The sequence below is a fragment of the Thermosyntropha lipolytica DSM 11003 genome (assembly GCF_900129805.1).
Taxonomy (GTDB): Bacteria; Bacillota; Syntrophomonadia; order Syntrophomonadales; family Syntrophomonadaceae; genus Thermosyntropha; species Thermosyntropha lipolytica.
Window position 1 is genome coordinate 1 of the sequence record NZ_FQWY01000005.1, and the last position, 98,069, is coordinate 98,069.

A 98,069-nucleotide genomic window follows, 5' to 3' on the forward strand; every position below is an offset into this window, starting at 1 on the left:
GCTGCTAGCTCAGGGTTTTCTATTACTTCTTTGAAGTATTTGTCATCTATGTTGCGTATATCCATAAGGATACGGTTCCTTTCCTTAAGAATAGGCTTTATAAACTATTTTCTCTTTTATTGTACCATAAAAAGTAAATTTTTTAAGGGGATTTGTGGTGCAGAGTTTTCAAAGTCTACAATTTCAAAACTCTGTAAAAACCTTGACCCGATTGTAACCAGCTGGAATTCAAGGCTCCTTAGAGAAAAAAATAGAGTAATTACCTGACTTTATCAGCTAACCCCTTAAAAAATCCTGAAAACAGGCCTTCATAAAAATAAAAGTGGGCAAATTGTACCCACATCTGGTCTATCTGTCGAAATTTATTACTCTTCAGAATACCAGGTCTGTTTTTTTTGTTCTGCCTGGCATATGATTTTTTGCTCAGATACCCTTAACTCCTCCTTAAAAAAGGAAAAGGGCTATCTGCTTTTCCTCTATTTTCATAATCCAAAACGCCATTAAACCAACATAGTCTTTCATTCGGCCATAAATTTCCTTCGCCAAAGCCTCATTATAAGTATGAACTGTTAAGTTGCAATCATCCGTCATCTGCAAAGCTGTTATTGTCTGGGCTTCATCAAATGCTTCCACTTCTATATCTATCACTGCTCATTACTTACTTTATTCCTCCCATTGTTTTTTTGCCTACTTCCCTTTAAATCCGGAAATCCCTGAGCATTATCTCTTCATAACCTTCGGCTTGCATAAATTTTAATACATTAGGGCTTTGCGCATAATAATCTATATTCTTTTTAAAAAGCAGGTCAAAACTGGTAAGGCCGTTATTATGGATATTTTGCAGAAGACCATTTTGCCTGGCAAAAACCTGAGTGGCTGCTATACCGGTCCAGGTAATATTCCATATCAACTCCTCGGTATTTCCCTCTATTTCACTGCACAGATAAAATCGGCACAGGAGAGTGCGCAGGGGATAAACGCTGCAGATATTATCCTCAAGAAAAATGCAGGGCTCAGGCTTTAAGCGCAAAATACCCCGCTTAACTTTTTCTTCCTGGAAATATATGGATATAAATTGGCGGTAATCCAGTCTGTAAAAAGAAGCCAGTTTTTTAAAAGCGATAATATCCGGGATTACATAAGCAGTATGGCAGCAGTTTATTTTACATCCTTTGCAGATATTAGACTCATCAGCATAAAGTTTAGCAACTTCTTTATCATCACATAAAGGCTGCCAGGCATCAAGCAGATCTTTTAGGCTGGCAGCCCGGTCTATTCTGGCTATCTTTATCTTTCCCCTCTCCTTAGTTACCTCTACCTTTTTCATTCCCAGATAACATCCTCTTTTATAACCTTAGCTGGATTCCCGGCCACCATAGTGCGGGGAGGAACATCTTTAGTAACTACGGCATTATTAGCTATTATAGCCCCTTCTCCTACCCTGACCCCTTTTAATATTACCGCCCGGCAGCCTATCCACACATGATCCTCCACTACAATAGGAGCTATTTTCGTTTGGGGAACTTCTCCCCGGAAGCCCAAAGGATGGGAAGAAGTATCCATAAAAAGCACATGCCAGCTTATGGCGCAGTTTTTTCCTATCCTTATCTCTTTTACGGCCAGCAGATTGCAGAAATCACCTAGATAGGTATTATCCCCAATATAAATACGGGCATTATCTCCCAAAGATAAGCGCACCTTGCGTTCTAAAAGTACATTATTGCCGACATGGATTTCGGCCCCTTTACCTTTAAATATCTCCCCTACATTACGGGCCCTTAAGTTGGCGCCGCAGGTAGTAAGCTGTCTTTTTACCATAAAAGTAGAATAACGGTCATAAAGAGTTTGCCACATCGCCTTCACCCACCTTCATCACTTTTCCTGCTTTAATTTAAGGATAGCATTCCTGGCCAGCTGATCACAATACTCATTAAGCTCATCTCCGGCATGTCCTTTCACCTTCTCGATTTTTACCCGGTTTTTTTGCATCAGGTGCCAAAGCTCCTGCCACAAATCTTTATTGGCCACCTCTTTTTTTTGGCTGTTTTTCCAGCCGTTCTGCTGCCACCTTTCTATCCAGTTTTCCTTAAAGGCATTTACAATATAAGCACTATCAGTATATACTGTAACGTCCAATCCTTCTCTCTTTAAAGCCTTTAAGGCTTCTATTACTGCTGTAAGCTCCATGCGCTGATTGGTCGTTTCTTTTTCCGCCCCACTTATCTCTTTGCGATGCTCCCCATAAAGCAAAACGGCACCCCAGCCGCCAGGTCCCGGGTTACCTGAACATGCTCCATCTGTATATATAACTATCTTTTTCATCATCTACTCCTTATCATGCTTGGGATTTTTACCTACTACCTCCGCAGCTTCGGTCAAAGCAACCAGGACATCGGCTGCAAGCCCCACATCCATATACTGAGCCTTAACAAAAACTTCTCCTCTGCTACTCGCCACATAGCGCGGCTTCAGCTTATTTAAAGCATAAGCAGCTATATCGGCCCGGCACTTTTCACACTGGCATATGTCTTGTTTTTTTGCCAGCACAGCATCCATCTTATCCCACACCATTTTCTCCACTACATTTACGATCTGCATATTACCGTCTCCTTATACGCCCAAAATGGTTGTAAGCTCGCCCAGGCGCAAAATATGATAGTCCACATAGGAAAACTTCTCTTCCCCTTCCGGGGCCAGCCAAACTGTAGTCATGCCGGCATTTTTCGCCCCCCACATATCGGTTAGTATATCATCTCCTACATGGGCTGCCTGTTTATTTTCCACCCCTAAATTCTTTAACGTAAAGTTGAATATCCGGTCACTCGGCTTGGCAAAACCTACTTCATCGGAAAAGACCAGAAAATCAAAAAAATCTAAAATAGCATCCTTTTTCATAAGCTGGCGTAAATTTTTCCCCGGCGTTATGCCGGTATTGCAAATTACTGCCAGTTTATACCTGGCTTTAAGGAGAGGCAAGACTTCTTTTACATCATCATTTAAAACCGGGGGATAATCCAGCAAGGTTTCAGTATATATAGTATATGCTTTTTTTTCTTCTTCCGGTGTCAGCTTTATTTTAAGATGTTCTAATATAATATGAAGGTGTCCTTTAGGAGTTATATCCAGCCCCTCTTCCCTCTGCTTTTTATGAGCTACATCCCAGGCCTTGAGAAAGCCTTCCTTTACTTCCCGGCGTTCTACATTAATCCCCAGGCTTAAAAGGTAATTATGAAAAAGGTTTATCCTTTGCCTGCCTGCCTCCTTAACTGCCGGCGGTTTGTAAAGGGTATTCCAAAAATCAAAAGTAACTGCTTTAAACAAATGCTTCACCTCAAAAATAGCTTTTACCTGATTAATTACGGCAAAGAAGGGGGAAATCCTGCTCCCCAAGAGGGCAAAATTTTTCTCTGCTTAATAAAAAAAGCAGACAGCCAGTAGCTGCCTACCCTCCTCCTTTTTGCCTTAAGCCTCTTTGATATTAATATCAGTCTTTTCCGCCTGCTCCACATAGGATTTAATATCCCCATCCAGGAGAGCCTGGTTATCTTTTTGCCTTTCTTGATTAATCTGTCTTGCTCTATCTTTAGCCATCCTAGTATCAGTAGTATAAAACCCGGATCCCTTAAAAACTATGCCAATATTCTTGCCTATAAGCCTTTCTACCTTACCGCCACAGGTAGGACAGGAAGCAAGGGGATCTTCAGTAATCCGCTGCTTAATTTCAAATTTTCCACAGTTCTCACACCGGTAGTCATAAATAGGCATGGCATCACCCCTCCTCCTTCTTGGTAAATTCCTTATTTTAAACCCTGTTTTTAATTATATTACCACCGATAATTTTTAAGCAAGGGCTAAGATAGGAAATTAGTTTATTTTTATAATAGCATTTTGCAAAAATACTATTCGTAAATTCATATATGTGTAATAATATAAATATAAAATATATACATCACATATCGGGGGGCGATTTAGATGGCCATTGTAGAATGGCAAAAAGACGGAACGGTAGCGATTATGATAATGAACAACGGCGAAAACCGGCATAATCCGGTATGGGCCGAAGCGATGCTGGCTACCTATGAGGAAATCCTGGCTGATCAGGAAATCAAAGCTATAGTTTTAACTTCCAGTGACCCTAAATATTTTTCCCTGGGCGTAGATACCAACTGGCTGGGTGAACAGCTGAAAACCGGCGATTACCCCACCATAAGCAAATGGCTTTACCGCAACAGTGAAGTATTTAAAGCTTTTCTCCTATCTCCTGTTCCCACTATTGCAGCTATCAACGGCCACGCCTTTGGCAATGGCGCCATGCTGGCAGGTTCCTGCGACTTCAGGTTTATGCGCGCCGATCGGGGATATTTCTGTTTTCCGGAAATAGACCTTGGCATTCAGTTTGCTCCTTCCATGATTGAATGGATGAAAAGGATAATGCCCTACCACCTGTTTATACGCCTGAAATTTACCGGGGAAAGGGTAGATGCCAGAGAACTGGAGAAATATAATGTGATAATCAAAGCCTGCGAAAATGGCGAGAAAACCTTAGAAGAAGCCGTAGCTTTTGCCCGCACTTTTAATAAGTCACGCACTACGCTGGCCGAAATGAAGCGAAGAACCTACAAACATATCATAGACAAGATGATATACGAGGACCCTGAATATTACGATTATAAACCGGAAGCTGCCAAAGAAGGCAGAAGCCCGATATTTATGTTTACTCCTCTCACCTAAAATAGACTCCCAAGTGAAACAGAAAAAGACCTTCTGTTTCACTCTTTTTTTCATTCCTCTGGTTATTCCCGCTATTATCTCCGTTATCTCCTAGTTTTTCTCTCCAGGATAAAAAACCCCTGGCTTCCGTCTCCTTTTAAATTATTACGATTCGTAATAGATTTTAAAAAAAGAACCGTCCCCAAATTAAACCCAAATTAAAATCAGGGCCATGGTTCCGTTCCATATCCCGTGGGCAGCTATTGACGGCCACAAGCTGCCGGTTTTCTCGTATATATAGCAGAGGATAATACCTCCTATGCTTAAAGGAAGGGCTCGCCACAAATCCATATGAGCCAGGCCAAAAATAACCCCGCCTAAAAGTATTCCTCCTCTTACTCCTAGATATCTGCGTAAAACCGGATAAATCATGCCCCGGTAAAATAACTCCTCCGATAGAGGCGCCAGCAGCGCACCGGATAAAAATAGGAGCCCCAACTGGTATTTATTCTGCACACTTCTCAATATTTCTTCATACAGCTGGGGGGAAAGATCGGGGTTCAAATAGTTTATAGGTATAGATGATAAAAGTATAAATATAATTAAAAAAAGCCCTCCCCCCAATCCATACTGCACAAAAAGAGGCCAGGAAACAGGGTTTATCCCTAAATCTTTCCATTTGTTTCCTCTTATTAAGAGAACAAATAAAAATACTAACAAAACCGTAATTAAAAACTGCAGCAAATAACTCACCAAAAACAGATTAATTTCACTAGGCTCAATGCCTTTAAAATACATAAAAGTTATTATATCCGGGGAAAAGGTGCTGAATAAGACCCCAGCAACTACTATGCCTAAATAGATCAGGATCACATCGGTCAAACCCCAGTTAATCCTTTTATCAAAAAAGTTCAAAATCAAACCTCCTTTAAGCCTGACAATATTCGCCCAGTGAATAGACAAACTGCCGGGCACTGCGTCCAGAAAACCCATGTCCATTCCTGCTCCAGGCTAAGGCTCTTTTCTCCAGTTCTTCTTTTTCCATATGGATTCCCTTGGCTAAAGCCAGTTTCTGAACTATGGCCAGATAGGTCGTCCTGTCGGGAGCAGGCACGGTAATAACCAAGCCAAAACGGTCAGACAGGGATAATTTTTCTTCCATAGAATCAAAGAAGTGTATTTCCTCATCCGCTTTAAGCCGGTCGCTAAAATATTCTTTTACTAAATGGCGCCGGTTGGAGGTAGCATAAACTAGGACATTATCGCTCACCTCCTGAATATTTCCTTCCAGTACCGCTTTAAGCCCTTTATAACCTGTTTCATAATCTTCAAAAGACAGATCATCTATATAGATTATAAACCGCAGTTTATAATCCTTAAGCCTCTCTACCAGCTTATTTAATTCTTTTACTTCTTCCCGCCTTATTTCTACCAGCCGCAAACGGGTATCTTTATACCTGGTCAGCAGTGCTTTTATCATGGTAGATTTGCCGGTTCCCCGCGGGCCATAAAGCAGCACATTATTGGCAGGATACCCTTTAAGAAAACATTCGGTATTAAGACAAAGCTTTTTAATCTGCTCTTCAAGCCCTAACAAATCATCTAGATGGCAAACTTCGGGATTTTTTACCCCTACCAGCCCTTTTCCCTTCTCCCAGCGCAAAGCCCGATAACGGGAAACTACTCCCCGCGAATTTTCCGCATAATAAACCGCCAGGGAAGGTAAGGCATCCGGCCAGTTTTGGCCTTGGAAAATATTTTTTGCTCCTTCTTTCTCAGCATGGGTAAAACAGGGAAGGGGATAAGAAGAATAAACTTCTCGCCACGGGAAGTTATAAAGTTCCTGTAATACAGCCAGATCTCGGGCTGCCGCCTTTACCATATGCTCACTAATCTCCTCCAGGGGCTTGTGCTCTGCTTCCCGGGAAAAAGGATTATCATCGTGAAGAATAAAATCTAATAAAAACATATCCAGGGAAAGGCCTGTGAGATAAAGAGTAAAAATAAAATCATGATAGCTCTCTACCGCCTGCAGGGAATCCTGCCCGTATTGCCAGACATCATCCAGATGTCTTATAAGCTTAATTACCGGCTTTTCTTGCAGAAAATTACGATATACAGTTAAACTTGCCAAAGCCAGGCGCAGTTTTTTAAGCAAAAAAGACCTCTCCTTTCCTAAGCTTTACACCGTTTGCCAGAAAATAAGGCTTAGCAAAACCAGGAGCGAGTGGGTAAATAAAAAGAGAGCACTTATCCTTTCTACCGGCCATAAAAAAAGGTTTTTCAGCATTAGTCCCCCCTTTAAAAAAAGGCTAAACCTTCTCCTTAGCATCAATAAATGCAAAAATTCAAATCCCGCCAAAAAAGTAGTAAAAAAGAGCAAAAGGGGGTTTTTTATTACAGCAAAAGCCAGCAGGAAATAAGTAAGTTCCAGAAAAGCCGAAAATAAAAGCATCAGCCACAAATCCGTCCTTGCTCGCAAACGGCGCGCCAGAATCCATTCGCCCAGGCTTTTTAGCAGGCTAAGCTCAAATTCTCCCGGCCTTCCTATTATTATCTTGTAAAAATAAAAGCTATAACCTGAAAGTATCACTGCCGCCAAAATCCCTAAAGCTAAAGTCATCCCTTCCCAACCTTTCATCCTTCCTCTCTTTATCCCTAAACACAGAAAAACCAGTCATGAGCATGACTGATTTTAAGCTTAGCAAAAATCGGTTTTTTTAGCTACGGTTTTTTATCCTACTTTTTGCACTCCTTTCATATTTAAAGCCTGCCTTATGCGATTTAAAACATATTCTCTATCTTCCGGCCTATTTACATAATCAAGTTCATCTACCTGCAATATCAGGAGATTGGTGCTGTCAAAATTTTGATAATGAGCCTCATAAAACTTATTCAAAGTGTCCCAGTATTCATATTCGACCTCCAGCTCATCCGGCCTTCCTCTTTTTCTTATCCTGCGCACAGCTTCATCGGTATTCACCCTGAGATATACCATAAGCTGAGGCGGAGTTACATAATCTAAAAGGACATTAAGCAGATTATTATATACGGCATACTCCTCCGGATTTAGATATCCATATTCCAGATACATGCGGGCAAATATCCGGTCGGAATAAATAGAACGATCCATAACCGCCCGTCCCACTTTCATAGCCTGCCGGTACTGGCGAAAACGATTGGTAAGAAAATTAGTTTGCATGGGAAAAGCCCACTTGGCTCTATCATGGAAAAACTTGTGCAGAAGCATATTTTCATCTTCAAACATCTCGCTAAAAGGTTTAAGGTCAAACTCTTCGCTTAATATCTTTACCAGGCTCGACTTGCCTACTCCTGTCACCCCGTCAACTACTATAGTTACCCTGTTAGTCTCTTCCACTTCTTGGTCTCCTTTCTGCCAGGCTTGTTATCTTTATATTTCTAGATTCATCCCTTAAATCCTACCATAAAAAATGCCGAACATAAAAACTAAATTATCTGATTATTCTGTTTTTTCACTCTCTATTATCTGGATAGTATTGCGTATTCTGGTTCTAAGCCGTACCTTCCCTCCCCATAAGCTCGCAATATGCTTAACGGTATTATGAGCATATTCAAGATTAAGTTCTCTGCCCTCCCATTCATGCTCCAGCATCAGCATATTATGTCGTCCAATTTCTACCACCCTTATGTTCGGTATACTGTTCATTCCCACATTAGCAATCAAAGTCTCTTTTATCTTTGCGAAGCCTTCGTCATCAGCAATTTCGGATACAATATAATCTTTACCGCTCTTTTTGAACTGGAAAAGGTTTAGCTCCCTGCCCAAATCTATATCCAGATAACGCCTTAAAAAAGAAGCATCTCTTTCCTGTTCACGCACTTCGAAAATAAAACCGGGATCTTTATTTTTTTCCGCTAATTTCTCAAATATCTTAAAACCTAAATGGTAGGGGTTAATCCCCCCTTCTAAAGGAGCAACTACCTGATTGTGCCTTTTTAAAAACTCCAGATGTAAACCTGAAGGTAAATCAAGGCTGTTTAAAATCTGATAATGCCAGTAGCTTGCCCAGCCTTCGTTCATTATTTTAGTTTCTATCTGAGGTAAAAAGTAAAGGCTTTCTTCTCTTACTATCATAAGTATATCTTTTTCCCAATCTTTTAAAGGAGCATATTCATATAAAAAAAGCAGCAGGTCTTCTTCGGGAACCAGCGGAATCTTCTCTAAATCAGGCATAGGTTCTTTTTTATTGTCCTCTAACCAAGGATGTTCACTTGGTTTAGGAGAAAACTTGCTTATTATTCTTTCTTTCTGCTCTTCCCGGCTGAGCCTTTTTTCTCCTATAATTCTTGTTGTCTGATAACGTATGGAATGAGCAGCATCTATTATCCTCTCTACCCTGGTATATCCTATGCTGGGATCGGCAATATAACTGCGAATCCTATCAGCATGAGATTTAAACATTTCCAAAGTGTTTTCAGCTCGGGTTCCTAATTTAAAAAGGCGATTATTTTTAAAAAAGTCATTGTGTCCATAAACATGAGCCATGGTAAGTATCTGTAAAAGAAGAGTATTATCTTTCATAAGATAAGCCAAACAGGGATTGGAATTTATTACCATTTCATAAGGGAGCCCGGTTAGGTTATACCGGTAAAAGGTCTTTTTTCTTTCATAAGCTTTGCCGAAACTCCAGTGGGGATATCTAGAAGGCATACCCATATAAGATTCATATCCTATCATATCTTCATAGGAACAAAGTTCAAATTCCTGGGGATAAAAATCAAGCCCCTTCTCCCGGGCTACCTTTTCTATTTTTTCATTGTAGTAGATCAAATCACTTATTACATAATCACTCCCCACCTTATCCCTCCCTTTCCGCGACTTGCAAAAGCTTCTTAAAGGCCGGCCAAATATCTTCTTTGCTGGCTAAAGTAACCCAGACAAAATTAGGAGCATCTATAGCCGTTTTATATTCACTAAGCATAGTTTTACTCGGAGTCCAGGAAGAAATAATTTCTCCATAGCCAAACAGATTACATACCTTGGTAAGTTCTACCGCTTTTTCTACGGCTTTAGGTACATCTTCAGGCCAGTTATCTCCATCACTGCAATGAAAAGCATATATATTCCAGATAGCAGGATCATATCTTTCTTTTATAATTTCTAATGCTTTTTCATATCCACTGCTTATCATGGTACCTCCTGATTCTCCCCGGTGAAAAAAGGCATCCTCATCTACTTCTTTGGCGGTAGTAGTGTGATTTATAAATACCAGATCTACATTTACATAACGATAGCGAACAAACTGATAAAGCAAAAAGAAAAAACTACGGGCCATATATTTTTTATTAAGATACATAGATCCAGAATTATCCATAATGCATATAACTACCGCATTCGACTCTGTTCTTATATCTTCCTTGACCCGCTGATAGCGGAGATCTTCTTCACTAAAAGGAAATCTTTCTATTTCTCCTTCTATCCCCAGTTCTCTTAAAGTTCTTTCCGTAGCTTTTTTCCGTTTTATTCTTTCTACCATAGACCGCTTTTTATTGAGTCGGGGAGGAATTCCCTTGCGCTGTATTCCCCAGCGTTTGTTGCTTCTTTCCGATTGAATAAAAGAAAACTTCTTTCTCTCCATAAAAGGTAGCTCTAAATCTTCAAATAAATATTGCACTAGTTCCTCCAGGGTAATTTCTGTTTCATAAATATCTTCCCCCTCTATACTTCCAGCTCCATCTCCTGCTCCTGGTATCCCTCCCCGGCTACCTGAAATCCTCTGTCCCCGTTTCTCATTGCCCTGACCGGTAGCAACCCCGGGTTTATTTTCTCCATAAATAAAACGGTACTCCTTTATTCCTCTTATAGGTATCTTAAACACTTTATCCTTACTTTTGCCTATGATACTCTCCTCGGCTACTATACTACCAATATTGCGCTTTATGGCATCTTCAACCAGCTGCCGGTGCCGGCGGCGGTCTTCAGCGCTCCTATCTCTTCCACTCCCTTCAAAATCACGAAATACAGCCACCACTATCACCTCAGTCTTTCCACAGGTTATTGGCAGCATATTTTAAAACTACATTACAGCAGTGGTCACAATAGCCGCTTCGCTTCATTTCCTCTACCATCGCATCATATTTTTTCTTCTGTTCTTCATCCCTTACCCGCGCCCTGGTAATTATTCGCGAAAGTTCACTTACCGAAGAAGTAAGTTTTTTCTCAATAGCCTCTCTTAAAGGCTCATAACTTTCATAATTAATCTTCTTGTTATTGCGTAAAAGGGTAAACATATAAGCAGTAACATCATGCCTGAAACCACGGGCAGCATTGCCGGTAAGCCCTATCCCTGACTCTATAGACTCCATAAACTTTTCATCCGGCTCCAGTTCTTCTCCCGTATTTTTATCTTTAAGTTTAGTCTTATTCACAAAAGCTTCGGCATGGTCAAGATAATTATTGAATAAAGCTTCTGCCTGTTCCCGATAGCCATGAATAAAGGCCTTGGTTACCTCTTTTTCCAGTATCCGGTGATATTCTTTTTTTATCGTATCTTTCAGATAACCTAGAAGCTTCTGTTTTTCATCATCTGGCATATCCGTAGATTTAACCGATTTTATTAAAGATTCTAAAACAATAATAGGATTTATGCAGTTATAAGGTGACTCAGATAAGGCATTATCAATAGCCTTCATAATAAAGCGGGTTGATATTCCTTTAAAACCTTCCTTGCCCCCTTCTTCACGCAATTCCTGAATATCTATCTTCTGCTGCAGTTCTTTCTGCACAATTTCTTCTCCATTATAAATACGCATCTTGGTTATCATATCAACTTTGTTGGAAGGATTAAGACGGCTCAGGATGGCAAACATAGAAGCGACCTCCAGGGTATGGGGTGCAATATGAGCATCAAACTTGCTCTGGCGCAGAATTTTGCGGTAGATCTTAACTTCTTGATCTAATTCCAGGCAATAGGGAACCTCTATTTTTACAATACGGTCTAAAATAGCCTCATTAGTATTGTCTGATTTAAACTTATTCCACTCTGCCTCATTAGAATGGGCCAGTATTATACCATCAAAATATATCATAGGTCCTTTACCGGGAGAAGGTATTGATTTTTCCTGGGTAGCTGTGATTATAGTATGTAGATATTCCACATCATTTTTAAATATTTCTATAAATTCAACAATACCCCGGTTACCGGCATTAAAAGCCCCATTAAGAGATAAAACCCGGGGATCATCTTCCGGATAGAGGTCCATTTTCGATATATCCACAGAACCAATCAAAACCGAAGTATCTTGATTATTGGGATCAACCGGAGGTACTACGGCAATACCTTTACGGGAACGAATAGAAAAATCCACGGTTACTACCCGGAAATTTTCATATTCTCCCTTATATTCATTAAGCAAACGATAGCGGCACACCGGGCATAAATCCCCTTCAATCTTAACCCCCAGCATCTTTTCGAATTCAGGCCGCAGATGTTTAGGTATAAGATGCAGAGGCTCTTCCCGCATAGGACAGCCTTCCAGAGCAAAAATAGGCGGACTATTTTCTAATGCCCGCTTAAGGCTTTCCATAATAGAAGATTTTCCTGATCCTACCGGCCCTACCAGGTACAATACCTGCCTTGATTCTTCTCCCCGCATGGCCGCAGAATGAAAATACCTTACTATTTCCATAATCGTTTTATCAATGCCAAAAAAATCATCGGCAAAAAATTTATACCTTTTTATGACATCATTGCCGTAAATCCTGCGTAAACGCGGATCATCCTCCGTCTTTATAACTTCTACCCCCGGTTCAGTAATTAAACGATACATCCGCTCATGGGCCAGCATAGCTACATCTTTATTCTCCTTAACTATATTAAGGTAATCGAGAAAAGTGCCTTGAAAATTTTCATGCTTTCTCTTTTTTCTATCTTCCTTGATTAAATGTTCAAAATCATAAGACATATTAAACATCTCCCTCCTTAGGAACTGATGCCTTAAAACAAAAATTCGGAATAGAGCATCTAACAGTATATTTATATGTATGCCCTATTCCGAATATATTTTTTTACAAAGTTTTCCATAAACAAGATTAAAATCTGGTACCAGCTAAAAAAGCAGGGATATGCCCCTTAAAGCAAATATCCCTGCTCTTTAAGCTCTTAGCAAACTTTTCTACCCTAAAAGCTTATTCATCTCTTTTACCGCTTCATGCAGGTCAGCTGTGAGTATATAGTCAGCCATAGCATTTATATTAGCGTTTTCATCTGTATTTATGGCCACTATAACTTTAGCGTCTCTTATCCCTACCGTAAACTGCACCTGTCCTGATATACCAAGGAGTATAGCCAGCTCAGGTTTGCATATCTTACCCGAAAGCCCAATTACGCGCTCTTCGGGCAGCCATTTTTTATCCGTAGCCAGCGGTTTGGAACAGGCAACCTCGGCTCCAATCTTTTTAGCCAGCTCTTCTATCATCGGCAAATCTTCTTTGCTGTTAAGGCCCTGCCCTACAGCTACCAGTTTATCAGCAGCGGCTATATCAACCGTGTCGGTTTCTTTGGCCTTTACCTCCAGAACTTTAACCGCAGCAGCAGGCAGGTCCAAGGCAAGCTCTTCCACCTTACCGCCGCTTCCGGCATAAGGAGCAAAACTGCGCGGCGCTACGGCAATAACCTTTTTATCTGTATTTATGTACTGGGTAGCAACCGTTGCTCCCCCCAGAGCATTGCGCTTACACTCTATCCTGCCGCCATTAATCTCCATAGAAGAAACATCAGTAAGACAGCCAGCTCCCATCTTTTGAGCCAGTCTGCCTGCCAACTCCTTTCCCCGCCGGTTGGAAGAAAGAAGAACAATATCTGCTCCCAGCTTGCAAGCTGCCTCTTTGACAACAGCAGCTATCTGAGCTGTATCAGCCAAAACTACATCATTATTATTATTAATCTTATAAACCTCTGCTCCCGCATGGGCTAAAATCTCGGCCTGTTCATCATCATTTATAACTAGGATTTTAGCCTTTTCCCCTATAGCCTCAGCCGCAGTCAAAAGTTCAAGAGCCAGATTAGCTTTATCACTGAAAATCAAAACGGCCATAAAATCCACCTCCCCTAGATCATGTTTTCGCTTCTCAATTTATCAACCAGTTCCGCTACATTCTTGACTACTATCCGCTTGCGGTCGCTTTCCGGTGCCAGATTGCTTACCGTAGTTATAAGGGCTTCTTTATTTATACCATCAAGCTCATCTTCTTCTATCACTTCTTTCGGCTTTTTGCCTGCTTTAAGAATCTGGGTAACCGATGGAATACGCGGTTCATTTATACCTGAAACTACCGTGATTACTGCCGGCAGGGCAACTTCTACTACCTCTTCGGCATCTTCCAGCACCCTGGTTACTATCGCCTTATTCCCCTCCAGCTTTATAGCACCGGCATAACCCACCTGAGGCCATCCTAAAATCTCAGCAATTCTAGATCCTACCTGTCCGGAATAATTGTCGCCACTTCCTTCCCCTAGTAAAAGAAGGCCTACATCATCAATCTTCTTTACCCCGGCTGCCAGCACCTGTGCTATTATGCTGCTTTCGGCTCCATTTAAATCATCCCCTACAATCAAAAAAGCTTCATCCCCTCCTGCGGCCAGAGCTTCTTTTACCGTATCCTCCAGATCTTCACTGCCAGCGGCCAGAACAATAACTTTCTCCGCCAGATTGTTTTCCTTGAGCATAACCCCCGCTTCCAGAGCATTTTTGTCAATAGTGCCAAAGGTGAGAGGAACATCATCAAAAACCGGCTGCCGATTTTTAATCCTTATCTGCTGCAGATCAGGAATCTGCTTCATAGCTACTACCACATTCATCCTTTTACCCTCCTTACCAATCTATTTTTTAGCCAAACCTGAACTGAACCCCAGCTCCGCCATGCGGATATTTCCAATCCAAAACCTCAACTCCACAGGCAATGCGGCAAGTACCGCATTCCAGACATCCATCAATGGTAAATTCAACTTCCCCCTTATCATTAAGGCTGTAAAGCCCTGCTGGACATACCAGAACCGCCCTCTTTAAACGGGGGTCTTTTTCCATGCCTGGCTTTATATTTATATGCCTTTCCTTATCTTCCTTGAAAACATTGAGCCCCAGTTTAGCTTTCAGGTTAAGCGGTTCGCTCATATCTTCATCACCTTCCTCATATCACCGGCCATAGCCCAGAGCTGTTTAAAGCCCAGATACTTCTTGACCGTAGGATAAAGCCGTTCTTTAGGCCCGGCAGGAACGGCATACAGATCCCGCATAATACTGGTTACCAGTTCCGGATAGTAAGTAAAAAATCTTGGATTTTCCAGCACATGAGGAGCTTCCTTAAAATTGATGAAATCCTGCATTACAAAGCTGTTCTTAAGCATCTCTTCATAAACCGCCAGGGTTTTGGCGCTGAAATCTCCCTTTTCCTTCGCCTTAATAACCGCCTTCGCCGCATAATAGCCGGAAGCCAGCGCATATTCCATACCCCTTACCGTAACCCCTATATTCATGGAAAAACCTGCTGCATCTCCTGCTACCAGGATGCCGTCTCCATAAAGCTTAGTTAAAGCCTTATAGCCTCCTTCCGGAATTACATGCGCCGAATACTCCGCGGTCTGTCCTCCCTTGATAAGAGGAGCGATTTCCGGCCGATTCTTAAACTCTTCAAACATAACCGGAAGCTCGATTCTATCTTTGTTTTCCATAAGCTCTTTTATGCTCACTACCAGACCTAGGCTTATGCTGTCTTTATTGGTATAGAGAAAGCCACCGCCAAACATGCCTTTAGTGACTTCTCCCATAAACAGCCGGGCAACCCCTTCTCCTTCACTTAATCCAAACCTTTCTTCAATTACCGCCGCTTCCAGTTCAATAACTTCTTTTACCCCTACGGCATAGTCTTTAGGATTCCCTGGTTTGCGCAGGCCGGCCTTTTCTGCCAGGAGGGAAAGCACCCCATCACAGGCTATAACTACATCAGCATAAAGTTCATCTTCTCCCGCTTTAACCCCTGCTACCTTGCCGTTTTCAAATATCAGGTCATCGACCTTGCTCTTGGTTACGATCATAGCTCCTTTGCGCTCTACCTGTTTGGCAAACCAGCGGTCAAATTTGGCCCTTAATATACTGTAGCTCTGATAAGGTTCGGTTCTGAGCTCTTCCCCGCTGTAGCGAAGGGTCAGGGAACGCTCTTTAGCCATTATGGCCACTTCTTCATGAGCGATAAACCTTTCTAAAGGTGCTTTTTTCCACAAATCAGGATACATATCCCGCACCGGGTTCAGATAAATACGTCCCCCGGTAACATTTTTAGCTCCCGCATAATCTCCTCTCTCCAGGAGTAAAACTTCCAGCCCTTCTGAAGCCAGAGTATATGCTGCTCCCAAACCTGCAAGTCCGCCACCAACTATTATCGCATCAAATCTTTCCTCCATTCTTACCACCCGCCTTCAATGGAAAATAAGCAGAAAACGGGGGAGAAAAAACTCCCCTCTATCCCCTTTACTTCCTTCCCAGGAGTACGCCGGCTACTATTTCTTTCTGCATATCTGATACCCCTTCAATCTGCAGGCCCATTATAGCATCTCTCCACAGGCGTTCTACCTTGTAATCCTTCATAAGGCCATAGGAGCCATGAACATTGACCGCCAGCCTTGAAATATCTACGATCTGGGCACAGATGAAATCTTTAGTTAAAGCTGCATCTTTGGCAAACTGAGCCGGATCTTTGGCATGGTCAGCCAGATAACCTAAACGATAAGCCATCCAGCGGCAGGCTTCTACCCTTTCAGCAATCTCCGCCAAAGCTAGCCTTATGCCCTGGAACTTGGTAATCGGTTCACCGCGGTGCATCTTTTCTTTAGCATACTTAAAGGCTTCCCGTAAAGCAGCTTCTGCTCCTCCCAGAGCACAGGCACTTACCCCTACCTTACCAAAAGAGATAGCATACTGCAGGATAGCATAACCCATGCCAGGTCCGCCTAAAAGATTTTCCGCCGGTACTTTTACATCCTTAAGATATACATCCAGAAGAGGCCCGCCATGCATTCCTAATTTTTCCCAGGGCTCAGATATGGAATAGCCTTCACACCATTTTTCCACGATAAAAGCACTTACCTTGCCGGTTTCTTCTTCTTTGGCAAATACTACAATAGGTCCCGGATAACCGGCATTGGATATAAAGCGTTTGGTTCCATTGATAATATAATAATCTCCTTCCCGCCTGGCCGTAGTAGCTATCTGCTTCGGGTCAGATCCCGTAGCCGGTTCGGTAAAAGCAAAAGAAGCTACTTCTTCGCCCCGGCAGGGCTTAAACATATACTTTTTCTTCTGCTCTTCCGTACCAAACTTATCAATAGCCCCTAATCCCAGGGTATGAGCAGATAAAATCATGCCTACTCCGGAAGAAGCAGCAGCTATCTGCTCCATAGCCAGAACATAACAGGCATAACCTGCACCTGCTCCACCGTATTCTTCAGCAAACGGAATACCGAAAAGGTCTAATTCCCCTAATCCCTTTATTATTTCATCAGGCACTCTGTTTTCTTCATCGATCTGTTTAGCAATCGGTTCAATAAATTTTTCCGCATACTCGGCAGCTGCCTTCTGAATAAGCTGTTCCTCTTTACTCAATGAAAAATCCATAATCTAATTCCTCCCCACTTTTTATTCTTAACGTTTCATTTTAAAATATTTTGTTCTTGTAATAATTTTATATCCAAAATAAAATTTATGCAAATATTTTTTTAAAAAATAAAAGAGCAGTTTTTTCCTTTGGCAAAGGAATTAAAACTGCTCTCCTTTTTTTAATTTAGGGTTATAAATTAGCCACTGCCTGGCGGCTGCGCAGCTTTTTGATTGCCCGTTCCAACCCATCAACCGTAAGCTCTTCCATGGGGAAAATCTCCGCAATCTTCTTTATAGTAAAGGCTCCATCTGTCCACTCCCAGTAATCCCGGGGAATAGGATTCAGCCAAACCGAATATTCAAATTTTCTCCTTATCCTCCTCAGCCATTCTATACCTGGTTTATCATTGTAAAGTTCCCAGTCGATCACTCCTCCTACCCGGGTAAGCTCATAAGGCGCCATACTAGCATCGCCTACAATTATGACCCGGTACTCGGGATCGTAAGTTTTGAGAACATACTCGGTTTCGGTATAATCGCTCAGGCTGCAGTGAGGAGTATGGAAAAGCCAATCATATATGCAGTTATGGAAATAGAAAACCTTTAAATCTTTAAAATGATTGGATTTATTAACCGCCGTAAAAAGCTGGTTGCAAAGCCGGCTGTACACCGTCATAGAACCCCCGGCATCCATCAGGAGCAGCACCTTTATGCTGTTTTCGCGCGGCCTTTCCCATACCAGCTCCAGCCTGCCCGCATTCTGGCATGTCTTGTTAATAGTTCCGTCCAAATCAAGCTCGGTTTTTTGCCCATCTAAACGGGAAGTGAACTGCCGCAGTTTGCGCAAAGCCACCTGAAACTGCCTTACCCCCAGGGTCTCATCGGTACGGAACTCCTGGAACCGGCGCATTCCTGCCACTTTTACCGCCGACAGATTGCGGGACTGCCCTCCTATCCTTATCCCTCCCGGATGATAGCCGGAATGCCCGAAAGGCGAAGTACCTCCTGTTCCTATCCAGTAATTGCCCCCGTGGTGTTCTTCGGTTTGTTCTCTTAATCTTTCTTCCAGCATCCGCTTCAGCTCATCCAAATCCAGCTGGCGGTGATTTCTTCTCATCTCTTCCGTAATTTCCATTTCCGGAAGCTCCTTGTCCAGCCATTCCCATATCTTTTCCGGCAAGCCCTCCGGGGTTTCCACATCTTTAAAATAATGGGCAAAAGCCAGATCAAAGCGGTCATAATGGGCCTCGGTTTTAACCAGAACCGAACGGCAGAGATAATAAAAACCGGTAAGGCTGGATCCAGCCAGGCCTTTCTCCAGAGCTTCCATCAAGGTATACCATTCATTCATGGAAACCGGTACGCCATAAGCTTTCAAAACATAGTAAAAATCAGTAAACATCTTCTTAATCCCCTCTTTTACACCCGGAAACGGTTGATAGACCCGCTGATATAAGTAGTAGCATTCTTATTCTGGTTTTTGTTGTAAAGCTGATTTAACACCACATCTAAATCTTCATTCTTCTTAAGCAAAACGCCCAGGAAAGGAAGTTCCTGCTTGATGCGGCTCGGTTTTATGCCGCCAATAACCAGGGCCTGCAGCCAGTCGATAAGCTCGCTGGTGCTCGGTTTCTTTTGAATATTGGGAAGGCTTCTTAACATATAGAAAGCCTCCATAGCCTGCTCCAGCAGCTTGCGGTCAATATCCGGATGATGCACCCTTACTATTTTTTCCATTTCTTCCGGTGTCGGAAAAGCTATATAGTGGAATATGCAACGCCTTAAAAAAGCATCTGGCAGTTCTTTTTCGGCATTACTGGTTATTATTACTATAGGCCGATGTTTGGCCACAATAGTCTCTTTCGTTTCCGGAATATAAAAGCTCATCTGGTCTAATTCCCATAAAAGGTCATTGGGGAATTCCAGATCAGCTTTATCAATTTCATCGATGAGCAAAACCACCTGTTCATCGGAAACAAAAGCTTCCCCCAGCTTACCCAGCTTTATATACTGCTTGATGTTCGAAACATCCCCTTCGCCAAACTGGCTGTCATAAAGCCTCTGTACCGTATCATAAACATATAATCCTTCCTGCGCTTTAGTGGTAGATTTTATATTCCAGATAATAAGCCGCATATTAAGAGCCTCAGCAATACTCTGAGCCAGCATCGTCTTGCCGGTTCCCGGCTCTCCTTTTAAAAGAAGCGGCTTACCCAGAGCTATGGCAATGTTTACACTGTTCATAAGCTCTTCCGATACTATATAATTGGCCGACCCGCGGTATTTTTTCATTTCCTTTCCCATTTTCCATTCCTCCAATATTTATATGCTAATTATACGGTTTTAAATCAAATCTTAGCAAAAAACCTCCTCCCCGTCAATTTTAAATTGGGGACGGTTCTTTTTTTAAATCTATTACGAATCGTAATTTTTGCCTTATCTTGCTAAACGAGCCGCCGCGTATTTTCCCGCCACATAGCCGGTGGAAAAGGCAGCCTGCAGGTTAAATCCTCCCGTATAGCCGTCAACATCGATCACCTCGCCCGCAAAATAAAGCCCTTTCACCAGTTTAGATTCCATAGTCTTCGGATGGATCTCCTTTACACTTACTCCCCCTACTGTAACTATGGCTTCCGCTACCGGGCGGGTCGCAATAACTGTCAAAGGGAGCTTTTTAAGGAGTTTTACCAGGTTCCCTCTCTCCTCCCGGGTTATCTGATGACAGGGCTTTTCCCTCTCAATCCCGCTTAAAGCTACTACTACCGGTATAAGTTTGCGGGGCAGAAGGTCATCTAAAGCATTCTTAAACTGCTTTCTTATATATTTGCTAAAGTCCCTCTGCAGCCTTCTGTCCAGTTTTTCCTCATCCAGAGCCGGTTTAAGGTCAATAAACACCCGTACCTTTTTTCCCGTTCTCCAGATATAATCCCCTATATCCCGGCTCATACTGAGGATAATGGGTCCCGAAAGGCCAAAATGGGTAAAAAGAAGCTCGCCAAATTCTTCATTTATTTTTTTTCCTTCTTCACTGCAGGAAAAAGCCCTTACATTTTTAAGGCTTAATCCCTGTAAATCACGCACCCACTCTTCCTCCACTACCAGAGGCACCAGTCCCGGACGCGGTTCGATTATAGTATGCCCGGCTTTCCGGGCAAAAAGGTAGCCATCTCCGGTCGAACCAGTCCCGGGATAAGAAAGACCGCCGGTAGCAACTATTACCGCCTTAAAAGGATGCAGTTTGCCTTCACTTATTATCCCTTGCACTTCTCCTCCCTTTATTTCTATATCATCTACTTTTACTCCTAAATATACTTTAACTCCCAGCCTTTGCATCTCTTTCCTCAAAGCTTCGGCTACCTGATCAGCATCATCAGCAACCGGAAATACCCTTTTCCCTCTTTCTACTTTCGTCTTAACTCCCAGTTCAGCTAAAAAATTGAGCAAATCCCAATTGGAAAACTCGTTTAAAGCACGGTATAAAAACTTTCCATTTCCCGGATAAGAAGATATAAACTTTTCCCGGTCTTCTTCGGCAGAAGTTATATTACACCTTCCTTTACCGGTTATCCTGAGCTTAGTCCCCACCCGTTTTTTCTTTTCCCACAGGACCACATCAGCTCCGCTGCGGGCGGCAATGATAGCTGCCATCATACCTGCCGGTCCTCCTCCAATAACGCCTATATCTGCCAAAACTAATCCTCCTTCATCATTTATTCACTTATTTTTTAAAAAGGTCATGTTGTATAACCTCATTTTATCTGTTAAAATTCTATTTATATTATTCTATCCTTTTTTGGAGGTAGCAAAGTTGGAAACGAAAAATAATAACTCAGTCCCCAAGTACATTTATTTTGTCATCCCCGCTATTTTGGCTCTTATGTACTTTTACGCCGCCTTTATAGACACCTCTCCAGCAGAAAAGGTAGTAGAAGATTTTTATGATGCTTATTTTAGCCGGGATTATGCCCGGGTAGCTCAGAACCTGAGCGTCTTCTGGGCCGTACAGTTTCTGCCCCAGTACAGCACTTATTCTCCCGCCGAGCTCCTTGAGCGGAGAGAACAGGTTATAAAAGATATAGAACAGGTAATAACTGATATTGAAAGCCAAAATAAGTTTCCTTCTGATTTGACGGTAAACATAGAAAAAAAATATTCCCAAAAAGGGAAAAACAGCGCTATTGTGGCTTACAGTTTTATAGAAAATGGCCAAAAACAGCATATGGAAATGGCTATCCTGATTTATGAAAAAGGCGCTTTCCGCATTATCAGTTTTTACCCGGTAAGTCAGGAAGAACTGCAAAATATCACCAAAGAAGACATGAAAAACCTTGATGAACAATTTTCCTCTCTTCTAAATAACAAACCGGCCAGGCTATAAAGGCCGGTTTGGTTTTTATACCTTTTCATTACTTATTCTTTAATTCTTCTGCCATCTGCTGCAGTTCATCAGCTGCCTTTTGCAGTTCAGCAATCATGCCTGCTACCTTTTCTACCGCTGCCGTCTGCTGGCTTATGAGGGCATTTATTTCTTCATTGGCAGCTGCCGCCTCTTCGGTTGCCGCCGATATGCTTTCTACCTCATTTACCGCTTCATGGCTTAAGGATAGAACTTCTTGCATAACGGCTGATATTTCCTGAATAGCTGTGTCGATACGCTGGGCTCCCCTTTCAATCTTAGCAAATAGCTCCTGGCTGGCTGCAACTGATGCATTTTGTTTTTCCGCTACCTCACTGGATCTTTTTATCTCTTTCACCACCGCTTCCATATCAGATTGGATTTCATTTATCAAGGAAGCTATTTCTCCTGTCGCCCCTCGTGATTCTTCCGCCAGCTTTCTTACTTCATCTGCTACTACGGCAAACCCCCGGCCTGCTTCCCCAGCCCTGGCTGCTTCAATAGCAGCATTCAGGGCTAAAAGATTAGTCTGGTCGGCAATCCCGCTTATCAAATCAACTATATTTACAATCTCGGCTGATTTCTGGCTAAGAAGGGAAACTACCTGGTTAACCGAAGCCTGAACTGCATTGGCTTCATTTGCATAATACTGCTGCTCCTCTAAGGCCTTAAGCCCTTCCTCCACAATATGGCGGAACTCCTGCGACTGTTCAGTCACCATGCCCGTACTATTTCCCACCTTGCCTAAAGCATTCGCCATTCCCTTTACCAGTTCTGCGGTTTTAGCAGCATGGCTGGCTTCTTCAGAAGAAGCCTGGGCTATCTCTCCAGCACTGGCATCAATCTGCCTGGCCATTTCTCCAGTTTCCTGCGCAATCTCCAAAAGATTCCGGGAAGAGGTTTTAAGCAAATCGGCTTTGGCTGCCACTTCTCCTGCTGCTTTTTTAAGCTCTTCTGTAAGCTCCTGTGCCTTACTTTCATTGAGCACCGCAAACAGCAAAAGCTTGCGGGCCACATTGGCTATTATAACCGCAGCTATAGCAAACCAGAGAAAGCAGAAATACCTAACCCCCAGAGTAGCCCCTATATTACCTTCAGGTATCACCTGGGGAAAAAGTATTATCCATACTGTATGCAAAATAAAAACCATAAGGCTGGCAAAAATAGTAAGCGGCACATCAAAATAAAGGATACTAAGCCCTACAACCAGGTACAGGTTAGCAAACAATTCTTTCGAGCCATACATCAAACAATTAAAAAGAAACATTATAAGTCCTACCATTAAAACTGTCAGGTACTTGCTTATCCAGATAGTAGCATATTTTTTAACCAGTAAAAATGTTATACCAATAATAATGCCGGATAGAATAATCTCTTTTAGTATCTTCTGCAAAGTAAGCGATTCTGAACCTGTACCGCTAAAATAAATCCCCAAAGTAGCCATATTGGCCAGTACCACAATGATAAGAGTAGCCAGGAACATGCGCTGATGGCTCTTCAGCATATTCTGCTGCAGAAGATAATTTTCACCCATTAAGCCTTCTCCCCCCACTTGCCATTCTCCCGGTATTTAAATTGAAATTCGACTGCTAAACTTTTTTTCCTGCCTTTTCTACATATTTTTTAAAATGCCAAAATATTTCGTATTATTTGTCCAATTATCTGGCCTTAACACTCTTTCGCCGCCAGCTCCCCGCATCTTACCACACATCCCCGTCCCAGCACACAATCTCTAAATACGGTATCTCCCTCTACTCTATTTCCTTCCCATACTACGGCATTGTGCAAAACAGCCCCTGCTCCTACATGACATCCTCTTCCCAGCACATTATAACCGGTAACCTTGGCCTCCTCATCTATAAACACATCTTCCCCTATAAGCAAACAGGCATCATCTTTTTTTACCAGCCGGCCTTCAGTCCTTATTTTCACCCTGCCCTCCAGCACATCAATATTGGCTTGATGATAGGTATTAATATTACCTACATCACACCAGTAAGCATCAGTCAAAGCGGCATAAAAAGGAGCTCCTATCCTGACCAGATGAGGAAAAACCTGCTTGCCAAAATCATAAAATTCATTAGCCGGTATATAGTCGAATATTTCCGGTTCAAATACATATATGCCCGTATTGGCATAATGGCTTAAGGCCTCTTTCCGGCTCGGCTTTTCCTGAAAACTTTTTATCCTGCCTTCTTCATCAGTTATAACTATGCCAAACCTTTCTACCTCTTCCACCTCTTTAATAGCGATGGTAGCTAGAGCCCCTTTTTTCTTATGTTCATTCAGTAAACAGGTTAAATCTATGTCGGTAAGCGCATCTCCGCTCATGACGACAAAGGTATCATCCAGAAACCAGGCACACCTCTTAACTCCTCCTGCCGTACCCATAAGCTCTCTCTCCGGTGAATACTGCATAGATACCTTAAAGCCTGCACCATCACCAAAATAATCCTTAATTATATCGGCATGATAGTGCAGATTGGCAATAATGTCGGTAAAGCCATGTTCTCTTAGAAGCTCCACTATTCCCGCCATCAAAGGGCGATTGCCTACCGGTATCATAGGTTTGGGTATTTCCGCGGTAAGAGGCATAAGCCGTGATCCTACCCCTGCCGCCATGATCATTGCCTTCATTTTCCCTTAACCTCCCCCACAAGCTGCATTTTAATTTACTATACCATTAAGTTTATTTCCTGGTAAGCCTCTTCTCCTTATTTCAAAATTTTCAAAAAACAAAAAAAAGCAGGAAAACCTGCTCATCGCTAACTTCCACCATCCCTGCGCGGAATAGTTTTGCCTATCCTATGCCGTCCTGCCAGGCAGTTTCCCTGCTATTAAAGAAACAGGCAAAGATAAATTAGAAAGGGGGCCCTTTTTTAAGCATACTGTAACAGGACATAATCCAGATGGGTTTTAATCTCTTCTAAAATCAAATTCAGGTCTGAAGTCTTGTCCGTATTCTTTACTCCCAGTTCAGCAATCTCCTGGCTTAAATCTTTTATCTCCTTTATGCTTTTTACTATCCTTTCATAATCTTCCTGCATTATATAAAAAGCCAGTATGCTCAGCTCCTCATAAAGGTCTTTTACATCTTTTTTATCCGCATAGATGCTGTCCAGATAGTTAACCTGAGCCAGCAGTGCCCGGTAACAGTTAGTTATCCTGGCTTTTTTCTCCTCCTTCAGCATATCTATCCCTCCCCTCTTGCAGCAGACGGGTTAATAAGGTGCAATCTACATTTTATGTATATATCTGTAAATTTATGATAAAATATTCTGCCCTTTAAGTCTAACTTAATAATTTTATCCCCTTATATAAAAAATTATTATAATATCTTTTCCCTTCTTATAATCCCCTCTTTATAACTGTTTTCCTATCTGCTAATATCTATATCTGGGTGGCTGTACACTATACACCAGCATTCCCGGTTTAAAATCCAGCCTGAAGGAGGAAGCAATGTAGATTATAATCTTTTATTGACCTTTGTTTTTTCCTTTATCTTTATCGGCAATCTAAGCCACTTAGCTGCGGTAAGGGACATTTTCGCTTCTAGGCTCAGTTTTGATAAATCTACCTTCTGGTTTTTAATAAAATGAAAAATAAGGGATGGTTTTAGGCCATCCCTTATTTGGGCATACGCCTTTTCATCAGGAGATAATTTATACTGTCCACCAGAGCCTGCCAGGAGGCTTCGATTATGTTTTCCGAAACCCCTACAGTACTCCACTTGGAAGTCTGGTCTGAAGACTCAATGAGTACCCTTACCTTAGCTGCCGTTCCTTCATTACCGTTGAGGACGCGTACCTTGTAGTCGGTAAGATGCATTTCGCTTATTTCCGGATAAACCTCAGTCAAAGCCTTGCGCAGGCAATTGTCCAGAGCATTTACCGGCCCGTCTCCTTCAGCTGCCGTATGGAACACCTTATCCCCCACGGTAACTTTGATCATAGCTTCGGAAGTTATATTATCCTCTTCACTTTTTTCCAGTATAATCTTCAGGTTATTAAGTTTGAAAAAATCTTCATACTGGCCAAAGCCTTTGCGCAAAAGCAGCTCCAGGGAGGCATCGGCTCCTTCAAACTGAAACCCCTGGTTTTCCAGCTCTTTAATCATCTTTATTACTTCCCGGGTACGCGCATCATAATTATTTATATCCATATTAAATTCCCTGGCTTTATAAAGAAGATTGGAAAGCCCGGAAAGCTCGGATACCAGTACTCGCCTATGATTTCCTACATCTTCAGGATTAATGTGTTCATAAGTCAAAGCATCCTTAAGCAGAGCACTTACATGTACTCCTCCCTTGTGGGCAAAAGCCCCATAGCCGACAAAAGGCTGATTGTTATAATGCGGCATATTGGCTATTTCACTTATATAATGGGCTGCTTCGGTAAGGTTTTTTAGCTTTCCTTCCGGCAGGCATCTAAGGCCCATTTTTAATTCGAGATTAGGAATTACGGCACATAAATCGGCATTTCCGCATCTCTCCCCAAAACCGTTCATCGTCCCCTGTACCTGCGTGCAGCCGGCTCTTACCGCCATTAAAGAATTAGTAACAGCACAGGCCGAATCATTATGGGCATGTATGCCCAGGGGAGCTTTTATATGTTTTTTTACTTCCAGGATAATCTTTTCTACTTCCCAGGGCATAGTGCCACCATTGGTATCACATAAAACTACCCAATCAGCACCTGCTTCTTCAGCTGTTTTTAAAACCTGCAGGGCATAATCAGGATTATTTATATAACCATCAAAAAAGTGCTCCGCATCAAATATCACTTCTAAACCTTTATCCTTGAGATAAGATACCGTATCCCGCACCATGCGCAGGTTTTCTTCCAGGGTAGTTTCCAAGGCCCTTAAAACATGAAAATCCCATGATTTTCCAAAAATCGCTGCGGTTTGTGCTCCTGATTCCAAAAGGGTTTTTATATTATTATCCTGTTTTATCGGTATACCTGCTTTGCGCGTAGAGCTAAAAGCAGTAATGCGGGAATTTTTAAATTCCATATTTTTTACTTGCCTGAAGAATTCCAGATCTTTGGGGTTGCTGCCTGGCCATCCTCCTTCTATATACGCAACCCCCAGTTCATCGAGTTTTTTAGCAATTTTTAATTTATCATCCAGGGAAAAGGAAATCCCTTCTCCCTGTGAGCCATCGCGCAGAGTAGTATCATAAATGACCACATCTAGCTTCTTATTCCCAACCATTTTTCCTCCTTTATCCTTTAATTATTTAGCTTCCCTTATTTTTTCCGCCACCTTATCTCCCATTTCTACCGTATTGACTAAAATCTTGCCCGGTTCCATAAGGTCAGGTGTACGATAGCCTTCGATAAGCACCTGTCTTACCGCATTTTCGATCGTTCTGGCTTCTTCTTCCAGATGGAAAGAATAACGCAGCATCATAGCCGCTGATAAAATAGTAGCCAGAGGATTAGCCTTCTTCTGTCCGGCTATGTCAGGAGCACTGCCATGGGCCGGTTCATAAAGGCCTACCTCTCCTCCAATCGAAGCACTAGGCAGCATCCCTATAGAACCGGTAAGCATAGAAGCTTCATCTGTAAGTATATCGCCAAACATATTTTCCGTTACGATAACATCGAACTGTTTGGGATTGCGTATAAGCTGCATAGCACAGTTGTCAACATACATATGGACCGTTTCTACATCCGGATATTCCTTAGCCAGCTCGGTAACCGTTTCCCGCCACAAGCGGGAGCTTTCCAGAACATTAGCTTTATCTACCGAGCACAGCTTTTTCCTGCGCTTGCGGGCTGCCTCATAAGCAAAGCGAACTACTCTTTCTATTTCGTAAGTAGAATAGCTTAAAACATCGGTAGCCTTTTGACCCCCATCAGCAGTTTTTTCCCGGGTTTTTTCCCCAAAATAAAGGCCGCCGGTTAATTCCCTTACTACCAGTATATCTACACCTTCTATGACTTCTTCTTTCAGGGTAGAAGCATGAATAAGTCCGGGAAAAAGCATACAAGGCCTGAGATTGGCAAAAAGACCTAATTCCTTGCGCAAAGGAAGCAGGGCTCCTACTTCCGGTCTTAAATGTACCGGCAGGTCATCCCATTTAGGCCCTCCAATAGCTCCCAGCAGGACAGCATCGGAATTCTGGCACAGCTCAAGAGTCTCATCAGGCAGGGGATGCCCTACCGCATCATAAGCTGCTCCTCCCACCAGAGCCTCAGTAAAAACAAATTCATGTCCAAATTTTTCGGCAATAGCTTTTAAGGCCTTAACCGCCTCCGGTACAATTTCTACACCAATTCCATCTCCTGGTAAAACGGCAATCCTGTACATCTCTTGCACCCTTTCCTCTTTTTTTAAGCATTCTTTTCTATCTTAGCCTTTACATAATTTATTAAACCGCCCTTATCCATTATTTCCTGCATAAAAGGCGGAAAAGGGCTGGCCTTAAACTCTTCACCGGTGCGCAGATTTTTAATTTTACCGGTGGCAAAATCTACTTCTATTTCATCTCCTTCATTTATGGCATCAACCGCTTCCGGACACTCTAAAATAGGCAATCCGATATTTATACTATTACGGTAAAAAATACGGGCAAAAGACTTGGCAATAACGCAGGAAACCCCGGCTGCTTTTATGGCTATAGGCGCATGTTCCCTTGAACTTCCGCAGCCAAAGTTTTTATCAGCTACAATTATATCCCCCTTCTTTACCTTTTTAGGAAATTCGGGATCAGCATCCTCCATGCAGTGTTTGGCCAGTTCCGCCGGATCAAAAGTGTTAAGATAACGCGCAGGTATAATAGCATCAGTATCTATATCCGCACCAAATTTATAAACCTTACCGGTAAACTTCATATTGCCTCTTCCTCCTTAAAGCTCCTTTTCCCTCTAAACTTCCCAGGGAGGGGTAATTCTGCCTTTTAACGCACTGGCTGCTGCTACCGCCGGGCTAGCCAGATATACCTCACTTTCCGGATGTCCCATGCGGCCTACAAAATTGCGGTTGGTAGTAGCCAGAGCCTTTTCTCCCTTGGCCAGGATTCCCATATGTCCGCCCAAACAGGGTCCACAGGTGGGAGTGCTTACTGCCGCCCCGGCTTCAATGAAAATCTGTATATAGCCCCGCTTCATAGCTTCCAGATAAATTTCCTGCGTGCCGGGAATAATTATAACCCTTACCTCCGGATGTACTTTTTTACCTTGCATAATGCGGGCTGCTATCTCTAAATCTTCTATCCTGCCATTGGTGCAGGAACCGATAACCACCTGGTCTATTAAAACATGGGTAGCTTCACTAACCGGCCTTACATTCTCCGGCAGATGCGGAAAAGCTACCAGAGGTTCAAGCTTAGAAACATCATACTCCCTTATTTCAAAATAAGGAGCATCCTCATCAGATTTATAGAGGACAAAATCTCTTTTCGCCCTCCCCTTCACATAGGATAAGGTTATTTCATCAGGTTCAATAATCCCATTTTTGCCTCCTGCTTCAATAGCCATATTAGCCATGGTAAAGCGGTTATCCATGGAAAGGTTTCTTATTACCTCTCCCGTAAACTCCATCGCCATATAACGAGCTCCATCTACCCCGATATCGCCAATGGTGTGCAGGATAAGATCCTTGCCGCTTACCCACTCCGGAAGTTTTCCATAATAGACAAACTTTATAGTTTCCGGCACCTTAAACCAGGCTTCCCCGGTAGCCATAGCCGCTGCCATATCTGTGGACCCTACCCCGGTAGCAAAAGCGCCCAAGGCTCCATACGTACAGGTATGAGAATCAGCGCCTATAACCACATCTCCCGGCAGCACCAGGCCCTGTTCAGGCAAAAGGCAGTGTTCGATACCCATTTTCCCAATTTCAAAATAATTAGTTATGCCATGTTTACGCGCAAACTCGCGCACTATCTTGCACTGTTCGGCCGACTTTATATCTTTATTAGGGGTAAAATGATCCGGCACCAGCATAATTCTGTCTCGATCAAAAACCTTCTCTACCCCCAGCTTTTCAAATTCAGCAATAGCTACCGGGGAAGTAACATCATTCCCGAGCACTACATCTACCTTGCAGTTTATGAGTTCTCCCGGCTCTACATAATCTTTTCCGGCATGCTTGGCCAGTATTTTCTGGGTTATAGTCATCCCCATTTTATCCTACTCCTCCTTTTCTCTATTCGCGCAGCTGTTTTTCATAATAATACTTGTTTATCGCATTTATATAAGCCTTGACACTGGCTTCGATAATATCGGTACTCAATCCCCGGCCGGTATAAAGCTTGCCGTCGATCTCAATCTTGGCAATAACTTCACCTAAAGCATCCTTGCCGCCACTTATGGAATTAAGCTTATAATCAATCATCTTGCCGTAAATATCAGTTATCTTATCTACGGCATGGCAGGCAGCATCCACAGGCCCATCCCCGGTAGAAGCAGCTTCCAGCACATTGCCTTCTATATTCAGTTTTACCGTAGCCGTAGGCACTATGCTGGTTCCACTGGAAATATGCAGGTATTCCAGGCTAAACCTTTCAGGAATCGCCCTTACCTGTTCATTTACCAGCGCTTCCAGATCGTCATCATTTATCTCCTTCTTCTTGTCGGCTATATCTTTAAACTTAATAAAGGCCTTTTCCAGTTCTTCTTCCGTAAGATTATAGCCTAATTCTTTAAGGCGCTCTCTAAAAGCATGGCGTCCGGAATGTTTGCCCAAAACCAGGCTACTGCTCTTTATCCCGACCAGTTCAGGACTCATAATTTCATAGGTGGAACGCTCTTTTAACACCCCATCCTGGTGAATGCCTGATTCATGGCTAAAGGCATTCTGTCCCACAATAGCTTTATTGGGCTGTACCGGCATACCGGTTAACGTGCTTACCAAACGGCTGGTACGGTAAATTTCCCGGTAATTTATGCGTGTTTCCTTTTGATAAAAACTTTTGCGGGTATAGAGGTTCATGACAATCTCTTCTAAAGCAGCATTACCTGCCCTTTCCCCAATACCGTTTATCGTGCACTCCACCTGTCTGGCCCCATTCATTATCCCGGCCATAGAATTGGCTACCGCCAGGCCCAGGTCATTGTGACAGTGAACACTTATTATCGCCTTATCTATATTGGGAACTCTTTCACAAATAGACTTTATAAAAAGGCCAAACTCATCGGGCACCGCATATCCTACCGTATCCGGCAGGTTGACAACGGTAGCTCCAGCTTCAATAACCTTTTCCACTACCAGGGCCAGATAGTCAAGATCGCTGCGGGAAGCATCCTCGGCGGAAAACTCTACATCCGAGCAGTATTTCTTGGCATAGCGAACTGCCTCTACCGCCTGCTCCAGCACCTGTTCCCTGGTCTTATTAAGCTTATATTTAAGATGAATATCGGAAGTAGCAATAAATGTATGGATACGGGGAGACTCTGCCCCTTTGAGCGCTTCCCAGGCCCGGTCGATGTCTTTATAATTAGCCCGGCATAATCCGGCAATAACCGGTCCTTTTACATTATCCGCAATCTTCTTTACCGCAGCAAAATCTCCGGGCGAAGCAATCGGAAAGCCTGCTTCTATAACATCGACCCCTAAACGGGCCAGCTGACGCGCAATCTCCAGCTTTTCATCGCTATTAAGGCTCACTCCCGGGGATTGTTCTCCATCCCGCAGGGTAGTATCAAAAATGTAGATGCGGTTATTATCTGCCATCATACCCCTCCTTGTTCCAGGCTTTGTTTTTTAAAAAACGGGGGTGAAAAATCACCCCACCCCTTTTATAAAATCTTACTTGCTCTTTTTGAGCCAGGGCATCATGGCTCTAAGCTCCTTACCTACCGTTTCAATCAGATGCTCGGCATTCTGTCTCTTCAGGGCATTAAAACGCGGTCTTCCTACCTGATTTTCCAGTAGCCATTCGGTAGCAAATTTGCCTTCCTGTATATCTCTCAATGCCTTTTGCATAGCCTTTCTTGACTCTTCGCCTATTACCTGAGGTCCTATGATATAATCGCCCCACTCGGCGGTATCACTTATCGAATAACGCATATAGCTCATGCCGCCTTCATACATAAGGTCAACAATCAGTTTGAGCTCATGCAGACATTCAAAATAAGCTATTTCCGGCTGATAACCGGCATTAACCAGGGTTTCAAAACCAGCCTTGACCAGTTCCGTTACTCCCCCACAGAGCACACACTGTTCGCCAAAAAGGTCGGTTTCGGTTTCTTCTTTGAAAGTAGTCTCAATTACTCCTGCCCGGGTGCATCCTATACCACAGGCATAAGCCAGAGCAATTTCCTTGGCCTTTCCCGTGTAATCCTGCTCCACAGCTACTAATCCCGGAACCCCGGCTCCTTCTACATACATCCTCCTCACCAGGTGTCCAGGGCTCTTCGGAGCCACCATAAAAACATCTACATAGGGAGGGGGAACTATCTGCCCGTAGTGAATATTAAAGCCATGGGAAAATCCTAAAGCATTGCCTTCTTTAAGATAAGGTTGGATTTCGTTTTGGTAAACGGCAGCTTGAATCTGGTCAGGAACCAGAATCTGAATAATATCCCCTTTTTCTGCTGCTTCCGCTACGGTCATAGGAGTAATCCCGGCGGCAATAACTGCATCCCATTCCGCCTGGGTTATTTCATCATACGGTTTTCTTAAACCTACTACTACATCTAGCCCGCTATCTTTCAGGTTCTGGGCCTGCGCATGTCCCTGGGAACCAAATCCTATCACCGCAATAGTTTTTCCTTTAAGCAGGTCTAAATTAGCATCGGCATCATAGTACATTCTGGCCATCTTAAACTTCCTCCTCCAATCTATTTTTTTAAGAATTAACTTTTAGCTCCGCCTCTAACCATCGCTATTTTCCCGGTTCTAACCAGCTCGATTATGCCAAAAGGCCTTAGCGAGTCTTCGATAGCTTCTATCTTCTCAGAATCACCTGTAACCTCGATAATCAAGCTATCCCGGCCGATATCTACGATGCGGGCGCGAAAAATCTCGACAATTTGCAGGATCTCAGCTCTCACCGTAGCATCAGCCTTAACCTTTATGAGCATCAGTTCCCTTTCTACCGCTTTTTCTTCTGATATGTCAACAATCTTTATAACATCAATCAGCTTGTAGAGCTGTTTAGTTACCTGTTCAATAACCCGGTCATCACCGCTTACCACAATAGTCATGCGGGAAATATCCGGATTTTCTGTTTCCCCTACCGCCAGGCTTTCAATATTATAGCCTCTCCGCCTAAATAGTGTAGCTACTCTGGTCAATACCCCCGGCTTATTCTCCACCGTAACTGCCAGTATATGTTTTTTCATCTCCATCAGTCACCCCCTACCATCTCTAAGAGTGATTTGCCAGGAGGCACCATAGGATAAACATCGGCTTCCCTTTCCACCCAGAAATCTATGACTACCGGACGGTCATCAACCTTCAAGGCCTCTTTTATTGCTCTTTCCACTTCTGCGGAATCTTTAACCCTCATACCTACTGCTCCATAAGCTTCTGCCAGCTTAACAAAATCAGGTTGATGGCTTATATCCGTATAGGAATAGCGGCGGTTATAGAAAAGTCCCTGCCACTGCCTTACCATCCCTAAATACTGATTATTTAATATACATATGATAACCGGCAGTTTATACTGCACCGCGGTAGCCAGTTCCTGAATATTCATCTGAATACTTCCATCCCCGGCTATATCAAAAACCGGCCAGTCCGGTCTTGCAATCTTGGCTCCAATAGCAGCCGGAAAACCAAATCCCATCGTTCCCAGCCCGCCGGAACTTATAAAGGTACGGGGGTATTTGAACTTGTAATACTGGGCAGTCCACATCTGGTTTTGCCCTACCTCGGTAGTTATTATCGCCCGTCCTTCTGTAATCTCCGATATTTTTTCTATTATGTGCTGAGGCATAATCCTGCCCGGGGAAGGTGAGCCATAAGTCAAAGGATACTCATCTTTCCAGCGATCTATTGTCCGGTGCCATTCGGTATACTCTTCCACAGCATCCAACCTTTCATTTATAGCCCGCAGCACTTCTTTTACCTGTCCTACTATCGGCACATGAGCTTCTACATTTTTCCCGATTTCCGCGGCATCTATGTCAATATGAATCACTTTGGCTCCGGGAGCAAAAGCATCCAGCTTACCGGTAACCCGGTCATCAAACCTTACCCCGGCTGCTATAATAAGGTCGCTCTCGGAAATAGCATAATTAGCATAGCGTGTTCCATGCATACCCAGCATACCTAATGACAGGTAATGGTTAGAAGGAAAAGCCCCTAATCCCATCAAGGTAGTGGTAACCGGTATCTTCCTCTTTTCTGCCAGCTCCCGCAGCTCATCTGCCGCCTCCGAAGATATGACCCCTCCTCCGGCATAAATAACCGGCCTTTCCGCCTTCTTTATAAGTTCTACGGCCAGTTTCACCTGACCCATATTATAACCTTTCATGACCCGGTAGCCTCTTATATTTATTTCTTCTCCTGCCGGCTCATACTCAATTTCTCTATCCATTACATCCCGGGGCAAGTCTACTACTACCGGCCCCGGCCGATTGGTACGGGCAATGTAGAAGGCTTCCTTTACTACCCTGGCTACATCTTCCGTCCTTTCCACCAGATAATTATGTTTGGTTATCGGCAAGGTAATCCCGGTTATATCTGCTTCCTGAAAAGCATCCTTCCCTATAAGATGGGTGGCTACCTGCCCGGTAAAACAAACTAAAGGTATAGAATCCATATAAGCCGTAGCAATACCGGTAACCAGATTGGTGGCCCCAGGCCCGGAAGTTGCTATACATACCCCAACTTTGCCGGTAGCCCGGGCATAACCATCGGCAGCATGAGCCGCTCCCTGCTCATGACGTACCAGAATATGCCTTATCTTCGAATGATAAAGAGCATCATATATAGGAAGAACTGCTCCCCCTGGATAGCCAAAAATCGTATCTACTCCTTCTTCTTCCAGGCAGCGCAGCAAAATCTCTGCTCCTTTTAGCTTCATGAGCTCACCTCCATTTTTGATAAAATGGTACCCTCCATATGTTAAACAGCTATTAATTGAATATTAAAAATCGTTATGAAATTAATTTTTTACAAAAAAAGCAGGCTTCTATGCCCGCCGGTAAGAATAGACCAGGTTATTTTCTAAAAACCGCCCCTTTGCTTGCTGATTCTACCATTTGGGCATATCTCTTCATATATCCGGTTTTTATTTTGGGTTCAGGTTCCTGCCATCTAGCTCTTCTCTGCTCTAATGTCTTTTCATCAACCAGCAATTCCAGTTTACAGGCAGGTATATCTATACGAATAATATCCCCTTCTTCTACCAGAGCAATAGGTCCTCCCGCCGCAGCTTCTGGAGATACATGGCCTATAGAAGCTCCCCGGGTAGCTCCGGAAAAACGTCCATCGGTTATAAGAGCCACATCTTTATCTAGCCCCATACCGGCCACTGCCGAAGTAGGAGTGAGCATTTCTCTCATCCCCGGACCCCCTTTGGGTCCTTCATAGCGGATAACAATAACATCACCTTTTTGGATCCTGCCCCCGAGAATAGCTTCTACCGCTTCTTCTTCGGAATCAAAAACCCTGGCCTTCCCTTCATGCCTCATCATTTCTGGAGCTACCGCTCCTTTCTTGACCACTGCCCCTTCGGGAGCCAGATTGCCAAAAAGTATAGCTAAACCGCCGCTTTCACTATGCGGGTCATCTACCGGCCTTATTACTGAATAATCTAAAACCGGAGTATTTTTTATATTTTCCCCTACGGTAAATCCGGTAACCGTAAGACATTCCGTCTTGATAAGCCCTTTTTTGTTAAGCTCATTATAAAGAGCAGAAATCCCTCCTGCCCGGTACAAGTCCTCCATATGATGCTCTCCCGCCGGGCTTATTTTGCATAGATGGGGAGTAGTAGCACTTAGCCGGTTGAAAAGGTTTAAATCGAGCTTTACCCCGGCTTCATGAGCAATAGCCATAAGATGCAGAACCGAATTGGTAGAACAGCCAATAGCCATATCTAAACGTATAGCATTATAAAAGGCATCTTCGGTCATAATGTCAAGCGGTTTTATATCCTTCGCTAAAAGTTCCATTATCTGCATTCCGGCCCTTTTCGCCAATCTTATCCTTTCCGCATATACAGCAGGAATAGTTCCATTGCCAGGAAGAGCCATGCCTAGAGCTTCGGTGAGGCAGTTCATAGAATTAGCGGTAAACATCCCGGCACAGGAACCACAGGTAGGACACGCATTTTCCTCTAAGACATAAAGTTCATCTTCCGTCATCTTTCCTGCCGCTGTAGCTCCTACCCCTTCAAAAACCTGCGAAAGGCTTACTTTTCTTCCTTTGAAGCTTCCTGCTAACATCGGCCCTCCGCTTACAAAAATAGAAGGTATATTAAGGCGGGCAGCTGCCATAAGCATACCGGGAACTACCTTATCACAGTTGGGAATAAACACCAGAGCATCAAAAGCATGGGCCGTAGCCATCACCTCGACTGCATCAGCAATCAGCTCGCGGCTGGCCAGGGAATATTTCATCCCTATATGGTTCATGGCTATACCATCACACACCGCAATAGTGCTGAATTCTAAAGGGGTTCCTCCTTTAAGCCTTATGCCTGCTTTTACTGCTTCTGCTATTTTATCCAAATTTATATGTCCAGGAACGATGTCATTTTTGGAGTTTACCACCCCAATAAGCGGGCGGTTAATTTCTTCATCAGTCAAACCTAAAGCTTTAAATAGGGAACGGTGGGGAGCTTTCTCTAATCCCTTTTTGGCCCGGTCACTACGCATAAAAGATCTCCTCCCTTTGCATTTTGCCACCATATCGCTTTTTATCCCTCTAAAATACTGGCAACTAAAACCAGGTATAAAAAAACCCTCTCTACCCATGCAGGGACGAGAGGGATTTCCCGCGGTACCACCCTGTTTGCCGCTCAATGCGACCACTCTGGCACACCAAGGCATGATAACGGACCTTGCTATCCGGCATCACCTACTAAGCCTTTTAACCAAAGGCCGTTCAGATCGCGGCTCCGGGATGATCCCTTATGAAATATTAATACCAGGTTTTCAGCTACCCCCGGCTCTCTGTGATTAATTGATTTCATAAGTCTTTCCCTTCACAGCCTGTTATATCGATTCACTTATTATCTACATAGTATATTTAAACTTACCTGCCCTGTCAATGTCTTTTTTATTTTATTTTTTGATACCTGTTTTCCAGTTTGTTTATATAATCCTTGAATTTTACCTTACAGGCCTTCTTTTGTAAACTATTTTCGCTCCTCTTCATCTGTTTAAACATGTCCCACAACAGTATCTGTCCTTCCCGGCTTTGAAAAGCTTCCCCTGGCGTCATTCCCTTTAAAACCGGAAGACGGGACTTTAACCATTTATTCAAGTAAAGCTCTTTGAGCACCGCTTCCAGACCGGGATAGAAACGCCTGACCTCGGAAGTAAGAACAGCAAAAATCCCTTCCCGCCTTATTTCCATCCCCATAAATTCCAGATCATCGCAGAGTTTTATCGATAATTCATCACGCCGGCAGCGCAAATCATCTTCCCCAAAAGCCGATACGGTAAGATACTCTTTATCCAGTATATACTCGGCCCCAAACAGGTCTTCCTCTCCATCCTTTTCCAGCCGGTAAAAAATTGTATAATCAGGCAAAGGGTAAAAGCAGTCGCCGGTTAAGGCCAAAAAATCATAAACCCTGGCATAGTTTTTGACCAGATAACGGGCAGATAAAAAGCGCACACCGCCCAGAGAGGTTTCTTCCTCATCCTTAGATCTAGCAACATCTTCAAAAAAAGTATACTGCCCCTCTATATAGCTGTAAACCGCCAGCAAATCAACTTCATATCTTCCTTTAAGCTCCACGGCTTCGCCCAGCTCATTTGCTATTTCCTCATCTAAATCAGCTAAAAAGTCAGCATCCAGACATACCACCACCAGTTCGTCCCCATTTATGACCAGATCAACTTCCCCGGGACCTAAAAAAGATACCCCATTATACCATTCATCCTGGTCATATAGAGGGGATATCCTGAGATGGATCCCGCGCGGTATTTCTCCCACTACTTTCAGCAATCTTATCTCTTCCAGCCAGACAAAAAGCCCATCAATATCTGCAATATCATAGACCGAACAAAAAAAGCCCTTCTTATCCGGCTCCCAGTTATGATAGGCAGGCATACTACTTTTAGCAACCAGCTTAACATCAAACAGCTTCCATCTTAAATCTTCGCTCTGGTTTATCCGGAATACATAATTATATTTATAAACCCCTTCCCTCTCCAGCAAGCAAAGATGGCCATTAACCAAAGCCCCATCTTCTTTGCGGGATACGGTATCAGCTTTGGCTTCCAGCAACAAATGGCCAGGTTTTAGCACCCCGGCAAATAAATCCTTTATATCAGTAAGGGCTAGCCTGCTCCGGTCCAGAAGGGAAGCGATATATATATAATCCTTTTGTTTTAAAGCATAGAAAAAGCTGTTTATAAGCTGTCCCGGCAGGAGATCAGAACAAAGTTTTAAGGTAAGGTCATAAATTTTTTCTTCCTCTGCCTTTACTTCTGCTTCCAGATACTTTTTATATATAAACCTGCCCGTAGGGGGGGAAATCATATTTTTCCTGTTTACTTCATAAGCCTTTTGTATAAGCAGGCAGACCTCTTCCCAATCAAGCTTCACCATATCGGAAACCTGCCGGCGGTCAGCATCATATCTCCTTATGGGCATATCAGAAACCAGGGCAAAACTATGTATTCCTTCCAGCCCATAAGATAAATAAAAGTATTCAATATCAACATACCTTCCCCCTTTTTTCCAGGCCACCTCCAGACTTACACTCCCACTTTCCCGGCTCAAGCTGGCATAAGCCTTGTGAAAAACCCCTTCTTGAAAAGAAATAGCATCTATGTCATATCCCGCCATGCGGTACTTGTTTAGTGCCCGCATACATACCGGTTTAAATTCTTCTTCATATTCTTCTAAAAAAAGCCGAAAAAATACTGCCAGGTCTTCATCATAAAACAAAGCCAGTTCTTCCAGCAGCTGCTTTTTTAAATCAGGGGGTATTTCCTTCGCCACTTCTAAAATTATAAGCCTTCCTTCATTATCATCAATAAACTTCTTTATATCCTCAACTATACCTCTTAAAATCTGTTTCGGCAAATAAGTTTTTCTCCTCATCTTCAACTCCTTAAGCTCGAGTAGTGCTAACAAGTAATGTATCATTTTATCTTAAAAATAGCAAACCTTACCCCATCCTGGGGGTTAGTTCCATAAGTGTATTTTTTTATTTTTTGCTGACCCAAAGCTAATAACGTGACAAAAAAATAATTTTTCCGGCAGGAAACCAGGCCTGACATGAAGAAAATTAGATTTCGTGCATAAAATATCAAAAGCGCTTTTTGAGGGATTACCTATGATAAGAATACGAGTAGAAAACTTAAGCCCGGGTATGATAGTAGCCCGCAGTATATACAGCAGCGACGGCCGCATACTTTTGCATGCCGGCATCGAACTCAATGAAAACTACATCCAGCGTCTGCAAAATCTGGGTATAGGTTCGGTATATATAAAAGACGAATTTGATGATGAAATACCTTATCCGCTGCGCGAACCAGTATCGGAACAGACACGCATAGAAACAGTAAAAGAAGTAAAAAATGCTTTTGAAGCCATCGAACAAAGCCGTTCCATGAATACGCGGGCTATAAACAGCATAGTAAACAAAATATTAGACGAAATCCTGGCTAATAATGATGTGCTCATAAACCTTTGTGATATACGCACCTTCGATGATTATACCTTCAGCCATTCGGTCAATGTCTGTATTCTTTCGGTTATGACGGGTATTACCTTGGGCTATCATGATCTAAAGCTTAAAGAATTAGCCATAGGCTCGCTTCTCCATGACATAGGCAAAGTCTATATTGATAAGTCGATATTAAATAAGCCGGATGACCTTACCCGCGAAGAATATGCGGAAATAAAACGCCATACCGAATACGGCTTTGAGATACTGCGCAAATACCCGGATATACCTCTGCTTTCCGCACATGTAGCTTTTCAACATCATGAACGCTGGGATGGACAGGGTTATCCCCGGGGCCTTGGCGGGGAGGAAATACATGAATATGCCCGTATAGTAGCTGTAGCCGATGTGTATGATGCCCTCCTGTCTGATAGGCCTTATCGTCCTTCCTATACTATAAACCAGGCTATAACTATATTAACGCGTATGGCCGGCATCTATCTGGAACAGAGGTGTATAAATGCCCTGCTTTCTAATATAGCTGTATATCCTATAGGAACTATTGTGCAGTTAAATACGGGAGATATTGGTATAGTGGTGGATGTAAATAAAGAAGTTCCCACCAGACCGGTCCTGAAAATAATCTACAACCGAAGCACCAGTAGAATATGCCGGCCTTATGAAGTTGACCTTTCCAAATTAACTACTATAATAATAACCCGCTCGCTTACGCGCGAAGAGCTGGCGGAGATGCTCAAAAACTAGCAAGGAGGTAATCCTATGTTTTTCGATAAAGCAGGTGAACACAATACCGAAGCCACCTTAAAACTGGCCTTAAAAAAAGCCGAAGAAAAAGGAATAAAAAATATAGTCGTAGCCTCCTGTGAAGGAGATACTGCTTTTAAGCTTTTATCCCTGGCGGAAAACCGCTTTAATATAGTTTGTGTAACCCATCATACGGGATTTAGAGAACCAGGAGTAAATGAAATGAGCGAGGAAACCAGGCAAAAACTTATAGCCCAGGGGGTAAAGGTACTTACTACCACCCACCTTCTGGCCGGGGTAGATAGAGCTATCCGCAACCAGTTCGGCGGAGTATACCCGGCGGAAATAATAGCCCAGACCTTGCGCATATTCGGCCAAGGCATAAAAGTAGCCGTAGAAATTGCCGTCATGGCACTAGATGCCGGCCTTATTCCCTTTGGCCAAGAAATAATCTCCATTGGTGGGACATCCAGCGGAGCTGATGCCGCTATCGTAATTCAACCTGCCCATTCTAACCATTTTTTTGCTACAGAAGTAAAAGAAATAATATGTATGCCTCGTAATAAAAAACAGGTATAAAAAAAAATTTTTTACCCAAACTAAAATGGGTGATAAAATTGGCTGAAAAAATTATAAGTTTTATTCTGCTCCTTATTATGGGAGGCACTTTTATCTATCTTCTAGTATTTAAGGTAATTCCTACTATTTTCGACAAAAAATAAAACCATCCCCCGGGTATTATAATAGGTTTTTAAGCTAAAAATAAGACCAAAGGGGGGATAATATGACTAGATACCGCACAACAGACGGCAGGGAAGATTTAAGAGAAAGATTTCATTGGTTTGGAGCTTTAGCCATCCCTTTAGCCTTTATCAATGGATTATATTTTGGCGGGTATGCTCTACGCAAAATCCGGCAGTATGTGGAAGGCGGACCTATGGATTAACTTCCCTCCTTGGCAAAAGATGGTTCAAAAAGAACCGTCTTTTGTTTTATCCTGTACTACATAAAGTCCCGAACTCCTCTGCCATTCAGCCAGCAAAACCTCTTTCATATCCTTTATCCCCTGGCAAGCCAGTTCACGCCGGAGCCATTCTTCATCAAATCCAATCAGGCTAAGATTATCCTCTATAATTTCCCCATCCAGAACCACGGTTACCGGCAGTTCCGCCGGCTTACCCGGCAGCTTGAGATCAGCCAGAGTAGGAGTGCTGTACTCCGGCTTTTTCATAACACTGCACGAACCATCAGGTTCTAAAATAGCATAAGCCACTTCCTTCACGGAAAATACTCCTTTTTGCCGGAGCAGATTCTGCAGCTGGTTTATATCCATCTTGTTTTTGCCCAGCTCCTCTTTATCGATCTGTCCATTTCTTATAACAATGGAAGGGCTACCATCTATATAATAACGGGTAGCATTCCATTTAAGGGTGATATATTTGGTGGCAAAATGCAGTAAAGCCCAGAAAAAAAGAGCATATAGTATGTAAAAAACATTGACTTCAGGTTCGTAAATAGCTGCTCCTACCAGCTCCCCCAGTACAATAGCTGTTATAAAATCTAAAGGATGAAGTTCTCCTATCTGGGATTTGCCCAGAAATTTAATTATGATCAGCAAAGCTACAAAACCTGCTAATAACTCCAAAGTTATGTGTACAAAGTGGTGCAACAAATCTTATTACCCCTTATAACCCTTTTTGGCTATTATTTTATTTAAAAAAAAAGTTATTATACATAAAAATAAGGCGGCTTTTACAGATTTAAAAACCGCCTCTGGGTCTTAACTTATAATTTAAACTGAATAATAATATCCCGCAGTTTCTTGCTTAAGCCATCTAATTCCTGGCTTATGTCTTTTATGCGCTGCATAGCACTTAGCTGCCCCTGGGTAATAGCTGTTACCTCTTGGGCTGCAGCAGCTGATTCTTCCGTAACCGCGGAGATATTTTCTATGGATCTGGTTATCTCATCTACGGAAGCTATTACCTCCTCAAAAGCAGCGGTAATGTCATGAATTGACTTATCAATATGTTCCGCCCCGGTTTCTATATCTTGGAAAGCAGCAGCACTTTCCTGTAAAGAAACCCCCTGTTCATTTACCAGTTCTGCCACTTCTTTCACCTGTTTAACAGTTCTTTCTACTTCCTTTTGCACTTCCTTGATTATGGCAGCTATATTCAGGGTAGCTACAGAAGTCTCTTCTGCCAGCTTGCGCACTTCTTCTGCTACTACAGCAAACCCCCGGCCGGCATCTCCAGCCCGAGCTGCTTCAATAGCTGCATTGAGGGCTAAAAGGTTAGTCTGTTCAGAAATACCGGTTATCACCGTAACTATTTCCCCTATTTCCCCTGTTTTACGGCTTAATTCCTCAATAAATCCGGCTACATTATGTGCCGTAGCTACCGTTTTTTCCATCTTTTCCTGCTGATTTCTCATTATCCCGGTTACCTTATCTACTATGCCCTTAAAATTAGCTGACTGGCGGGCAATATCTTCCGTAGTCTCTCCCACATTCTGCATCGCTTTGCTCACCTGTCTGGCCAGTTCGCTCATCCGGGAGGCATCCTCAGCCTGGGCGGAAGCTGCCCGGGCTACCTGTTCTGAACTGGAAGCTACCTGCTCGGAAGCCGATTGGGTATCAACAGCTATGCCTACCAGCTGGCTGGAAGTCTGGCTCAATTCATCCGCGGCAGTCCGCATATCTTTGATTATATCCCTTAAATTTTGGCTCAGTTCCGCAAAGGAACTCTGCAAAATTCCATATTCCGAGTCGCTAGTAACCTTTATATCCCCGGTCAAATCTTTGCCGGCTATCCGGGAAGTAACTTTAACCATTTCCCACACCGGGCGGGCAAAAGCTCCCGAAATATACCATATAAAAATCCCTAAAAGCACCAGTACCCCTAAAACTGCCATCATATTTTGCCTCATCATGGCATTAAGGGGTGCGGACAATTCACTTACAGGAATATTAACCCCTAATGACCATCCGGCAACCTTAACTGGAGCATAAGCTAAATATTTTCTCTCCCCTTTAAAAGTATATTCGGCTATGCCCGCATTAAGGGCTACCATATCTTTTCCTATATTGGCCATTTCTTCTCCTAACTGGAACTGGTTAAGTTTTAAAATATAATCCCGGTTGGGATGAGCTACACAGTCCCCGGCCCCATTTATCATATAGGCATAGCCAGTCTGCCCTACTTTAATACCAGCTACCAGCTCTATCAGAGAGTCCATCTTAAGTGATGCCCCTAAAAGCCCTACCAGTCTGCCATCCGGGCTGTAAACCGGCACTACCATGGGAGCAACCATATTGCCCGTAGCTCTTGATATTACAGGGCTGGCTATATTAGCCTCTCCCTTAAGCCCTTTTTGCACATACTCCCGGTCAGACAAATCAACATAACTTCCGGCATCGGTAACTGCTTTCCCATCCGGCCAGATAAAATAAAGGTTGTCATAAGCATCCGACTTGGCTTTTTGCAGATAGCTGATAAGCTCCCCTTCACTCATATGTACATACTCTCCGTCCTGAGCCAGGGCTAAAATTTTAAGTTCATTCAGCCTTCCTTCCAAAACAGCATTAACCTGATTGCTGTAACCGATGGCTACATCTTTTAGATGGGCGGTTATTTCGCTCCTCAAGAGTTTTCTGCCGCTCCAGACCGAAACGGCCCCCTGCACAGCCGCAGCAATTATACAGGCTAAAACTACCGCAATGAGGATTTTAAACCTGATACTTTGCGTAAATTTTAGTTTCATCACTTTCCCCCTCCACCATAGCTAAATTTTTAAATCCTACGAACCGTTTATTTTAATCTTTGATTATATTCGCCCTTTTTCAACTTTTTCCTCCCCGGGTTTACAAAAAAATAGGCCTTTTTTATCATTTTTTAAAAATTAAAGGGTGTTAGCCCTCCTGGTTAACACCCCTTCTTTAAACCTTTCTACTTAAGGATTATACATCCCCTTGGCACTCATATAGTTAAAAATCCCTTCCCCATGCTGCTGTTCTTCTTTTTGGATATGATTTAATATATTCCTTATATTGCTGTCCCGGAATTCAAATATAGCAGTATTATAAGTATCAGATACATACTTCTCCGTCATGAGCATATCATTGCATAAAGCAGCATCAGAAGGATTTCCTGCACCTGGCTGTACTCCTCCCTGTAAAGGGGTTAGCCCTCTTCCCTGTCCTCCTCCCATCGCCGGCAGCTGGCCGTTTAAAATCTGGTTAATCGTATCATAATGGGTCTGCTCCTGTTGGGCATAAGCCGTAAAAAGCTGTTTCAATTGAGGATCGGTAGCCTTACTTGCATATTCATTGTATTTCTGCACACATACCTGTTCATGTTTCTTCTGATCCTCTAAAAGCATCCTTTCCTTCTGGGTAAGATTTATCATTTTAACCACCTCCTCTCCTTAGTCTGCACATCCGGAACTTTTTTATACCTTCTTAAAAATATAATTAAAAAATTGTCCCCGGGTAAAATTTTATGGTATCTTTTAGATACAGGTAAATTTTAATAAAAAACGGGAGAGGATGCTTGTATGTATCAGGTGGAATGTATATTCAAAGGATTTGCCCGCAAAAGTGAATTATTAACCAGAATACCGGTAAATTTCATTAAAAATCCCAATATATTTGTACAGGAATTCAAGGTAATAACCGAAGAGGCTTCCAAGGTAGGAGAAAACAACGGATTTGAATACTATGGCGAATTAGGAATCCTTCTCATAATAAAAGAAAACAATACCCTGATCTCGCTTTTAGATGAAATAAGCCAGACTATTAACAAGCTGGTAAGCAAAAATAAAGTTAAAATCATAAGCACCGATATCGGTTTTGAATATTATGAAGATGATGAACAAAAACCCATGCCCAAACATTTTTTGCCAAAAAGTAAATAAAAAGAGGGTTCACATCCACCCTCTTTTTAGCTTTTTTTCCTTTTCTGGAGCCGATGGCCGGATTCGAACCGGCGACCTGCTGATTACGAATCAGCTGCTCTGCCACTGAGCCACATCGGCTTATATTTTTTGACATCAAGATAATAACAGGTTAATTCCTCATCGTCAAGAGCTAACTGGTAGTTTTTTTGCTTTTTTCTTCGAGGTAATAGTAACTCGGGTTATTCAGAACAATAGCCTGACAGGCCGGGCAAATCTGATTAAGATATGCCTTGCGTCCGGAAATCTGCACCATTTTTTTCAAAGTAGTTTCCGGATAAGTTTTTCCACATATACTGCATTTATCCATACTTTTTCCTCCTCCTTCATCACCAACCTCAATCCTCATCTACCAGCATAAGCCTCCATATACCTTATCTCTATCTCTACCAGTTCCATAACTTTATCTACCGCAATCTTTTTTACTTCTTCACTCTCATTTTCCAGTTCTTCAACTACCAGCTGGGCAAAAGGTATCTTGCGCATTCTATCTAGAGCATCATCTATTTCTACCTGCGAAAAAAATGCATTTAAAAGGGTAAGCAGGTTATGAAAATAATTCTCGGCCCAGGTTTCAACCTCTTCCCTATCCGGGATGCCATTCACCGCGGTAAACCGGCTTAAATTATACACTCCTCTTCCCCTCCAGCCACATTTTTCCTTCCTCAATAGCCGCCTTAACCTGCTCCGGCGCAGGTCCCCCCTTCACCTTGCGGCGGGCGACACATTTTCTTACATCCAGATAATCGTACACATCCTCCTCTATCAAAGAACAAATACCCTTATACTCAGGTAATTCCATTTCTTCTAAACTTATGCCTCTTTCAATACAATATAAAACGGTTCTGCCTACTACCTCATGGGCATCCCGGAAAGGAAGCCCTTTGTTGACCAGGTAATCTGCCAGGTCGGTAGCATTGGTAAAGCCGCCTTTAGCCCCTTTTTCCATGTTCTCTTTTTTAAATTTAGCAGTTTTAAGCATAGGATTGAAAACCAGCAGACACTTCTTCACCGTATCTACCCCATCAAAAAGGGCTTCTTTATCCTCCTGCATATCTTTATTGTAAGCCAGGGGAAGCCCTTTCATAACCGTAAGCAAAGCGATAAGATCACCATAAACCCGTCCTGTCTTTCCCCTGATAAGTTCGGCCAGATCCGGGTTCTTTTTTTGCGGCATAATACTAGAGCCGGTAGCAAAAGCGTCATCCATCTCTACAAAGCCGAACTCTTCAGTTGACCAGAGGACAAGCTCTTCCGCCAAACGGGAGAGATGCATCATCAGGATAGAAGCAAAACTTAAAAATTCCAGAGCAAAATCCCGGTCACTTACAGCATCCAGGCTGTTGCGGGTTAGCCAGGCAAAACCCAGCTTTTCCCGCACAAAATCACGGTCCAGATCAAAGCTGGTACCGGCCAGGGCTCCTGACCCTAAAGGCATATAATCTGTCCGCTTATAACAATCCTCCAACCTTTCTACATCCCGGCGCAGCATCTCAAAATAAGCCAGCAGATGGTGAGCCAGACTTACCGGCTGAGCCTTTTGCAGATGGGTATATCCCGGCATGATAGTATCTATATGTTCACCAGCCAGGATAAGCAGGGTTTCCTGTAAATCAAGGATAAGCCCTTTTATCTCTTCCATCTCCTCTTTCAGGTACAGGCGCAAATCCAGAGCCACCTGGTCATTGCGGCTTCTTGCCGTATGCAGCTTTTTGCCTACCTCTCCTATCTTCTGAATAAGAAAGGTTTCAATATTCATATGCACATCTTCCGCTTCCACCGTAAACTCCAGCTTACCCTCTTCCAGCTCTTTTTCTATCTCCTTGAGCCCTTTTATTATGAGCTCTTTTTCTTCTTCTTTTATAATCCCCTGTTTGGCCAGCATAGAGGCATGAGCTATACTACCTTTTATGTCCTGCTTGTACATGCGACAGTCAAAAGCTATAGAAGCATTAAAATCTTCCGTCAGCTTATCGGTATTTTTGGTAAATCTTCCACTCCATAATTTCATTCCCGCACCTCAAAACCTTTCTTAAAAATTTTCAACTTATATTATATATCCCCGGCTCCGCAATGTACATAATTATAACTTAAACCTATTTTGTCATCTCCCTTTAAACTTTACCTGCAGACACGGCAAGAAATTTCTGGTAAAATTAAGCCAGACCACATGGAGAGGGGATGGTATTATGTATAATGATAATTACCACAAACATGCCGGCAATTACCACCTGAACCCGCGGATACCTGGGCACAGCAGTGCTGGTTACTGGGAAAAAATCGAAGTATACCGGGTAGAAAAATTAAAAGGGGTAGAAGAAAAATTTTGTGAAGTAAATACGCAGGTAGATCCTGATTTTATAAATCTGTTAGGCAGCGATCGTCCCCCTTCTGACACTTATCTTCTGCACTATGCCCCCGGCTGGGACAAAAACCGGCTTAATCCGCCTGTTCTCCTGATTCACGGAGCAGGACTAGACGCCTCTTCTTTTACCAATATCTATAATCTAGGCTATAAAGGTTTGCAGCAAAGGCTGGTGGAAAGAGGGCATAAGGTCTTTGCCCTGACTTTTCCTCATTCCCACGGGGATAACTTCATCCAGGGGGAAATAATCGCCGATGCCATCCAGCGCATAAAAAACTTATGCCATACCCCGCAGGTAGACCTGGTAACACACAGCAAAGGAGGAATAGCAGCTCGCATCTATCTTTCAGGCCTGGCTTTTACTCCTTATCGCGGTGATGTAAGGCGAATCATTATGCTAGGAGTGCCTAATTTAGGAACTGATTACGCTTTTCGCAATCCTACCATATCCTATCTCATTTTCATGATAGGAGGCAACGGGGTTATTGCCTGGGATAAAATAATCTACATGGGAGGAATGATCGATATAACACCCCGCTCCATCTACCACGACGGCTGTTTTCCCGGCCAAAGCCAGATCCTTTACCGCTTTGATGATATATATCCCCTGGATACTACCCAGCAGGACTGGTGGACTACCTATTATGGAGGAACAGGATTTATAAGCCATTCTCGCGGCATAAAAGCCGCCATAAAAGATGGCGGCTTCCTTATAGACAGATTAGAGAGGAAAGGACTTTCACCCGATATAGAAATTGCTGTTCTGGCTGGCAGCAATAACTTTATGGGTATTATTCCCATACAAACAGCCCCTCTTAGTGATGGCATAGTTTTCGTCGACAGCGCCCTCCATACCGACGGGATGACGAAAAATGGGGCGAAAATCCTTAATAAAACTATTATGCCTGTAAACCATATAGAGCTTCTGTACCTGAAAAATGTAGCTCTATGGGTGCATGAACAGTTAACCGCTTAAGACCTGGCAGCCAGCCAGTTAGCAATAGTGGGATAAACCTGATTCCTGGCTACACTGCCAAAAACCAGCCCTCCATGCCCTACCGGGAACAGGTGGAATTCCTTATCCTGGGAAGAAGAAAGTTCTAAAATAGCCTTGGTTTGATGAGGAAGGACTATATGGTCATTTTCTCCGGCTAAAACCAGCAGGGAAGACTTGATATTCTTGAGTTCCACCCTTTGCCCTTTTATCCGGAATTCATTTTTTACCAGTTTATTCTCCTGATAAAACTCTTTTATCCACTGCCGGTAAGCAGCCCCAGGAAAATGCACATTATCATTGACCCATTTATTTAAGGCTTTCCACGAGCGTATGGAAACCCCTTCTTCAATATTCTTCCACAGGCGGGTATAGGTTCCCCAGAAGTTATTTACCGGCTTTAGCATCTTTACCCCGGTATCGATAAATTCTTTGGGAACCAGTTTATAGGTATCGGCTACCTTGTCGGGGTCGAATCCCGGGGGTTTAAGCCATATGCTGGAAAGCCCGGCATTTTCAAAATCGATAGGAGCAGCTATATAAACAATGTTTTTAACCTCCGGACGGCTGTACAGGGCAGCATACATAGTAGTCATCGTTCCACCCATGCAGTAGCCGGCCATGCTAAGGCTTTCCGTACCTGAGATCTGGCATACCTTTCTCACCGCGCGGGCAATATAATCACATATAAAATCATCATAGCGCAGGTCCCGGTCTTCCCACTGGAATTCACCCCAGTCCAGAAGGTAAACATCAAACCCTTCCTTAACCAGATGTTCAATAAGGCTCATGCCCGGGGTAAGATCAAGTATATAAGCTTTGTTGATCAGGGCATAAATGAAAAGAACCGGGGTGCGGTATTTTATCTCTCCATTAACATAGCGGTAAAGTTTAGCTTTGTTTTTACGCCATACGATATTTTTAGGGGTAAGCCCCGTTTCCGGCTCCGGGTCAAAAGTCAGTATTTCCGCCCATCTGCGGGTACTTTCCAGCATGCGTTCCAGATTTTCCTGCAGCTGTTCCCCCACCTCTTCCGGAGAGCCGCGCAACACGCGTATCTTTTTTACACTACTCATTCCCTTCTCCCCCTTCTTCCAGGATCACATGCTTACGGGGAGGAATAACAACCGCCTCACCATCTACCAGAAGCTCTCCCTTCTGGTTGTAGCAGGTAGTTCTAAGTTTTACCCGGCCCCTTTCCATCAGTTCAATTACCTCGGTCTGGGCTTTTACCGTATCATTTATATAACAGGGCTTTAAGAAACGCAAATTCTGGCTCTCATAAATGGTGCCGGCTCCCGGCATCTGATTGCCAACTACATTGGAAATAAGTCCTGCCAGAAGCATACCATGGACGATCCGCGTCTTAAAATGGCCCTTTTTCGCCCTTTCCTCATTAACATGCAGCCAGCTAAAATCGCCGGTTATGCCGGCATAAAGATAGACATCAGTTTCAGTTATCGTCTTTTCTATATATCCTTTATCTCCAACCTTCAATTCACTGTATATCCTTTCGATCATAAATATCCCCTCTTTCCCGCTTTTTTAGCAAATAAAGCTTTTTCCCTTTTATAACTATTCATTTTCGTCTTTCTTTTCATTCTTGCGGGAAGCACGCGTCTTTCTCTCTCCTTTTTCCGGTTCTGCCTTTGCCTCCTCCTTCTTTTCCATGGTCTCCAAACGCTGCTTGATAAAGCCAATATCTTCCTTCAGTGAAGCTATTTCCGTTTGCATCTTTTCCTGCAGGTTAATCATCTTCAGCAGGCTTTCGGCCATAGTCTCCAGATTGCGCATAAATTCAAACTCCAGCACATCTATCTTTTCTTCCATCGAAATAACCAGCTCCGCCACCCGGGCCACATCTTTTTTGGAAGGCACCGGGGCATGTTCCATATATTTATCAATACTCTGGCGGACTAATTTTTCGGTATTCAAATTATATTCCAGGACCTTATCCAGGTAATCGACAAAAGTCTTGGTGCTGATAACTTCTTTTACCGCATTGGCCCATACTTCTTCCATGCGGAAATACATCTCTTTCCACACGTCACTGAAATCGGGCATGAAAATTTCTTCTTTGCCCTGACGGGCACCTTTATCATTTCTAGTTTCTTCCGGCATCCTTTTACCGTTCCACCTTTCATGCAAAATATCTACCTTTTTTTAAGCAGTAATATTTTAGTCAGAGCCTTAAACTCTAATAAAGAGCGCGGAAAATCAGGACATCAGCTGATCTGTCCGCGCCAGAGTATAAAATTAAGAGCCTGGTCTAGATTATTTTTCCTCCATCTTCTTGGAAATCTCATCTACCTTCTTTTTCAGCTCATCAACTGCACTCACATAGGTAGGGAAATTAGCATTTTCCAGGGCAGAAGCCACTGCTTCTTTAACCATATTCTGGAGCTGCATCTGATTTTTCTTAACCTGCTGCAGCATCTCTTCTATTATCCTGGTGCTCTCTTCCCGGGCCGTTTTGCGCTGATCCAGGTATTTCCTCACCATATTTTCTGCCTGTTCCTGACTCCAGGACATGCTGCCTAAAGCTACCATCCACATATCCCAGTATTTTTCCATCGCTGTCTCCAGCATCCCAAAAGACTTTTCCATATTTTCCTTGGCGTTAAACATAAATAACCCTCCTCCTTAATGCAATAATATAATTAAACTAATTACTTTTTTTTATAACTATCTGAAAACAATCCCCCCTTATTATAGCTTTAAATATGGGTATATTCAAAATTATGGGATCAAAAGATATGAAATCTATTAAGAATTATTTTGCTCTGTTTAGGGTATAAATAATGGCATGACATCAACAGTATATGCAGGCTCAGTTCATAAAATGACTGTTAATTTAAATCATGCGGGAAAAAAACGAAGACGTAAACAGGATAAATGCGGTGAGATTTCATCTTATGCTGTTATAAACCCTTTAAGAATATAGTAATATGTTCCTTTCTTTTTGGCAAGCATATTCTGGTAAAAAAATAGTAAATTTACGGTTATCTTACAATTAACCGCAAATTTACTCCTAGCTTAAATATTAGCTATTATGACCTCTTTTACATAAGGGCGGCATTTTAAAGCCATATCTTCCAGCACCTTAACCTCGTAAGGCCTTATACTCTGATAGCTCTCCCGCAAAGCATTTTCCGGATTAAACTGCTGCAGGAGGTATTTCTTATCCCCCTTAATATAACGGGCTATCTCTATAATATCCTTCTCAGTATGTAAACCAGGAACCACAGTAGTCCGGAAAATAACCTCTATATCAGAGGAGACAAGCATATGCACACTATTTCTTATTTTCATGAAAAGCTCAGCAGTCAGACTGCCACAGGCTCTAGCATAAGCCTCCCACTGCAGAGGAGCTTTTATATCCATAGCTATACAATCTGCCAGCCGGCTTTCCACAAGGGTTTCAAGCATATCCGGGTTAGTTCCGTTAGTATCCAGTTTAACCAGGAAACCATCCTCTTTTACTCTACTTATAAAACGGGGGAGATCAGGATTTAAAGTGGGCTCGCCTCCGGTTATGACCAGCGCATCCAGAAAACCTCGCCTTTCATGGAGAAAGGAAAGCACTTCTTCCTCGCTTATAAAAAGGGCTCTTTTATCCTGACGGCTGGGCTTTATTAAAAGATGCCCATTGTGACAGAAAGGGCATCTAAGATTGCAGCCGTAAGTAAAAACTACCGCTGCAATCTTATCCGGATAATCTATAAGGCTCTGTTTGACAAGTCCTGCAAATTCCATATATCATCAACCTGACAAAGCCCGGTCAAAAGATTTGCGGTTGTTAAACTCCGCCTGTTTGCCGGCATTCCACTGGTCTACCGGCCTTAAATATCCTACTACCCGGGAATATACTTCACAGTTAGTCTGCTTGCCTTCGGCGGCACATACCGGACATACCGGCTTCTTGCCGTTCAAGTAGCCATGGCTCGGGCATACGCTGAAAGTCGGAGTTAAGGTAAAATACGGCAAGCGGAACTGTTCACATATCTTCCTAACCAGCCTTTTGGCCGCTTCCGGGGAAGGAGCCGACTCGCCCAGGAAAACATGGAACACCGTACCTCCCGTATAACGGGTCTGCAGTTCATCCTGCAATTTTAAAGCCTTAAACAGGTCATCTGTATAATATACCGGAAGCTGAGTAGAGTTGGTGTAATAAGGTTCAGCTCCCCGCCTGTATTCTTCCTCATTGGCAACAATTATATCCTTAAACTGTTCCTTATCCTTGCGGGCAATGCTGTAGCTCACTCCTTCTGCTGGAGTTGCTTCCAGGTTGTAGATATCACCTGTCTCTTCCTGATACTCCTTAAGTCTTTCCCGCATAAAATCAAGAACTTCTTTGGCAAACTCCATGCCTTCAGGGGTTCCAATATCCTTGCCCAGGAAGTTGAGGCAGGCTTCATTCATGCCGATAAGCCCAATAGTCGAAAAATGGTTTTTCCAGTACTGGCCAAATCCTTCTTTTACATGGCGCAGGTAAAACTGGGAATAAGGATAAAGACCGGCTTCGGTAAGGTTTTCCAGGGTTTTGCGCTTAATCTGCAAACTGTTGCGGGCCAGATCCATCATATGAGCCAGCCGTTCGAAAAATTCCGCCTTGCTCTTGGAGAGATAGCCGATGCGGCTCATATTTATGGTTACCACTCCAATCGAACCTGTCAGAGGATTGGCTCCAAACAGCCCCCCGCCTCGCTTCCTGAGTTCGCGATTGTCAAGGCGCAGCCGGCAGCACATGCTGCGGGCATCTTCCGGCCGCATATCTGAGCCGATGAAATTGGAAAAATAGGGTATGCCGTATTTGGCTGTCATCTGCCATATCTTTTCATAGCGCGGATTATCCCAGTCGAAATCTTCGGTTATATTGTAAGTAGGTATAGGGAAGGTAAATACCCTCTCTTCCGCATCTCCTTCCATCATGACTTCAGCAAAAGCCTGGTTGAACATGTCCATTTCTTCCTGAAACTCGCCATAGGTGGCATCCATGTATTTTCCGCCTATAATCACCGGTTCATTCTTCATAAACTCCGGCACCTTAAGGTCTAGCGTAACATTGGTAAAAGGCGTCTGAAACCCTACCCGGGTAGGCACATTCATGTTGAATACAAATTCCTGCAGGCACTGTTTGACCTGTTTGTAATCCAGATTATCATAGCGGATAAAAGGAGCTAAAAGGGTATCGAAATTGGAAAAAGCCTGGGCACCGGCTGCTTCTCCCTGCAGGGTGAAAAAGAAGTTCACGATCTGTCCTAATATAGAACGGAAGTGTTTAGCCGGCCTGGAGGCTACCTTACCTCTTACCCCCTTAAAACCTTCCAGCAGAAGATCTCTTATATCCCAGCCTACACAGTAAACCCCCAGTATTCCTAAATCATGAATGTGAAAATCCCCGCTTATATGGGCTTCCCTTATCTCCGGAGGATAAATCTGGTTAAGCCAGTACTGGGATACCAGTATGGAAGAGATATGGAAATTCATCCCCTGCAGAGAATAGGTCATGTTGGAATTCTCTTTTATGCGCCAGTCATTTTTTTCCAGATAATCAGATATGATTTTATTATTAGCCAGAAGCTGTCCTGCTTCCCGCATATCCTGCCTCTGTTTGCGGTAAAGTATGTAGGCTTTGGCCGTTTTGTAGTGGCCGTTTTTTACCAGAACCCTTTCTACCAGGTCCTGAATGTCTTCCACGGTCGCAATCTCATCTCCATTTACATACTGGGCAATCTCTACTACCTTTTCCGTCAGCTCTACCGCCAGATTATAATCTTTCCCCCCTACCGCCTGGGCAGCTTTCCAGATGGCCTTGGTAATCTTTTCTTTTTCAAATGGTACTATGCGTCCATCTCTTTTTTTAATTTTCGTAATGTCCATTCCTCTTCCTCCTTCAGTCTTTAACCACTATATATTGTGTTCATTATCGGTTTATGTACTATATAGTGTATAGTATCTGCCGCCTGGTGGCAAATGCTTTCAGCTTAATTTTTAATCTATTACACCTGTTTTTCTTCTCCTTCCTCGCCATTTTATTTCCAGAGACAGGAATAACCAAAACTATTATCTTCAGAAGTTTTAAAGGCAGGGAATTAAATTATAAAACAAAACAAGGGAAGGGAAAAGAGGGTTCTTTAAGGAAAATAAAAAGGAACAGCTTCCCCTTTTTAAAAACAGGAAACTATTCCCCTATCTTCAAGCCCTTTTATTATTCTCCTTTTATTTTTCTCTCCAGCAAAGCCTGCACCGTTAAGGGAAGGCCAAACAGGTTGATAAAGCCCTGGGCATCTTTATGGCTGTACATTTCGCTGGCACCAAAGGTAGCCAGTTCTTCGTTATACAGTGAATAAGGCGACCAGGAGGCTACTGCCTGACAGCTTCCTTTATAAAGTTTAACCTTAACCGTACCGGTTACCGTTTTCTGCGTCTCTTCCACAAAAGCATCCAGGGCATATCTTAATTTGCAGAACCAGTTGCCGTCATAAACCAGTTCAGCATAGGTAATAGCCATTTCATGCTTGAATTTGAGGGTGCGCCTGTCCAGGGTCAGCCTTTCCAGTTCATCATGAGCTGTATAGAGTATGGTTCCCCCCGGGGTTTCATAGACTCCCCTTGATTTCATGCCTACCAGCCGGTTTTCCACCATGCTTACAATTCCTACGCCGTTGGCACCACCTATGCGGTTTAATTCCATAAGGAGCTCAACTGGCCCGTAAGCTTTACCATTGATAGCTACCGGCACCCCTTTTTCAAAGCTTATTTCCAGATAGGTTGGCTGATCAGGAGCCTTTTCCGGCGGAACAGTTAATACATAAAGGTCATCTTTAGGTTCATTGGCCGGGTCTTCCAGATCGCCTCCCTCATGGGATATATGCCACAGGTTGCGGTCCCGGCTGTATATCTTTTCCTTGGTAACCGGGACTTCTATCCCGTGCTTGGCGGCATAATCAATGGCATCTTCCCGGGATTTTATATCCCACTCCCGCCAGGGAGCAATAATCTTAAGGTGGGGATTTAAAGCTTTTACCCCCAGTTCAAACCTTACCTGGTCATTGCCCTTGCCGGTAGCCCCATGACAAACAGCAACCGCCCCTTCCTTCTCCGCAATTTCTACCATCTTTTTGGCTATAAGCGGGCGGGCAAAAGAAGTTCCCAGGAGATATTTTTTCTCATAAATAGCACCGGCTTTTAAAACCGGGAAAATATAATCCCGCACAAATTCTTCTTTTAAATCTTCGACATATATCCTGGAGGCTCCCGACTTAATCGCCTTTTCTTTTATATTGTCCAGTTCCTCCCCCTGTCCCAGATCAGCACAGAAGGCAATTACTTCATAGCCATAGTTTTCTTTAAGCCAGGGAATGATGATAGAGGTGTCCAGTCCTCCTGAATAAGCTAAAACTACTTTTTCCATAAAACCCTTCCTCCTGTTTACATAATAACTGCCATTATAGCCTTATGGGCATGCAGGCGGTTTTCTGCCTGGTCAAAAACTACCGACTGCGGGCCATCCATAACCTCATCAGTTATCTCTTTGCCTCTCTTGGCCGGCAGGCAGTGCAGGACAATCGCCCCTTTAGCTGCCAGGCTCATAAGTTCGGCATTAACCTGATAAGGCCAGAAGCTTTTTTCCTTTTCTTCGGCCTCATTTTCCTGCCCCATGCTGGCCCATACATCAGTATACACTATATCGGCATCTTTTACAGCCTCTTTAGGATCATTTACTACCCAGAGCCTGGCCCCGGTAGCCCTGGCATCCTCCTTAGCTTTGGCCAGTATCTCGCTGTTAGGTTCAAAACCGGGAGGAGTGGCGATCACTACATCCATCCCCACTTTGGCTCCGCCAAAAAGCAGAGAATGGGCTACATTATTGCCATCTCCGACAAAAGCACATTTCAGGCCTTTTAAAGCTCCTTTGTGTTCCTGAATAGTCATCAAATCCCCTATAATCTGGGTAGGATGCAGAAGATCGGTAAGCCCGTTTATTACCGGGACATCGGCATAGTAAGCCAGTTCCAGAACTTCCTCATGGGCAAAGGTGCGGATCATTATGCCATCTACCATGCGGGAAAGGACTTTGGCTGTATCTTTTATCGTCTCTCCTCTTCCCAGCTGAATATCCCGCGGGCTTAAAAACAGAGCATGCCCCCCCAGCTGGTACATGCCTACTTCAAACGCCACCCGGGTGCGGGTAGAAGACTTCTGAAATATCATGCCCAGGGTTTTGCCTTTCAGATAATGGTGCTCTACCCCTTCTTTCTGCATCTTTTTTAAACCATGTCCTACTTCCAGAATATAGGCTATCTCTTCTACGGTAAAATCATGGATGCTGATAAAATCCCGTCCTCTAAGCCGGTCATCGATTTTAAGCATTTTCTCCTCTCCTTTACTCCTGCCATATTTTTAAAGCCTCTTTAAATATATTTACCGCCTGGTTTATTTCTGTCCGGTTAACAGTCAAAGGCGGAACCAAACGGACTACATTAGGCCCGGCTCCTATAAGGAGCAAGCCTTTTTGCCGGCAAATATCAATCAACCCTTTAACTTCACGGTCCCATTCCACTCCTAAAATCAGCCCCTTGCCCCTTATTTCTTTTATCCGGCTATCACCTATTTGCATTAGCGCTTCCCTTAAGATTTCTCCCTTAGCTTCTACTTCGCGTAAAAATTCTTCTTTCGCCACTATATCTACTACCTTTCCTCCTACCGCACAGGCCAGAGGATTGCCGCCAAAAGTGGAAGCATGATCGCCAGGGGCAAAACCAGAAGCTGCCTTTTCCGTTGCCAGCATGGCTCCTATAGGGAATCCTCCCCCCAGACCTTTAGCTAGGGTTAATATATCAGGCTTCACCCCATAATGCTCAAAAGCAAAAAACTTGCCTGTTCTTCCTACCCCGGTCTGCACTTCATCCAGAATAAGGAGTATCCCTTCCCGATCGCAAATCTGGCGCAAAGAACGCAAGAAATTCAGGTCTGCCGGCCTTATACCTCCTTCTCCCTGTATCGGCTCCACCATTATGCCGGCTACGGTATCGTCAATAAGGCTTTCTACCGACATTATATTATTGTACTCGGCATATAAAAACCCTTCCAGAAGCGGGGCAAAACCCTCATGGTACTTTGCCTGGCCGGTAGCCGTCAATGCCCCCATGGTACGGCCGTGAAAAGAATTTTTAAAAACAATTATCCGGTTTCTTTCCGGTTTATTCTGCCGGTAAAAATATTTGCGGGCAAGCTTAATCGCCCCCTCATTGGCCTCCGCCCCGCTGTTGCAGAAAAAAACCTTATCAAGGCCAGAAAGCCTGGTTAGCTTTGAAGCCAGCTCCACCTGCGGCTCTATCCAGTACAGATTAGAAACATGCCACAGCTTCTGGCTCTGTTCCTGAACCGTCTTTACCAGCTCCTCATGGCAGTGGCCCAGAGAACAGGTAGCAATACCGGCCACAAAATCCAGATACTGTTTGCCATCCGCATCTACGACATAAGAACCTTTCCCCTTAACCAGAGCCACGGGCAAACGGGCATAAGTAGCCATAATATGTTCTTTTCCTTTATCAATAATCGCCTGGTTGGTCATCAAGGCTTCTCCTTTCTCCTATTCATTGATTACCATGGTTCCGATCCCTTGATTGGTAAATATCTCCAGAAGGATAGCGTGCGGAACCCTTCCGTCAATAATGTGGGTTCTCCCTACTCCACCGGTTACCGCTTCTACACAGCATTTTACCTTGGGCAGCATACCGCCGGCTATAACCCCTTCTCTGATGTAGGTTTCTACTTCACTTACCTTGAGCACCGATATGAGAGATTCCGGATCGGCAGGATCCCGCAGCAGCCCGGGCACATCAGTCAGCAAAACCAGCTTATCTGCCTTCACCGCTACTGCAATAGCTGCCGCTGCCAGGTCAGCATTAATATTATAACTCTGTTTCCGGGCATCCATGCCGATAGGGGCAATTACCGGTATATAGCCATTTTCTATAACCGTTTCGATTATCTGGGGGTTTACACTCCTCACTTCTCCCACAAATCCCAGTTTGCCGGAAGGATCAATAGGGCCGGCTTTGATAAGCCCCCCATCCTTACCGGAAATGCCGATGGCTTTTCCCCCGCTGGCTTCAATTCCAGCCACAATCTCCTTGTTCACCTTGCCTACCAGGACCATTTCCACTATCTCCATGGTCTCAGCATCGGTAACCCTTAAACCATCGATGAACTCCGTACCCAAACCTAATCTTTTAAGCATCCCGCTTATCTCCGGCCCCCCGCCGTGTACTACGATCGGATGCATCCCTACATATTTCATGAGGACAATATCCTGCATCACTTTATCTTTAAGCTCACAGTCGGTCATCGCCGCCCCGCCGTATTTTATCACTACCTTTTTCCCGTAAAATTCTTTAATATAAGGCAGGGCTTCTACTAATATTTCAGCCTTTTCCATCGGACTTGCTACCATCTATATTCCCCCCCATCAAGTCCGGTATTCCGCATTTATGCGCACATACTCATAAGAAAGGTCACATCCCCAGGCGGTAGCAGAAAAATCTCCTGCTTTAAGATCTACCTTTATTATTACCGGATCCTTTTCTAATTCCTGCCGCGCCTTATCTTCATCAAAAACAAGCCCCATGCCGTTTTCCGCCATCTTTTCCTCCCCCAGATAGACATCCACCTTATAAGGATCAAAGTCGGCTCCTGAATATCCGGCCGCAGCCAGGATCCTTCCCCAGTTGGCATCCTTGCCAAAAACTGCCGCCTTGGTGAGGTTGGAAGAAACGATAGAACGGGCAATAAGCCGGGCCGTCTTTTCATCCGGGGCATTAACCACCTTAACCTCAATAAGCCGGGTAGCCCCCTCCCCATCCCGGGCAATCATCTTGGCCAGGCTTATATTTACAAAATCTACCGCCTCTTTAAACCTTTTAAAAGCAGGAGATGCCGGGTCATCAATAATCCGGTTGCCGGCCAGCCCATTGGCCATGATAAGTGCCATATCATTAGTTGAAGTATCACGGTCCACACTTATCATATTGTAGGAAATGTCGGCTGAAGACCTGATAACTTCCCTTAAGCATTCGGCAGTAATAGCTGCATCAGTTGTTATAAAAGCCAGCATAGTGGCCATCTGGGGATGGATCATCCCTGAGCCTTTGGCTATCGCCCCGATTTTAACCGGTTGGCCGTCAATTTCTATCTCTACTGCGATTTCCTTGGTTACAAGGTCAGTAGTCAAAATAGCCAGGGCTGCTTCATGTCCTCCCTCCCGGCTCAGCTTTTCATAAGCCCTCTTTATGCCATCCCTTATTTTATCCATAGGCATAAATACCCCGATAACCCCGGTCGATGCAACCAGGACATCTTCCGGGCTTATCCCCAGTAGCTTAGCCGTAAGGCCTGCCATTTCCAGGGTATCCTTTACCCCTCTTTCTCCCGTGCAGGCATTGGCATTGCCGCTGTTTACCACTATCGCCTGAGCCTGTCCATCTTCCAGATGTTTGCGGGTTATATCCACACAGGCCGCCCTTACCTTATTGGTGGTAAAAACCCCGGCCGCCTGACACTTAACCTCAGAATATATAATAGCTATATCCCTTTTGCCCTTTTTCTTAACCCCTGAACATACTGCTCCCGCTTTGAAGCCTTCAGGGGCAGTTATAGAACCCTCGATAATCTTCATATTTCATCATCCTCCCGAAAATCATCTGCTAGATTTTTTACGGAAATAAAGGAACCAGATTTCTTAAGCCTTTGCCTTCATCTATCCCTAACACCAGATTCAAATTCTGCAGAGCCTGCCCGGAAGCTCCTTTGACTAGGTTGTCGATAGCCGAAACAATAATCCCTTTTCTCCTCTTTTCATCAGCATAAATGCCGATATCTATAAAATTGCTGCCGGCTACCCATTTGGTATGGGGCATAGTCCCTTCCGGCAAAATGCGGACAAAAAACTCATCTCTGTACTCCTCCCGGAGAACCTGCCTCATATCTTCCTCTTTTACCCCTTCTTTAAGCTCTACATAAATAGTGCTCAAAATCCCCCGGCTCATCGGAATAAGGTGGGGGGTAAAAACCATGTCCACCCGGGAGCCGGCTGCCTTTTCCAGCTCCTGTTTTATCTCCGGAAAATGCCGGTGACTTCCTACCCCATAAGCCTTAACCCCTTCATTTACCTCACAGAAAAGGCTTCCGGTTTTCAAACCTCTTCCCGCTCCGGAAACCCCGGTTTTAGCATCAATAATTATATTTTCCGTTTTGATAATCCCGGCTTTAAGAAGAGGAGATAAAGGTATTATGCTTCCCGTCGGGAAACAGCCGGGATTGGCAATAATCGAAGCCTTTTTTATCTCTTCCCGGTTAAGCTCAGGAATACCGTAAACCGCTTCCCCTAAAAGTTCTCTATTTTCATGCCTCTTTTCATAATATTCTTCATAAACTTCCGGATCTTTAAGACGAAAATCCGCTCCCAGGTCAACACATTTTACCCCGGCCTTATGAAGTTCGGTAACAAGCGGAACCGAAAGCCCGTGGGGGAGAGCTAAAAAAACTGCCTGACATTCTTTTTTTATCATCTCCAGATCAGTTGCCATACAGGTTATTGAACAAAAATGAGCCAGGTGAGGGTACACCTCATCTATCCTTTTTCCCACATTATCTACCGAAAATATAAAAGCTGCTTCCAGCTCGTCATGGCCGGCCATCAGCCGCAAAAGGTCAGCTGCTGTATAACCATCCCCGATAATGCCAACCTTGTATTTTCCCATCAGAAACTGCCTCCTCCTGACCTATCTATAAATGTATATAAAATATCCATATCCTGTAACAGGTTTTAGGTTTTAATAATTATACATCTACATGAATATTTTTGCAATAGGCAAAAAAGACGGTTCTTCCGTGCTCTAAAGAACACAAAAGAACCGCCCTTTTTAATACCTTTTTCTAGATACAGCAGGTGGTATGCCCAATTCCTGCCGGTATTTAGCCACCGTACGGCGGGAAATTTTTATGCCTTTTTCTTCTAATATCTTGGTTATCGCTTCATCACTTAAAGGATGGGAACTGTCTTCCCCGGCTATAATATCATGCAGCATATGTTTTATGCTGGTAGAAGATACCTTTTCTTCTCCTCCGGCCTGTAACCCACTGCTGAAAAAGAACTTCAGCTCAAAAAGGCCCTGCGGGGTCTGCATATATTTGTTGGCTACCGCCCTGCTCACCGTTGATTCATGAACATTTACCATCTCGGCTACCTGTTTTAAAGTCAAAGGTTTAAGATAAGCTATGCCTTTATCCAAAAACTCCTTTTGCCTATCTACAATACAGCGGGCTACTTTGTATAAAGTCATGCGGCGCTGTTCAATGCTTTTTATAAGCCACAGCGCTGACCCCATCTTTTCCTCCAGGTATTTTTTGGTTTCAGGCGAAAAATTCTCCGGGCTGCGCAAAATCTCTTCATATACATGGTTAATCATCAAGCGCGGGAAATTAATGTCATTTATGATTACCACATATTCGCCTTCAATTTTTTCCACCAGCACATCAGGCACTACATACTTAATCTCTTCATTATTGCTGTATTGCAATCCCGGCCTGGGGTCCAGGGTGCGGATAAGGTCGCATATATCCTGTACTTCTTTCTGGGATACCCCTAGTTTTTGCGCAATTTTATTTATCCGCCCTCTGGCCACATCATCCAGATGGTTTTGAATAATCGCCCGGGCCAGGCTGCTCTCTTTGCCATAATGCATAAGCTGTAAAAGAAGGCATTCGGCCAGATCGCGGGCTCCTACCCCATAAGGGCTAAAGGTTTGAATTACTTTGAGCACTTTTTCTACTTTTTCCCTCTCCTGGTTAAGGTGAGAAGCTATTTCTTCTACGGATACCGTCAGGTATCCATTATTATCAATATTGCCAATAATATAATCGCCTATTTCCAAATCTTCCGGATCCTTCAAGGCCAAACTAAGCTGAAAATGAAGGTGTTCATAAAGGCTGGGCTGACGGGTGATATAATTTTCAAAATTTTTATATTCCTCTTTTTCCCGTACATTTATCCCTATATCCCGGTCATGGTAATACTCCAGCCATTCTTCGATTTTATCTTCATCAGCGGCTAATTCTTCCCGGTCCTCTTTTTCCTCTTCCCCCTCTTCATCCCTTTCTTCTAAAAAAGGATTTTCGGCCAGTTCACGATTTATATGCTCCTGCAGCTCCAAAGCCGACATCTGCAGAACAGCTATAGCCTGACGCAGTTCAGGTGTTATGATCAGTTTTTGCTGTTGTTCCATAAAAATCTCATGGGTTATTTTCATAAACATCCCCCGCTTTCTTGCCTGAAAAAGCTAGCCTATCTCTAAAACCCATTTTATGCTCGGTATCCGGTTATAATTCATGCAACAAGTCTTCCGCGGTCTTTTCCAGCTTACGCATGCGATAAGCTACCCCTGACTTACTTAAAGGGGGGTCTAGCATCTCGCCCAATTCTTTCAGCGACAAATCGGGATATTCCAGTCTAAGCAGGGCCAGTTCCCTTAAAGGAGGAGAAAGTATATTGAACCCTTTCTCTTTTTTAAGCCTTTCTAAAAGCTCAATCTGCCGCATGGAAGCATCGATAGTTTTAGTAAGATTGGCTGTTTCACAGTTCACCTGGCGGTTAATATCATTACGCATGGATTTTATAATGCGCACATTCTCATAATGGAGCAAAGCCTTGCTGGCACCTATTATGCGTAGAAAATCCCCTATTTTTTCACTATCTTTTATATATAATACCGGCATATTTTTTCTCTCTACTTTTTTCGCTTCCAGGCCCAGCTTTTGCAGTATTTTTTGTACTTCACCAGCCATCCCTTCTTCCGGCAAAGTAATCTCCAGATGATACTGTTCTTCGGGCCTGCTTATAAAACCCCGGCTCAAAAAAATCCCGCGCATATAAGAACGCCGGCAGCAATTGCGGCTTACCATTTCTTTAATTACCTTTCTCCCCTTTATCTCCCCTCTGCTGTCTAAAGGCCAAAATGCATTTAAAAACGCATAATCTTCAGGCGTTTTTAAAGGTACATTTACTACATAAATCCGCTCCTTGTTAAACCTTTTTTTATTTTCCATCCGCACCGCCGGCTGCCAGGGGCTGGTCCTTTTTATGAGCAGAAAAACCTTGCGGGCACTTGATGCGCTTTCGGTTTCGATGCGCAGAAAAACTTCTTCCTTTTCTTTTCTTATCGTAGCTGCCGCCGCCAGGAAAGCAGCCAGTTCCGCTTTCTGACAGCACATTTTATCCGGCATCACCCGGGTAAGTTCATTCTTTACCTCCTGCGAAAAGCTCATAAGCCTACCTCTGCCTATCTAATTAATCTAGCCTGCTTACCTATTTCATTTTACGGTATGGTTGCCAGTACATCAATTATAACCCTGGCCAGTTTATAAGGATCATGCCAGGCCAGTTCATCATCAGACACTAGATCAGCCTGGATCACCTTAATCCCCAGCTTTTCAATTTTCTCCTTATCTATCTTAACCGGAACCGCATTTTCTTCCCGGTAGCGTTTAAGCCTCATCTCATCTATAACCCCGTCATTGGCCACTACATAATCTATAATCTGCCTGCCCAGATGTTCATTTATAACCTGCACATGATCAAAAGCTGTATAACCGTCAGTTTCTCCTTTTTCCGTCATAATATTGCTTACATAAAAAGTTATCCCTGGCGACTCCTCAATAGCTTCCTTTATGCCTTTTACCAGCAGATTAGGTAATACACTGGTATAAAGGCTGCCTGGTCCTAAAATTACCGCATCGGCTTTTCTTATGGCCTCCAGCGTATCCGGAACCGGCTCACAGGTGTCAGGTACCAGGAACAGCTTTCTTATCCTGCCTCCATAATTGCGGATAGCCGTTTCCCCCAGTACAGTATTTCCGTCTTCCATCCAGGCTCCCAGCACCACATGTTCCAGGGTAGAGGGAATAACCCTTCCTCTTACTGCCAGTACCTTGCTTATCTCTTTTATGGCCGTAATAAAATCCCCGGTTATTTCTGCCATGGCCACCAGAATAAGATTTCCCAGGTTATGGCCGTTAAGGCTGCTCATAGTTTTAAAACGGTGCTGAAACACCTTATCCATTAAGGTCTCGGTTTCCGCCAGGGCTACCAGGCAATTTCTTATATCACCTGGAGGAAGAACCCCCATTTCCGTACGCAGACGTCCCGAACTCCCTCCATCATCACTAACTGTAACCACCGCGGTAAGATCTGAAGTATACCTTTTCAGCCCTTTCAAAAGGACGGAAAGTCCGGTACCTCCTCCCAGGACTACCAGCTTCCAATCATCTTTCATCCCCAGTTTGCTCCTCCGTCCTTTAACCGGGGTATATCCCGGTGTCTTATATTAACATTATATCCCATATCTTTTAAAGCTTTTCCAATATGCTCGGCCAGCACTACTGACCGGTGCTGGCCTCCTGTGCATCCCAGGGCTATTTCCAGATTAGTTTTGCCTTCATCTATATAATGAGGTATGAGAAATTTCAGCATATTTAAAAACCGGCGGATAAACGACATAGTCACCGGTGAAGAAAGCACATAGTCTATTACCGGCTTATCTTTTCCCGTCATTTCCCGCATAACCGGGTCATAATAAGGATTGGGCAGGAACCTCACATCCATAACTATGTCAGAATCCATAGGTATACCTTTTTTATAGCCAAAAGAAGTTATATTAACCGTAAATTTAGACTTTTTGCTCTCCCCGGCTATTTCTATTATCTTTTCCCTCAGCTGTTTGGGAGTCAAATGCGAAGTATCAATTACCAGGTCAGCCAGCCCTCTAATATCTTCCAGCATTCTCCTCTCTTTCTGAATAGCCTCCAGAAGCCTTTCCCCGGATGCCAGCGGGTGTCTCCTTCTGGACTCTTTAAACCTTTGTACCAGCACTTCATCCGAGGCTTCCAGAAAAAGTATGTTAACTCTAATATCATCCCTTTTCAAATCCGCAATAGCCTCATAAATATTCTTAAAAAACTGCCTTCCTCTTACATCCAAAACCAGGGCAATCCTGTCTATCTTGCGCTCTGAGTCCATAATAAGTTCGATAAATTTTTGAAGCAGCAAGGGGGGTAGATTATCAACACAATAATAACCTAGATCCTCCATACAGTTTATAACCTGGGTTTTACCGGCTCCAGACAGGCCGGTAATTATAAATATATGCATCGCTTCTTCTTTATCCACGATATCCCTCCCCCCTCGTCCAGGTTAGCTACCGCATTGGGAGCAAGGCCTGCCTTTTCCACTACATAAGCTCCATATGCCAAATCTCCGACCGTATCTTTAAAATGAGCGTCACTGTTAATTATAAAACATGCTCCTACCTTATTCACTTTAATTATATCAGATAAAGGCGGGTGTTTATGCCCGCAATTTATTTCAAAAAGAGTGCCGGTTTTACTGCAGGCCCGGGCCACTTCTTCATAATCTACTTCAAAAAATAATCCCGGATGGGCTAGGATATCTAATCCGGGATGGTTATATAAAGCCTCCACACAGGCCTTGGTGTTATTATTTATCGCTCGCGCCCGAAACCCTTTTCCTAAATGGCGCAGCATATTTTTACCCTGCAGTTCCCAGCCATCTTTTAAAGAGGAAGGATAGGTATAAGGATGAAGCCCGGCTATAAGCACATCCAGTTCTTCTCTCAGGTGGGGCGAAAGGTCAAGCTCTCCGTTCATTCCACATATATTAGCCTCTGCCCCCAGGTAAACCTTCACTTCATCCCCGCTCTCGTTTATCCTGGCGATCTGGTCCTTAATCTGATAGTAAACCTCTTCCTCTTCTACCCCTATGACCATAACTGCCGGCCCATGTTCAGTAATAGCAACTTCTTTAAGCCCTTTTTCTTTGGCCCCTTTGACAGCCTCTTCTATATCCTGCTTTCCATCACTGTACGAGGTATGCACATGATAATCTCCGTAAAAACGCATAAATATCCCCTTTTAAGCGAACCTGGTTAGACCCTGGCCAGTTCAGCCTTCAAATAATCTATCACCGCTACCGGAGTAGGATTAATCCCATAGTCCATAGCCAGATATACACTGGCATAATCGCCTATATATATCAGGGAAAACAAGCGGGCCAGGAAAGAATCCCCCCGGCTTTTTACCCTGATTATATTTTTTACTTTATCCTCTACTATGCGGCTGGTTATCTCGATACGCTTCTTTATGCGCGGGTGGTCATACTCATCTTCCAGAATAACTACCACTACCCCGGAGAGAACAGAATCCGGGACTTCAAAGCCTACAATCTCATTATGGTTAAGCTCCGGGAATATATTATAATAGGCAGGGCTCTTGGCATTTTCATTTATCTGGGCTTTAAAGCGCATAGCAGCTACCTCAGAAACACCGGTTGTTCCCCATATGACAGGCAGGGCTCCTCTTAACTCCTCGGCTATATAACGTGCTTTATTGGCAGGCAAAGCAAGTTCAGGCCTTAATTCGTCTCTAAGCCTGCTTAAAATCTCTATCGTCTCTTCCAGCTCTTTTTCCGCCCGCGGCAAGATTTTAAGCTCCCCCAAAACTAAAAGCAAAGGGCAGAACAGATAACCTATCGCCGCCCGGGGAACTAATCCGGAAGGAACCTTTATTACCCCATAGCCGTCCTTGCCGGCTAACTCTTCCAGCTTTCCTCCACTCGTCACACATATGATATCAGCTTCCCGCCGGCGGGCCTCTTCATAGGCACTTATAGTCTCTTCGGTATTGCCCGAATAGCTTACCGCCAAAAACAGCGTATCCCGGTTCACAAAATTAGGCAGCTCATAACCGCGGTTGACAATAACCGGTATATCCATCTTATCTGCGGCATACGACCTTAAAATATCCCCGCCAATAGCCGATCCTCCCAAACCAGAAACCACGATCGCCTTATAGTTTCGGCGGTATCTCTCCAGAAACGACAAATCTATCTCCCGGCTCTTTACAAACTGCTCCGGCAGCCCGTATAGATAATCCAGCATCTTCTCTGCCGTCATAATACTCATCTTATCCCCCCAATATGATATTAACCTGGTCAAGCCCTGTCTTAATAAATAATATATCCCTATTTTCCCCTTTTATCCTCATCTAATCCACCTTTGCAGGGCATATGCTACCCCTTCTTCATCATGGGAAAGGGTAACCCAGTCGGCAGCCTCTTTAACTTCCTGAGGGGCATTGCCCATAGCTACCCCCAGGCCTGCCCACTTCAGCATTTCTATGTCATTATAACTGTCGCCTATGGCCAGAACTTCTTCCCGCTCGATGCCGTAGTAGGCAGCTACCACCTTTAAAGCTTCGGCTTTATTAGCCTTTTTATGCATCACTTCCAGAAAATAAGGCTTAGAACGGGTAATATTAAGGGTCTCCCCATATCTTGACTTAAGCTCCTTTTCCAGCTCTAAAATCTTCGGCTCGGCATAGGATATGCCCATAATTTTTAGCGATCCCTGCTTTTTTACCTGCCAAGCCAGATCAGGTACCACTTTAGCCTCGATGCCGGCCAGCTCCGCATAATCCCTTCCTTCTCGGGTAAGCCTCTCCATATACAGGTTGTCATCCAGATAGGCATTATAATGTACCCCGTTGGCCTTGAAGAAATCTACTATTTCCCCGGCCTTTTCCGGCTCTACCGGCTTATAATACAGAACCTCCCCGCTGCCGGAATTCTTGACCAGGGCGCCCTGGTAAGTTATCAGGGGAAGCTCTATCTTAAGCAGGCGGGCATAAAAAAGGGCGGAAGAGTACATCCTGCCGGTAGCCAGGGTAACCAGTACCCCCTGTTTCCTTACTTTCTTTATAAGCTCTGCGGTTTTAGGGCTTATCCTTCTTCTGCTGTCAAGGAGGGTATCATCCAGATCAATCGCTACCAGTTTTATCCTCATTTCTCCTCCCCTGCCGTTTTCCTCCTATAAATAAGCCGAGCACAAGTGCCCGGCCTCAGGCTATAAATTTTTCCGCATTTTATTAAAACCTGAATTCCCTGTCTTCGACAAAATAACTGATAACAAAACTAAACAAGCTTAAAACCATAGCCGTCAGAATAGCCCAGCCAAAACCGCTTATATCAAAGCCTTTTATGGTTACCGAAGTAAGCCACAGCATGAATCCGTTGATCACCAGGGTAAAAAGCCCCAGAGTCAAGATATTAAGCGGAAGGGTCAATATAATCAAAATCGGCCTTATAACCGCATTTACAATCCCCAGGAATACCGAACCTACAATAGCTCCCCAGACGCTCACCTGGAAGCCTTTTAAGAGCGCAGCTGTTAAAATAATAGCCAGGATATTTAAAATCCACCGTAAAACCCAGCCCCGCATAAAATCCCCTCCTTAATTTTAAGCCGTTTTTATTTATTCTAACCTCATCTCCGGTATTTTTCCATATTTTTTTCTTTTACCCCTTACTCGCTCATTCTCCCAGATATTCTTTCACTTTTTGCGCTACCTTCCGGTTCATGCCCGGCAGTCCGGCCAGTTCTTCCAGGGGAGCCTTCTTTATCCTTTCTACTGAACCGAAATGCTGAAGCAAAGCTTTCTTTCTCTTTTCCCCTATCCCCGGAATCTCATCTAGAGCCGAAACCTTTAGTTTTTTTATCCTTCGCTGCCGGTTATAGCCCAGAGCAAAGCGGTGAGCTTCATCCCGCATATGCTGCAAAAGCCGCAAGCCCTCATCCCGTCTGGGAAGTACCAGCGGCGAACTTATGCCCGGCCGGTATATCTCCTCATTTTTCTTGGCCAGGCTTATAACCGGAATATCTATTCCCATCTCTTCCAGAACCTCTTTTACCCGGTTTACCTGCCCCAGCCCCCCGTCAATAAGGATCAGGTCAGGCTCAGGCAGAAAAGAAGGGTTTCCCGCCCGGCTGGCGGCAAAACGGCGCTTTAAAACCTCAGCCAGAGAAGCAAAATCGTCATTTTTATCTTCTTCGATTTTAAAACGCCGGTAAGCTTTTTTATCCGGTTCTCCTCCGGTAAAAACCACCATTGAGCCTACGGTTTCTGTCCCTCCCAGATGGGATATGTCATAAGCCTCTATGCGCTGCGGCACAACTTCCAAATGGAGAATCCGGCTTAAATGGAGCAGAACCTTTTTTTTCTCCTCTTCACCGCCATACCTCTCTTTAAAAAGAAGCTCTGCATTATTTAAGGCCATCTCTAAAAGGCTTTTTTCCTCCGGGCTTTCCGCTTCCCGCAGGGCTACCTTCCTGCCGGCTTTTTCCTCCCAAATCCCGGCAAGCAACTCTACATCCCGGGGCTTAATATTAAAAAGGATTAGAGGGGGAATATCGTATCTTTCGCCATAGTAGCTGGACAGGAAAAACTCCATTTCCTCCCCGACATCCTCGGATATAGCCCTTTTCAGCCAGAAGGTATCCTTGCCTACCAGCTTTCCCCTCCGCAGGCGAAAAACCAGTACCAGATTTTCTCTTCCCCCTGGCCACATTACTACCAGGTCCAGATTATAATCTCCCTCCAGGCTCACCTTCTGTCTGTCCTGTATCTTTTTTATGCTGGCAATCTGATCCCGCAAGCGGGCAGCCTTTTCAAATTCCAGCCGGCCAGCCGCTTCGCGCATTTCCTCTTCTTTTTGCCTTAATATCCCGGCATAGTCGCCCTCCATAAAACGGATAAAATCCTCGACTACCTTTCTATACTCCTCCCGGCCGATTTCTCCCTGGCAGGGAGCCAGGCACCTCTCTATATCCCGGTTCAGGCAGGCTCTTTTTCTCTGTCGCCAGCTGCGGCAGCTGCGCAGGGGGAAAAGGCTCCTTATAACCTTTAAAGTTTCCCTTAAGGAGCCGACATCCGGGTAAGGGCCGAAATAGCGCGATACCCCATCCTTTTCCTCCCTGGTTATATACAGGCGGGGAAAATCCTCGCCCAGGGTAAGCTTAAGATAAGGATAAGTCTTGTCATCCCGCAAATTTATATTGTAGCGCGGCTGATATTCTTTAATCAGGTTATTCTCCAGAATAAGGGCTTCGGCTTCACTGCCCGTCACGATAAAATCAAAAGCGGCCACCTTCTTCATCATTGCCCTTACCTTGGGATGCAAATTATCCGGAGACTGAAAATACGAACGCATACGGTCGCGCAGGCGTTTAGCCTTGCCCACATATATAACCCGGCCGCTTTCATCCTTATAAATATAAACCCCGGGCTTTAAAGGCACTTCTTTTAAACGCTGCTTGAGAGTTTCCCTGCTATCCAGCCTTTAATCCTCCCTTCCTATCCCTAAAACCGGGCGCAGATACTTTCCCGTATAAGAATGAGGATTAAGAGCTACTTCTTCCGGCGTCCCTTCCGCTACCACCCTGCCTCCTTCATCTCCTCCTTCTGGCCCTAAATCGATGATATAATCAGCACATTTTACCACATCCAGGTTATGCTCGATAACCAGCACCGTATTGCCGCTATCTACCAGGCAGTTCAACACATAGAGGAGATGAGCCACATCATGCATATGCAGTCCTGTGGTTGGTTCATCCAGTATATATAAAGTCCTTCCCGTAGAACGGCGGGCAAGCTCGGTGGCCAGCTTTACCCGCTGCGCTTCTCCTCCGGAAAGGGTAGTAGCCGGCTGTCCCAAAGTTATATAGCCTAATCCCACATCCTGCAGCACCTTGAGTTTGCGGTAGATTTTAGGAATAGCTCCAAAAAACTCTACTGCTTCATCAACCGTCATAGCCAGGACATCGGCAATATTTTTATCTTTGTATCTAACCTCCAGGGTTTCCCGGTTGTACCTTTTGCCTTTACATACCTCACAGGGGATATAAACATCAGGCAAAAAATGCATCTCAATCTTTATTATCCCGTCTCCCTGGCAGGCTTCACACCTGCCTCCCCGCACATTAAAGCTGAACCTCCCCGGCTTATATCCCCGCATCCGGGCTTCCGGAGTCTGGGCAAAAAGCTCTCTTATACTGTCAAAAACGCCGGTATAAGTAGCCGGATTAGAGCGGGGAGTCCTGCCTATAGGGGACTGATCTATATTTATCACCTTATCAATAGCCTCTATCCCTTCTATCCCTTCATGTTTTCCCGGCCGGTAAAGCGAATATCCGGAAGAAGGCCCTTTATAAAGCTTCTGCATAAGGGCAGGGTAAAGTATCTCTTCAATAAGGGTGCTCTTTCCCGATCCGGAAACCCCGGTTATGGCAACCAGCTTGCCCAGAGGTATTTTAACATCTATATTTTTAAGATTATGCTCTCCTGCTCCTTTTATAACCAGATAATGCCCATTTCCCGGCCGCCGTGCGGTAGGAACTTTTATCTCCATTCTTCCTGCCAGGTAAGCTCCGGTAAGCGATTTTTCCTCACGCATAATATCTTCTAAAGTTCCGGCAGCTACTATTTCCCCTCCGTTCACTCCGGCTCCCGGCCCGATATCAACTATAAAATCGGCACTGCGAATCGTATCTTCATCATGTTCTACCACAATGACCGTATTGCCTAAATCCCGCAATCTTTTGAGGGTACGGAGCAAACGCTCATTATCCCGCTGATGCAGCCCGATACTGGGCTCATCCAGCACATATAAAACCCCTACCAGGCTGGACCCCACCTGGGTAGCCAGCCGGATGCGCTGGGCTTCCCCTCCGGAAAGGGTACCGGCTGAACGGTCCAGGGTAAGATAATCCAGGCCCACATCGATAAGGAAGCCCAGACGCGATTTTATCTCTTTTATAACCTGCCGGGCTATTATTCTATCCCTAGCGCTAAGCTCCAGATCTTCGAAAAACCGGGCCGCTTCCTTTATCGACATGGCAGTTACATCGGCAATAGATTTTCCTGCGATCAAAACCGACAGCATCTCCGGTTTCAGCCTTTTTCCTCCACATCTCCGGCAGGGCGAGGAAGTCATATATCTTTCAATCTCTTCCCGGGAAGCTTCTGATTTCGTCTCCCGGTAGCGGCGGCTCAGGTTATTTATAACCCCTTCATAGGCTGCCCGGAAAACCCCGGTCTCGCCATAAGAATTGGTATAGGTTACATTAAACCTCTCTTCCCCGCTTCCGTACAGGATAAGATCAAGCTGTTTGCGGGTAAGCTTTTTCAGGGGCTTATCAAGCGGTATGCCGTAAAAAAGAGCCATGCTGGTTAATACCTGCTGGTAATAGGAGTGAAAGCCGTTGGCCCAGGGGATTACCGCTCCTTCCTGCAGGCTTTTGTCCATATCTAGAACCAGGGCAGGATCAACTTCAATCTTTTCTCCCAGACCGTCACACTCCGGGCAGGCTCCATAAGGGCTGTTAAAAGAAAACATGCGGGGACTGAGTTCCGGCAGGGAAAACCCGCACCGGCTACAGGCAAAATCCCGGCTGAAAACCTTGATCTCTTCCTCGCCGTTATCCCTTATAACAACTACCTGGGCTATTCCTTCTCCCAGTTCAAAAGCCAGCTCCACCGCCTCGGCCAGACGGCTTCTTATCCCTTCTTTCAGGACTAAACGGTCCACCACCGCACTTATATCATGCTTTTTGTTTTTATCCAGGTTTATCTCTTCATCGGCTGTATATTCATAACCATCTACTATTACCCGAACAAATCCATCTTTAAAAAGGTTTTGCAAAACCTTGCGGTGTTCTCCTTTCTGTCCTCTTACAACCGGTGCCAGCACCTTCAGCCTGGTCCTATCCGGCAGGGAAAGCAGATTTTCCACCACCTGGTCTACCGTCTGCCTCTCAATAGGAATCTTGCAGTGCGGGCAGTAGGGTTTTCCTATGCGGGCAAACAGCAGGCGCAGGTAATCATAGATTTCCGTTACCGTCCCCACAGTAGAACGGGGATTGTTAGAAGTCGATTTCTGATCAATAGATATCGCCGGGGATAAACCTTCGATGTAATCTACATCCGGCTTGTCCATCTGCCCCAAAAACTGACGGGCATAAGTGGAAAGCGATTCTACATAACGCCTCTGCCCTTCACTGTATATAGTATCAAAAGCCAGGCTTGATTTGCCTGAACCCGAAACCCCGGTAAACACAACCAGCTTATCCCGGGGAATTTTAAGCTCAATATTTTTCAGATTATGTTCTCTAGCCCCTTTTATATAGATATATTCCCGCGACAACTCCATCTACTCCTTTATAAAGCCTAATGCCCAAAGCACAGAAAGACCATCCTTAAGTTCACTTCTTTTGCAGTTCTCTTATCATATCCCTTAACCTGGCTGCTTTTTCAAAGTTCAGCTCTTCGGCCGCTTTAAACATTTCTATTTCCATATCCCTTATCATGCGCATCCTCTCTTCTAAAGGCATCAGCTTATAATCAGGCCGGCGGTATTCGCCTTCCTCTTCGGCAATAACTGCCGCTACGGGGGCAAAAACCGCTTTCTTTATAGTCTGAGGGGTAATATGGTGTTTCCGGTTGTATTCCATCTGCAGCCGGCGGCGGCGGTTAGTTTCATCGATGGCGGCCTGCATGGCCGGGGTTATGCGGTCGGCATACATAAGGACTTTGCCTTCCGCATTGCGGGCTGCCCTTCCGATGGTCTGAATAAGGGAGCGGGTGGAACGCAGAAACCCTTCCTTATCCGCATCCAGGATAGCCACCAGGGCTACCTCCGGCAGATCCAGCCCTTCGCGCAGGAGATTAATCCCTACCAGGACATCAAAGACGCCCCGGCGCAAATCGCGCAGGATTTCCAGCCTTTCCAAAGCATCTATATCGGAATGCAGGTAGCGCACCTTTATCCCGGCATCATTAAGGTAATCACACAGGTCTTCAGCCATGCGCTTGGTAAGGGTAGTGATAAGGACGCGAAATCCCTTCTCTACCCTCTTTCTTATCTCCTCCAGCAAATCATCAATCTGGTTGGCGGTAGGCCTTACCTCTATTTCGGGATCTACCAGCCCGGTCGGCCTTATTATCTGCTCTACTACCTGCTCGCTTACCTTAAGCTCATAATCGCCGGGCGTAGCACTTACATATATAACCTGGTTTACTTTCCTTGTAAACTCCTCAAAGGTAAGCGGACGGTTATCCAGAGCCGAAGGCAAACGGAATCCGTATTCCACCAGGTTGAGCTTGCGGGACCTGTCCCCTTCGTACATAGCCCCGATCTGGGGTACAGCGATATGGGATTCATCGATAAAAAGCAGAAAATCATCCGGAAAAAAGTCGAGCAGGGTATACGGGGGCTCACCCGGCTTTCTTCCGGTAATATAGCGGGAATAATTTTCGATCCCTTTACAATAGCCTACTTCCCTTATCATCTCCATGTCGTAGCGGGTACGCTGCTCCAGCCTCTGCGCTTCCAGAAGCTTTCCTTCCCGGCGGAATTTCTCAAGCTGCATCTGGAGTTCGGCTTCGATTTCGCCGGCAGCAGCCAGCATCTTGTCCCTGGTAGTTACAAAGTGCGAAGCGGGAAAAATCATAACATGCATCCGGCGTCCCAAAACTTCCCCGGTAAACGGGTTAAACTCGACTATCCGGTCTATCTCGTCGCCAAAAAATTCGATCCTTACCGCATTTTCTCCCGCTGAAGCCGGAAAAACCTCCACCACATCGCCTCTAACCCTGAATTTCCCCCGCGTAAAACTTATCTCATTTCGCTCATAATGGTTGGCAACCAGCCGGGATAAAAGCTCATCCCTTTCCATCTCCATCCCCGGCCGTAAAGAAACCGACATCTTATAATAATCATCCGGCGAGCCTAATCCATATATACAGGAAACAGAAGCCACGATAATAACATCCCGGCGTTCCAGCAGGGAAGCAGTAGCGGAATGCCTGAGCTTATCTATTTCATCATTAATCGAAGAATCTTTTTCTATATAGGTATCAGTAGCCGGCACATACGCTTCCGGCTGGTAATAATCATAATAGCTTATAAAATACTCCACGGCATTATCAGGAAAAAACTGCTTAAACTCGGCATAGAGCTGCCCGGCCAGGGTTTTGTTAGGAGCTATTACCAGAGTGGGCTTTTGCACATTCTGGATAATATGGGCCATGGTAAAAGTCTTGCCCGAACCGGTAACTCCCAGCAGGGTCTGGTGTTTATAACCTTTTCTTATCCCTGCGGTAAGTTTGCTAATCGCCTGGGGCTGATCCCCGGTCGGTTTATAATCGGAATTTATTCTAAACTCAGGCATAAAGCCACCTCTCCTTCCGGCAGCCGTCTAAAAATGGTTATTATTAAATTATAAACTAATATACACGGCCGGCAAGTCTTCCCTGCTTCTTTCTCCCACCCCCTCTCCGGCTTATTTCAGCCCCAATTGATTAAGTTCTTCCCTTTTCCGGTCTAAAAGCTCAAAATCCAGCGCTTTAGCCCATATTTTACCTATCTCGGCCAGATAAGCGTCCCACTTTTCCAGATGTTCCCTGGCTTCTATAAGTTTTTCTTCATAATCTCTTCCCAGTTCAATATAGCGGTAAGCTTCTTCCTGACGGTAAAAATGCAGGACTTTTCCCATATCCAGCACTACATCTCCCGGCCTTAAGGTAAGCCCTTTCTCCCCCCCATCTATAACTGCCAGCTGGAGGTTTTCTACAATAATCATATCCAGTTTTTCCTCATCCAGTCCGTTATGGTAATAGGTAACACTTAATCCTTGCTCCTTGCAAAAAGCAGCTACATTGCTTATAACTGTAGACTTACCGCTTCCCGCTGGCCCTTTTAGTATATAGCGGCGGTAACACCTTCGGCTTATCTCGTCCAGATAGCTTATCATCCCCTCTTTGGTAAAAGAAGAAGCAAAATAGTGTTTCTCCTTTTTCCTTTCCTTCCCGATCTCCTCTATCAATCTTTCCGTAAGCCTTTTTATTTCCTCCATATCCAGCCGGGAACTGCTCAAGCTGTACATTTCTTCTTTAATCTTTCCGGCTTCTTTAACCTTTTGCTCCGCCTTTTCCTTTTCCTGCTGCAGAAGAGAAGCTATTTTTTCCATTTTTCTTTCCCCTTCTTCGGCTATTTCTTCCGCCAGATAGTCGCGCAGATTTATAAAATAGGTGCGCCATCCGGGATACCCGGTTTCTATCGGCTTCGGCAAGTTGCCGTTAATCATGGCCACCTGCAAAGCCGGTACATATGCTCCATCTACCCGGTCAGGATCTAGAGCAGATAAAAAGAATTCCACTGCACATCCTTTTTCATAAAAGAAATCCCCCCATCTCTTGATAAAAAGGGATATCAATTCATCGGCAGCTCCTTTGAGCACATAAACCTTTTTAAGACTGCTGACCAGGTCAGGAATAAAACTCACAAAACCATCCCGGGTATAGCTGCTTACCAGGGTATACCTTATTTCGGGACTATTCATCTTTTTCACCTCATTTAAGACTTCTTTGCTCTTAGTCTATTCATAAGGTATATAAAAAGTGAACATTCCCGGTAATTAAATATCTTCTCTCCTTCTCTCCTCATTCCCAGCCATATCACTATTTCATGTCCCAGAGGAGAAGCCAGGACCGCCAGAGGAATAAATATCTCCCAGCGGGAAGCCAGCCAGGATAAAAAGAGCAAAAAGAGGCTGAAAAGCAAAAGATAGCGGGAAGAAAAGCGCGCTTTTTCCCGGGGATCCTTTTGGTAAGTTATTTCTCCATATCCCAAAACAACCAGAACAGGGACGATTTGATATTTCCGGTATAAAGCATCCTGGCCCGGTCCCAGCAGGGGCCACCAGTCAGGAAAGTGCCAGTTTAAAGGATAAGCACTATATCCTGTGCTTATCAGGGCTAAAAGCGGCAGTGGCCAGAATTTCTGGAGATTAAACCCTTTTCTCTTTTCTCCCTTCTTTTCTATCGTCAGCGGTACCGGATTAAAATGGCCGTTAAGATAGATGAGAATGCTCTCCACCAGATGGAGAACAGCTACCAGAGCCATAAGATGGGGAATATTTATCGGCGGATAGCCAAAAAGAAGGCTTATAAGCCCTACTACTCCTCCCGCATAGGCAAAGCACAGATAGCGGGGATGTAGGAGCATCAATATAACCGCAGCTATCCAGAGGTAGCTTATGCCGATTAAGGCCAGATCAATCCCTATGCCCATAAGAAGCAGGCTGCCGATTACTCCCCCTAAAAGCCCATAGCCGGCAGAAAACAAGCTGCTTACCAGGGCTGACCTTTCCCCTTTTCCCAGACGGAGATACTGCCAGGTAATAAGGCTTACCAGCAAAATATAGATAATAACAAAAAGGGGCGAGGTAAAAGCATCTTTGGCTACCTGCCCCAACATATGCCAGAAGTAGATAAATGTACACAAATACATATCCTCCGCACCTGAAAACCTTCCCGTTTAAATTATCTGCTTTTTTATGATCTCCAGAGCTTTATCCAGTTCTTTATCCTTATCCTTCTCTCCTTTTTCCACTTCGTAATCAGGATGGATCCCGACTTCATTTATATCTGTCCCGCTGGGAGTGAAATACTTCTGGGTAGTAAGTTTTAAAGCTCCTCCATCCCTTAAAGGATATACGGTCTGCACCAGACCTTTGCCAAAGGTAGTTCTGCCCACCAGTACAGCTCTCTGGTTGTCTTTCAGGGCTCCAGCCAGAATCTCTGCTGCACTTGCTGTATCCTCATTTATCAGGACTACTACCGGTACATCTATATTGCCTCCGGAAGATTTATATACCTCTTCCCTGCCTTTTCCATCTTTTACCCTTACAATCTCCCGGCCTTTATCTAAAAACAGGCTGGCGATCTCCAAGGCAGCATTGAAATCACCGCCTCCATTATAGCGCAAATCCAGGATAATTCCCCGGCATTTCCTTTCTCCTGCCAGATCATTGATGGCTTCTGCCATCTCCTGAGCAGAACCAGCATGGAACTGATTCAAGGCAATATAGCCTATGCCGTGCACCGTATCCAAAACCTCATATTCCACCGAAGGAACATTTATTATTTCCCGGATAATCTTAAACTCATGCTCCTTACCGTCGCTTTCCCGGTAAACCGTAAGCAAAAGCTGGGTTCCAGGATCTCCCCGCATCAGGCTTACTACTTCATCCTGAGTCATGTTCTGCACACTTTCCCCGTTTATTTTAAGGATAATATCTCCATTTTTTATACCCGCCCGGTAAGCAGGGGTTCCCTTTATCGGCGATATTATTTTGAACCTTCCTTTGCCCTCTTCCAGAACATAAACTCCTATACCGCCAAATTTGGCTTCCAGCCTTATCTTAAGCTCCTGCCAGGTATCCTTATCTAAATATTTGGAATAAGGGTCATTAAGGCTATCGACTATGCCGGAGGCAGCTCCGGATATCATCTGCGCCGGAGTAGGCTCATAAAGCCCCTGGGTCTTTATAAGGGTTACTACACTTATCAAAGTACCGATATTGCCCGCATTGGTAACTAGAAAAAAGATAAGAGCCGAAGAGGTCAAAAATCCCAGCAGGGCAAAGAAAATCAAAATTCCTCTCAGCAACCTGTTCTCTTGCAAACTGCCATCACCACATCATTATTTTATTTTAAGAATGACAATATTATGTTACTCCAAACATAAAAATAAAACAATTATCTTTCTGTTCTTTTCTTCTTAAATATCAAAAAGGCAGGAATCCCTGCCTTTTATCTTATATATCCCATCGGGTCTACCGGGCTTCCATCTTTGCGCACCTCAAAGTGCAAATGGGGTCCGGTGCTGAAACCGGTGCTGCCTACTTTGCCTATAACCTCTCCTTTGGTTACCTTCTGCCCATTTACGGCCACAAATCTTGACATGTGGGCATAAAGGGTAGACATGCCGTTGCCGTGGTCAATTATGATCATATTCCCATATCCGCCGTTATATCCGGCATAAATGACAATACCGCTGTCGGCTGCCACTATATCTGCTCCCATAGGAGCTCCTATATCTACTCCCGTATGCAGCTTGCGCACCTGTAATATCGGGTGAAAGCGCATGCCAAAAGGCGAAGTTATCGTATAATAGCCCGGTGTTGGCCAGGTATATACCCCGGTTCCCAGAGCCGGACCGCTGTTTTTGGACTGCAGCTGGCGGATAACCGATTCCAGCTGCCGGGACAGCTCTTCCAGCTCATTAAGTGCTTTTTCGTACTCTTTAGCTTCCATCTGCAGCTGATTAAAAAGCTGGGCTTTCTCCTGTTTCTTAGCTTCCAGGGCTTCCTTCTGGGCAGCCTGTTCTTCTTTAATATTTACCAGCTCTTTCTTTTTTACCTCCAGGTCGCTTTTCTGCATCTTAAGCTTATCCCGCTCGGCCTCTATCTCTTCAATAAGCTGCCGGTCCTGTTCGACAATCATGCTCAGCATATCATAACGGGTTATAAAATCCTTAATATCCGTAGCGGAAAAAAGGACTTCCAGATAAGATACATCACCGGTTTCATAGATAAAAACCAGACGTTCCCGTAAAATATCTACCTTGGCATTAAGCTTCGCTTCCGTTTCTTCGATCTCCTTCTCCTTTATGGCAATATTTTCTTCCAGGAGGCCAATCCGGTCATCGAGCTGGTTAATTTTCTTTTCTGTATTCAGAATATCAGACTCTATGCCTTTTATCTGCCCCCAAACCGAATTAGCTTCCTTCTTCTTGTTTTTCAGCATCTGCTGATTAGCTTTTATCTGGCGGCTAACTTCATTGAGTTCCCGCTTCTTCTCCTCCAGCTCATCGGCATAAACCGGAAAAATAGCTCCCAGTAAAAGACAGCAGGCTAAAAACAAGGCTAAATATCCGGGTTTTCTCTTCTCTCCCCTTAATCCAAACAAAGGAAAATACCTCCCCTCTTGCCAGGCTAAACCTTAAGGAAGCGGTTTACGGAAATATAAGTCCCCACAATACCAAGCAAGCTTCCGACCCCTATAAGCCCCAGGTAAATGCGGTTTACCACTTCCGCTTTAGCTACCAGGGGCAGGAAAAAGACGGTCTGCATATTGCTTATGAGGGAATTATAGGCTAAAGCCAGAATGGCTACCGCTACCAGCGCGCCTAAAGTCCCCAAGATGAAGCCTTCAATAAAGAAAGGCCACCTTATAAACCAGTCGGTAGCACCGATAAGCTTCATCAGGTAAATCTCCTTGCGCCGGGAGTAAATAGCCAGCCTTATGGTAGTAGCAATCAGGAATACCGCTCCCAGGGCTAAGAGAATAATTACCGCCATACTTACTATCCTTATCCAGCGGGTAACCTGAAAAAGCTTTTCTACTACCCCCTGTCCGTATTTAACTTTATATATCCCCTCTATCTTTTCGATTTTCCTGGCCAGATGCGGCACCTCACGGGGATCGCTGGCCTTTATTTCATAAGTATCGGGAAGCGGATTTTCGCCAATCGTCTCTTCCAGTTTTTCCATTCCCATCTTCTGCTGCAGCTTTTTAAGCCCTTCTTCCCGGGATACGAATTTCACCTTATCTATACCGGGAATGGCTGTAAGCTCTTTGCCTATCGCTTTTACCTGGGAAGGAGTAAGGGACTTGTCGACAAAAGCAACTATTTCCACATCTGATTCCAGATGTTTCATAAAATTGCCCGCATTGACGGTTAACAAAAGAGCTACTCCTAAAATAAGCACACATATGCATACGGTGGAAACCGTAGCCAGGGTAAGCAGCCGGTTGCGGGAAAGTGAACGCCAGGCTTCGCGCCAAAAGTAGGCTATATTTCTCATGCCAGAAACTCTCCATTAGGATAATCTCCCACAACCTTCCCTTTTTCCAGAATAATAACCCTTTTGTGTGCATTCCTGACCAGTTCACGGGCATGAGTAGCCATAATAACCGTAGTCCCACGCCGGTTTATATCATATAAAAGTTCCATAATCTCACAGGAAGTATCAACATCCAGATTGCCGGTAGGTTCATCCGCAATAAGCACCATAGGCTGATTAGCCAGAGCTCTGGCTATCCCTACCCGCTGCTGTTCTCCCCCGGAAAGCTCCCCGGGGAAACATTTTTCCTTGCCTTTTAATCCTACCATCTTTAAAAGTTCAGGTACTCTATATTTTATGTCATTAGGCTTAGCCCCTACCACTTCCATGGCAAAAGCGACATTTTCATATACCGTCTTATTTTCCAGAAGCTTGAAATCCTGAAAAACTATCCCCATACTGCGCCGCAAAGCAGGTATTTCCTTCCTCTTCATGCGCACTATGCTGCGGGAAGCGATAAAAATCTGGCCCCGGGTCGGCTTTTCTTCCCGAAAGAGCATCTTGATCAAGGTAGATTTTCCCGCCCCGCTTGGCCCCATTAAGAAAACAAATTCACCGCGATCTATCTTTAAGGACACATCATCCAGGGCTTTTACGCCATTAGGGTAGATTTTGGAGACATTGTAGAACTGAATCAGCATCTTTTTTCCTCCTCGCCCAAAAAAAGACCACCCTTTTAAGGTGGTTCTACAAAAATATGCAAAAATCCTTTTTCTTTCAGGATTTAATTTGCAGTAAATTATGCACATTATTACATATTTCGGCAACCGTAAGCCCGTAATGTTCCAAAAGCTCATCTACCTTGCCTGACTGGCCAAAAACATCATTAATTCCCATTCTCTTTACCGGTACCGGACATTTTTCGCTCACCACTTCACATACCGCACTTCCCAAGCCCCCGATAATATTATGTTCTTCTACGGTAAGAATAGCCCGGGTTTCCTCAGCTTTGCGGATAAGGAGCTCTTCATCCAGAGGCTTTATCGTATGCATATCTACTACCGCAACATCTATCCCTTCTCCTGCCAGAACCTCGGCCGCTTCCAGAGCCTTGCCCACCATTATGCCGCAGGCAATTATGGTAACATCCTTACCCGGCCTTACTTCGATCCCTTTCCCTATTTTAAAATCCAGGCTTTCATCATATAAAACCGGCACGGCCGGCCGCCCCAAACGCATATATACCGGCCCTTCATGCTGATAAGCTGCCAGCACCGCTTTTTCCGTGCTTACCCCATCAGCCGGCACTATTACCGTCATATGGGGCAGAGAACGCATAAGGGCTATATCTTCGATAGCCTGATGGGACCCTCCATCTTCCCCTACGGTTATGCCGGCATGGCTGGCACAGATCTTTACATTAAGCCGGGCATAAGCGATAGAATTCCTCACCTGTTCAAAAGCCCTTCCCACCGCAAATATAGCAAAAGAACTGGCAAATACCTTTTTGCCCGTGGTGGCCAGCCCGGCTGCCATGCCTATCATATTCTGTTCGGCAATTCCGGCATTGAAAAAGCGCTCCGGAAACTCTTTGGCAAAATCGGAAGTCTTGGTGGATTTAGAAAGGTCAGCATCCAGAACTACTATATCATCATAAAGTCTGCCCAGAGCAGCCAGTGCTCTGCCGTAGGCATCCCTGGTAGCTATTCTCTGCAAAGCAATTACCTCCTTCTTGCCTGCCTTAAGCTAAGCCTAATTCAGAAAGCGCCCTTTTAAGCTCTTCTTCTTTCGGCGCTACCCCATGCCATTCCACACGGTTTTCCATAAAAGAAACCCCTTTGCCCTTAACCGTTTCCGCCACTATCGCCGTCGGCTTCCCCTTAACCTTCCTTGCCTCTTCCAGAGCTTTCAGTATCTCTTCTATATTATGGCCATCAATGCTTATCACTTCCCAGCCGAAAGCATTAAGCTTATCCCCTACCGGTTCAGGAGACATGACCTCACTTATCCTGCCATCTATCTGCAGCCCATTATGGTCAATAATAGCTACCAGATTGTCCAGCTTATAATGAGCTGCCGCCATAAAAGCTTCCCATACCATGCCTTCCTGCAGTTCGCCATCACCTAAAAGGGCATAAACCCGGTAATCCCTGTTATCCAGCTTGCCCCCTAAAGCCATGCCTACCGCCCAGGATATGCCCTGTCCCAGCGACCCGGTTGAAGCTTCTACCCCGGGGAGTTTTTTCATATCCGGATGTCCCTGCAGAGGACTTCCCAGCTTGCGCAGGGTAGAAAGCATCTCCTGGGGGAAAAAGCCTTTTTCTGCCAGAGCAGCATAGAGCACGGGAGCAGCATGCCCTTTGCTCAGCACAAAACGATCCCGGTTGGGATCCCGGGGATTCTGGGGATCGATGTTCATTTCCCAGAAATAAAGGCAGGCTACTATGTCCGCCGCCGAAAGAGAACCGCCAGTATGGCCGGATCCGGCCTGGGTCAGCATTCGTAAAATATGGCCCCGTAAAACCCGGGCCTTAGCCTCCAGGTTTCTTATCACCTCAGCATTTATTGCGCGCAACCGTAACTCCTCCTTTATTTAAAAGCCTTCTGCTTAAGGCAGGCATAGATAAACTCGTCTATCTCTCCATCCAGAACAGCACCGGCATTGCCTATTTCCACCCCGGTGCGGTGGTCTTTGATAAGGGTAAACGGATTTAAGGTATAGGTTCTTATCTGGCTTCCCCAGGCTATCTCTTTATATTCTCCCTTCAAACTCTGCAAATTATCCTCCCGCTCTTTCTGTTTCAGTTCATAAAGGCGGGCAGCCAGTATTTTCATCGCACTTATCCGGTTGGCGTGCTGTGACCTTTCATTCTGGCACTGCACTACGATCCCGGTAGGAATATGGGTTATCCTTACTGCCGAATCAGTCTTGTTAACATGCTGTCCTCCTGCTCCCCCGGCCCGGTAAGTGTCAATCTTCAAATCTTCCGGATTTATGTTTATCTCTATCTCCTCATCGATCTCAGGCAGCACGCTTACCAGGGCAAAAGAAGTATGCCGGCGGCCTGAAGCATCAAAAGGCGATATGCGGATCAAACGGTGGACCCCGGCTTCACATTTCAGCTTGCCGTAAGCATAAAGCCCTTTGACCATAAAAGTTACGCTCTTTATACCAGCTTCTTCGCCGGCCACATAATCCATCATCTCTACTTCATAGCCGGAGTTCTCCGCCCATCTGGTATACATGCGCAGAAGCATCTCCACCCAGTCCTGAGCTTCCGTTCCGCCGGCTCCGGCATGCAGGGAGACAATAGCATTTTTGGCATCATGTTCGCCGGAAAAAAGGGTTACCAGCTCAAAATTTTCCACCCGTTTAACCAGCCTTTTTAGCTCCTTTTCCATTTCCTTTAAGATCTCTTCATCCCCTTCTTCCTCGGCCACCTCCAGCATATCCCTTATATATAAGGCATCGCGGAGCAGGTTTTCATAATCCTCAATCTCATCTTTAAGGCTGCTCATAGCCTTCAAAACTTCCTGCGCCTTTTGGTTATCATCCCAGAAGCCTTCCTTAAGGCTCTCCTTTTCCAGTTCAGCCAGTTTAAACTTTTTCCCTTCCAGGTCAAAGAGAAACCCTCATCTCTTCCAGACGTTCAGCCAGCTCCCTGGCAATCTCCATGGGATTATCAAACATCAGAAATCCTCCTCCTTTGCCTTCGGCCTAAACAGCTTCCCGGCCGCAGCACTTCTTATATTTCTTCCCGCTGCCGCAGGGGCAGGGATCATTGCGTCCCACCTTTTCGCCTACTCTAACCGGGGTTTTAACCTCTTCTTCCCCATGGCTGGTAAAAGTCTTTCTTTCTTCCAGCTTCTGGGCCACCCTTACCCTCAGTATATAGCGTACTACATCTTCTTTGATACTGAAAACCATATCCTGGAAAGCCTCATAGGCTTCAAACTTGTATTCAATAAGGGGATCTTTATGCCCGTAGGCCCGCAGGCCTATGCCGCTGCGCAGCTGGTCCATAGCATCAATGTGGTCCATCCACTTTTCATCAATAATCCTGAGCATAATCCACTTTTCAATTTCCCGCATGTTTTCACTGCCGATTTCCTGTTCCCTCTGTTCATAAAAATCCTTCGTCTTTTCTGCCAGGAAGGATTTAACTTCCCTGCGGGTCATCCCTTTCAGGTCTTCTTCGGTAAAATCAGGCTTCGGCAGTATATTCTGTTCCACATAATTCATAAGTCCAGCAAGATCCCACTCGTCTGCATACCTGGCTTCCCCGGCAAAACTGTCTACCACCTTATCCACGACATCATCGATCATGCTGAAAATAGTCTCTTTCAGATTTTCGCCGAAAAGAACCTTCTTTCTTTCTCCATATATGACTTCCCGCTGTTTATTTATAACATCATCATATTCCAAAACCATCTTGCGGATACTGAAGTTGCGGGCTTCTACCCGCTTCTGGGCATTTTCAATCGCCCTGGTTACCAGATTGTTCTCAATAGGCATATCATCATCCATGCCCAGCCTATCCATAAGCCCTTCGATGTTGGCCGAGCCAAAAAGCCGCATGAGGTCATCTTCCAGGGAAACATAAAAGCGCGACTCGCCGGGGTCTCCCTGACGTCCTGATCTTCCCCGCAGCTGGTTATCTATGCGCCGGGCTTCATGCCTTTCCGTTCCCAGCACATAAAGGCCGCCCAGCTCTTTAACCCCTTCGCCCAGCACGATGTCGGTTCCGCGGCCGGCCATGTTGGTAGCTATAGTTACGGCATACTTCTGTCCGGCTCTGGCTATAATCTCCGCCTCTTTTTCATGGTGCTTGGCATTGAGCACCTGATGGGGGATACCCCGTTTAGTCAGCATCTTGCTTAAAAGCTCTGATTTTTCGATCGATATAGTCCCCACCAGAACCGGCTGGCCTTTTTTATACCTTTCAGCAATATCTTCAACCACCGCTTTAAATTTCCCCATTTCCGTACGGTAAACCACATCCGGCCTGTCTATGCGTATCATCGGCTTATGGGTGGGAATAACCACCACATCCATGCCATAAATCTTGCGGAATTCCTCTTCTTCCGTCTTGGCCGTACCGGTCATGCCGGCCAGCTTGCGATACATGCGGAAATAATTCTGAAAAGTTATGGTAGCTAAGGTCTGGGATTCTTTCTCAATCTTAACCCCTTCCTTGGCTTCAATCGCCTGATGCAGGCCATCACTGTAACGGCGTCCAAACATAAGCCGCCCGGTAAATTCATCGACAATAATCACCTTGCCGTCTTTAACTACATAATCCCGGTCCCGGTGCATGAGAAAATGGGCTTTTAGCCCCTGGTTTATATGATGGGCCAATTCCATATTTTCGGCCAGGTTCTCGACCCCGAAATATTTTTCCGCCTTCCTTACCCCTTCTTCGGTAAGGGTTACTATATGGGCCTTTTCATCTACCTTATAATCCACTTCTCTTTCCAGACGGGGCACAAACCTGGCAATCTGGTAATAGAGATGGGTGGGTTTATCCCCTTCCCCGGAAATTATAAGGGGGGTGCGCGCTTCATCTATCAGTATGGAATCCACCTCGTCAACGATGGCATAATGAAGATCGCGCTGCACCATATTCTCCGGCCTTATAACCATATTATCCCTTAGATAGTCAAAGCCGAATTCATTATTAGTACCATAGGTAATATCACAGCTGTAAGCATGTTTCCTTTCCTGGTAATCAAGGCCATGTACGATAACCCCTACCGTAAGGCCGCAGAACTGGTAAACCGGGCCCATCCACTCAGCATCGCGCCTGGCCAGATAATCATTTACCGTCACCACATGGACACCCTTGCCTTCCAGGGCATTGAGATAAGCAGGCAGAGTAGCCACCAGGGTTTTCCCTTCCCCGGTCTTCATCTCCGCTATACGGCCCTGGTGCAGGACAATTCCTCCCATAAGCTGGACATCAAAATGCCTCATGCCCAGCGTGCGGTAAGCAGCTTCCCTTACCAGAGCAAAAGCTTCGGGCAGTATATCATTCAGGCTTTCTCCCTTTTCTATCCTCTGCTTAAACTCCTGGGTTTTCCCCGGAAAATCTTCATCCCGTAATCTTTTAAATTCCGGCTCTAAAGCATTGATCTTATACACCGTTTTGCTGAGCTTTTTAATCTCTTTTTCATTGTCGTCAAGTATGCGGGCCAAAAAATCCTTAATCATAACCAACCAACCTCTTTTCAAAAAAACAAGGAACCATAAGGTTCCTTAATATTCTTATCTAATTTTATATAATAGCACTTTTGCCCCTTTAACTTCAACTAATCAAAATGCGGCTCAATCAGGCCATAATTGCCGTCATGCCTTCTATATACAACATTTACCTCTTCCGTTTCCGCATTGAAAAAGACAAAAAAGCTATGTCCTAAAAGATTCATCTGCATAATAGCTTCTTCTGCATCCATAGGCTTCAAGGCAAACCGCTTGGTGCGCACGATCTTGAATCCTTCTTCTTTCTCCGCTTCCTCTTTAACCTCTTCAGCTACTGCCTGCTTAAAGCCAGCTGCTTTGTGGTGTTTATAAAGCCTGGTCTTATACTTTTCTATCTGCCTTTCCAATTTTTCCTGTACGGCATCGATAGAAGCATACATATCCTCCGTAGCCTCTTCTCCCCGCAGTATTATGCCGTTTAAAGGTATCGTAACCTCGACTTTATGTTTTTCTCCTTCTATGGAAAAAGCAACCTGGGCAGTTCTCACATCCTCGATGTATTTTTCCAGTTTGGAAAGCCTTTTTTCCGCATAATCCTTGAGCGCCTGCGTAACTTCAATATTCTTTCCCCGAAATTCAAACTTCATATAACCACTCCTTCCCTTATCCTGCAGGTCATCTATATTTATATGACCTTGCGGTTTAGACTCCTAAAGCCCCAACCGCAAAAGCAATACCTGAAAGAGATGAACTAACCTTTTTTACCTTATCTTTATATATATTTTACCATAGGTTAAAAATTCTACTCTACTTAAACAAAATCCTGCATAAGGTGAATATTATTGTCAAAATTTTTCTAAAAAATACAAAACCGGGCTTAAAGCCCGGTAAATATTCCTTTTATTAATACGCTGCTCTTCTTTGCGCCTGGAAACAATCCATGCAGTAAACAGGTCTGCCATCTACAGGCTTAAAAGGAACTTTGGTATCTGCTCCGCAGCTTGCACATACGGCACTGTACATTTCTCTGGGAGCACGGCTGCTGCGGCTGCTGCTACTGCTACTGCGGCGAGCACCTCTGCACTCCTTGCAGCGTTTAGGTTCATTTTCAAAACCTTTCTCCGCATAAAACTCCTGTTCTCCGGCAGTAAACACAAATTCCCTGCCACAATCCTGACATACTAAAGTTCTGTCCTCAAACATCTGAAAGAATCCCTCACTTTGATCTTAGATTTCCTGTCGCAGATATTTCCTCTCCTGGAGGGATATCCAACTAACAGTATGTTCATTATATACCTTAGATAAAAAAATAGCAAGGAAAAGGACTCATTTTCTATAAAATTTTATCCTTTATCCCCTTGTGTCCTCTTTCCTATATCTTCTTATTCATTACCTGCTGGTAAACCTCTTTAGCCCTTTTATAGTTCCCCGGGCTGTTATTATAGCGCAGTCCGTACCTATCCTTGATAACCACACTATTATCATGGTCAGCTTCGCTTATGGCCAGCAAAACCTCATTCAGCTCTTTTATAACCTTCTGCAGTTCTTCCCATAAATCTTTATCTATGCGGCCCTGCAGCTCAGAAAGCGTAAAATGGTCGATCTTAAGGTCTGCCATAACCACCTGCTGCAACCTGACATTTTCCTGGCTGATAGGGGATATCTTTGCCATAAGCTGGTTTCGCTGCTGCAAAAGCCGCAAAAAGCGGTCCAGGTCAGGATCCTTCCCGTCCTTTAGGCACTCCTTCTGCTTTAAAGCCAGATCCCACATGGTAGAATAAAGCTTATGCTGTTCGCGAAAATTATCTATTATGCCGCGCACCAAACCTTCAGTCATACCTGCTACCCTTCCTCATATCCTATATACTGTATACTTCTTCCCAAGCCTCTTTCCTCTTCCTCTTTATTATCTGCGGCGGTCAAAAAACCAGCTCTCCCCTTCCCGGCCTTCTCCGTCATAAGCCCTGCGTGCTTTTTCATTCTGCTTTAATGCCTTGATCTTTTCACCTATGCGGTCCGCCTTTTCCCGCAAAAGCTGCCGGCTCCTCTCTTCCTGCCCTTTTATAAAAAGCATGAGCTCCCTTATTTCCGGATCCTGTTTAATACTGAAAGCGGCATCCCCCAGGCGGGAAAAAATCTCCTCAATAAAAGAGATCGCCTTATCTTTCTCCTCCAGCACCTCTAAGAGCATATCCTCCCAGTTTTCCTCATCTTCGCTGATGCTCTCTATCACCATAAGCTGGCGGCAGGAAACATCCATAAGGTACATAAAAGCCGCCTTCAGCTCCTCCCGGACTTCAAAAGCAAAACTATCCATCATCGCTCCTCTATCCTTTTACACTTATATTCTGGGGCCGGCTTTTTTCCAAAAGGCTCTGGGCCTGCTTTTTCACCACTTCCTGCCAGGTATCCCGCAGTTCTGTCAGAAAAACTTCTACTTCATCGAGAATAGCCGCATCTTTCCGCACATTGGCCTCCACCAGACGCCGGTAGAGGTAATCATATATGCTGTAAAGCTGTTTAGCTATATCATATTCCATTTTCAAAGTAACCATAAGTTCGGTAATAATATCCTGGGCTTTTATAAGGTGGTTGTGGGCCTTATTATAATCCTTCTCCTTTATCCCTTCCCGGGCCAGCTTCACATTCTTTATAGCTCCTTCATAAAGCATGAGGAGAAGTTTGCCAGGAGATAAAGTTTCAACACTCGTCTTTTTGTATTGATCATATGCCTGGGCATACATATTCATCATCCATCAAGCCTCCCTAGAAAAATAATTCGCACCGGAAAGCACAAGTCCTTTTTCTTTTTTCTTCCTTTTTCCTGCTATTTACAACACCATTTTTCCATTTCTAAACCAGGGCATCGACAAAAACCCCCAGGAATTTATCCAGCACTTCCCGGATACGGGCGGAAATCTCCAGCATATACTCCGGGGGGATTTCACGGATAACCGTGTTGGAATCAGTATCTACCACCTTTATCTGATAGCGTCCGCTATTCTCATGCAGCCTGAACTCAAGATGATAGTTGCTGAGGCGGAAAGCCTCATTGGCTGTAGCTACCGCCTGCTTCAGCACTTCCGGATTAAGCTCCTTTTCTTTTTCCCGACTTAAAATGTTTACATTTACCCCTTGCGCCGCCATCCGGGAAGAAGCCTCTTCTGCTCCCTCACTTCGCACCCGGAAGTCATGCTTTATATAATCAACTGCTGCTGCCTGCCCTTCAATCCGCATAAACTCGCCTCCCAGCACAATCTTCTGTATTAAATATCGTTACATTTATATAAAACTTTAATCTTTTTAAATTGGGGACGGTTCTTTTTTTAAAAACTGTTACGAATCGTAATATATTGCAAATAAAAATCCCCGAGCAGCCGGGTAAAAGCAAAAACCTCTTTTTATCTCTTTATATTCTTTTCCCAAAATGCTACATTGTTAATAAAAAAGAAAGAGGGAAAATATGATTCCTTTACGCGACAGCACCCCCAGCCGTTCATTTCCGCTGGTAACCGTGCTCATTATCCTGGCCAATATTTATGTTTTCTATCAGCAAATAACCAGCGGCCCTGTCGGTATGGAAGCTATGATCTACCAGAAAGGATTTATCCCTTCCCATCTGCTATACCATCCCACATCGGCCGTAACCTATATGTTCCTGCACGGCAGCCTTATGCACATAATATCCAATATGTGGATGCTGTGGCTGCTGGGCGATAATGTGGAAGACCGCATGGGCAAGATGCGCTTTATTATTTTCTATCTCCTCTGCGGCATCATAGCTGCTCTGGTTCATTATTACATAAATCCTCATTCATCTATTCCGGTAGTAGGGGCTTCCGGGGCTATCGCCGGGGTCATGGGGGCTTATTTCATTATGTTTCCCCGGGCCCGCATCCTTACCTGGGTTCCCCCTTTCTTCCTTTTTACCTTTCCCGCCTGGTTCTATCTGGGAATATGGATCCTGACCCAGCTGTGGGCCGGCTTAGGCAGCCTGGCGGCATTAGAACACCCTACCATAGCTTTCTGGGCCCATATCGGAGGCTTTGCAGCGGGGGTAATCCTGCATCCTTTTTTCGTATCCAGAGAAAACACCGACCATTACTATTAAAAAATCGTAAAAAAAAAGCGGTTTTTCTCTTATCCCCACCGCTTTTGGCACTTTGCATATACTTATATACGAATATCAATATGGGCTCCCAGATGGGGCATAACCGACTGCTCCATAGCCTTAACACTGGCAGCCATAACTTCAAGCACCCCATCCATCTGAACCTGAGCCTGTTCCATCGCCATTTTCAAGACAGAAACCCCTGCCTTCTGCATAAGCTCTGCCTGATGAAAACTTATCGACCAGGCCGCTATATCCATATTATCACCTCTTCTCTAGGAAACCACATACGGCCTCAATTCTTCCTCCAGGGTCTGCTTCCAGTACCTGAAAGCCGGCTCCAAACTGGTCCTTACTATCTCCAGGGCTTTATATCCCCTTTCCTCCTCATAGTTTTGCACTATAAGGCTGAAAGCATCTCTCAGCTTATCGGTGGCCTGTTTTATCCTGCCGGCGGCCAGATCAGGCGACATGAAAAGCAAGCTGTTCTCAATGGTGAGAAAAGCTTCCATCGTATCATGCAGCACCCCGGTAGTAGCCTCTATCTCCAGAGCTTCTAGTTTATCCCTGGTATAGGCAAAGGCTTCCTCCATCGTCCCCAAAAGCTCCAGAATATTCTGCACTACCGTTTTATCCAGCATACAACCCCTGCTTTCTCTCCAGTATTTCTTCCTCCCCCTTTGCTAATATTTCGCTCCTTAACTTAAAATTCCTGCTGCTGCCATCCCCTGCTATTTGCCAGCTGACAGGTGCATCATCAGCCAGTCTCCCTGGCTCTGCATTTTGGCCAGGGCTTTTTCCATAGCCGTAAACTGCCTCCAGTATTTTTCTTCTATCTTGGCCAGTTTTTCCTGCATCTGGGCCATTTTCTTCTCCTGCTGCAAAATCTCCTTGCCCAGCAGGCTGTTATCTACTTTATAGTCATCCCGCCCTGCTTTATCTACTATCTGTCTTATAGCACTGTTCACCTTTTCATAAACCTTCTGGGCCATGCCATTTCCGCTGCTGTTGGTAAAAAAGCTCATTACCCCTTCCAGATCTTCACTTAAGGCATTGCGCAGTTTTTCCTCATTTACATAAAGTTTGCCCTTGTCATTCCAGGAAAGGGTAGTTATGCCCAGGGAACTCAAAGTCTTGTACTTTCCTTCCAGCCCGGGAACAGCATCCATAACCGTCATGCGGATACCGCTGGCTATGCTAGAAAGCAAGGGATCAGCATTCAAAAGCCCGCTCCTGGCTTTTTCTTCCCACAGCTCGATTTCTTTTTCCTTCAGCTCTTTCTTCTGTTCTTCGGTCAAAGGAGGATAGTCCCGGTATCTCTTTTCGGTAAGCCTGGTATTTATCTTTTCCATCACCTCATTATAGGCTTCCACAAAGGCTTTTATCTTCTCTACGGCCCGGTCTATATCCTGGCTCACTGTCACCTGGGCTACCCCTTCCCCTTTCAAAACCAGGCTCATGCCCAGAACCTTTATCTGATTGGAAGAAAAGGTTAAAACCTCACCGTCATTTATCTTAACCTGGGCATCCTGCCCGCTGCTTAAGGTGACTTCCTCATCCACATTATAAGCTCCGCCCAGCAGGCCAGCCAGATTAGCTGCTCCTCCATCATCCAGAGCCTTTACCTTGATAACCGCACTACTCCCGGTATCTACCGACATAAGGAAAAAGCGGTTTAAGTTCTCATCATAGACAGCCCGGATACCGGTAGTATTAGTATAAGCATTTATTCTAGCTGCTGCCTGTTTGGCTCCTTCTCCCTCCTCAAGGCTTATCTCCGCACTCCCTTTGCTGCCGGTAATGACCAGAGTCCCGGCCTGGGCTGCAAAATTGCTTTCTACCGCTGCCTGATAACTCGCACCTGTTGCCAGCTTCTCTACCTCTATCTTATAATTGCCGGTTATCCCCCCGGCATCAACCCCGGAAGCCTGCACCACACTTTCACTGCTGCTTACTGCTTTACGGCCCAGGAAATTGCTCTGCAACCGCAGATCAAAAGCGGCATTGCGCAAAGCCAGGAGTTTGGTATTAATCTCCCGATAGCCGCTTCTTTTCCACTCCAGGATCTGCTTTTCCTGGGCAATGCGGTCCACCCTTCTCTGTTCCAGCCGCATAAGCTGTTTTACTATCTTTTCCGTATCCAAACCGCTTGCCATCCCGCCAAAGCGGATATTGTTTATATTACTCGTATAGGACATGGTATCCCTCCTTCTTAAGGACCTTCTCTATTTCTCTTCCCTTTTCCACAGCCGGCTTATAGCTCCAGCCTCCCTGACATTGCGGACAGCTTCCCGGTTAGCCTCCCTTACCTCTTCATAGATCTCCTTGCGCACTATGCTTACCTGGCGGGGAGCATTAATGCCTATTTTCACCACTTCATTCTGAATATCGATTATACTAATTTCAATATCATCACCGATGATTATACTTTCACCCTTACGGCGCCCTAAAACCAGCAAATCTTATCTCCCCTCCCCGGCCGCACACCTTATCTTTTCCGCCTCACCGGGAAAAATAAAGTGCTTAGTATTATAATCGGAATCTACGGCCACAAACTGAAGCCCTATTTTTTCTTCCGTATTTATAATAAGGGGAGCCAGCAGATTAGCGGTCGTAAGCCGGTAATCATCGGGAACTGTCAGGATAACAAAAACCGCAATATTCTCCCCTTTTTCCTTAAGCTTGAGCTTTCTTACCACCTCATCCCCCAGCTTTATCTCATAAGCCGGGAAAAACACAAAAGGGTCAGCCAGCATAAAGCATAATTCCTCATTCCCCACCGCCTGCATATAATAAAAAGGGCTCCCCTCCTCCAGCGGTATAATCACAAATTCCTTCTCTTCTTCAAAAGCAGGAAGCCCTTCCGGAAACTTTATTATACTGTTCTCCTCAATCTCCATTTTCCCCAGCACCCGGCTTGCAATCTGCATCAAAGCTCGCTCCTTTCCGCTCCTAAACCTTGATATCCAGGTTTTCTCCTACCCAGTCTATCTTAATGTAGTTTTTCTGTTCCAGATAAACCTCCACCTTTCCCGGGGTAAAAAGGTTTTCCACCCTTCCCCGTACAAGCTCCAGTTCCACCTCTCCCGGGATAAATTCCACCTCTACTGGCTTTACCTCCCAGGTTATATCCGGAGGCTGTTTGGGAATAGCCGTAACATTAAAATCGGCCATCTCTCCCCATCCCTTTTCCGCCACATCTTCCAGCCGGACTCCCTCTTCAATACGGGCCAGCATATCCCCTTCTTCTGCTATGTCGCCAATAGCCTTTAAGACCTGCTCTCTTCCCCGCTCGGCATAATAGCGTATAAAATCATCCAGGGTTCGCTTTTCCATATCGGCAAAACACCTGCGCTGGTCGATATACACCCGGGGAAGATGGTTATTAAGCCTGAGCTCCGGCTTTTTTATATTAAGCTCAATCTTAGGCAGTGTCGTTCGCAAAGGCAGAAAAGGTTTCTGTATATTAAGCCCTATGCGGGCAAATTCCTGTTCGATCCTGAGCCTGAGCAAAGCCTAGCCCTCCTCAATTAGCGGAGAAAATCAACCAGGCTGGGCTGAATAATGCGGGCACCTGCCGCCAGCGAAGCCCGGTAGACATTTTCCTGCATTTTAAGCTGCATGATAACTTCCGCCAGATCGGCATCTTCATTGGCCGCCAGAAGCCCGGTAAAAGAAATGCCGGTTGACTCCAGACGGCTCTTTTGCAGCTCCAGCCGGTTAGTCTTGGCACCAATAACCGAGCGGGCCGTAAGCATATCCCCCATTTTGTCATCGATCTTGCTCAAGGCCGCACTTATCTGGCTGAGCTTCCCATCCCTGATGTCGTTTACCAGGTTATCCAGCAGGGTAAATATACCTTCTTTGCCATTATGATCAGTGAAAAAATAATTCATATCCCGGTTGGTTATATTGATAGGTATGGTAATCCCTACCCCTATCTCCAGCTCCAGGTATTCGTCATTGCCCTGCCAGCTATTTCCCTGACAGGGGGGCTCTGTAACATTGCGCCCGCCAAAAACATGCTTGGTGCCGTAAGTAGTGTTGGCAATAAGCTTTATCTGTTCATTAAGCTCTTTTACCTCATCAGCAATAGCCTGATGGGCACCGGGATCGTTCGTCCCATTGGCCGCCTTGACGGTAAGCTCCCTTACCCGGTGCAGGATCTGGGTAATATTATCCAGAGCCGAATCCGTAGTTTCCATAAAATTTATCGCTTCATTTATGTTGGCCAGATACTGCTCATTTTCTACAATATTAGTTCTAAGCCGCAGCGATTTTACCAGCCCGGCCGGATTGTCAGAAGGCATGTTCAGCTTGCGCCCGGTAGCCAGCTGCCGCTGGTATTTGTCCATCATCCGGTAGTTGTTGTTCAGGTTGCGCATAAGGTCGTTTACCAGCATATTATTGGTAATCCTGATCACTGCTTTCTTCCCCCTTCTTATTATCTACCTACCAGGCCCAAACGGTTTACTATGACTTCCAGAGCTTCATCCATGGCGGTAATATAACGGGCAGCCGCATTATAAGCATGCTGGAACTTTATCATATTAGTCATCTCTTCATCCAGGGAAACGCCGGAAATCGACTGCCGCTTCGTTTCCAGCTGATTAAGGAGTATCTCCTGGCTTTCCACCATCCGCTTGGCTTCTGCCGTCTGTACCCCTTTGTTGGCGGTAATAGCCCGCCAGTAGTCATCACCGGTAACATGTTTTATAACCCCGGTTAAAGAATAGTCGGCATTTATATTAAAAGAGGTGACCGGATTGCCATCTTTAAGCAGATTAACACTGACAGCGGTAAAACTCTCCCCGGCCTTGAAAACCAGCTTATCCCCGCTGCATAAAACTTCGATTTTCACATTGTTAGCTTTTAATACCGGATCCTCCTGCAGCTTTTGCTGTATAAACCCGGCCAGCTCAGCCAGGTCCCGAAAAACTGGAGAAGGGGTAATACCGGCAGTATCCAGGGATATAACTTGAGAAACCAGGTTCCCTCCGCTGTCTTTATAGAAAACCTCCATATCCCCACCTAGCCCGGCATAAGGAAAAGGCAAAACCGCACCTAGCTTCGGGGTCTCAGCCCAGACATACACGGCATTAAAGTCATGTTTGAGCTGGGCAATCCGCAAAGCATTGGCCCCATCCCCAAAATTATACTTTTGCAAAATCCCGGTACTGTCATCCCAGGTGCGGTAAGCAGCTGCCGCTATATTTTTAGGGTCACTTGCTATATCCCGGTTTACGCTTATATATTCAGCCCAGTTCTTAATTGCATCTATATCTGCTAAGGTAGCAGGGGCGTTAAAAAAGTTGATGCCATCAGGAAATTTAGTCTGGTTATTAAGGCTAAAACCATTGCGGTGCAGCTCATTGGTGCGCAAAACAATCGTTTTCGCCAGCGCATTGAGCTGGTCAATCATTTCCGGCACAATCTCCCGGTAGGGAGAAGGATCAGGCTCTTCCGGCCGGTCAGTTTTGCCCCGCACATCCAGAAGCCCCTTCAGTTCGCCTCCTTCGATAACTGCCCTTACCCCGGTATCTTTCCATACCACCATATGCATGCCATATATATCCTGGACAGTAGAAAGCTCGTAATACTCTACCCCCTGCACCAGGGTGCGTCCTCCCATCTGCACCGCCACCATGCCGTTTGTCTCCTGCACAATATTCACCGAGATAAGCCGGCTCAATTGATCCAGAAGGAGATCCCGCCTATCCAGAAGATCATTAGGCTGCTTGCCGGCAATAGTGATGGCCAGAATCTGCTGGTTCAAATCAGCTACCTGCTGGATGATAGAATTTATCTCCACTACCTTGATAGCTATCGAGGCATTTACATCTTCCCGCAGCTCCTTAAGCTGCTTATAAGTATGGTTAAACGTATCGGCCATGGCCATCGCCCGCTGCACGACTGTTGCCCTTACCGCTTCACTCTCCGGATGGGCCACTAAGTCCTGCCATGCTTTCCAGTACAGGTCCATAACCGAACGCAATCCGTCTTCCGAGGGCTCATTGAGTATGACTTCGATCTTGGCCAGGGCATCATAAACCGCATTCCAGTAGCCTGACCGCTTATTCTCATTCCGTATCTGGTCATCCAGAAAACTATCCCTTATCCGCTGAATATCCTTGACCGTAACCCCGGTCCCCAGCTGCCCGGCTTTGCCGCTGCTCACCAGCACCGGAGTATGGTAAGGCCGGGTAGTCGTAAGATTAGCCTTCTGCCGGGTATAACCCTCGGTATTCGCATTGGCCACATTATGCCCGGTAACCTCCAGCGCCATCTGCTGGCTCATAATGCTCTTTTTGCCTATTTCTATGCCAAAAAGCGACATACAAGTACCGTTACAGAAAACCTACAAAACTTTATAAGGGATTTATAATATCCTTATAAAGTTTCTGTTTCCTTCCTTGTTCATCGCGTCCAGTTTCGGATAAACCTACTACTGCTTGGTATGACGCTCCGAAGGCTTAAATTCCCGACTAACGTATCGGTACTAGCTAATAGCTTGCGTCAAGTGCTAAGCTATTAGTTTTTCATAATTCTTCAAGTTTATACTTGCGTTCAAATCCCTGTCTATCTCAA

General features: G+C 44.6%; 95 protein-coding genes, 1 tRNA gene, 2 pseudogenes and 1 other annotated feature. Of the genes and pseudogenes, 9 read left to right on the forward strand and 89 right to left on the reverse strand.

Annotated features, from left to right (window positions below):
- Positions 1–48: 48 nt before the first annotated feature.
- Positions 49–246: pseudogene (locus tag BUB92_RS12005) on the forward strand (transposase); the annotation flags it as partial.
- Positions 247–444: 198 nt separating this feature from the next.
- Here the strand turns inward: BUB92_RS12005 and BUB92_RS01820 are convergent.
- The 7 genes and pseudogenes from BUB92_RS01820 to BUB92_RS01850 form a co-directional block, all read right to left on the reverse strand.
- Positions 445–648: a nucleotidyltransferase substrate binding protein gene (locus BUB92_RS01820; protein ID WP_073089328.1), complete on the reverse strand. Its 204-nt coding sequence runs from the start codon at positions 646–648 to the stop codon at positions 445–447.
- 49 nt (positions 649–697) lie between these two features.
- A complete protein-coding gene (locus BUB92_RS01825; protein WP_073089330.1) occupies positions 698–1,327 on the reverse strand; it encodes a YkgJ family cysteine cluster protein in 630 nt (209 codons plus the stop codon).
- Between the two features lie 80 nt (positions 1,328–1,407).
- Positions 1,408–1,854 (reverse strand): annotated as a pseudogene (locus BUB92_RS11965) (acyltransferase); the annotation flags it as partial.
- Positions 1,855–1,872: 18 nt separating this feature from the next.
- A complete protein-coding gene (gene rnhA, locus BUB92_RS01835; protein WP_073089331.1) occupies positions 1,873–2,322 on the reverse strand; it encodes a ribonuclease HI in 450 nt (149 codons plus the stop codon).
- A 3-nt stretch (positions 2,323–2,325) separates the two neighbouring features.
- Positions 2,326–2,598, reverse strand: coding sequence for a late competence development ComFB family protein (locus tag BUB92_RS01840; protein WP_073089333.1), 273 nt, complete (start codon positions 2,596–2,598; stop codon positions 2,326–2,328).
- Positions 2,599–2,610: 12 nt separating this feature from the next.
- The gene (locus tag BUB92_RS01845; RefSeq protein WP_073089335.1) at positions 2,611–3,321 is read right to left on the reverse strand and encodes an HAD family hydrolase; all 711 of its coding nucleotides are present in this window, start codon (positions 3,319–3,321) and stop codon (positions 2,611–2,613) included.
- Between the two features lie 141 nt (positions 3,322–3,462).
- Complete coding sequence (locus BUB92_RS01850) at positions 3,463–3,765, reverse strand: FmdB family zinc ribbon protein (RefSeq protein WP_073089337.1); 303 nt, start codon at positions 3,763–3,765, stop codon at positions 3,463–3,465.
- 207 nt (positions 3,766–3,972) lie between these two features.
- Between BUB92_RS01850 and BUB92_RS01855 the strand changes: the two genes are divergently transcribed.
- Positions 3,973–4,731 carry an enoyl-CoA hydratase/isomerase family protein gene (locus BUB92_RS01855; protein WP_073089339.1) on the forward strand — a complete coding sequence of 253 codons (759 nt, stop codon included), beginning with the start codon at positions 3,973–3,975 and terminating at the stop codon, positions 4,729–4,731.
- A 186-nt stretch (positions 4,732–4,917) separates the two neighbouring features.
- Here the strand turns inward: BUB92_RS01855 and BUB92_RS01860 are convergent, their stop codons facing one another.
- The 15 genes from BUB92_RS01860 to BUB92_RS01930 all read right to left on the reverse strand — a co-directional run bounded on the left by BUB92_RS01860 (position 4,918) and on the right by BUB92_RS01930 (position 21,033).
- Positions 4,918–5,625 carry a CPBP family intramembrane glutamic endopeptidase gene (locus BUB92_RS01860; RefSeq protein ID WP_073089341.1) on the reverse strand — a complete coding sequence of 236 codons (708 nt, stop codon included), beginning with the start codon at positions 5,623–5,625 and terminating at the stop codon, positions 4,918–4,920.
- Positions 5,626–5,638: 13 nt separating this feature from the next.
- The gene (locus BUB92_RS01865) at positions 5,639–6,868 is read right to left on the reverse strand and encodes an ATP-binding protein (RefSeq protein ID WP_073089343.1); all 1,230 of its coding nucleotides are present in this window, start codon (positions 6,866–6,868) and stop codon (positions 5,639–5,641) included.
- Positions 6,869–6,892: 24 nt separating this feature from the next.
- The gene (locus BUB92_RS01870) at positions 6,893–7,351 is read right to left on the reverse strand and encodes a hypothetical protein (RefSeq protein WP_073089345.1); all 459 of its coding nucleotides are present in this window, start codon (positions 7,349–7,351) and stop codon (positions 6,893–6,895) included.
- Positions 7,352–7,444: 93 nt separating this feature from the next.
- Positions 7,445–8,089, reverse strand: a complete 645-nt coding sequence (locus tag BUB92_RS01875; protein WP_073089346.1) for a deoxynucleoside kinase — start codon at positions 8,087–8,089, stop codon at positions 7,445–7,447.
- 102 nt (positions 8,090–8,191) lie between these two features.
- Positions 8,192–9,550, reverse strand: coding sequence for a SpoVR family protein (locus tag BUB92_RS01880; protein ID WP_073089348.1), 1,359 nt, complete (start codon positions 9,548–9,550; stop codon positions 8,192–8,194).
- A gap of 1 nt (position 9,551) precedes the next feature.
- A complete protein-coding gene (gene yhbH / locus BUB92_RS01885; protein WP_073089486.1) occupies positions 9,552–10,721 on the reverse strand; it encodes a sporulation protein YhbH in 1,170 nt (389 codons plus the stop codon).
- A 10-nt stretch (positions 10,722–10,731) separates the two neighbouring features.
- Positions 10,732–12,666 (reverse strand): PrkA family serine protein kinase, encoded by a 1,935-nt coding sequence (locus BUB92_RS01890; RefSeq protein ID WP_073089350.1) that lies wholly within the window; start codon positions 12,664–12,666, stop codon positions 10,732–10,734.
- Positions 12,667–12,867: 201 nt separating this feature from the next.
- Entirely contained in the window at positions 12,868–13,788 is a 921-nt protein-coding gene (locus BUB92_RS01895) for an electron transfer flavoprotein subunit alpha/FixB family protein (RefSeq protein ID WP_073089352.1), read from the reverse strand.
- A gap of 14 nt (positions 13,789–13,802) precedes the next feature.
- Positions 13,803–14,552 (reverse strand): electron transfer flavoprotein subunit beta/FixA family protein, encoded by a 750-nt coding sequence (locus BUB92_RS01900; protein ID WP_073089354.1) that lies wholly within the window; start codon positions 14,550–14,552, stop codon positions 13,803–13,805.
- 28 nt (positions 14,553–14,580) lie between these two features.
- Positions 14,581–14,865, reverse strand: coding sequence for a ferredoxin family protein (locus BUB92_RS01905; protein ID WP_073089356.1), 285 nt, complete (start codon positions 14,863–14,865; stop codon positions 14,581–14,583).
- The gene (locus tag BUB92_RS01910) at positions 14,862–16,151 is read right to left on the reverse strand and encodes an FAD-dependent oxidoreductase (RefSeq protein ID WP_073089358.1); all 1,290 of its coding nucleotides are present in this window, start codon (positions 16,149–16,151) and stop codon (positions 14,862–14,864) included. The genes BUB92_RS01905 and BUB92_RS01910 overlap by 4 nt, the downstream gene beginning before the upstream one ends.
- A 67-nt stretch (positions 16,152–16,218) precedes the next feature.
- On the reverse strand, positions 16,219–17,361 hold the full coding sequence (locus BUB92_RS01915) for an acyl-CoA dehydrogenase family protein (RefSeq protein WP_073089360.1): 1,143 nt from the start codon (positions 17,359–17,361) through the stop codon (positions 16,219–16,221).
- A 172-nt stretch (positions 17,362–17,533) separates the two neighbouring features.
- A complete protein-coding gene (locus tag BUB92_RS01920; protein WP_073089362.1) occupies positions 17,534–18,745 on the reverse strand; it encodes a vWA domain-containing protein in 1,212 nt (403 codons plus the stop codon).
- A gap of 17 nt (positions 18,746–18,762) precedes the next feature.
- Positions 18,763–19,647, reverse strand: coding sequence for an AAA family ATPase (locus BUB92_RS01925; protein WP_073089364.1), 885 nt, complete (start codon positions 19,645–19,647; stop codon positions 18,763–18,765).
- Positions 19,648–19,779: 132 nt separating this feature from the next.
- Positions 19,780–21,033, reverse strand: coding sequence for a BaiN/RdsA family NAD(P)/FAD-dependent oxidoreductase (locus BUB92_RS01930; RefSeq protein ID WP_278280484.1), 1,254 nt, complete (start codon positions 21,031–21,033; stop codon positions 19,780–19,782).
- Between the two features lie 118 nt (positions 21,034–21,151).
- Here BUB92_RS01930 and BUB92_RS01935 point away from each other — a divergent pair, with 118 nt between their 5' ends.
- Positions 21,152–21,721, forward strand: coding sequence for a hypothetical protein (locus tag BUB92_RS01935; protein WP_073089365.1), 570 nt, complete (start codon positions 21,152–21,154; stop codon positions 21,719–21,721).
- Between the two features lie 28 nt (positions 21,722–21,749).
- On the opposite strand, the gene BUB92_RS01940 is transcribed toward BUB92_RS01935, so the two are convergent.
- The 13 genes from BUB92_RS01940 to BUB92_RS02000 all read right to left on the reverse strand — a co-directional run bounded on the left by BUB92_RS01940 (position 21,750) and on the right by BUB92_RS02000 (position 38,905).
- Complete coding sequence (locus tag BUB92_RS01940) at positions 21,750–23,273, reverse strand: methyl-accepting chemotaxis protein (protein ID WP_159432292.1); 1,524 nt, start codon at positions 23,271–23,273, stop codon at positions 21,750–21,752.
- Between the two features lie 134 nt (positions 23,274–23,407).
- The gene (locus tag BUB92_RS01945) at positions 23,408–24,376 is read right to left on the reverse strand and encodes a nucleotidyltransferase family protein (RefSeq protein ID WP_073089368.1); all 969 of its coding nucleotides are present in this window, start codon (positions 24,374–24,376) and stop codon (positions 23,408–23,410) included.
- Positions 24,377–24,618: 242 nt separating this feature from the next.
- On the reverse strand, positions 24,619–24,930 hold the full coding sequence (locus BUB92_RS01950; RefSeq protein ID WP_073089370.1) for a hypothetical protein: 312 nt from the start codon (positions 24,928–24,930) through the stop codon (positions 24,619–24,621).
- Positions 24,931–25,366: 436 nt separating this feature from the next.
- The gene (gene cimA / locus BUB92_RS01955) at positions 25,367–26,953 is read right to left on the reverse strand and encodes a citramalate synthase (protein WP_073089379.1); all 1,587 of its coding nucleotides are present in this window, start codon (positions 26,951–26,953) and stop codon (positions 25,367–25,369) included.
- Between the two features lie 21 nt (positions 26,954–26,974).
- Entirely contained in the window at positions 26,975–28,054 is a 1,080-nt protein-coding gene (gene leuB, locus BUB92_RS01960; RefSeq protein ID WP_073089381.1) for a 3-isopropylmalate dehydrogenase, read from the reverse strand.
- Positions 28,055–28,077: 23 nt separating this feature from the next.
- Complete coding sequence (gene leuD / locus BUB92_RS01965) at positions 28,078–28,578, reverse strand: 3-isopropylmalate dehydratase small subunit (RefSeq protein WP_073089383.1); 501 nt, start codon at positions 28,576–28,578, stop codon at positions 28,078–28,080.
- Between the two features lie 33 nt (positions 28,579–28,611).
- Positions 28,612–29,871: a 3-isopropylmalate dehydratase large subunit gene (gene leuC / locus BUB92_RS01970; protein ID WP_073089385.1), complete on the reverse strand. Its 1,260-nt coding sequence runs from the start codon at positions 29,869–29,871 to the stop codon at positions 28,612–28,614.
- A gap of 22 nt (positions 29,872–29,893) precedes the next feature.
- Positions 29,894–31,420 (reverse strand): 2-isopropylmalate synthase, encoded by a 1,527-nt coding sequence (locus BUB92_RS01975; RefSeq protein ID WP_073089386.1) that lies wholly within the window; start codon positions 31,418–31,420, stop codon positions 29,894–29,896.
- Positions 31,421–31,495: 75 nt separating this feature from the next.
- Positions 31,496–32,509 carry a ketol-acid reductoisomerase gene (gene ilvC / locus BUB92_RS01980; RefSeq protein WP_073089388.1) on the reverse strand — a complete coding sequence of 338 codons (1,014 nt, stop codon included), beginning with the start codon at positions 32,507–32,509 and terminating at the stop codon, positions 31,496–31,498.
- Positions 32,510–32,544: 35 nt separating this feature from the next.
- A complete protein-coding gene (gene ilvN / locus BUB92_RS01985; RefSeq protein WP_073089490.1) occupies positions 32,545–33,033 on the reverse strand; it encodes an acetolactate synthase small subunit in 489 nt (162 codons plus the stop codon).
- A gap of 5 nt (positions 33,034–33,038) precedes the next feature.
- Positions 33,039–34,721 carry a biosynthetic-type acetolactate synthase large subunit gene (gene ilvB / locus BUB92_RS01990; protein ID WP_073089390.1) on the reverse strand — a complete coding sequence of 561 codons (1,683 nt, stop codon included), beginning with the start codon at positions 34,719–34,721 and terminating at the stop codon, positions 33,039–33,041.
- Positions 34,722–34,857: 136 nt separating this feature from the next.
- Complete coding sequence (gene ilvD / locus BUB92_RS01995; protein WP_073089392.1) at positions 34,858–36,519, reverse strand: dihydroxy-acid dehydratase; 1,662 nt, start codon at positions 36,517–36,519, stop codon at positions 34,858–34,860.
- A gap of 98 nt (positions 36,520–36,617) precedes the next feature.
- Positions 36,618–36,861 (reverse strand) — a binding site (T-box leader).
- 61 nt (positions 36,862–36,922) lie between these two features.
- Positions 36,923–38,905, reverse strand: a complete 1,983-nt coding sequence (locus BUB92_RS02000) for a hypothetical protein (RefSeq protein ID WP_143156837.1) — start codon at positions 38,903–38,905, stop codon at positions 36,923–36,925.
- A gap of 253 nt (positions 38,906–39,158) precedes the next feature.
- Here BUB92_RS02000 and BUB92_RS02005 point away from each other — a divergent pair, with 253 nt between their 5' ends.
- The 3 genes from BUB92_RS02005 (at position 39,159) to BUB92_RS11485 (ending at position 41,202) form a co-directional block, all read left to right on the forward strand.
- Complete coding sequence (locus BUB92_RS02005; RefSeq protein ID WP_073089396.1) at positions 39,159–40,256, forward strand: HD-GYP domain-containing protein; 1,098 nt, start codon at positions 39,159–39,161, stop codon at positions 40,254–40,256.
- A gap of 15 nt (positions 40,257–40,271) precedes the next feature.
- Positions 40,272–40,835, forward strand: coding sequence for a pyruvate kinase alpha/beta domain-containing protein (locus tag BUB92_RS02010; RefSeq protein ID WP_073089398.1), 564 nt, complete (start codon positions 40,272–40,274; stop codon positions 40,833–40,835).
- 205 nt (positions 40,836–41,040) lie between these two features.
- A complete protein-coding gene (locus BUB92_RS11485; protein WP_159432293.1) occupies positions 41,041–41,202 on the forward strand; it encodes a hypothetical protein in 162 nt (53 codons plus the stop codon).
- A gap of 24 nt (positions 41,203–41,226) precedes the next feature.
- Here BUB92_RS11485 and BUB92_RS02015 read toward each other — a convergent pair whose 3' ends face one another.
- The 3 genes from BUB92_RS02015 to BUB92_RS02025 all read right to left on the reverse strand — a co-directional run bounded on the left by BUB92_RS02015 (position 41,227) and on the right by BUB92_RS02025 (position 44,666).
- Positions 41,227–41,928, reverse strand: a complete 702-nt coding sequence (locus BUB92_RS02015; protein ID WP_341372065.1) for a DUF421 domain-containing protein — start codon at positions 41,926–41,928, stop codon at positions 41,227–41,229.
- 113 nt (positions 41,929–42,041) lie between these two features.
- Entirely contained in the window at positions 42,042–44,021 is a 1,980-nt protein-coding gene (locus BUB92_RS02020; protein WP_073089399.1) for a methyl-accepting chemotaxis protein, read from the reverse strand.
- Between the two features lie 189 nt (positions 44,022–44,210).
- Positions 44,211–44,666: a spore coat protein gene (locus BUB92_RS02025; protein ID WP_073089401.1), complete on the reverse strand. Its 456-nt coding sequence runs from the start codon at positions 44,664–44,666 to the stop codon at positions 44,211–44,213.
- 147 nt (positions 44,667–44,813) lie between these two features.
- Here BUB92_RS02025 and BUB92_RS02030 point away from each other — a divergent pair, with 147 nt between their 5' ends.
- On the forward strand, positions 44,814–45,173 hold the full coding sequence (locus BUB92_RS02030) for a hypothetical protein (RefSeq protein ID WP_073089403.1): 360 nt from the start codon (positions 44,814–44,816) through the stop codon (positions 45,171–45,173).
- Between the two features lie 45 nt (positions 45,174–45,218).
- Here BUB92_RS02030 and BUB92_RS02035 read toward each other — a convergent pair.
- The 4 genes from BUB92_RS02035 to argH form a co-directional block, all read right to left on the reverse strand.
- Positions 45,219–45,293, reverse strand: a tRNA-Thr gene (locus BUB92_RS02035).
- Between the two features lie 52 nt (positions 45,294–45,345).
- A complete protein-coding gene (locus BUB92_RS02040; RefSeq protein WP_073089404.1) occupies positions 45,346–45,561 on the reverse strand; it encodes a hypothetical protein in 216 nt (71 codons plus the stop codon).
- A complete protein-coding gene (locus BUB92_RS02045) occupies positions 45,558–45,845 on the reverse strand; it encodes a hypothetical protein (RefSeq protein WP_073089406.1) in 288 nt (95 codons plus the stop codon). Before BUB92_RS02045 ends, BUB92_RS02040 begins: the two co-directional genes overlap by 4 nt.
- On the reverse strand, positions 45,838–47,223 hold the full coding sequence (gene argH / locus BUB92_RS02050; protein ID WP_073089408.1) for an argininosuccinate lyase: 1,386 nt from the start codon (positions 47,221–47,223) through the stop codon (positions 45,838–45,840). Before argH ends, BUB92_RS02045 begins: the two co-directional genes overlap by 8 nt.
- Before the next feature lie 178 nt (positions 47,224–47,401).
- Between argH and BUB92_RS02055 the strand changes: the two genes are divergently transcribed.
- Positions 47,402–48,553: an esterase/lipase family protein gene (locus tag BUB92_RS02055; RefSeq protein ID WP_084728276.1), complete on the forward strand. Its 1,152-nt coding sequence runs from the start codon at positions 47,402–47,404 to the stop codon at positions 48,551–48,553.
- On the opposite strand, the gene BUB92_RS02060 is transcribed toward BUB92_RS02055, so the two are convergent.
- The 39 genes from BUB92_RS02060 to BUB92_RS02250 all read right to left on the reverse strand — a co-directional run bounded on the left by BUB92_RS02060 (position 48,550) and on the right by BUB92_RS02250 (position 90,607).
- Complete coding sequence (locus tag BUB92_RS02060) at positions 48,550–49,647, reverse strand: alpha/beta fold hydrolase (RefSeq protein WP_073089411.1); 1,098 nt, start codon at positions 49,645–49,647, stop codon at positions 48,550–48,552. The two genes, BUB92_RS02055 and BUB92_RS02060, sit on opposite strands and share 4 nt — an antisense overlap.
- Positions 49,640–50,092 (reverse strand): MaoC family dehydratase, encoded by a 453-nt coding sequence (locus tag BUB92_RS02065; RefSeq protein WP_073089412.1) that lies wholly within the window; start codon positions 50,090–50,092, stop codon positions 49,640–49,642. Before BUB92_RS02065 ends, BUB92_RS02060 begins: the two co-directional genes overlap by 8 nt.
- Positions 50,093–50,146: 54 nt before the next feature.
- The gene (locus tag BUB92_RS02070; protein WP_143156838.1) at positions 50,147–50,719 is read right to left on the reverse strand and encodes a hypothetical protein; all 573 of its coding nucleotides are present in this window, start codon (positions 50,717–50,719) and stop codon (positions 50,147–50,149) included.
- Positions 50,720–50,845: 126 nt separating this feature from the next.
- On the reverse strand, positions 50,846–51,199 hold the full coding sequence (locus BUB92_RS02075; protein WP_073089416.1) for a hypothetical protein: 354 nt from the start codon (positions 51,197–51,199) through the stop codon (positions 50,846–50,848).
- A 408-nt stretch (positions 51,200–51,607) separates the two neighbouring features.
- Positions 51,608–52,327, reverse strand: a complete 720-nt coding sequence (locus tag BUB92_RS02080; RefSeq protein ID WP_073089418.1) for an anaerobic ribonucleoside-triphosphate reductase activating protein — start codon at positions 52,325–52,327, stop codon at positions 51,608–51,610.
- Between the two features lie 6 nt (positions 52,328–52,333).
- Complete coding sequence (locus tag BUB92_RS02085) at positions 52,334–54,454, reverse strand: ribonucleoside triphosphate reductase (RefSeq protein WP_073089420.1); 2,121 nt, start codon at positions 54,452–54,454, stop codon at positions 52,334–52,336.
- Between the two features lie 328 nt (positions 54,455–54,782).
- Entirely contained in the window at positions 54,783–55,988 is a 1,206-nt protein-coding gene (locus BUB92_RS02090; protein ID WP_073089422.1) for an argininosuccinate synthase, read from the reverse strand.
- Positions 55,989–56,005: 17 nt separating this feature from the next.
- Positions 56,006–56,947 (reverse strand): ornithine carbamoyltransferase, encoded by a 942-nt coding sequence (gene argF / locus BUB92_RS02095; RefSeq protein WP_073089424.1) that lies wholly within the window; start codon positions 56,945–56,947, stop codon positions 56,006–56,008.
- 13 nt (positions 56,948–56,960) lie between these two features.
- Positions 56,961–58,151: an acetylornithine transaminase gene (locus tag BUB92_RS02100; RefSeq protein WP_073089426.1), complete on the reverse strand. Its 1,191-nt coding sequence runs from the start codon at positions 58,149–58,151 to the stop codon at positions 56,961–56,963.
- Between the two features lie 18 nt (positions 58,152–58,169).
- Complete coding sequence (argB, locus tag BUB92_RS02105) at positions 58,170–59,033, reverse strand: acetylglutamate kinase (RefSeq protein ID WP_073089428.1); 864 nt, start codon at positions 59,031–59,033, stop codon at positions 58,170–58,172.
- Positions 59,034–59,048: 15 nt separating this feature from the next.
- Entirely contained in the window at positions 59,049–60,254 is a 1,206-nt protein-coding gene (gene argJ, locus BUB92_RS02110; protein ID WP_073089430.1) for a bifunctional glutamate N-acetyltransferase/amino-acid acetyltransferase ArgJ, read from the reverse strand.
- 37 nt (positions 60,255–60,291) lie between these two features.
- Entirely contained in the window at positions 60,292–61,338 is a 1,047-nt protein-coding gene (gene argC, locus BUB92_RS02115; RefSeq protein ID WP_073089431.1) for an N-acetyl-gamma-glutamyl-phosphate reductase, read from the reverse strand.
- Between the two features lie 162 nt (positions 61,339–61,500).
- Entirely contained in the window at positions 61,501–62,886 is a 1,386-nt protein-coding gene (gene rpoN / locus BUB92_RS02120) for an RNA polymerase factor sigma-54 (protein ID WP_073089433.1), read from the reverse strand.
- A gap of 70 nt (positions 62,887–62,956) precedes the next feature.
- On the reverse strand, positions 62,957–63,901 hold the full coding sequence (whiA, locus tag BUB92_RS02125; protein WP_073089435.1) for a DNA-binding protein WhiA: 945 nt from the start codon (positions 63,899–63,901) through the stop codon (positions 62,957–62,959).
- Between the two features lie 50 nt (positions 63,902–63,951).
- The gene (locus tag BUB92_RS02130; protein ID WP_073089437.1) at positions 63,952–64,908 is read right to left on the reverse strand and encodes a gluconeogenesis factor YvcK family protein; all 957 of its coding nucleotides are present in this window, start codon (positions 64,906–64,908) and stop codon (positions 63,952–63,954) included.
- Entirely contained in the window at positions 64,905–65,804 is a 900-nt protein-coding gene (rapZ, locus tag BUB92_RS02135; protein ID WP_242938978.1) for an RNase adapter RapZ, read from the reverse strand. Before rapZ ends, BUB92_RS02130 begins: the two co-directional genes overlap by 4 nt.
- Complete coding sequence (locus BUB92_RS02140) at positions 65,768–66,550, reverse strand: PHP domain-containing protein (protein ID WP_073089438.1); 783 nt, start codon at positions 66,548–66,550, stop codon at positions 65,768–65,770. Before BUB92_RS02140 ends, rapZ begins: the two co-directional genes overlap by 37 nt.
- Before the next feature lie 26 nt (positions 66,551–66,576).
- Complete coding sequence (locus BUB92_RS02145; RefSeq protein WP_073089440.1) at positions 66,577–67,611, reverse strand: bifunctional phosphoglucose/phosphomannose isomerase; 1,035 nt, start codon at positions 67,609–67,611, stop codon at positions 66,577–66,579.
- Between the two features lie 78 nt (positions 67,612–67,689).
- Positions 67,690–68,490, reverse strand: a complete 801-nt coding sequence (locus tag BUB92_RS02150; protein ID WP_073089442.1) for a Cof-type HAD-IIB family hydrolase — start codon at positions 68,488–68,490, stop codon at positions 67,690–67,692.
- Between the two features lie 82 nt (positions 68,491–68,572).
- A complete protein-coding gene (locus BUB92_RS02155) occupies positions 68,573–68,926 on the reverse strand; it encodes a phage holin family protein (protein ID WP_073089443.1) in 354 nt (117 codons plus the stop codon).
- 91 nt (positions 68,927–69,017) lie between these two features.
- The gene (gene uvrC, locus BUB92_RS02160; RefSeq protein WP_073089445.1) at positions 69,018–70,820 is read right to left on the reverse strand and encodes an excinuclease ABC subunit UvrC; all 1,803 of its coding nucleotides are present in this window, start codon (positions 70,818–70,820) and stop codon (positions 69,018–69,020) included.
- Between the two features lie 3 nt (positions 70,821–70,823).
- Positions 70,824–73,685 (reverse strand): excinuclease ABC subunit UvrA, encoded by a 2,862-nt coding sequence (uvrA, locus tag BUB92_RS02165; protein WP_242938976.1) that lies wholly within the window; start codon positions 73,683–73,685, stop codon positions 70,824–70,826.
- A gap of 58 nt (positions 73,686–73,743) precedes the next feature.
- Positions 73,744–75,711, reverse strand: coding sequence for an excinuclease ABC subunit UvrB (gene uvrB, locus BUB92_RS02170; protein WP_073089448.1), 1,968 nt, complete (start codon positions 75,709–75,711; stop codon positions 73,744–73,746).
- A gap of 111 nt (positions 75,712–75,822) precedes the next feature.
- Positions 75,823–76,881, reverse strand: a complete 1,059-nt coding sequence (locus BUB92_RS02175; protein ID WP_073089450.1) for a hypothetical protein — start codon at positions 76,879–76,881, stop codon at positions 75,823–75,825.
- Between the two features lie 14 nt (positions 76,882–76,895).
- Positions 76,896–77,825, reverse strand: coding sequence for a hypothetical protein (locus BUB92_RS02180; protein ID WP_073089451.1), 930 nt, complete (start codon positions 77,823–77,825; stop codon positions 76,896–76,898).
- Between the two features lie 33 nt (positions 77,826–77,858).
- Positions 77,859–78,992: a S41 family peptidase gene (locus BUB92_RS02185; RefSeq protein ID WP_242938977.1), complete on the reverse strand. Its 1,134-nt coding sequence runs from the start codon at positions 78,990–78,992 to the stop codon at positions 77,859–77,861.
- 143 nt (positions 78,993–79,135) lie between these two features.
- The gene (locus tag BUB92_RS02190) at positions 79,136–80,293 is read right to left on the reverse strand and encodes a murein hydrolase activator EnvC family protein (RefSeq protein ID WP_073089455.1); all 1,158 of its coding nucleotides are present in this window, start codon (positions 80,291–80,293) and stop codon (positions 79,136–79,138) included.
- Positions 80,294–80,319: 26 nt separating this feature from the next.
- Entirely contained in the window at positions 80,320–81,192 is an 873-nt protein-coding gene (gene ftsX, locus BUB92_RS02195; RefSeq protein WP_073089457.1) for a permease-like cell division protein FtsX, read from the reverse strand.
- Complete coding sequence (gene ftsE / locus BUB92_RS02200) at positions 81,189–81,869, reverse strand: cell division ATP-binding protein FtsE (protein ID WP_073089496.1); 681 nt, start codon at positions 81,867–81,869, stop codon at positions 81,189–81,191. The genes ftsX and ftsE overlap by 4 nt, the downstream gene beginning before the upstream one ends.
- 79 nt (positions 81,870–81,948) lie before the next feature.
- Positions 81,949–82,887, reverse strand: a complete 939-nt coding sequence (locus BUB92_RS02205) for a transketolase family protein (protein WP_073089458.1) — start codon at positions 82,885–82,887, stop codon at positions 81,949–81,951.
- 25 nt (positions 82,888–82,912) lie between these two features.
- Positions 82,913–83,746, reverse strand: coding sequence for a transketolase (locus BUB92_RS02210; protein WP_479725428.1), 834 nt, complete (start codon positions 83,744–83,746; stop codon positions 82,913–82,915).
- Positions 83,747–83,760: 14 nt separating this feature from the next.
- A protein-coding gene (gene prfB / locus BUB92_RS02215) for a peptide chain release factor 2 (RefSeq protein WP_200774181.1) occupies positions 83,761–84,862 on the reverse strand; the annotation gives its coding sequence in 2 pieces (ribosomal slippage) (positions 83,761–84,792 and positions 84,794–84,862; 1,101 coding nt in all).
- A gap of 27 nt (positions 84,863–84,889) precedes the next feature.
- The gene (secA, locus tag BUB92_RS02220) at positions 84,890–87,382 is read right to left on the reverse strand and encodes a preprotein translocase subunit SecA (protein WP_278280485.1); all 2,493 of its coding nucleotides are present in this window, start codon (positions 87,380–87,382) and stop codon (positions 84,890–84,892) included.
- A 98-nt stretch (positions 87,383–87,480) separates the two neighbouring features.
- Positions 87,481–88,017, reverse strand: coding sequence for a ribosome hibernation-promoting factor, HPF/YfiA family (hpf, locus tag BUB92_RS02225; RefSeq protein WP_073089461.1), 537 nt, complete (start codon positions 88,015–88,017; stop codon positions 87,481–87,483).
- Positions 88,018–88,273: 256 nt separating this feature from the next.
- Positions 88,274–88,573, reverse strand: coding sequence for a zinc-ribbon domain containing protein (locus BUB92_RS02230; RefSeq protein ID WP_073089463.1), 300 nt, complete (start codon positions 88,571–88,573; stop codon positions 88,274–88,276).
- 169 nt (positions 88,574–88,742) lie between these two features.
- Positions 88,743–89,207 (reverse strand): flagellar export chaperone FlgN, encoded by a 465-nt coding sequence (flgN, locus tag BUB92_RS02235; RefSeq protein WP_073089465.1) that lies wholly within the window; start codon positions 89,205–89,207, stop codon positions 88,743–88,745.
- Positions 89,208–89,276: 69 nt separating this feature from the next.
- A complete protein-coding gene (locus BUB92_RS02240; RefSeq protein ID WP_073089466.1) occupies positions 89,277–89,690 on the reverse strand; it encodes a hypothetical protein in 414 nt (137 codons plus the stop codon).
- Positions 89,691–89,697: 7 nt separating this feature from the next.
- A complete protein-coding gene (fliS, locus tag BUB92_RS02245) occupies positions 89,698–90,123 on the reverse strand; it encodes a flagellar export chaperone FliS (RefSeq protein WP_341372066.1) in 426 nt (141 codons plus the stop codon).
- A gap of 100 nt (positions 90,124–90,223) precedes the next feature.
- On the reverse strand, positions 90,224–90,607 hold the full coding sequence (locus BUB92_RS02250) for a flagellar protein FlaG (protein WP_073089468.1): 384 nt from the start codon (positions 90,605–90,607) through the stop codon (positions 90,224–90,226).
- 226 nt (positions 90,608–90,833) lie between these two features.
- Here BUB92_RS02250 and BUB92_RS02255 point away from each other — a divergent pair, with 226 nt between their 5' ends.
- Entirely contained in the window at positions 90,834–91,481 is a 648-nt protein-coding gene (locus tag BUB92_RS02255) for a rhomboid family intramembrane serine protease (RefSeq protein ID WP_073089470.1), read from the forward strand.
- A gap of 62 nt (positions 91,482–91,543) precedes the next feature.
- Here the strand turns inward: BUB92_RS02255 and BUB92_RS02260 are convergent, their stop codons facing one another.
- From BUB92_RS02260 to flgK, 8 genes are all read right to left on the reverse strand, one after another.
- Positions 91,544–91,741, reverse strand: a complete 198-nt coding sequence (locus BUB92_RS02260) for a YjfB family protein (RefSeq protein ID WP_073089471.1) — start codon at positions 91,739–91,741, stop codon at positions 91,544–91,546.
- A 15-nt stretch (positions 91,742–91,756) separates the two neighbouring features.
- Positions 91,757–92,122, reverse strand: a complete 366-nt coding sequence (locus BUB92_RS02265; protein WP_073089473.1) for a DUF8042 domain-containing protein — start codon at positions 92,120–92,122, stop codon at positions 91,757–91,759.
- 90 nt (positions 92,123–92,212) lie between these two features.
- Complete coding sequence (gene fliD / locus BUB92_RS02270) at positions 92,213–93,679, reverse strand: flagellar filament capping protein FliD (RefSeq protein WP_073089475.1); 1,467 nt, start codon at positions 93,677–93,679, stop codon at positions 92,213–92,215.
- Positions 93,680–93,706: 27 nt separating this feature from the next.
- On the reverse strand, positions 93,707–93,940 hold the full coding sequence (csrA, locus tag BUB92_RS02275; protein ID WP_073089477.1) for a carbon storage regulator CsrA: 234 nt from the start codon (positions 93,938–93,940) through the stop codon (positions 93,707–93,709).
- 3 nt (positions 93,941–93,943) lie between these two features.
- Entirely contained in the window at positions 93,944–94,411 is a 468-nt protein-coding gene (gene fliW / locus BUB92_RS02280) for a flagellar assembly protein FliW (protein WP_073089479.1), read from the reverse strand.
- Between the two features lie 22 nt (positions 94,412–94,433).
- A complete protein-coding gene (locus tag BUB92_RS02285; RefSeq protein WP_073089480.1) occupies positions 94,434–94,994 on the reverse strand; it encodes a DUF6470 family protein in 561 nt (186 codons plus the stop codon).
- Between the two features lie 17 nt (positions 94,995–95,011).
- Complete coding sequence (gene flgL / locus BUB92_RS02290; protein WP_084728277.1) at positions 95,012–95,905, reverse strand: flagellar hook-associated protein FlgL; 894 nt, start codon at positions 95,903–95,905, stop codon at positions 95,012–95,014.
- Between the two features lie 20 nt (positions 95,906–95,925).
- The gene (flgK, locus tag BUB92_RS02295) at positions 95,926–97,818 is read right to left on the reverse strand and encodes a flagellar hook-associated protein FlgK (protein ID WP_073089482.1); all 1,893 of its coding nucleotides are present in this window, start codon (positions 97,816–97,818) and stop codon (positions 95,926–95,928) included.
- Between the last annotated feature and the right edge of the window lie 251 nt (positions 97,819–98,069).

Coding starts and splice junctions, on each gene's coding strand:
- BUB92_RS01825 (WP_073089330.1), bottom strand. CDS start 1,327: ATGAAAAAGGTAGAGGTAACTAAGGAGAGGGGAAAGATAAAGATAGCC.
- rnhA (WP_073089331.1), bottom strand. CDS start 2,322: ATGAAAAAGATAGTTATATATACAGATGGAGCATGTTCAGGTAACCCG.
- BUB92_RS01840 (WP_073089333.1), bottom strand. CDS start 2,598: ATGCAGATCGTAAATGTAGTGGAGAAAATGGTGTGGGATAAGATGGAT.
- BUB92_RS01850 (WP_073089337.1), bottom strand. CDS start 3,765: ATGCCTATTTATGACTACCGGTGTGAGAACTGTGGAAAATTTGAAATT.
- BUB92_RS01855 (WP_073089339.1), top strand. CDS start 3,973: ATGGCCATTGTAGAATGGCAAAAAGACGGAACGGTAGCGATTATGATA.
- BUB92_RS01870 (WP_073089345.1), bottom strand. CDS start 7,351: ATGAAAGGTTGGGAAGGGATGACTTTAGCTTTAGGGATTTTGGCGGCA.
- BUB92_RS01890 (WP_073089350.1), bottom strand. CDS start 12,666: ATGTTTAATATGTCTTATGATTTTGAACATTTAATCAAGGAAGATAGA.
- BUB92_RS01895 (WP_073089352.1), bottom strand. CDS start 13,788: ATGGCCGTTTTGATTTTCAGTGATAAAGCTAATCTGGCTCTTGAACTT.
- BUB92_RS01900 (WP_073089354.1), bottom strand. CDS start 14,552: ATGAATGTGGTAGTAGCTATGAAGCAGATTCCTGATCTGCAGCAGATA.
- BUB92_RS01905 (WP_073089356.1), bottom strand. CDS start 14,865: ATGAGCGAACCGCTTAACCTGAAAGCTAAACTGGGGCTCAATGTTTTC.
- BUB92_RS01910 (WP_073089358.1), bottom strand. CDS start 16,151: ATGGAGGAAAGATTTGATGCGATAATAGTTGGTGGCGGACTTGCAGGT.
- BUB92_RS01915 (WP_073089360.1), bottom strand. CDS start 17,361: ATGGATTTTTCATTGAGTAAAGAGGAACAGCTTATTCAGAAGGCAGCT.
- BUB92_RS01920 (WP_073089362.1), bottom strand. CDS start 18,745: ATGTTTACTGATTTTTACTATGTTTTGAAAGCTTATGGCGTACCGGTT.
- BUB92_RS01925 (WP_073089364.1), bottom strand. CDS start 19,647: ATGGGAAAGGAAATGAAAAAATACCGCGGGTCGGCCAATTATATAGTA.
- BUB92_RS01940 (WP_159432292.1), bottom strand. CDS start 23,273: ATGGGTGAAAATTATCTTCTGCAGCAGAATATGCTGAAGAGCCATCAG.
- BUB92_RS01945 (WP_073089368.1), bottom strand. CDS start 24,376: ATGAAGGCAATGATCATGGCGGCAGGGGTAGGATCACGGCTTATGCCT.
- BUB92_RS01950 (WP_073089370.1), bottom strand. CDS start 24,930: ATGCTGAAGGAGGAGAAAAAAGCCAGGATAACTAACTGTTACCGGGCA.
- cimA (WP_073089379.1), bottom strand. CDS start 26,953: ATGGTTGGGAATAAGAAGCTAGATGTGGTCATTTATGATACTACTCTG.
- leuB (WP_073089381.1), bottom strand. CDS start 28,054: ATGTACAGGATTGCCGTTTTACCAGGAGATGGAATTGGTGTAGAAATT.
- leuD (WP_073089383.1), bottom strand. CDS start 28,578: ATGAAGTTTACCGGTAAGGTTTATAAATTTGGTGCGGATATAGATACT.
- leuC (WP_073089385.1), bottom strand. CDS start 29,871: ATGGGGATGACTATAACCCAGAAAATACTGGCCAAGCATGCCGGAAAA.
- BUB92_RS01975 (WP_073089386.1), bottom strand. CDS start 31,420: ATGGCAGATAATAACCGCATCTACATTTTTGATACTACCCTGCGGGAT.
- ilvC (WP_073089388.1), bottom strand. CDS start 32,509: ATGGCCAGAATGTACTATGATGCCGATGCTAATTTAGACCTGCTTAAA.
- ilvN (WP_073089490.1), bottom strand. CDS start 33,033: ATGAAAAAACATATACTGGCAGTTACGGTGGAGAATAAGCCGGGGGTA.
- ilvB (WP_073089390.1), bottom strand. CDS start 34,721: ATGAAGCTAAAAGGAGCAGAGATTTTGCTGCGCTGCCTGGAAGAAGAA.
- ilvD (WP_073089392.1), bottom strand. CDS start 36,519: ATGCGTAGTGACCGGGCCAAAAAGGGATTAGAGAAAGCTCCCCACCGT.
- BUB92_RS02005 (WP_073089396.1), top strand. CDS start 39,159: ATGATAAGAATACGAGTAGAAAACTTAAGCCCGGGTATGATAGTAGCC.
- BUB92_RS02010 (WP_073089398.1), top strand. CDS start 40,272: ATGTTTTTCGATAAAGCAGGTGAACACAATACCGAAGCCACCTTAAAA.
- BUB92_RS11485 (WP_159432293.1), top strand. CDS start 41,041: ATGACTAGATACCGCACAACAGACGGCAGGGAAGATTTAAGAGAAAGA.
- BUB92_RS02020 (WP_073089399.1), bottom strand. CDS start 44,021: ATGAAACTAAAATTTACGCAAAGTATCAGGTTTAAAATCCTCATTGCG.
- BUB92_RS02025 (WP_073089401.1), bottom strand. CDS start 44,666: ATGATAAATCTTACCCAGAAGGAAAGGATGCTTTTAGAGGATCAGAAG.
- BUB92_RS02030 (WP_073089403.1), top strand. CDS start 44,814: ATGTATCAGGTGGAATGTATATTCAAAGGATTTGCCCGCAAAAGTGAA.
- BUB92_RS02040 (WP_073089404.1), bottom strand. CDS start 45,561: ATGAGGATTGAGGTTGGTGATGAAGGAGGAGGAAAAAGTATGGATAAA.
- argH (WP_073089408.1), bottom strand. CDS start 47,223: ATGAAATTATGGAGTGGAAGATTTACCAAAAATACCGATAAGCTGACG.
- BUB92_RS02055 (WP_084728276.1), top strand. CDS start 47,402: ATGTATAATGATAATTACCACAAACATGCCGGCAATTACCACCTGAAC.
- BUB92_RS02060 (WP_073089411.1), bottom strand. CDS start 49,647: ATGAGTAGTGTAAAAAAGATACGCGTGTTGCGCGGCTCTCCGGAAGAG.
- BUB92_RS02065 (WP_073089412.1), bottom strand. CDS start 50,092: ATGATCGAAAGGATATACAGTGAATTGAAGGTTGGAGATAAAGGATAT.
- BUB92_RS02075 (WP_073089416.1), bottom strand. CDS start 51,199: ATGTTTAACGCCAAGGAAAATATGGAAAAGTCTTTTGGGATGCTGGAG.
- BUB92_RS02080 (WP_073089418.1), bottom strand. CDS start 52,327: ATGGAATTTGCAGGACTTGTCAAACAGAGCCTTATAGATTATCCGGAT.
- BUB92_RS02085 (WP_073089420.1), bottom strand. CDS start 54,454: ATGGACATTACGAAAATTAAAAAAAGAGATGGACGCATAGTACCATTT.
- BUB92_RS02090 (WP_073089422.1), bottom strand. CDS start 55,988: ATGGAAAAAGTAGTTTTAGCTTATTCAGGAGGACTGGACACCTCTATC.
- argF (WP_073089424.1), bottom strand. CDS start 56,947: ATGCTTAAAATCGATGACCGGCTTAGAGGACGGGATTTTATCAGCATC.
- BUB92_RS02100 (WP_073089426.1), bottom strand. CDS start 58,151: ATGACCAACCAGGCGATTATTGATAAAGGAAAAGAACATATTATGGCT.
- argB (WP_073089428.1), bottom strand. CDS start 59,033: ATGGTAGCAAGTCCGATGGAAAAGGCTGAAATATTAGTAGAAGCCCTG.
- argJ (WP_073089430.1), bottom strand. CDS start 60,254: ATGAAGATTATCGAGGGTTCTATAACTGCCCCTGAAGGCTTCAAAGCG.
- argC (WP_073089431.1), bottom strand. CDS start 61,338: ATGGGAAAATACAAGGTTGGCATTATCGGGGATGGTTATACAGCAGCT.
- rpoN (WP_073089433.1), bottom strand. CDS start 62,886: ATGAAAATAACCCATGAGATTTTTATGGAACAACAGCAAAAACTGATC.
- whiA (WP_073089435.1), bottom strand. CDS start 63,901: ATGAGCTTTTCGCAGGAGGTAAAGAATGAACTTACCCGGGTGATGCCG.
- BUB92_RS02130 (WP_073089437.1), bottom strand. CDS start 64,908: ATGAAAGATGATTGGAAGCTGGTAGTCCTGGGAGGAGGTACCGGACTT.
- BUB92_RS02140 (WP_073089438.1), bottom strand. CDS start 66,550: ATGCGTTTTTACGGAGATTATCATGTGCATACCTCGTACAGTGATGGA.
- BUB92_RS02145 (WP_073089440.1), bottom strand. CDS start 67,611: ATGAGTATTATGACGGCAGAGAAGATGCTGGATTATCTATACGGGCTG.
- BUB92_RS02150 (WP_073089442.1), bottom strand. CDS start 68,490: ATGAGGATAAAACTGGTAGCGATTGATCTGGATGATACCCTCCTTGAC.
- BUB92_RS02155 (WP_073089443.1), bottom strand. CDS start 68,926: ATGCGGGGCTGGGTTTTACGGTGGATTTTAAATATCCTGGCTATTATT.
- uvrB (WP_073089448.1), bottom strand. CDS start 75,711: ATGCCTGAGTTTAGAATAAATTCCGATTATAAACCGACCGGGGATCAG.
- BUB92_RS02175 (WP_073089450.1), bottom strand. CDS start 76,881: ATGAATAGTCCCGAAATAAGGTATACCCTGGTAAGCAGCTATACCCGG.
- ftsX (WP_073089457.1), bottom strand. CDS start 81,192: ATGAGAAATATAGCCTACTTTTGGCGCGAAGCCTGGCGTTCACTTTCC.
- secA (WP_278280485.1), bottom strand. CDS start 87,382: ATGATTAAGGATTTTTTGGCCCGCATACTTGACGACAATGAAAAAGAG.
- hpf (WP_073089461.1), bottom strand. CDS start 88,017: ATGAAGTTTGAATTTCGGGGAAAGAATATTGAAGTTACGCAGGCGCTC.
- BUB92_RS02230 (WP_073089463.1), bottom strand. CDS start 88,573: ATGTTTGAGGACAGAACTTTAGTATGTCAGGATTGTGGCAGGGAATTT.
- flgN (WP_073089465.1), bottom strand. CDS start 89,207: ATGACTGAAGGTTTGGTGCGCGGCATAATAGATAATTTTCGCGAACAG.
- BUB92_RS02240 (WP_073089466.1), bottom strand. CDS start 89,690: ATGATGGATAGTTTTGCTTTTGAAGTCCGGGAGGAGCTGAAGGCGGCT.
- fliS (WP_341372066.1), bottom strand. CDS start 90,123: ATGATGAATATGTATGCCCAGGCATATGATCAATACAAAAAGACGAGT.
- BUB92_RS02250 (WP_073089468.1), bottom strand. CDS start 90,607: ATGCGGATTGAAGGGCAGGCAGCAGCAGTTGATTATATAAAGCATGAC.
- BUB92_RS02255 (WP_073089470.1), top strand. CDS start 90,834: ATGATTCCTTTACGCGACAGCACCCCCAGCCGTTCATTTCCGCTGGTA.
- BUB92_RS02260 (WP_073089471.1), bottom strand. CDS start 91,741: ATGGATATAGCGGCCTGGTCGATAAGTTTTCATCAGGCAGAGCTTATG.
- BUB92_RS02265 (WP_073089473.1), bottom strand. CDS start 92,122: ATGCTGGATAAAACGGTAGTGCAGAATATTCTGGAGCTTTTGGGGACG.
- fliD (WP_073089475.1), bottom strand. CDS start 93,679: ATGTCCTATACGAGTAATATAAACAATATCCGCTTTGGCGGGATGGCA.
- fliW (WP_073089479.1), bottom strand. CDS start 94,411: ATGCAGATTGCAAGCCGGGTGCTGGGGAAAATGGAGATTGAGGAGAAC.
- flgK (WP_073089482.1), bottom strand. CDS start 97,818: ATGTCGCTTTTTGGCATAGAAATAGGCAAAAAGAGCATTATGAGCCAG.